This is a genomic window from Niveispirillum sp. FG156 (assembly GCF_057809555.1).
The window spans coordinates 1-112,975 of record NZ_JBMDKE010000010.1 but is presented as its reverse complement, the minus strand read 5'-3'; the positions used below and the strand labels follow the sequence as shown (position 1 = coordinate 112,975).

Here is a 112,975-nt window from a genome sequence, read left to right as displayed (position 1 = left end):
ACGCCCTGGCTGTAATCGGGCACCGTGCGGGCCGTAGGGCCACCGCCCACCGGCTGCGGCTCCGGCTTCTTTTCCAGCAGGGTAAAGGTATTCACGGGTGGCGTCGCCGGCGCAGCCTGCTCCTCCGCTGTCGCGGAAAGGGCGATGATCGACAAAACCAGGCCGGTCAGAAATAGGGTGCGCATGGGGCCCTCCAGGGTGCTGATACCCTTTATACGGCTGAACATGGTTCACCCTATCGCTGTTTGCAAGTTCACGCCTTGGCTTTTTTCACTGCCGGCTTCTTCGCCGCTGTCGTTGCCGTCTTCGCCGTCGGCTTCTTGGCTGCTTCCGCCTTTGGTGCGGCGGCTTTCTTGGCGGGCGCCTTCTTCGGCTTTTCCTCGGCCTCTGCCTCCGGTGCCGCACCCTTCTTGGCCGTGTCCTTGGCGGCCTTCGCGGCCAGCAGTTCCACCGCCTGTTCCAGGGTCAGCGTGTCGGCATTGTAGGCCTTGGTAATGCTGGCGAACAGCTTGTTATGCTTCACATAGGGCCCGAAGCGACCGGACCCGATGGAGATGGGCTTGCCATCCTTGGGATGGTTGCCCAGCTCACGCCCCGCTACCGCCTTCTTCACCGGCCCATCGCCCAGCAGGACGACGGCGCGGTTCAGGCCGATGGTCAGCACGTCGTCATCCGGCGGGATGTTCTTATAAGCATCGCCATGCTTCAGATACGGCCCGAAGCGCCCGATGCCGGCCTGGATTTCCTGTCCCGACGACGGATGCGTGCCCAGCGAACGCGGCAGCGACAGCAACGCCAATGCCGTATTCAGGTCCACATCCTGCGGGTTCAGGCCACGGGGCAGGGAGACGCGTTTTGGCTTTTCCCCCTTGGCCACTGCCTCGCCCAGCTGGACATAGACGCCATAGGGCCCGCGCTTCATCACCACATTCTGGTTCGTCTCCGGGTCGACGCCCAGATCGCGGTCGGCATCTGCCTCCGCCTCTTCGCCGGCCACGGCCAGCGGGCGGGTATAGCGGCATTCCGGATAGTTGGAACAGCCGATGAAGGCGCCCGTCTTGCCCAGTTTCAGCGACAGCCGCCCCGCCCCGCAGGTGGGGCAGACGCGCACGTCGATCTTGTGCCCTTGCGTATCGAACCGGTCGGGGAAGAAGTGCGGCCCCAGCGCGTCATCCAGGGCATTCAGCACCTGGGTGATGGTCAGGTCCTTAGTCTCGTCGATGGAAGCATGGAAGTGCTTCCAGAACTCCCGCAGCACATCCTTCCAGAAGATGCGCCCGCCGGAAATATCGTCCAGCTTCTCTTCCAGCGCCGCCGTGAAATCATACTGCACATAGCGGTTGAAGAAATTCTCCAGGAAGCTGGTGACCAGCCGCCCGCGATCTTCCGGCTCAAACCGTCTTTTCTCCAGCCGTACATAATTGCGCTCCTGCAAGACCTGCAAAGTGGAGGCATAGGTTGAGGGACGACCGATGCCCAGCTCCTCCATCTTCTTCACCAGACTGGCCTCGGTATAGCGGGGCGGCGGCTGGGTGAAGTGCTGATCGGATTTCAGGGCGCCGCGCGTCAGGTCGTCGCCATCCTTCATGGGCGGCAGGCGGCGGTTCTCCTCTTCCTCCCCGTCATCATCCTTCTCTTCCTGATAGACCTTCAGGAAGCCATCGAATTTCAGGATGGAACCGGTGGCGCGGAACACCGCTTCCGCCCCCTTCGACATGATATCGACGGTCACTTGGTCCAGCACGGCGCTGGCCATCTGCGACGCCACCGTACGCTTCCACACCAGCTCGTAAAGCCGCAGCTCGTCCTTGTCGAGATAGCGGGTCAGCTGATCCGGGCGGCGGAACAGGTCGGTCGGGCGGATGGCCTCGTGCGCTTCCTGGGCGTTCTTGGCGGCGGTCTTATAAATGCGGGGCTTTTCGGGGACGTAATTATCGCCCCAGGTCTGGTCGATCAGGCGTCGCGATCCCTCAATGGCCTCCTGGCTGAGTGACACGCCGTCAGTACGCATATAGGTGATCAGACCGACCGTCTCCCCACCGATATCCACGCCCTCATAGAGCTTCTGCGCGGTGCGCATGGTCTTGACAGCACCAAAGCCCAGCTTGCGGCTGGCCTCCTGCTGCAAGGTGGAGGTGGTGAAGGGCGCATAGGGATTGCGCCGCACTTCCTTGCGCTCCACCCGGCCGACCTTGAACAGCATGGGGCGGATGCGGGCCAGGGCAGCCTCGGCGGCTTCCTTGTTGCCCAGGCTGAACTTCTCCAGCCGCTTGCCATCCAGCTGCGTCAGGCGGGCGGTGAAGGTGGCGCCTTCGAAGGTTTTGAATTCCGCCTCGATGGTCCAATATTCCTGCGGCTTGAACGCCTCGATCTCGGCCTCGCGCTCACAGATCAGACGCAGGGCCACCGACTGCACGCGCCCCGCCGATTTCGACCCCGGCAGCTTGCGCCACAGGACAGGCGACAGGTTGAAACCCACCAGATAATCCAGCGCGCGGCGGGCCAGATAGGCCTGCACCAGTTCCTGATCCACATCGCGCGGCTTGCCGATGGCATCCAGAACGGCGCTCTTGGTGATCTCGTTAAAGGTGATGCGGCGGATTTCCGCCTTGCCGGCCAGCCGCTTTTCCTTCAGCAGCTCATGCACGTGCCAGGCGATGGCTTCCCCTTCGCGATCCGGGTCAGTGGCCAGGAAGACGCGGTTCGCACCCTTCACGGCACGGGCGATCTCATCGACATGGCGCTTGGACCGGTCGCCCAGCTCCCAATCCATCTCGAAATCCTCTTCGGGGCGCACCGACCCATCCTTGGGCGGAAGGTCGCGCACATGCCCGAAGCTGGCCAGGACGGTGAAGTCCGACCCCAGATATTTGTTGATGGTCTTGGCCTTGGCCGGGGATTCGACGATGACGACACTGCCAGCCACTGAAGGACCCGCCTTTGCAAGAACGATGGATAACCGGACGGCGGGAAAGGGTCAGATCAGGCTGACCTGCCCACCGGGATGGCGCTGCAGCCGTCCCGCCAGTTCCATTTCCAGCAGGACAGTCAACACCACACCGGCAGACAATTGGCAGCCGCGGACCACTTCGTCAATGAGAACCGGGGAGGGGGACAAGCACTCCGTCACCAGACGGCGCGCTTTTTCCAGTTCCATCTCGTCTTCGCGGGCTGGATTGGTGGGGCGGAACAGCCCACCGCCGGGTTCGCTGAACGGGCGGCGCAGGGCGCCTTGCAGGTGGTTGATGACATCATCGGCATTCTCTACCAGCCCCGCCCCCTCCTTTATCAGGCGGTTACAGCCCTGGGCACGCGGGTCCAGCGGTGATCCCGGCACGGCAAACACCTCGCGCCCCTGTTCGCCGGCAAAGCGCGCGGTGATCAGCGATCCTGACTTCACCGCCGCCTCCACCACCACGACGCCCAGCGACAGGCCGGAGATTAAGCGATTGCGCCGGGGGAAATGACGTGCCTGCGGCTCCGTGCCCAGGGGTGATTCGGCCAGAACGGCCCCGCGCGCAGCGATATCGCGGTAAAGCGCGTCATTTTCCGGCGGATAGATAATGTCGACACCACCCGCCACCACGGCCACCGTCCCGCCACCGGTCGCCCCACCGGCCAGGGCGCCAAGATGGGCCGACGTATCAATGCCGCGCGCCAAGCCGGACACCACCGTAAACCCAGCCTCGGCCAGATCGCGGCCCAGCTTTTCCGCCATCTTGCGGCCGACAATGCTGGCATTGCGCGCGCCGACGATCCCCACGCAGGGCCGCGACAGCAGCGCCGGGAAACCCAGCAGGGTCAACACCGGCGGCGCATCATCCAGCACGGCCAACGGCCCCGGATACTCCGCCTCTCCCCGGAACAGCCACCGCGCGCCAATCCGGTCCAGCGCCACGGCTTCCCGCTCCACCTCTGCCTTGCCCGGAATGCGCAAGGGGGCGGTGCGCCCGCCGCGCTTTGCCAGATCCGGCAGGGCGTTCAGGGCGGCGGTGGCGGTCCCGAACCGCTCCATCAGCCGTAGAAACGTCACCGGCCCGACATTCTCCGCCCGGATCAGGCGGACACGGTCGATACGTTCAGCATGGGTAAGGGGGGTGATTGATGATTGCATGGCTATATGGTTCTGCAATTACATGCTAGTGTCAATCGGCATGGTGTTTGTGTTTAGGCGAAATCCAAAACTAAAACCTTGCCGAAAACGGCCCGTAGGTGTCGTCACCACGCGCGGCAGATCAACCGCGTAGCTCTGTTCATGCGCTGGGCAGGCCTGCATCGTCAGTCGGCATAAGGGCCGATAGACCCCTGTCGTGCCCGGCATCTTGTGGCATAAGGGGGCCAATCTGTGCCCTTGGAACCCGGCCCCATGATCCGCTTTGAAAATATCAGCAAACATAACGGTCACCGCATTCTATTCCTGGAATCCTCCGCTGCCCTGAACCGGGGGGAAAAGGTGGGGCTGGTGGGGCCCAACGGGGCCGGCAAGACCACCTTGTTCCGGATGATCACGGGTGAGGAGCAGCCGGATACCGGCCAGGTATCGGTGGAGAAGCAGGTTTCCATCGGTTACTTCAACCAGGATGTCGGTGAGATGTCCGGTCGCAGCGCGGTCCAGGAAGTGATGGACGGTGCCGGGCCGGTCAGCGAGGTCGCCAAGGAACTGGCAAGCCTGGAAGAAGCCATGGCCGATCCCGATCAGGCCGACCAGATGGACGCGATCATCGAGCGCTATGGCGAGGTGCAGGCGCGTTTCGATGAACTGGGCGGCTATGAGCTGGAGGGCCGCGCACGCGAGGTGCTGGCCGGCCTCAGCTTCAGCCAGGAGATGATGGACAAGGATGTCGGCGCCCTGTCAGGCGGCTGGAAGATGCGCGTGGCGCTCGGCCGCATCCTGTTGATGAAGCCCGATGCCATGCTGCTGGACGAACCCAGCAACCATCTGGATATCGAAAGCCTGATCTGGCTGGAAGGGTTCCTGAAGGGCTATGAAGGTGCCCTGCTGATGACCTCGCACGACCGGGAATTCATGAACCGGATCGTCAACAAGATCATCGAAATCGATGGCGGGTCGCTGAACTCCTATTCCGGCGACTACAATTTCTATGAACAGCAGCGTGCCCTGAACGAGAAGCAGCAGCAGGCGCAGTTCGAACGCCAGCAGGCCATGCTGGCCAAGGAAATCAAATTCATCGAGCGGTTCAAGGCTCGAGCCTCCCATGCCAGCCAGGTACAGAGCCGCGTTAAGAAGCTGGACAAGATCGAACGTGTCGAGCCGCCCAAGCGCCGCCAGACGGTGATGTTCGACTTTCCGCCCGCACCACGCTCGGGCGATGATGTCGCGGTGCTGCGCAATGTCCACAAGGGCTATGGCAGCCGCAGCATCTATCAGGGCTTCGACTTCACCATCCGCCGCAAGGAACGCTGGTGCGTCATGGGCGTCAATGGTGCCGGCAAGTCGACCTTGCTGAAGCTCATCGCTGGCGCCGACCGGCCCGATACCGGGACCGTCAATGTCGGGGCCAGCGTGAAGATGGGCTATTTCTCTCAGCACGCGATGGAACTGCTGGATGGTGAGCAGACCGTTTTTGAAGCCTTGGAAAGCGCCTTTCCGCAGGCGGGCCAGGGGTCGCTGCGGGCACTGGCCGGTTGCTTCGGCTTTTCTGGCGATGATGTGGAAAAGCGCTGCCGGGTGCTGTCGGGGGGCGAGAAGGCGCGGCTGGTGATGGCAATGATGCTGTACAATCCGCCGAATTTTCTGGTCCTGGACGAGCCGACAAACCATCTCGACCTCGACACCAAGCAGATGCTGATTACCGCGTTGGCCAATTATGAAGGCACCATGCTGTTCGTGTCGCACGACCGGCACTTCCTGGCCACGCTCTCCAACCGCGTGCTGGAGCTGACGCCGGACGGCATCCATCAATATGGTGGCGGCTACACCGAATATGTGGCCCGCACCGGACAGGAAGCGCCGGGCCTGCGCAGCTAATGCGGTTTTAGATAGGGGCCGTGACGCCGGCGTGTGTCGGCGTTATGCTCTCTGCATGACCTATCATGGCCCGTGCCCCAAGGAAGTGATGCTGTTGCTCTGCGCCCGGATCGGGTTCAACCCGCCGGTCTGACGGTTGCCGACTGTCCGTCATCTGCATCTTGATCCTGGGGAGGGACGACTTGTGTCCACCATCGATACCGACGCGTTGAAGCGCCTTTCCGGTGCCCATCACTGGCATCCGTTCACCGACCATCAGGAACTGGCCGCCCTGGGCGGGCCGCGCATCATCACCCAGGCCGAGGGGGTGTGGCTGACCGACAGCACGGGTGCGCGCATCCTGGATGCCATGGCCGGGCTGTGGTGTGTGAATGTCGGCTATGGGCGGCGGGAACTGGCCGATGCCGCCTATCGTCAGCTGACCGATCTCAGTTTCTATCACGGCTTCTTCAAGACCACGACGGAGCCGACGGTGCGGTTGGCGGCCAAGCTGGCGGAACTGACGCCATCGGGCCTGAACCGTGCCTTCTTCGCCAATTCCGGGTCGGAGGCCAATGATACCATCGTGCGCATGGCGCGCCATTACTGGGCACTGAAGGGCAAGCCGGAAAAGCGGGTCTTTATCGGGCGCGAGCATGGCTATCACGGCACCACCATGGCCGCGACCTCGCTGAACGGCATGAAGGTGATGCACGAACAGGGCGGCCTGCCGCTTCCCGGCTTCACCCATGTCATGGCGCCCTATCCGTTTGAGGGCCAAGGGGAGATGAGCGCAGAGGCGTTTGGGCGGCTGGCGGCCCGCGCGGTCGAAGAGAAAATCCTGGAGATCGGCCCAGAGAACGTTGCCGCCTTCATCGGGGAGCCGGTGCAGGGGGCCGGCGGCGTCATCATCCCGCCCGACAGTTACTGGCCGGAGATCAACCGCATCTGCAAAGAACACGACATCCTGCTGATCGCGGATGAGGTGATCTGCGGCTTTGGCCGTCTGGGCCATTGGTTCGGGTCACAGCGTTACGGGATCAAGCCGGATTTCATGACCCTGGCCAAGGGCATCACGTCCGGCTACGTGCCGCTCTCCGCCGTCATGGTCGGTGACCGGGTGGCGGAGACCTTGATCCACGAGGGTGGGGAGTTCTACCACGGCTTCACCTATTCCGGTCACCCCGTGGCCTGTGCCGTGGCGCTGGCCAATCTGGAGGTGATCGAGCGGGAAGGGCTGGTGGACCGCGCGCGGACGGAGATCGGGCCGTACTTGCGCGAGAAGCTGGAGGAGGCGCTGGAGGGGCACCCGATCGTGGGTGAAATCCGCTCCGAAGGCATGATCGGCGCCATCGAGATTGTGCAGGACCGGCGCACGTGGGAGCGCTTCCCCGGCGGCGGCAAGGTCGGCCTGATGGCGCGCGACCATTGTTTTCACAATAACCTGATCATGCGCGGCATCCGCGACAGTCTGGTCTATGCCCCCGCCCTGACCATGACGAAGGGGGAGGCGGACGAGGTGGCGCGGCTGGCCAAGCTGGCGCTTGACCTCACGGCGCGGGATTTGGGTGTGATATAAAAAACCGTAGGTCAGGTCGCGGCGAAGCCGCGCCCTGACAGGAAGCTATTTGCCATATCTGTCGGGGCTCGCGCATCGCGCTCGACCCGACCTACGGCGAGGACCATCACTTTTTCGCCGGCGCGATGTTCGGCAGGTCTTCGGACAGGATGGTCATGTTGAAGGCGTAGGAAACGTCGCCATCATCCTCGTCGCGGTACAGGGTACCGATGAATTCCTCCCCGATGGTCACTTCGACTGGCTGGCCCTTCTTGGCCGGCGGGTTCACGGTGATCTTCTCGTTGCCGAAATTCTTGCGCAGATAGGTCTGCAACCGCGCGATCTCGTTGGGGGTCATGTCCATCTGCCCTTTCTTGTGGCTCTTGGGGTTCAAAGAAAAGCCAGGGGCGCCGCTCCCGCCGGGAACGGCGCCCCTGTTGTCGATCCGGCCTGCAATCAGGATAGCCTGATCACCGGCAAAGACCAGTCGGGAAATCAGCCGGCATTCGCCATGGCGATGACGGTGTCGCCCATGCGGTTGGAGAAGCCCCATTCATTGTCGTACCAGGTCAGGATACGCACGAAGTTGCCTTCCATGACCTTCGTCTCGTTCAGGGCGAAGATCGAGCTGTGGCTGTCATGGTTGAAGTCGGTGGAAACCAGCGGCTCGGCATAGGCGCCCAGGATGCCCTTCAGCGGGCCGGACGCAGCGGCGTCCAGGATCAGCTGGTTGACCTCTTCGACGGTCGTGTTGCGCTTGGCCACGAACTTGAAATCGACGACCGAGACGTTCGGGGTCGGCACGCGCAGCGAGGTGCCGTCCAGCTTGCCCTTCAATTCCGGCAGAACCTTGCCCACGGCCTTGGCGGCACCGGTGCTGGTCGGGATGATGTTCAGCGCGGCGGCACGGGCGCGGTGCAGATCCTTGTGGAACGTGTCCACGGTGTTCTGGTCGCCGGTATAGCTGTGGATGGTGGTCATGAAGCCATGGGCGATGCCGATGCCATTATTCAGCACATAGGCGACCGGGGCCAGGCAGTTGGTGGTGCAGGACGCGTTGGAAACGATCTTGTGTTCGGCCGTCAGCTTCTGATGGTTCACGCCATAGACGACCGTCAGGTCTTCGTCGGTGGCGGGAGCCGAGATCAGCACCTTCTTGGCGCCGGCGGTCAGGTGCTTGGACGCGGCGTCGCGGCTGGTGAAGATGCCGGAGCATTCCAGCGCGATATCCACGCCCAGTTCACCCCACGGCAACTGAGCCGGGTCGCGCTGCTGCACGGAGCGGATGGTGTGGCCATTGACGACCAGATTGCCGTCGACAACCTCGACCGTGCCGGGGAAGCGGCCATGGACGCTGTCATATTTCAGCAGGTGGGCGTTGGAATGGGCGTCGGCCAGATCGTTGATGGCGACGACCACGATATCCTTGCGGCCGCTTTCGATGAGCGCGCGCAGAACCAGACGGCCAATACGCCCGAACCCGTTGATCGCAACTTTGACAGCCATGCTTTCCTCCGATTGAACGACGCCCGCGCCGGCTCTGGCGCGGGGGCCGATGGGCCGCGTGATGACCCATGTTCCCAAGCCCGAATTAACCCTTGAACCCCCCGCATACAAGGGCGCAACCGTCCCTTCCGCCATGCGTGAAGCGCACGGGTTGCAGCTTAGTTTTTTTGCGGGAAGGGCGCAATTCAGGTAACGGCGTTACCGGCATGACTCTTTGCGGTCAGGGTTTGTGCGGGGGTGGGGGCGGTGGGACTGTTGCGATCAATTTTGCTTACGTTTCATTCTTCAACAGGCGGCAAGGCGCCAAAATGCTGTGAGATATCGCGGCCACCATACAGGATGCCAAGGATTGTGACTTCGTCGCCTTCGACCTTGAACAGGATGCTTGTCCAACGACCATGACCTACAACCCGGATGCCCCCTGTTGTAAGCCGACCACGCTGTGGGAAGGTGTCCAGGTTCAAGCATGTCCGCCGAATGGCCTTCAAGAAATTCTCTGCTCGCTGCTCGCCAGAACGTTCAGCGATGTAATCTTCGATCTCGGATAAATTTCTTCTCGCATTTCTGGAAAATATGACGTGGAACTTCATTGTGCTTTTGCCGCGCGCCGGTTGCGGCGATGGATTTCCAATTCCTGATCGAACTCCTCAAGGGTCAGCAACTGGCTGGGATCCCGCCTGATCTCTTCCAATAACGGTATGCCGACCTTTTCGACCCAGCGGTCGATTTCCGGATTCTCATCATATTGCCGAAACATATCCAGCGCCGCTGAAACAGAGGCAGCATTGGATGGGTAGGCCCCGGACGCCACTAACCCGTCCAACAGGGCTGCATCCTCTTCCGGAAGCTCCAGGACCACTCTGCGTGTAGCGCCCATCAAATTTCACTCCACATCAGTCGAACCGAAAGATAACTCAGCTAGGTTCAAACGTCACCTCCGCACCGGTGCAGGATGGCCAGGGAGATCTTCAATGATCCTCGCTGAGTCGGAACCTATGCCATATGAAAACAGTGGTTGGGTTTCTTCAAAAATTTTGGCATGAATATGCCTCATAAATTTTTCGCCATCGCAGATAGCCCTTTGTGCAAATTTAATGTTACTTATTTTCGTCTGCCACTCGCTCTTTAAAAAACCTTCATACATACCGTAATGCAAGCCGCTTGATTCAATTTCTTTTTCTTCTTTAATGACCTCCGTCTTTCCATGGGCAACCATGTTACGAAATTTGAACAGTTCCTTGATTGTACTGAGCGGTGCCTCTCCGGGGTCAAGTTTATCAATATTGGCTACATCGCAAATGAGAGAAAATTTATCCAACGGTGATAGAGATTTTTCCACTTGTTTCCACGAGCTTAGAATCTCACTTCCAGCGTGATTCAAGTACGCTTCGATGGCAAATGTCGTGAGTATGATGCTTGAAAGGTAGTGATGCGATGCCCCAATAGGATCGCGGCGTCCGCATTCAAGGATAAATTCACTTGAGTTCCACAGGTGCGCATAAGTCCGCACAGGCATCTCACGCTGAATTCTTACACGTACCCTCTTTGCCTGCTGATCCTGCATTTCTTCCTGCTGCTCTACAAAGCAAAACGGCGCCAGGATAAACCCTGGCGCCGTCCGCGTCACATCCGATCAGATCGGGGAAACAGGCTTACAGCCGTTCCTTCGCCGCCTTCACGATGGCATCCGCCGTGATGCCGAAATGTTCATACAGTTCCTGGTAGGGCGCGCTTTCGCCGAAGCCGGGCATGCCGATGAACACGCCCTTTTCACCGATCCAGCGGTCCCAGCCGAAGCGGACCATGGCTTCCACGCCGATGCGCAGACCATCACCCAGCACGGCCTTCTGATAGGACTCCGGCTGTTCAGCGAACAGTTCCCAGGACGGCATGGAGACCAGGGCCGTGGGGATGCCCTCGGCTTCCAGCTTCTCACGCGCGTTGAAGGCGATCTCCACCTCCGACCCGGTGGCCAGCAGCGTCACCTTGCGGGGGCCGGAGGCCTCGCGCAGGACATAGGCACCCTTGGCGGACAGGTTCTCGTCCGTATGCTCCAAGCGCATCGTGGCCAGGTTCTGGCGGGTCAGGGCCAGGACCGACGGACGGGTCTTGGCGTCCAGCGCAATTTCCCAGGCTTCCGCCGCTTCCACCGCGTCGGCGGGGCGTAGGACCAGCAGGTTGGGGATGCAGCGCAGCGCCGGGACATGTTCCACGGGCTGATGCGTTGGGCCGTCTTCGCCCAGGCCGATGCTGTCATGGGTCATGACATGAATGACCCGCTGCTTCATCAGCGCGCCCAAGCGGATGGCAGGGCGGCTATAGTCGGAGAAGGCCAGGAAGGTGCCGGAATAGGGGATGATGCCGCTGTGCAGGGCCATGCCGTTCATGATGGCGGCCATGCCATGCTCACGCACGCCGTAATGGACGTAACGGCCATCCCAGCTGTTCTTCTGCACAGCCTTGGACAGGGCCTTGACGCGGGTATTGTTGGACCCGGTCAGGTCGGCGGACCCGCCCATCATTTCCGGCATCAGCGGGACGATGACGTCCAGCGTGTTGCCCGACGACTGGCGGGTGGCGATCTTCGGCTTCGTCTCGGACACGGCCTTCTTGTGGGCGTGCAGGGCAGCGCGCGCCTCTGCCGACAGGTCGCCGGCAATGGCGGCCTTGAAGGCCAGACGGTTGGGGGACCGCGCCAGACGCTTGACCCAGGCATCGACGGCCACATGGCCACGGTCGCCGAAATGGCGCCAGGTATGCAGGATGGCGTCGGGGATCTCGAACGGCGCATGCGGCCAGTTCAGGGCCTTGCGCGCGCCCTCAATCTCGGCGGCGCCCAGCGGGCTGCCATGGCTGCCGGCGGTGTTGGCCTTGGTCGGCGCGCCATAGCCGATGGTGGTGCGGCAAGCGATCAGCGAGGGCTTGTCCGTCAGCTTGGCCGCGGCAATGGCCTTGGCGACCGCCACCGGGTCATGGCCGTCAACGGCGGACACGTCCCAGTTATAGGCGGCGTAGCGGGCCTTCACATCCTCGGTGAAGGACAGGTCGGTGGAGCCGTCGATGCTGATGCGGTTGTCATCCCACAGCACGATCAGCTTCGACAGGCCCAGATGACCGGCCAGCGAGCAGGCCTCGTGGCTGATGCCTTCCTGCAGGTCGCCGTCGCCGGCAATGACATAGGTCGTGTGATCGACCAGATCGTCGCCAAAGCGGGCATTCAGGATGCGTTCGGCCATGGCGAAGCCGACGGCGGTGGAGATGCCCTGACCCAGGGGGCCGGTGGTCATCTCGATACCGCGCGCCATGCCGAATTCCGGGTGGCCGGCGGTCTTCGCGCCCATCTGACGGAAGCGCTTGATCTCGTCCAGCGTGATGTCTTCATACCCGGTCAGGTACATCAGGCTGTATTGCAGCATCGAGCCGTGGCCCGCCGACAGGATGAACCGGTCGCGGTCGGCCCAGTCGGGGCGCTTGGGATCGAACTTCAGAAACTGCGTGAACAGGACGGTCGCGACGTCGGCCATACCCATCGGCATGCCGGGATGTCCGGACTTGGCGGCTTCCACCGCGTCCATGGACAGGGCGCGGATGGCGTTGGCGAGATCGGCGTGGGACACGCCAGCGGTCAGATCGGACGACATTGCGCGAAGGGCCTTTCATGCGGGGGCGCCGGCCTTTGGGTCTGGCCGGACATTGCTCTAACGAAGCGCTGTACTTAGTGCTGTGTCGCAACAGGACGGACGGGCGGCGGCAACCGTCCCGGTCCGACGGCCGATACCCCCCGAATGGTGGCCGCAAATTGGCCAAATCCGCCGGGGGGGTCAAGCGACAGCCAAGCATGGCGGATGCCCGGCCATGGGGGTGGTCCAAAAGGCGGATTCCAGCGTTTTTTGCGGTGCGAATGTTGACGCGGGGGGAGGGCGGCCCCTAAGGTCTGTCGTCTGTGCCGTATATGGTGCCGGCATCCGTCCACCCGCCCTGAATGAGCCCCGCCTTGGACAGCCTCACCGCCGCGCTGGAGCGCCTGGATAAGTCCATCGGCTTGCTGGACCGCGCCCTGACGCGCCGTCTGGAACGGTTGGATGCCGGGGCTGGCACGGCGGGCTGGCTTGCGGAAAAGCTCCGGCTGGAGGCGGAGCTGGCGGCGGCACGCCATGGCGAACGCCAGGCACAAGAACAGGCCCGCGTCATGAAGGTTCGCCTGGACGCGGCGATTTCACGCCTGCAGGGCGTGCTTGAGGAAGGTTGATCATGCGTCGCGTCGATTTCACCCTGAATGGCCGTAACCACTCGCTGAGCTGCGAGGATGGGCAGGAACAGCGCCTGCTGGAACTGGCCGCCTATGTCGATGCCCGCATGCAGGAACTGACGGGCGGTGCGGCGGGTCATGAGGTGCAGAACCTGATCGCCACCTGCATCGTGCTGGCGGATGAGTTGATGGAGGCGCGGGCCGAGGTCAAGTCCCTGCGCGCCGGCCATGCCCCGGCCCCCATTGTGCATCCGCCGGCCCCGGCAACGGCCCCGGCGGATGAGGCAAAAGTGGTCGCCGCCGTCGATACGCTGGCAAAACGCATCGAAGACATTGCAGCGCGGCTTGAACGCGCCTAAATAGGGTATAGGAAGTTGGCTGCCTGGTGCGTCAGGTCGCTTTATCCCCGGGGCCGATAATCATTCCTCGAGGGGGCTGTCTCTACCGGCATCGTGGTGCCGGCATATGGCTCCCACCTGTTTGCACAGGTCACGAGGGATAGCATTCACCAACGGCCAAGGCGGCCATCTTCCGCTTTTTTGTTCCCTCAAGCGCCGGGCGCCGCCATCCGGCGGCTTTGGTTTACGCGGCACGTGCCGCGCGGCGGCAGTCGCCGCCATGCGGCACGTGCCGCGCGGCGGCAGTCGCCGCCATATTATCGGCCAGCATCTGACCGACAATATTGTCTTCCCCCAGATCACCGGTTTTACGATGCCAGACCTGGACGTCGATACAATCGCCCAGGCCAAGCAGGCCGCCCGCATCCAGGCGCGCGCGGCCCGCGCCAGCGCCCATGCAGCGTCTGGTTCCGCTGCGGCGGCATCAATCACCACCCATCTCCTGTCGCTATTGCCGGACTTGCGCCCCGGTCCCCTGACCATCGCGGGCTATCATCCCAAGAGGGATGAGGTGGATGTGCTGCCCGCCCTGTCGGGACTTGCCGCCGCCGGCCATGGCACCGCCTTGCCTGTGGTGACGGGCCGCGCCTGGCCGCTGGTCTTCCGGCTGTGGCGGCCCGGCCATCCGCTGGTGCCGGGCGCGTTTCGCATCATGGAACCGATGGGCGATGCGCCGCTGGTGCAACCGGATATCGTGCTGGTGCCGCTGCTAGCCTTTGACCGGGCAGGTTACCGTCTGGGCTATGGCGGTGGCTTCTATGATCGCACGCTGGAGGTGCTGCGGGCAGAAGCGCCGACCATCGCCGTGGGCATCGGCTATGCGGGGCAGGGGGTGGATAAGCTGCCCATCGACGCCTACGATCAAAAGCTTGACTGGATCGTCACGGAACAGGGCGCCTGGCGCCCGGCGTAAATTCTTCGGGGTATCAGATGCGGTTGCTTTTCCTGGGCGATATTGTGGGGCGCAGCGGGCGGGAGGGCGTGTTGCGCCACCTGCCGGACCTGAAGGCCAGGCTGAAGCCCGACTTTATCGTCGTGAATGGGGAAAACGCTGCCGGCGGCTTCGGCATCACCGAAAAGATCGCGCAGGAACTGTTCGATGCCGGGGTGGATTGCGTGACCCTTGGCAACCATGCCTGGGATCAGAAGGAACTGCTGGGCCAGATCGGCCGCCTGCCGGGGCTGGTCCGCCCCATCAACTACCCCGACGGCACGCCGGGTCGCGGCTTCACCATCCTGCCGGCCAAGAACGGGCGGCATAAGGTGATGGTGATCAACGCCATGGGCCGGGTCTTCATGGAGCCGCTGGACGACCCGTTCCCGCCCGTGGAAAAGGTGCTGAATATCCATCGCCTGGGCGGTGCCCGCATGGGGCCGGCGGGTGTGGATGCCATCATCATGGACATGCATGCCGAGGCCAGCAGCGAAAAGATGATCATGGGCCATGTCCTGGATGGCCGCGTCAGCTTGGTGGTCGGCACCCATTGCCATGTCCCCACCGCCGACCTTCAGATCCTGAACGGCGGTACGGCCTATCAGACCGATGCCGGCATGTGCGGTGACTATGACACCGTCATCGGCATGAAGAAGGATGCCGCCATCCACAAGATGCTGCGCAAGACACCGGGTGAACGCTACTCACCGGGTGAAAACGACGCGACCGTCAGCGTTTGTGGCGTGTTCGTGGAAACCGATGACCGTACCGGCCTTGCCAAGCGGGCCGAACCCGTGCGGATTGGCGGGCGGCTGGGCCAGAGCCTGCCTGCGGCGGTTTGATACCGCACCGTCAGTTCAGCTTTTCATCATCCCGAAGCGACAGAACCAGCCGCTGGTCCAGATTCAGTGCACGGCGGATATGTCCCATATGCTTTTCTACAAGACGGGCAAGTGTGCCATTGCTCCGCACTATCTTCAGGCCTGCCTCAAGTGTGGGGCGCAGATAGGCCGCGACTGGTGACAGATAGAACCGGCCCTCCCGGTCAAAATGCAGAAGCAGATGTTGCTCGGGAACAAGTCCCCGATGGATCGGGGTATCCGCCATGATCCCGTTGACGGAATGCGGAATGTAATCCACGCCCCGATTGCTGGCCCTTAACATATCATATAGGCGACCGGGATCTGTTACAGGTGTGATGGCCGGCAGGCCATTGGCCTGCCACAGTGCAAAATCCACCCCTTCCGGCCCTAAACCGGCGACCAGACCGGATCGGCGCAGGTCATCCAGGCTGTTGATGCGGTCGAACCTTTCCTGGTCCTGTGGTCTGATCATCAGCACACGCTGTCCAGACAGACCGTCGGTCAGCGGAAAATCGATGCGCACAAAATCACTATCGTTCTGGGGGCTCTGCGTCATCCACATGATGGTCAGCTCTCCGCTTGCCAGCATCTTCTTCATGCGCAGACGGGCGGGGTCTTTAACCCCCTCTATCACCACCTCATGGCCAGCGGCGGCAAACGCGGCGATCAGCAGCTCATGGAAGTAGGCGTGCGTCCCGTTCTGGGTCGTCGGTGCCGCAATGCGCGTCTGTGCCGCCTGGGACGGCACAATGCCCAGCAGCCACGGGACGACAAGAAGGAGCAGCTTCCAATTCAAACCAGGTAACCTTGTTGTCATCACATGTTTCAGCGTATCGCTGGGCGATCGTCCTGGTCGATCAAGTCGAGAACAAGACGCTGGTCCATGGCAAGATCGCTCTTCAAATGACCGTAATGCTTTTGCAGCAATTTGGCATAGGTCCCGTTATCGCGCAGCTTACTTAGGCCGCGCAGCAGGACCGGTGCCAGATGAGCCACGGACGGGGCCAGATAGAAGACGCTGTCCCCCCGATACCGCAGCAACAGGCGCTTTTCGATCGCCAGCTCGGGATGGGCTTGTGCATCGTGCATCACCTCGGACACACCACGTGGCATGTAATCAATGCTGCGGTTACCGGCCGCCAGCATTTTGAACAGCAGACGCCAATCCGCGACATCACCCGCCACCGCCAGCCCGTTCCGGCGCCAGATATCTACCTCCAGCCAGTCCTTGCCCATGCCAGCCACCAGGCCCAGTCGGGCGAAATCCTCCAGCTTGCTGATCTGATCGAAAACAGCTTGTTCCCCCGGGCGGATCAGAAGGATGCGTTGGCTGATCAGGCCGCCGGTCAGGGGGAAATCTACCGGTACATACTGCTTGTCGCGTTCCGCCCCCCGCACCATCCACATCACATCCAACTCGCCGGTGCGCAGCATCATCTTGTACCGCTCCTTGCCGGGCCCGGCGATGCCCTGCAATTCCACGGGGTACCTGGCGGCCTTGAACGCCTCTCTCAGAACATCCTGAAAGAACAAGTGGCTGCCTTCACGGCTTTCGGCCACGCGCAAAATGGTCGGCCCCGCTGCATTTGCGGAACCGATCCAGCAAGCCATGGCCAAGACCAGGGCCAACGCCCTTTTTGTCCATGAAACCACGCAACGTCGCCTATCGAAGGAGAAGCCCTACGGGCTTCTTTACGGTTAGAGGGATTGCTCGAAACTCTTTAAACATTTGCGAAAGCAAGTCGGTTTGTCGAAGGCAAAACCATATCAAAAGGATAGGGGAGGGCGTCAGGCGCGGGGCCGGACCAGCATCACGGGGCCCCCCGGTAGTCTGGACCATTCGTCGAACGGAAGCAGGAAATCGACCCGCGCTGCTTCAACCGGAAGGGCCGCCAGGGGGATACTGAAACCACAGCGGCCATCGCCATGCCCAGCGGCGGCCACGTCGCCGCGAAAGGCGCTGGCCAGCAGATTGCCTGCTGCACGCCCATCCACCTCAACCCTGACAGTGACGCTGGCTGCGCCCGGATCATAGGCCCAGCCGTGGATGGCCCCATCAATGATGCCGTCCACCCACCCCAACACCCGACCACCGCACCGATAAGCCACAGCGCCCTCTTCGCGATGGTAGGTTAGGATACTGTCCGGGCCCTCATGGAAGGCGCGCCAGCGTCGTTGCCGTTCCTGCTCATCCATCGACGGGGTCACCTGGGACAGTGCCAGGATATCGGCGCGCCGCCGTGCCGGGCCGCGCCAGGACAGTCCCGGCGCCGGGGGCCATGGCTGCTTGCCGAGCAGGTATGGGCTGAGGCGGTCCAACATGCGCAGCAGCACTGGCCAGGTCAGTTCATCCAGGCTGCGGTGACCGATACCTGACGGGATGGAAAACTGATCGAATGCCAGTATAGGGCCGGCGTCGAGTGCCGCGACCATGATATGGACGGTCACGCCAAAGTATGCGGCACCTTCATAAAGGGCCAGATGATTAGCGGCGGAACCGGGATAGTCGGGTGGTGCCGGATGGAAATTGACCGCCCCCGCGCGGCATGCCGACAGCAGCGATGCCGGTACCCGTTTGTCGAAACCGGCACTCACCAACCGGACGTTAAATCCATAGTGCCGGACCAACTCTGTCCCCAGTTCCTGAAGACTAGTGACAATCGTAGCACCCGGCAGCAATGGCGCCAGCGCTGGGGCCAGTGCCGCTGCCGTGGCCAGGATCAGTCGATCCGGCACGGCGGTGGCAAGGCTCCAATCGTCAGCCACGGCTTTCCTGCGCGAAGCGGACCGCCTCCTCGGCGGCCTTGAACAGGGCCTTGGCCTTGTTCACGGTCTCCTGATACTCGGCTTCCGGATCGCTGTCGGCGACCACACCGCCGCCGGCCTGCACATGCATGACACCATCCTTCAGGACGGCGGTGCGCAGGGCGATGCAGGTGTCCATGGTGCCATTGGCCGCGAAATAGCCGATGCAGCCGCCATAGATGCCGCGCCTTGTCTTCTCCAACTCGTCAATGATCTCCATGGCCCGCACCTTGGGCGCGCCTGAAACGGTGCCTGCGGGGAAGCCGGCGACCAGCGCCTCGATCGGCGTGAACTTGGGGTTCAGCTTTCCTTCCACGTTCGAAACGATATGCATGACATGGGAGTAATACTCGATCGTGAACTTTTCCGTTACCGTAACGGTCCCCGTGCGCGATACCCGGCCCACATCATTGCGGCCCAGATCCAGCAGCATCAGATGCTCTGCCAGTTCCTTGGGATCGGACAGCAGGTCGGCGGCCAGTTCCTTATCCTCCGCCGCATCCTTGCCACGGCGGCGCGTGCCGGCGATGGGGCGGATAGTGACGGTGTCATCGCGCAGGCGAACCAGGATTTCCGGGCTGGACCCGACAACCGACAGGCCGCCGAAATCCAGGAAGAACAGGAAGGGCGACGGGTTCAGGCGGCGCAGCGCGCGGTACAGCGCGAAGGGCGGCAGGGTGAAGGGAACCGAGAAACGCTGGCTGGGCACCACCTGGAAGATGTCGCCGGCGCGGATATATTCCTTCGCCTTCTCCACGATCCCATAATATTCCTGCCGCGCCGTGTTCGATTCCGGTGCCGGAAGGGCCGTAAGGTCCAGGGTCGTTTCATAGGCGGCGGGCACCGGTCCTTGCAGATCGGCCACCGATTCCGCCAACCGGGCTTTGGCCGCGTCCAGCGCCTGTTCCGCCGGCACACCGGCCTGTGGGCGCACGGGCGTGATGACCGTCACGACATTCTCAATCCCGTCGAAAACTGCCATGACCGTAGGGCGGATCATGATGCTGTCTTCGACGTCCAGGTTATTGGGATTGCTGTCGGGCAGCTTCTCCATCAACCGGACCATGTCATAGCCCAGATAACCGAACAGGCCCGCCGACATGGGCGGGAGCTCCGCCGGCAGGTCGATGCGGCTTTCGTCCAGCAGTGCCGTCAGGGCCTTCAACGGGGCTTCAGCGCAAGGGGTGAAGCTGTCGGGATCAACCGCGGCGTTGCGGTTGATCTCTGCCTTCGTGCCCCGGCAGCGCCAGATCAGGTCGGGCTTCAAGCCAATGATGGAGTAACGCCCGCGCACCGAACCGCCGGTGACCGATTCCAGCAGGAAAGCGTTGGGACGCCCGCGCACCAGCTTCAGCATGGCGGAAACGGGGGTGTCCAGATCGCTGACCAGCCGGGTCCAGAGCACCTGCGCCGCTCCGCTGTCATAGGTGCGGATGAAGGTGCTGTCGTCCGGAAGGGTGCGCACGGGACTTACTCCTGCGTGGTGCGGTAAAGCTGGTTGATCAGGGTCTGGTTGATGGTCACGCCATAATGGGCGCGCAGGGCCGCCAGGTACTGGAGAACCAGTTCATCCTGCATGGCCTGGCCCGTGGCATTGGCCAGCTGCGTCACCTGTGCCGCTGCCATCGGGTTGGCCGGGTCGGCGGCGATGATGCCGGTCAGCTTGACCACCACCACGCCCGTCGGCTTTTCACCCGTGGCGACATCGCCAACGGTGCCGCTGAACAGCGTCTGCTGTGCGGCGGCGGGCACGATGGCGCTGGGCGCGCCGGCGCGCATCAGCGGATCGACATTCTGGACCAAGGCGCTGGGGATGCCGGATGCTGCTTCCTTGGCGGGCGTGCCGGCCTTCAGCTTGGCTGCGACTTCCTCGGCCTTCTTGCGTACGGCGACCTGCTTCTGCTCGGCCTGCCAATCACCCAGAACCAGCGACTTAACCTCGTCCAGCGGCTTCAGGGCGGCGGGGAACACGGCTTCGGCCTGCACGGCGAAGAACGCGTCGGACCCGGCCTCTTCCACGCTGCCCGTCTGACCGGAAGCAACGGTGAAGCCCGAGGCGATGATCTTGTCGATCGCGGGCAGGTCGGCGCCCTGGGCCACGCCGGCGGCATTGGCGCCACGGCTGTCGACCTTTTCCAGCTTCACGATGCGCGCACCCACGGTCTGGGCGGCCTCAGCCAGGGGCGTGCCGCCGGCCAATTCATCTTCCAGCTTGGTCGACAGCTCGAACAGCTTTTCCAGGGCTTTATCCTGGCGAACCTTCTGCGCGACCTCGTCCTTCACCTCTTCCAGCTTGCGCTCGCCACCGGCCTGAACCTTGGTGACGGTAAAGATGTGAAAGCCGAAGGCGCTTTCCACGGGGCCGCCAGACGTGCCCTGGGCGGCGGCGAAGGCGGGTTCGGACAGTTCGGCGGGCAGACCATCCTTCTGGACATCATCCAGGGTCACCGCCTCGACGCCCGCTTCCTTTGCCACGTCCTCGATCTTCTTGCCGCCATTCACGGCGGCCAGGGCCTTGTCGGCGGCTTCCTTGCTGGGGAACACGGCCTGCGCGATGGAGCGCTTTTCCGGCGTGATATAGTCACCGGCATGGGCGTCGTAATATTCGCGCAGCGCCTCGTCCGTGACCTCGATATCCTTGGTCAGGGCGGCTGTTTCCAGCAGGGCCACGTTCAAGGTGCGGTATTCGGGTGCTGTGTAGCGGACGGCCTTGTCCTTGTGGAACGCCTCGAGCGTCGCCTGATCGGGCGACGGGGCGGCGGGCATGGCGTTGAACGGGATGGTCACGGCCTCAAAGGTGCGGCCTTCGAAACGGTACCGGAACAACGCCTCGGCCAGCGTCTTGGACGCGGACGCGCCGGCGGTGACGGCACCGATCAGGTCGCTGCGGGCCATGTCGGATCGTACATCCTCAACAAAGCCGGCCTCGGTCAACCCGTTCTGCTGCAACAGGGCGCGCATCAGGTTGGCGTCGAAATTGCCGAAACTGTCCTTGAAGGCGGGAACCTTCAGCACCTCGGCGCGCACGGTATCATCCGCAATGCGCAGGCCCAGATCCTCTGACGCCAACGCCAGCAGTTCCTTCTGGATCAGCTGTTCCAGCGCGCGGTCGCGCAGGCCGAACTGACGGGCCTGCTCCTCGGTGAATTCCGGGCCGACCATCTGCTTCATGCGGTTGAATTCGGCCCGGTAGGCCTGATCCAGTTCCACGGGCGTGATGCTGCGGTCGCCGACCTTGGCGACGCCGGTCTGCACCCCCTTGGTGACATCACCGATGCCCCAGACAGCGAAGCTGATGATCAGGGCCACGAACAGGATCTTGACGACCCAGGAGCCGGCGGTGCTGCGGATGATCTGGAGCATGGGGACGCTTGCGGTTCCATCGAATTGGTACAGCGCCGCCCGCCGGAATGCGAACGGCACCGCCGGGCCACAACCCGGAAAGCGCGGCATCATAGGGAAGCGGCACCCTGGGGGCAAGTCCGGGGGGCGGGCAGGGGCCATGTCTTGTGCATCGGCCCATGACAACGCTGACCTTTTGGACAGGGGCGGCGGGGCCGCATAATGTTTCCTTACACATAAGGCCGGCGGACCGGGGGCAACCCGGCAGACAAGGCCCCGTGAAAAGAAGAGTAGAGGATGAAATGACCGCTCGCCGTTATCTGATCGCCGGCAATTGGAAAATGCATTGTCGGCGAAGTGATGGTGCTGCGCTGGCCGCCGACCTGGCTGCCCGCGTCGGCCCCACCGCCGATCCGCGATTCGACCTTCTGGTCTGTCCGCCCGCCACCATCATCAATCCTGTGTCACAGGCTGTTACCGGCAGCGCCGTTGCCGTGGGCGGGCAGGATTGCCATGCCCAGGTTCAAGGCGCCCATACCGGTGATATCGCGGCGGAAATGCTGGCCGATGCCGGTGCGACCTTTGTCATTGTCGGCCATTCCGAACGCCGCACCAACCACGGTGAAAGCAGCGCCACCATCAAGGGGAAGGCCGCCGCCGCCCTGCGCGCCGGCCTGACCGCCATCATCTGTGTGGGCGAGACGGAGGCACAGCGTGACGCAGGTCAGGCGGAGTCTGTGGTTGCCGAACAACTGACAGGCTCGATTCCCGATGGCGCGACCGCGTCCAACAGCGTCATCGCCTATGAACCCGTCTGGGCCATCGGTACCGGTCGCACCCCGACCCTGGCCGACATTGCAGCCATGCACGGCATGATCCGCGAAAAGCTGTCGGGTCTGGTCAGCGATCCCGATGCGGTCCGCATCCTGTATGGCGGCTCGGTGAAGCCGTCCAATGCCGCTGAAATCCTTGGGCTTGCCGATGTTGATGGCGCCCTGGTCGGGGGTGCCAGCCTGAAGGCGGATGATTTCTGGGCCATCGCGCAAGCCTGCCCTTGAGACTTCGCTATGGCGCCCCGCCGCACGACCGGTTAATAAGCGTGACGGTTACATGACGCGGGTGCTTCCCGCTTCCCCCTGAAACGGGAAGCGGGCGGCCTTGCGTTTGGGCGCGTGATGCGCCATTTGCTACTGGTCAAGGGCCGTGGGTTCCTACGGTCCGTTCCAATTGGTTGCAGGGATTGTTGGGATGCAAGAGGTAGTCCTGGTCGTGCATCTGCTGATCACGCTGGCGTTGATCGGCGTGGTTCTGGTGCAGAAGTCGGAAGGCGGCGGCCTGGGTGTCGGTGGCGGCACCATGGGTGGTTTCATGACCGCCCGCGGCAGCGCCAACCTGCTGACCCGGACCACCGCCATCCTGGCGGCCCTGTTCTTCTGCACCAGCCTGATTCTGGCCATCCTGGCCGGTACGGGCAGCAGCCAGAAGAGCATTTTCGACAAGGTGCCGGCTCCCGGCACCGAGGCTCCGGCGGCGCCCGCCGAGCCGGCCAAGCCGACGGTCCCCGTCGGCCAGTAAGGCCCTTCGGCGACAGGCCCGTAATATGGCGAGAGGCGGCACATGCCGCCTCTTTCCGTTAGGGCGTGAATATGGTGGAATGGGCATCCGTGCCCCGATGTGAAATCTCGACAAGGATTGGGCCGGAAGGACCCAACCTGTTGGCATGCTTGGCGAAGGTTAGGGTTCCATGACGCGCTTCATCTTCATCACCGGTGGTGTGGTTTCGTCGCTGGGCAAGGGTCTGGCATCTGCCGCCCTTGGCGCGCTGTTGCAGGCACGCGGCTACAAGGTCCGCCTGCGCAAGCTGGACCCCTATCTGAATGTCGATCCCGGCACGATGAGCCCGTACCAGCATGGTGAGGTGTTCGTCACCGATGACGGCGCCGAAACCGATCTGGATCTGGGCCATTACGAGCGCTTCACGGGCGTTCATGCCACCAAGTCGGACAACATCACGACGGGCCGCATCTATTCCAACGTGCTGGCCAAGGAGCGTCGGGGCGACTATCTGGGCGCCACGGTCCAGGTCATCCCGCACATCACCGATGCCATCAAGGACTTCATCGCCGCCGATTTGGATGGTGAGGATTTCGTGCTGTGTGAGGTGGGTGGCACCGTCGGCGATATCGAATCGCTGCCCTTCCTGGAGGCCATCCGTCAGTTCAGCAACGACCAGGGGTCGGAGAACGTGCTGTTCTGCCACGTCACCCTGGTCCCCTATATCCCCGCCGCCGGTGAGCTGAAGACCAAGCCGACCCAGCATTCCGTGAAGGAGCTGCTGTCGGTCGGTATCCAGCCGCAGATGCTGCTGTGCCGCGCTGACCGCGACATTCCGGAGAATGAGCGCCGCAAGATCGCGCAGTTCTGCAACATCAAGAAGGAATGCGTGATCGCCGCCCTGGATGTCGACACCATCTATCAGGTGCCGATCTCCTATCACGAGCAGGGCTTTGACACCGAAGTGCTGAAATATTTCGGCATGGCTCCCGACGGCGCCCCCGACCTGTCGCGCTGGGAAGAGATTGTGCGCCGCGTGCGCAACCCGGAAGGCACCGTCACCATCGCGGTGGTGGGCAAATATACCAGCCTTCTGGACGCCTATAAGTCGCTGGGCGAGGCGCTGACCCATGGCGGTATCGCCAACAATGTGAAGGTCAAGCTGGACTGGATCGACGCCGAGATTTTTGAAAGCGGCGAGGCCCTGGAACAGCTGGAGCATGTGCATGGCATCCTGGTGCCCGGCGGCTTTGGTGAACGCGGGACCGAGGGTAAGATCCGCGCGGTGCAGTTCGCGCGCGAACACAAGATCCCCTATTTCGGCATCTGCTTCGGCATGCAGATGGCGGTGATCGAAAGTGCGCGTCACCTGGCTGGGCTGAAATATGCCGGCTCCACGGAATTCGGTCGCCCCGATCCCGCCGTCGTTGGTCTGATGACGGAATGGACCCAGGGCAATCAGCTGGTTCAGCGTCAGGAAGGCGGCGATCTGGGCGGCACCATGCGCCTGGGCTCCTATAACTGCCACCTGCTGCCCGGTACGCGCGTCAGCGACATCTACGGCAGCGAGGATATCGTCGAGCGTCACCGCCACCGCTATGAAGTGAACATCAACTTCAAGGAGACGCTGGAGAAGGTGGGTCTGAAATTCTCCGGCCTGTCGCCCGATGGCATCCTGCCGGAAATCGTTGAGCTGCCGGACCATCCCTGGTTCGTGGGCGTGCAGTTCCATCCGGAACTGAAGTCCAAGCCGTTTGAGCCGCACCCGCTGTTCACCAGCTTCATCGGCGCCGCCATCGCGCAGAGCCGGCTGGTTTGATTCTATCTTGTGATTGGTTCACCCGCAGCCATATGTAAGTATGGTCACGGGTGGACTGAACACCGGGATGGAGGTTTTGCTCCCATGAATGACGCCCTTGAACGCCGGGATGTGGTGAAGCTGGCCGAGGTGTCGCGCTCCCTCCTGGATGAAGCGGAAAGGCTCTTGATTATCGCAGACGCGGAGAATGATCCTTTGCGTCAACGTCAATTGTTTGACGTCGCACGTCGTCTGGCGAAGCAAGGAAATGTGATGGTTGGCTTGACGTCGAAGCTAGCCAGTTAAGGTTCGTGGACTATGGCAGACGATGGAGTCAACGAACCGCAGCAAGTTCCCAGCGCCCCGGATCGGCTGGCGGCTGTTGAAAGGCTCGCACTGATTCAACACATTTCCGACGATAAGGCATCGTTGGATAAAGTTAGTGACCGACTTTCCGCTTCTGATTACGCCAGCCGTAAACAGGCAGATGATCAGTCGCATATTGCCCGGATGGTGTTGAATCTCTTCCGTTGGTGTGTTGCCGTCGTTCTGGCCCTTCTCATCTTCGATTTTGCGGCTCGCCTTTATGGCGTCTCGATCGACAACACCGCTCTCGTCCGAGAAGTCATCGATTTCGTGAAGGTCGCCATTCTCCCTCTTGTAACGCTTGTTCTGGGTTTCTATTTCGGTCGCCTGGAGAGCAACAGGAAAGATCAGGAAAAGTGACCCGCACCGTTAATGTCGGCCCGCTGTCGATTGCCAATGACCGGCCCTTCACACTGATCGCCGGCCCGTGTCAGCTGGAAAGCCGCGACCATGCCTTTGCCATGGCGGGGGCGCTGTCGGAACTGACGAAGAAACTCGGCATCGGCCTGATCTACAAGACCAGCTTCGACAAGGCCAACCGCACCTCGCTCAGCGCGCAGCGTGGGTTGGGCATGGACCAGTCGCTGCCCATCCTGGCCGATATCCGCGATACGTTCGGTTGTCCCGTCCTGACCGACATCCACAGCGCCGATCAATGCGCGCCGGTGGCGGAGGTCGTGGACGTATTGCAAATCCCCGCTTTCCTGTGCCGGCAGACGGACCTGCTGCTGGCCGCCGGTGAGACTGGCAAGCCCATCAATGTGAAGAAGGGGCAGTTCCTGGCGCCCTGGGACATGAAGAATGTCGCCGCCAAGATCGCGTCCACCGGCAATCACAACATCCTGCTGTGCGAACGCGGGGCCAGCTTCGGCTATAACACGCTGGTCAGCGACATGCGTTCCCTGCCCATCATGGCGCAGACCGGCTACCCCGTGGTCTATGACGCCACCCATTCGGTGCAGCAGCCGGGCGGGCAGGGCAGCAGCAGCGGTGGCCAGCGCGAATTCGTGCCCGTCCTGGCCCGTGCGGCCATCGCCATCGGCGTGGCGGCGGTTTTCATGGAGACGCACGAAAACCCGGATTGCGCGCCCAGCGACGGTCCCAACATGGTGCCGCTGAACCAGATGGAAGGCGTGCTGTCCGCGCTGCTGGCCTTTGACCGCATCGCCAAGGCCAACCCGGTCAGCATCTGACCATAAGCACCTTTGACAAGGACCCGGCCTTTGCCCACCATCGGCGTATAACGAAAGGCGGGGCCCGCAACCCCGCCGCTGGTGTGAGGAAGACGCAATCCATGTCCGTTCCGTCCCTGGGCCCCCGCAATGACCGGCGGGGCGGCCCGATTTCTCGGTTCATTGGCCGTGTTGGCCTGCGCCTGCTGGGCTGGCGCATCGCGGGTGCCTTTCCGAATTTGGAAAAGTTCGTGGTGATCGGGGCGCCGCATACCTCCAACCATGATTTCTTTGTCGCCATGGCCACCATCCTGGCCACCGACCTGCGCATCCATATCCTGGGCAAGCACACCTTGTTCCGGGGGCCGCTGGGTCCCATCATGCGCTGGTGCGATGTGCTGCCGGTGGATCGCCGGTCGGCGCATGGGGTGGTGGGTGATTGCGTGGCCGCCATTGATGCGGCGGAGAAGATGGTGGTCGGCGTCGCGCCGGAGGGGACACGCAACCCCAAACCAGGGGCCGGATGGAAGACGGGCTTCTGGCAAATTGCGCGACAGGCCGGCGTTCCGATCATACCTGTCGCGCTGGATTATGCGACCCACACGATCCGTATCGGCGAACCGTTGGAGACGACGGAGAGCCTGGAGGCTGATTTCGCCTTGCTTTCCGCCTTCTATGCAGGCGTGCAGGGAGCAAAGCGGCGGCTTCCCATGACCATCCCTATCGGTGGGACGCGACCGGCGGAGCCGGCGGGCACGGCGGGGTAGCGAAACCGTCCCTTGTCGAGGGGCGGCATCTGGCGTTATCCCCTTCATCCCGTATTTACCCTTTTCGGGTTCACGGCATCCACGCCCACGGAAGAGAGAGGCCCCATGTCCGCCATCATCGACATTCACGCGCGCGAAATCCTCGACAGCCGCGGCAACCCGACCGTCGAGGTTGAGGTCCGTCTGGAATCCGGTGCCTTTGGCCGGGCCGCCGTTCCGTCGGGCGCCTCCACCGGCGCGCATGAAGCCGTCGAACTGCGCGATGGCGACAAGGCCCGCTACCTGGGCAAGGGCGTGCTGAAGGCCGTTGAGGCCGTGAATGGCGAGATCGCCGACACGCTGGTCGGTCTGGAAAGCACCGATCAGGTCGCCATCGACGCCGCCATGATCGATCTGGACGGCACGCCGAACAAGGGCCGCCTGGGCGCCAATGCCATCCTGGGCGTGTCGATGGCTGTGGCCAAGGCCTCTGCCGATGAGCTGGACCTGCCGCTCTATCGCTATGTCGGTGGCGCCAATGCCCGCATCCTGCCGGTGCCGATGATGAACATCATCAATGGCGGTGCCCATGCCGACAATCCCATCGACATCCAGGAATTCATGGTGATGCCGGTCGGTGCGGAAACCTGCGCCGAGGCCATCCGCGTGGGTGCGGAGATTTTTCACGCCCTGAAGAAGAAGCTGAAGGCCGCCGGTCACAACACCGCCGTGGGCGACGAGGGCGGCTTTGCCCCCAACCTGTCCTCGACCACGGAGGCGCTGGACTTCATCGTCGCCGCCATCGCCGATGCCGGGTACAAGGCCGGTGAGAATGTGCTGCTGGCACTGGACGCCGCCTCGACCGAGTTCTTCAAGAACGGCAAGTATGAGCTGGAAGGCGAGGGCAAGAGCCTGACCCCGGCGGAAATGGTCGCCTACTGGGCCGATCTGGTGTCGAAGTACCCGATTGTCTCCATCGAAGACGGCATGGCCGAGGATGATTGGGAAGGCTGGAAGCTGCTGACCGACGCCATCGGCGGCAAGGTGCAGCTGGTGGGCGACGACCTGTTCGTCACCAACCCGGTTCGCCTGTCCGACGGCATCAAGAAGGGCGTGGGCAACTCCATCCTGGTGAAGGTCAACCAGATCGGCACCCTGACGGAGACGCTGGAAGCCGTCCGCATTGCGCAGAATGCCGGCTACACCGCCGTCCTGTCGCACCGTTCGGGCGAGACCGAGGACAGCACCATCGCCGACCTGGCCGTCGCCACCAACTGCGGCCAGATCAAGACCGGGTCGCTCTCCCGTTCGGACCGGATTGCCAAGTACAACCAGTTGATCCGCATCGAGGAAGGCCTGGGCGTCGCGTCCGTCTATCCGGGCCGTTCGGCGCTGAAGCGCGGCTGATCGATAGTCGGTTGCAGAGTTGCGAAAGGGCGGTCCCACGGGGCCGCCCTTTTTCGTTTGGTGTATCTTCTGTTCCTAACCCTTTCGGCTATACCCATCTGATTCAGCGTGATTTTTCGTCGCGTTTCCACCTTTGTCATTGACCGCGCGACTCGGGCTGTGATTCCATCCCCGCATGACGACGATCCGCACCCTCCGCTCCGCCCTTGGCCGCACTGTCCGACAGGTTGTCGGGCCGATGATCGGCGTGTCCGTGGTGGCCTATTTCGCCTATCACACGGTGCATGGTGATCGCGGCCTTGTGGCCCTGACGCACCTGCAAAGCGAGGTTGCGCGCGCACAATCCACCTTGGATCAGGTGCGTGGGGAGCGGGAGGAGATGGAGCGCCGGGCCAGCCTGTTGCGCCCCGACAATCTGGACCCCGACCTTCTGGAGGAGCGGGCGCGCGCCGTCCTGAACCAGTCGCACCCTGACGATATGGTAATCCTCCTTCCACGACGCTCTGCCACGCAGTCCACGCAGGGCAACCCCGACCAAGGTCGGTAAGTTGCTGAAAACAAGGCAATTAGCCTAAATCAGGTTAACGCTGATTTTCTCAAGTAAAACAATCTTTTGCACTGCACACTCCTTGCGCTCCGCGGATAGTGGCGATACCTCTTATCGCATCGCACAGCGATCACGCTATTCCGCAACCCCCATCCCTGGGAGGAGCCCGTGGCAGTTACCAAGCGCCGCAGCACCCGTACAGCGGCCCAAGCGGCCCCGGCCTTGCCGAGCAAGGACGAGCTTATCCGCTATTACCGCGAAATGCTGTTGATCCGCCGTTTTGAAGAAAAGGCGGGGCAACTGTACGGCATGGGCCTGATCGGTGGTTTCTGCCACCTCTATATCGGTCAGGAAGCCGTTGTCGTCGGTATCCAGGCCGCCATGCGTGAGGGCGACAGCGTCATCACCTCCTACCGCGATCACGGCCATATGCTGGCCTGCGGCATGGAAAGCCGGGGCGTCATGGCCGAACTGACGGGCCGCGCCGGTGGTTATTCCAAGGGCAAGGGCGGCTCGATGCACATGTTCAGCCGTGAGAAGCGTTTCTACGGCGGCCATGGCATCGTTGCGGCGCAGGTGCCGATCGGCGCCGGCCTGGGCTTTGCGCACAAGTATCTGGGCGATGGCGGCCTGAACGCCTGCTACATGGGCGACGGCGCCATCAACCAGGGCCAGGTGTACGAGACGTTCAACATGGCGGCGCTGTGGAAGCTGCCGACCCTGTTCGTCATCGAGAACAACAAGTACGCCATGGGCACCGCCCAGGCCCGCGCCTCCGCCGGGGAGCTGTTCGAGCGCGGCAGTGCCTATGGCATTCCGGGCTATCAGGTGAACGGCATGGACGTGCTGGAGGTGAAGGCGGCGGCTGACAAGGCCATCGCCCATATCCGCGCCGGCAATGGCCCCGTCATCCTGGAAATGAAGACCTACCGCTATCGTGGCCATTCCATGTCCGATCCGGCCAAGTACCGGACCAAGGAAGAGGTCAACAAGATGCGGTCGGAAAGCGATCCGATCGACAATCTGAAGAAGCTGCTGCTGGACCAGGGCGTCACCGACGAGGAAGCCTTGAAGGTGATCGACCGCGAGGTGAAGGATATCGTCACCGACGCGGCCGAATTCGCCACCACCAGCCCCGAGCCCGATCCGTCCGAACTGTGGACGGACGTTCTGGTCGAAGCCTGATCAGGCCGCAGCGGAGGATTTGAGAGATGGTACAGGTTCTGATGCCGGCCCTGTCGCCGACCATGACGGAAGGCAAGCTGGCCAAGTGGCTGAAGAAGGTAGGCGACACCGTGAAGAGCGGTGACGTGCTGGCCGAGATTGAGACCGACAAGGCCACCATGGAAGTGGAAGCCGTCGATGAGGGTACGCTGACCGAGATCCTGGTGCCTGAGGGTACCGAGAATGTCGCCGTGAACACCCCCATCGCCAGCATCCGGGGCGAGGACGAAGCCGCAGCCCCGGCTGCTGCACCGGCGCCCGCTGCCGCTGCACCGGCGCCCGCTGCCGCTGCACCGGCCCCGGCCCCCGTGGCCGCCGCCCCGGTTGCGGCTGCTCCGGCCCCGAAGGCGGTCCCCGCCGCGTCGGATGAGGATCACTGGTACAAGTCGACGCAGACCATGACGGTGCGCGAGGCCCTGCGTGAGGGCATGGCCGCCGAAATGCGCCGCGACGAGACCGTGTTGCTGATGGGTGAAGAGGTCGCCGAATACCAGGGCGCCTATAAGATCTCCCAGGGCCTTTTGCAGGAATTCGGTGAAAAGCGCGTCATCGACACGCCGATCACCGAACATGGTTTTGCCGGTCTGGCCGTGGGTGCTGCATTCGGGGGCTTGCGTCCGATTGTGGAGTTCATGACCATGAACTTCTCGATGCAGGCCATCGACCACATCATCAATTCGGCTGCCAAGACGCTGTACATGTCGGGCGGTCAGATGGGCTGCCCCATCGTGTTCCGTGGCCCCAACGGTGCCGCCGCCCGCGTGGGCGCGCAGCACAGCCAGTGCTACGCCTCCTGGTACGCCCACGTACCGGGCCTGAAGGTTCTGGCGCCTTACAGCGCCGCCGACGCCAAGGGCCTGATGCGCGCTGCCATCCGCGATCCGAACCCGGTCGTGTTCCTGGAGAATGAGATTCTCTATGGTCACAGCTTCGAGGTTCCGACCGATCCCGACTTCATCCTGCCCATCGGCAAGGCGAAGATCGAACGCGCCGGTACCGACGTGACCATCGTCGCCTACTCCATCTGTGTCGGCCATGCCCTGGCCGCCGCCGAAAAGCTGGCCGCCGAGGGGATCAGTGCCGAGGTCATCAATCTGCGCTCCATCCGTCCGCTGGATATCGACACCATCGTCGAGAGCGTGAAGAAGACCAACCGTCTGGTTTCGGTCGAGGAAAGCTGGCCCTTCGCCGGTATCGGTTCCGAAATGGCCGCGGTCATGATGGAACACGCCTTCGATTATCTGGATGCGCCGGTGGTCCGCGTCTGCGCCAAGGATGTGCCGCTGCCCTACGCGGCCAACCTTGAAAAGCTGGCCCTGCCGCAGCCTGACGATGTCGTGGCCGCCGTCAAATCCGTCACCTACCGTAAATAAGGCAAAGGGAGGCTCTCAAGATGCCCGTTGATATCCTGATGCCCGCGCTGTCGCCGACCATGACGGAAGGCAAGCTGGCGAAGTGGGTGAAAAAGGAAGGCGACAAGGTCAAGTCCGGCGACGTGCTGGCCGAGATCGAAACCGACAAGGCCACCATGGAAGTGGAGGCCGTGGACGAGGGCACGCTGGGCAAGATCCTGGTGGCCGAAGGGACCGAGGGCGTGGCGGTGAATACCCGCATCGCCATCATCCTGGAGGATGGGGAGGATGCATCCGCCCTGTCCGCCGCGCCCAAGGCTGCTGCTGCTGCCCCGGCACCAGCCGCTGCCCCGGCTGCTTCTGCCGCTCCGGCGGCCGCTGCGGCCCCGGCTGCGGTGGCGGCCCCTGCTGCCGCCGCCCATGGTGACCGCGTGTTCGCCAGCCCGCTGGCCCGCCGCATGGCGGCGCAAAGCGGTCTGGACCTGTCCGGCGTTGCCGGCACCGGTCCGCATGGTCGCGTGGTGAAGGCCGATGTGGAAGCCGCCTTGAAGGGTGGTGCGCCGAAGGCCGCCGCCGCACCGGCTGCTGCCCCGGTTGCCGCTGCTCCCGTCGCCGCCCCGGCGCCGGTGGCTGCGGCTGCCGCGCCGAAGGGTGTGGACGCCAAGGCGCTCGCCGACAAGCTGGGCATGAAGTACAAGGTCCTGCCCAACAGCGGCATGCGCAAGACCATCGCCAAGCGTCTGACCGAAGCCTGGCAGACCATCCCGCACTTTGGTCTGGCTGTTGATTGCGAGATCGACAACCTGCTGAAGCTGCGCGCCGAACTGAACGCGAAGTCGGGAGAGAAGATCTCCGTCAATGATTTCGTGGTCAAGGCGGTGGCCGTGGCGCTGGCCAAGTACCCGGCGGCCAACGTGTCCTGGCACGAGGATGGCATTCTTCAGTATGAGAATGTCGACGTCTCCGTCGCCGTCTCCACCGATGGCGGTCTGATCACCCCCATCGTGAAGAATGCCGACCGCAAGGGCCTTGCCGCCATCTCGGCGGATGTCAAGGAACTGGCGAAGAAGGCCAAGGAAGGCAAGCTGAAGCCGGAAGAATTCCAGGGTGGCACGTTCAGCGTGTCCAACCTGGGCATGTTCGGCATCAAGAGCTTCACCTCCATCATCAACCCGCCGCAGAGCTGTATCCTGTCGGTCGGTGCGGGTGAGAAGCGCCCCGTGGTCAAGGGCGACGCGCTGGCCATCGCCACCGTCATGTCCCTGACCCTGACCGTCGACCACCGTTCGGTGGACGGTGCGGTCGGTGCGGAGTTCCTGAAGCTGCTGAAGGGCCTGATCGAAGACCCGATCACTCTGATGCTGTGATGAGAATGGGGTGGGGGCTGATGGCTTTCACCCCGTTTTCACAATGTACCCTACCGTCATCCCGGCGAAAGCCGGGACCCAGGGGCCGGCGGCACCACGATAGGGATATTTCGATCAAAGTTGCTGAAACGTTGGGCTTGTGGCCCCTGGGTCCCGGCTTTCGCCGGGATGACGGAGGAGGGGTGGGTAATGGTTGAGGCTTTAGGCCTCCTGTTGCCGACCTCAGCGCCCCTGACATGAAGGACCAAAATCATGGCCGAGAATTTCGACCTCATCGTCATCGGCGCCGGCCCCGGCGGCTATGTCGCTGCCATCCGCGCGGCCCAGTTGGGCATGAAGACCGCCGTGGTGGAGCGTGAGCATCTGGGCGGCATCTGCCTCAACTGGGGCTGCATCCCGACCAAGGCGCTGCTGCGCTCCGCCGAAATCGCGCACTATATCGAGCATGCCCAGTCCTACGGCATCAAGGTCGAGGGTAAGGTGACGCTGGATGTGGAAGCCATCGTCAAGCGCTCGCGCGGGGTCGCCAACCAGCTTTCTGCCGGCGTGAAGGGCCTGCTGAAGAAGAACAAGGTCACCGTCCTGGACGGTTCCGCCAAGCTGCTGGGTGCGGCCAAGGTCGCTGTCACCGCTAAGGATGGCAAGGTGACGGACGTCACGGCTAAGCACATCATCATCGCCACCGGTGCCCGCGCCCGTGTGCTGCCGGGTCTGGAACCCGATGGCAAGCTGGTCTGGACCTACAAGGAAGCCATGGTGCCGACGGCCACGCCGAAGAGCATGCTGGTCATCGGTACCGGCGCCATCGGTGTGGAATTTGCCTGCTTCTATAAGGCCATGGGCGTTGACGTGACCCTGGTGGAGGTGCTGGACCGCATCCTGCCGGTGGAAGACGAGGAAATCAGCGCCTTCGCCGCCAAGGCCTTCACCAAGCAGGGCATCAAGATCAAGACCGGCGCCAAGGTGGTCAAGCTGGACCGCCATGCCGACAGCGTGACGGCCCATATCGATGTCGCCGGCAAGGTGGAGACGGTCACCGTTGACCGCATCATCTCTGCCGTTGGCATCGTCGCCAATACCGAGGGGCTGGGCCTGGAAAACACCAAGGTCAAGCTGGACCGGGGCCATATCGTCAATGACGGCTATGGCCGCACGGATGAGCCGGGCGTCTATGCCATCGGCGACGTGGCCGGTGCCCCCTGGCTGGCGCACAAGGCCAGCCATGAAGGCATCATCTGCGTTGAGAAGATTGCCGGCCTGCCGCATGTCCATACCATGGACAAGTCCAACATCCCCGGCTGCACCTATTCCTTCCCGCAGGTCGCCAGCGTCGGCCTGACGGAAGCCAAGGCCAAGGCCGCCGGGCATGAGGTCAAGGTTGGCCGCTTCCCGTTCATCGGCAATGGCAAGGCCATCGCGCTGGGTGAGCCGGAAGGTCTGGTCAAGACCGTGTTCGATGCCAAGACCGGCGAGTTGCTGGGCGCCCACATGATCGGTGCGGAAGTGACCGAACTTATCCAGGGCTATACCATCGGCAAGACGGCGGAGCTGACGGAAGCAGAATTCATGCACACCGTCTTCCCGCACCCGACCCTGTCGGAAATGATGCACGAGTCGGTGCTGGCCGCCTATGGCCGCGCCATCCATTACTGATCCGCCCCACGGCTGATCCATGCAACGGCGGGGGAGCGATCCCCCGCCGTTTTGTGTTCAAGGGGTTCGAAATGCACAAAGGCCCCGCCGGGCGACGGGGCCTTTGCTTTCCCGGCTAACGGGGTGGGGCTGATTAACCCCAGAAGCCGGTATCGGTGGCGCCAACGGGCGCAGTTGGCTGTGCCGTGATGGCCATCAGGCTGGAATGCGGCAGATTGAACAGGCCGAAGGCACTGCTGCTGGCTGTCGAAACATTGACGCTGCTGCCGGGCAGGACGTTCAGCACGCTGTCGATCTGGCCGTCGCCGTCCAGATCGATCTCCACATTGGTGCCGCTGATCCGGCCATCATCTTCCGGGAGGGCGATGTTTTCGCCCCCGCTGATGACTGTCACGATCCAGTCCACGGTCTGGAAGGACAGACGGTCGCCCTCCACGGCCCGGAAATCCAGGATCTGGTTGGCCAGATTGATGCGCTGTCCGTTATTTGACAGGCTGAGCCAGGAGCTGACGACATCGTCGGTGATGACGAAATTGTCGGCACCGGCGCCGCCGACGGCAATATCATCGCGGTCCAATATCAGGGTGTCGTCACCATCGCCACCAACCAGCGTGTCCCGGCCCGCCCCACCGATCAGCGTGTCATTCCCAGCCCCGCCAATCAGCAGATCATCACCATCGCCGCCAATCAACAGGTCATGGCCGGCACCACCGTGCAGCACATCATTGCCGGCACCGCCGATGAGGGTCAGGTCAGCCGTCTGGATGATCCGCACCGGTTCGGCTGGCATGATCTGAACCGGCTGATGGATGGGCAGCGGCGCCGGTTGCACGATGGCAGAAGCGGTCTCTTCCTTTGCAACCGATTCTGGAGTGCGGCTATTGATCAGCAGTGGCAGGGGGACAACGTGTGAGCGATCCTTATCCCCTTCATGGGATATGATGCTGACGGGCGGTGTATCGTTGCCAGTGTCGGCCAGCAATGCCAGGGCGGGCAGGGCAGGGGCGATGACATTAGGGTCGTCCGCCATTTCCGCCGCGCTGGCCGGTTCAGTGGACAGATAGAAGTCCACGACCATCGCCAGGGCGGCCAGCACCACGACATTCTGCGCCTGACCATAGGAATCCTCGCCGCGACCCGTGGCGCGGGTCAGCAGGCGGCGCAGATCATCGCCTTCGACCAGAAGGTCGCGTGACATTTCGTGCACGATGAACTTGCCTGCGATCCGGGCGACATGCACCAGAATGTCGCCTGTCCCCGCGTGATAGATCACGAACCAGGGATCACCGGCGTCGCTGATGCCGGACGCGGTTTCGATCTCCACATTATCCGCCGACAATGCATCGGACAGGCGGAACAGTTCGGCCTTTTCCTGGTTCGTCCATTGTCCGGTGCGTGCCACGGCCCGGATGAAACTCAGCACATCCCCCAAGGGTTCCTCCCCCTTTTGACCGACCGTTGTTAGGCCCGGCCCGTCACATCGCTTGGAAACAGCAGGCGGAAAATATCGGGTTCATAAAAACGCAGCAGCATCTTGGCGAAATCCTGCCGCGGAACGCCGATACAGTCGGCCCATTGCTGAAAATGCTCGGACGGAACGCGGCCATGGCCGCCCTCCACCTGGCTGACGAAGGTGTAGTAGCGATAGCCAACCTGTTCGGCCAACTGCGCCTGGGTGATGCCCGCCGCCTCGCGCCGTGCCGACAGCCATTTGCCGGCCTGCTTGCGCATCTCCTTGGTCTGCTTGGCTTTCGGATTGTCCGCCGGGCGGGTTTTCGTCCGCTGTTCGGGTTCCGTGATCATCACCGCCTCCACGCTCCACTGCCGTCAACGCTGGCACAAGCCTGTTGTATGCGCAAGATTGAATTTCAAATAGCATAGTTTCAAAATCGCTTGACTGTAAATTCAAGTTTCAAGATTACTGTACATCGCGACGGCCACGGACGGGACCCTTCCCGCCGATGTGGTGCTTCGCATTCCTCAGGAGAAAAAGAGATGTTTGTTGCTGATAATGCGGGTCTGCCGCCCGCCGGTGAAGTGACCATCACCTCCCTGCCGGTCATCGGCGGTGAGATAAAGATTCTGCCGTTCCCCATGCCGGGTGATGATGGTGTGGTCACCATCATGCCGGTTGAAGATGGTCAGATGACGATCCTGCCCTATCCGCTGCCCACGGATGACGGCGTCTTCACCATTCTGCCGTTCCCGATGCCGGGCGATGGCGTTTTCAATATCCTGCCGGTCGATTTCGACTTCAGCGCCGTCAGCTCCATCACCCTGGGCGAGTTCAACTTCGGTGCCCTGGACTGGAACGCGCTGCTGCCGGAAGAGTTCGTGCAGTTGGCCGGCTTCGGCTTCCAGTCTTTCAGCGTTCTGGACGGTGTCGTCAGCCTGACGCTGCTGGACGGGTCGATTTTCGAACTGTCGTTGGGCGCCACGGAGCCGGTGTCGGTGGACGGTATCGAAGGCGGCCGTCTGATGGTTGATCCGTCGACGCTGACCGGCGCCCTGCTGGACGGCTTCAACGCCGGCTGGATCTGATCCGATGATGCGGCCTGACCTGATGGTTGGTCGCATCATGGGAAGGGTCCGGCCGTCACGACGTCTGATCCACGGATGACGGCCGGGCGGCGGGCCGGGCATATACGACCCATTGGTCAGAATGGGACGAACCCGGCCCGCCGCAACCGGTTGGTATTATTGACTGCCGACGCGGGCGTTCAACCCCAATAGCCGCTATCGACACCCGGTTCGATACCGGTGATGGTCATATGGTCGGCGGAGGTGAGATCGCCGGTATTATCCGCGCGGTCATCCGACATGGCGGCCCGCACCCGCAGGATCATGTCGATCACGCCGTCGCCGTCCGTATCCAGCTCAATCTCGGTGAAACCGCCATCCCCGCCATTGCCGCTGGGCAGCAGGCTGTTGCCGGGAGGGACGAAGCTGGTATGGCCATCGCCGCCGGATGTGATTCCGAAGTCGCCACCACCGCCGGCACCTTCAGTGCCTTTGTCATTCTCCGTCGGGACTGTCGGATGTGCGGGGCCGGTATCAACCAGACGGTTGCCGCCATCGCCATCCTGACCATTGTCGATGACGCCCTTGTCGTCACCGCCCTTGCTCTCGGGACCCGGCGCCGGGTCCGGCTTCTGTCCGCCGCCCGGCGCCAGGACCTGAACCGATACCTGCCAGCGCCCCGCCGCGAAATTCAGGCTGTCGCCTTCGACCAGCTTGAAATCCTGAATGCTGTTGATGAACGGCACGGCCTCACCGGCCTGTTTCAGCGCGACCCAGTGGCCGACCAGATTGTCGGTGATGATGAAGCGGTCGGCGCCCGCGCCGCCTTCGGCGACGTCCTGGCTGTCAACCACCAGCGTATCGTTACCGTCGCCACCTTTCAGCGTATCATGGCCATTGCCGCCGACCAGCGTGTCGTTGCCGGTGCCGCCGATCAGTAGATCATTTCCGTCACCGCCGATCAGCAGGTCATTGCCGGCCCCGCCCACCAGCGTGTCGTTGCCCGCCCCGCCGGTCAGCACATCGTCCCCATCCGTCCCGGTCAGCGATACCGGTGCGGTATCCGGCGACGGGAAGGGCAGGGCGGCCAGATGCGCCACTCCCTCTGTCCTGGTGGCGGAGGGTTGGCTGGACAGGCTGTCCGTGGCGCTGCGTCCCGCCCGGTCTGCGGTCGTCAGGATCATGCTTTCGCCAACCACGGGCAGGGCGGACCATTGTCCTTGTCCATGCGACCTGTCGGCTGCCGCCTTGTCTGTGGTTGCCGGCTCGGGCGGGGGCAGGTCGATATGGGTATGCACCGCAATAGCCGCCGCTGCCAAAGCCAGCGGCATTTCCGGCTCTTCCTGCGATGCGGCCTGCGCCTTTTCCGTGTTCAGGAAGAAATCGACGACCAGGGCCAGGGCCGCCAGAACGACCACATTATTGTAATTGCCGTTCGCTGCCTCTGCCGCTTCCACGCCGGACGTGCGGTTGACCAGACGACGCAGATCGTCGCCCTCCAGCAGCAGATCGCCCGACATGTCATGGACGACGAACTTGCCGGCGATGCGCGCGACATGCACCAACACGTCGCCGGTTTCCGCCTCATAGACAATGAACCAGGGGTCGCCAGTGTCGCTGATGCCGGTTGCCGTTTCGATCCCCGAACCATGGGCAGACAAATCCTCTGCCAGGCGGAAAAGCTCCGCCTTCTCCTGGTTGGTCCAGTAGCCGGTTTGCGTCACGGCCCGCATGAACCGCAGCACGTCGCCCAAATGTGCCCCCCTTGATTAACGGTGCCATTGGCCCCAAGCCCTGGCACCCGCCTCAAGCCCTTTGATTCTGTTTACTCTGCAATCGGAAACAGCAGGCGGTGGATTTCCGGTTCATAGAAACCCAGCAGCTTCTTTGCAAACGCCTGCGGGTCCACGCTGATCGCCTGGGCCCACAGTTCGAAATGTTCGGAAGGAACGCGGCCATGGCCGCCTTCGACCTGACTGACGAAGGTGTAGTAACGATAGCCGACATGATCGGCAACCTGCGCCTGGGTCACACCAGCCTTCTCGCGCTGCGCGCTGAGCCAGCGACCGGCGTCCCGGCGCATCTGCCGGGTCAGTTTCGTCTTTTCACTTTCCTCACCACGCGGTTTGGCGCGTGGGGTCGCTGCTGCGGCCATAAGCGGATACTCCAGACTTCCTGCCCGGAAAATCGCATTTCCAGTCCACAGGAGCAAGCAGCAAAATTTCAAACTCGCTCATTACAAAATCGCTTGACATAAACTCGCTGTTTCAGGATTACTGGACTCGTTCGAGGCCGGAGCATCGCCCCTGTCTTCGGTCCCGGACAAAGAACCCAGGGGACGGTTCCCTACCGTCCCCTGGGTCCTTCCGAACCTGATACCGTTGATGCCGTGCCCCATCCAGCATCGACGGCTAAGGCGCCAGCAGTCCGGCTGCCCCAAAACCGGACATGCTGGGTGACGGGCCGGTCGGGGGACCTTATCGCCCCTTGGTCTCCTGGCCGACCCGTCACGTTGCCTTCTCCGGGCCGCCACGAGGCCGCCCTGACCAGACCCCGATAGGTCTTATGCCTTATCCGTATCGGGATATGCATTTGGGGCATAACAGGTTTCAGTTTTGTTTCCGGACTGGCAAAATTCAAAAATGCCGTTTTGCCGGACAAAAACCCATTTGTTTCAATTGTAACCGCCATAGGCTACGGCATTTTCTGCTGAAATGCCCAATATATAGGCATTAGAAACAATCGTACCGTATCACCGTAAGATAACTTCTTTGACATCTCAAAGGCTTAGGTTTCCCTAAGGGAAGGGCACGCAAATTGCTTTTTGTCATATGGATTGTTAGCGCATGACAAAGGCAGACCCCATGGATAACAGCCTGATCGACCTCACCCGCAATGTGTTGGACGTGGCGAGCCAGAAGGTTTCCGCCATTGAAGACATCAACCGTACAACCAAGATGCTGGCCTTCAACGCGTTGATTGAGGCGGGGCGCGCGGGCGATGCCGGACGTGGCTTCGCGGTGGTGGCCAATGAAGTGAACTCCATTTCCCGGCAGGTCAGCGTCGTCGCCAGCGAGTTGCGCACAGAAATTGGGCAGCTGGTTGATCGCATGGCGACGGTGGGTGAGGACCTGATGGTCCGCTTCCGGGGGCAGCGGCTGGCCGATCTGGCCCTGAACATGATCGAGATCATTGATCGCAATCTCTATGAGCGCTCCTGCGATGTGCGCTGGTGGGCGACCGACAAGGCCGTGGTGGATTGTCTGGCTACGCCATCGGCAGACGCGACAGCCTTTGCCTCATCCCGTCTGGGCGTCATCCTGGACAGCTATACGGTCTATCTCGATCTCTGGGTGGCAGACCGAAACGGACGCGTCATCGCTACGGGCCGCCCGCGCCGCTTCCCACAGGCCATCGGCACCAATGTCGCCAACGAGCCGTGGTTTCGTCAGGCGCTGAACACCCGTGACGGTTCCGATTTCGTGGTCGTCGATGTTACCAGCAATGACGCCCTGGATGGCCGAACGGTCGCCACATACTCCACCGCCGTGCGCCGCGATGGAGCCGTGGATGGGGATGTGATCGGTGCCATGGGCATCTTCTTCGACTGGGAACCGCAGGCCCGCGCCGTCACCACCGGCGTACGTCTCGACCGCGCCGAGGAAGCCAGCACCCGTTGCCTGCTGGTTGATGCCGCTGGCCGCATCATCGCCTCCTCTGATGGGCGCGGACAACTGACTGAAACCTTCCCCCTGGAGACGCAGGGTCGTCCCATGGGCCATTATGTGGACAGGTTCGGGCGGCTGGTCGGATTCGCCCTGACGCCGGGATATGAGACCTATCGCGGCCTTGGTTGGTACGGGGTCATCGTCCAGACAGGTGGCGAGACCGCGCACTGATCCGTCAAATCACGAACAATGTTGGGGGGCGTCGGCCATGAGTCGGCGCCCTTTTCCATTTTTGGGCTATAGCGCCCTTGTGCGTCGGTATCGCCATTACAAGTCGTTCTGTCCGGCAACCATTTCGCTTGCCCGCTCTGCGTTCATTCAGCCCAAAAAATAGGCCGACCGTGCCCTTTTCAACATGAAGCGCGGTTCGTGTTGCGCTGCAACAGGATTAGACTTTGGTCGGGTGTCGGATAAGTCGCTGTTTGCCTTGATCAAGATAGAACCTGACCGCATGGCGCCCGTACGATTTTGCACTTGCACAATAGATTTCAGGCGCGCATAGTCTGTCTCGCGACACGGCCCTATGCCCTCTGTCGTAACGCACTTCTTGGGCGTTTCCTCCCTAAACTCAGGCCGTGGCAATGCCACGGCCTTTTTTTCTGCCCAGAATGTAGTGAAATTACCTGTATGGTAGACTGATTAGGAAGCCGCCTAACAAATGTTGGCGGCTTTGTCGTGTCAGGCACTGGTCTTGGCGTATTTCACCGCACAGCCATAGGCGCGGGTCGATGCCGTGCTGACGGGTTTGCCCGCCGCGATCTCTGCCAGGGCAGCACGCACATAATTCCGCGAGCCGGGGATGTCGGCCTTGTCCGCCGTCGGCTTATCATCGATGGCACCGTCATAGAGCAGGGTGCCGTCGGTACCGATGATGAACATATGCGGCGTGGTCTTGGCGGCATAGGCGCGGCCAATGGCCCCGCTGGGGTCCAGGATGGTGGTGCTGGCCGCCCATTTCTCCGACGCGGCACGGGCCTTGGCGTCAACCGGGCTGACATGGCCCTGCTCACCGGGGGCGGAACTGATGATGGTCAGCCAGACGGCGCCAGCCTTCGTCGCCTCTGCCTGGATGGTCTGCATGTTGCCGGAATCATAATGTTTGCGGACGAAGGGACAGCCATGGTTGGTCCATTCCAGGATCACCAGCTTGCCCTTGTAATCGGCCAGCGAGATGGGTTTGCCATCCACATTCGTGCCCGTGAAGGCGGGTGCGGCCTGTCCCGTGACGGGTGCTGCAAAGGCGGGCAGCGACAGAAGCGGAGCCACAATCCCGGCACCGGCCAGGGCAGCGGTGCTGTTCAGGAATGTGCGGCGGGTAAGACGAAGCGACATGGCAGACCTCCCGTTCATGCAGGTCGCCTTCATCTGGTGTCGCATCTGAAAAAGATCAAACCCCATTCGCCCGGAAACCGCATGATTTTCCAGCCTAGGGCGTGTTTCCGGTCATCGGAAATACGCTCTAGGCTTTCGTATGCCTCAATGCCGGCGCTGCATCCGCAGCTTGGCTTACGCCGCATGGGCGGCGCGGCGGCAGTCGCCGCCGGAGCTGTTTGAAAACAGCTCTATGAAAGTTTCCTCAGATCACCTTGCGCAGGGCCGTCAGGAAGTCGCCCATGGCCTGTCCCAACTGCTCCGACCGGTGTGACAGACGTTCTGCCGAACCCAGCACCTGGGTGGAGGCGGCACCCGTTTCCGACGCGGCGCGCGTCACCTGTGCGATGCGTTCCGACACCGACCGTGTGCCCACCGCCGCCTGTTCGACATTGCGGGCGATCTCCGCCGTGGCAGCGCCCTGTTCATCAACGGCGCCGGCGATATTGACCGTCGTGCCATTCACATCGGCGATCACTTGGGTGATCTCACTGATACTGTCCACGGCGGATTGCGTTGCGGCCTGGATATCGGCGACCTGGGTCTGGATATCCTCCGTCGCGCGCGCTGTCTGTCCGGCCAGGTTCTTGACCTCCGACGCGACCACGGCAAAGCCCTTGCCGGCCTCTCCCGCCCGCGCCGCCTCGATGGTGGCGTTGAGCGCCAGCAGGTTGGTCTGCGCCGCGATCTCCTGGATCAGGCCCACCACCTCGCCAATGCGGATCGCGGCGGCGGACAGGGTGGCGACGCGGTCATTGGCGGCCCGTGCCCGGCCCACGGCGGCGTTGGTGATGTCACGCGACCGGTCCACCTGCTCGGTGATCGACCGGATGGCGGCGCTCAGCTCCTCGGCGGCGGCGGCGACCGTCTGCACATTGGAGCTGGCCTGTTCGGCGGCACTGGCCACTGCCATGCTCTCATGGTTGGTGCCTTCCGCCGCATGGGTCATGGTATTGGCGGCGCCCTGCATCTCGCGGGCCGATGCCGACAGATCATCGGCCACGGACTTCACCGTATTCTCGAACGCATCGGCAATGCGGCGGAAGCCTGTGACCTTGTCCGTCATGGCGTTGTTGGCTTCGTTGATGGCGCGGCTGCCCACCAGGAAGGTGCCCAGCATGCCCTTTTCCACCACACGGCGATGATAGTTCTGGTTGGTGATGGCCTGAAGCGAGGCCGTGGCCTCCCGCACGAAGGCGTCGGCCCGGTCGGTGACATCGTTGATCCGGTGCAGCAACTCACCCAGCGGGCCGCCTTCCTTGATACCGATGACCCGCGCCTCATAATCACCGCGCGCCAGCCGTTCCAGAACCTGGCCCGCCCCATCCAGCACCTGGTCCACGCGGGCCAGATAATAGAAACTGGCCAGGGCCGCCAGCAGGGTGATGACCCCGCCGCCCATGGCGATGGCGTGCCAACCCAGCGCATTGCCAGCCAGATCGACGACCGATCCGATCAGGACCGCGATACCCGTCAGACGGGCCTTAAAGAGAGAAGATGAGTTGCTCATAGCTCACACCCCGGTCCCGCAGTAGGCCCATCAACATTGCTTCACTGGCCGCCATGCCTTCACGGATGCGGCTATGCTTGGCCTCTTCGGCCAGAAGCTGTTTGTAGAGGGGGCTGATGATGTCGTTGACGATGCGCTGGTCGGCGGTCCGGCGGCTGGAATGATAGCCTATGATGTTGCCGCCGGTGTCGCGTGATGGCGTGACATGGGCGAAGACCCAGTAATGGTCGCCATTCACGGCCCGGTTCAGCACATAGGCGAAGATTTCATTCCCCGCGCCCAGCGTGTCCCACAGCAGCTTGAACACCACACGCGGCATGTCCGGATGGCGGATCAGGTTGTGGGGCTTGCCCAGGGCCTGATCCTCCGACAGGGCGGCCACGCGCAGGAAGGTGCGGTTGGCATAGGTGATGCGCCCGCCCTTGTCTGTCTTTGTGACGATGATCTCGTCATCCTGGAACGGGCGCGCGATACCCGTCAGGCTGGGCCGGGGGCGGCCCGGTGCCGCGTCGGCGTCTATCATGGCGTTTCCATCCTTTTCCATACGACGGAATGCGTTCTTCCTGGCCCTTACATGCCTGAATGGTTGGTTGGCCGCATTGATCCAAATCAGGACTCGTATTCCTTTCGGACAATCAGAAGGTCAGCTTGACCTGTTTGCAGAACAGGCGAACATGGAGGATGCGGATATCATGTCGCGATGGGGTGCCTGCCGATGCGCAATTTCATGGCTTCCATCTTCAAGGGCCTGTTCGGTGGCGGCGGGCAGACGCCTGAAACCGTGGTGCAGCCACGCCCGCGATATCAACGTCCGCGCCCCTCCATGCCGCTGGCCGCGACCGAACCGGCGGCGGATGCCGTGCCCCCGCCGCCGCCCGACATGGCCGATGGCCATGATCCCGAACTGTCGGCCAAGCTGCGCCGCATCTTCGACCGCCGCGACCCCACACAGGCGGGCAGCATCCACCTTCTGGGCCTGGGCGGCCTGCATGAAGAGTTGGGCCCGCGCTGGCCCGCCGTGGCGGCGCGTGTGCATCAACTCACGGCCAAACTGCTGGACCAGCATTTGACGCCGCATGATGCCTGGTTCCGTCACGGGGAAGAGGCCTATGTCGTCGTCTTCGCACAGTTGGGTGCCGAACAGGCCCGCCTGATCTGTGCCAAGGTGATGGAGGAATTGCAGCGCGTCCTTCTGGGCCATGCCGACACGGAAAACATCCGTGTCCATACCGCCATGCGGGAGATCGGGTCGGATGTGCTTCTGGTGCCGACCAGCCTGAAGGACATGTTGTCCGCTGTACGCAAAGAGGCAATTGCCGATGCCGCCCTGGCTGGCCCCATCGCGGTGCGACCGGAAGGTTTCCGGGTGCCCCTGATGGCACGGGCCGGTCCGCCGCAGGTGCGTTACCGCCCCGTCTGGGATGTGCAGAAGCAGGTTCTGTCCCTTTACATGGCGCGTTGCTGCCGCGAACGGGCAGGCCGCACACCGCTGTGGGGCTATGATTGCCTGGATGATCCGGAGGATATGGCCGGCATCCTGGCGCTCGACCTGCATGTGGCGCGTGAAGCGATTGAGACGGCGCTGGAACTCTATGAGAACCGGTTCCGCTTCTTCCTGTCCTTGCCCCTGCATTTCGAAAGCCTGGCCGTCACCGCCCGCCGACAGGAGGTGATGGCGGTGCTGCGCAGCATTCCCCGCAACCTGTTGCCCTTCACCACCTTCCATTTGTGGGCGGTGCCGGACGGGGTGCCGACGGGGCGGCTATCGGAACTGGTATCCGCTCTGAAGCCATTTGGCCGAACCGTGATGATGGAGGTGGCCAGCCCCACATCCGATGTGTCGGTGGCAGAGGCGGCGGGCATTCGCGTCGTCAACCTGACCCTACCGCCCGGTGCATCGGTTGAACGGTGGGCACCCGAGGTCGTGCGCTTTGCTACGCAGGCCATGCGCCACCGTCTGATGCCGGCGGTGGAGGGGGTGGACAGTCTGGCCATGGAGGATCAGTGCGAGGAAGCGGGGGTCCGTTTCCTGTCGGGTGATCTGATTGGCGGCTGGGTGGATGTGCCCGAACATGTCGTCCGCCGGTCCCGTACCGATTTCGTGCGTCAGGGCGTCAATCTGCGCGGTGGTTTATCGGACTAAAAGTTGGTCATATAACCCTTTGCGTTTCCCCATGGCAACCAGCCGCGTGTAGGATCAGTACATCCTCATACACGGAAAGGCGGCTTCCCATGCTCAGGCTGGTTGGGAGGATGTGGGATTCTATTCGCGGCGAAGGCGCAACGCGCGCCACATCCCGCACCGACAGGCCCGTGCGCGCGGTTTCCTCTTGTAAACAAATGGATGGCAACGCGCCGCCGCTGGCAGATGATAATGCCGCCGCCGCCCTGCGCCGGATATTTGCCCGGCGTGACCCGACGCAGACGGGCAGCATCCATCTGATGGGGCTGGAAAGCCTGCGCGACCGGCTGGGTGGCCGCTGGGAACCGGTGGCTGACCGGGTGCATCTTCTTACCTCCCGCCTGCTGGACCAGTATATGGCGCCCCAGGACACCTGGTTCCGCCACGGGGCGGAAGCCTATGTCGTGGTCTTCGCAAAGCTGGGACCCGAGCAGGCCCGCCTGATCTGCGCCAAGGTGGTGGAGGAGCTGCAGGTTCTGCTGCTGGGGGAGGCGGATACCGCCTCCATCACGGTTCGCACCGCCGTGCATGAGATCGGGTCGGACATCATGCTGGTACCGGCCAGCCTCAAGGAGATGCTGGATGATGCGGCGGCAAGTCTGGCGAGGGCCGATGCGATCGGCAATGCCGCCTTCGACCGCAACGTGGGGGATCGTCCCGGTATGGTGGAGAAGCCGGGGCCGCTGGAGGTCCGCTATCGCCCCGTCTGGGATGTGCAGCGGCAGGTCGTCTCCGTCTTTATCGCCCGCACCTGCCGCACCCGGCCGGGCCGCAGCCCGCTCTGGGCCTATGATTGCCTGGAGGACCCGGAAGATCCGCAGCAGATCCTGGCCATGGATCTGCATCTGATCCGGGAGGCGGTTGCAACCGCACTGGAACTGTATGAGAACCGCTTCCGCTTTTTCCTGTCGGTCCCGGTGCATTTCGAAAGTCTGGCCGTGCTGGGCCGGCGGCGGGAAATGGTGGCGACCTTGCAGGCCATCCCGGCCCATATGCGCGCCTTCATGACCTACCATCTTTATGGCGTGCCGCCGGGTGTGCCCACGGGGCGTCTGGCAGAGATGGTGGGAACGCTACGTCCCTATGGCCGCACCACCATGGTGGTGGTGGACCCGTTCAGCAACGATCTCCCCACCCTTGTGGCCGCCGGTGCGCGGGTGGCATCCGTGCTTCTGCCGCCGGGTCTGTCGGCGGAACGGGCCCGCGCTGAATTGCTGCGCTTTGGTGCGGTGGCCGCCAAGAACCGGCTATCGACCTCGGTTGAAGGCATCGACAGTCTGGCCATGGAACGGCTTTGTGAGGATGCGGGGATCAATTTCCTGTCCGGCGACCTGATCGGCGATTGGGTCGAGGTGCCGGAACATGCGGCCCGGCGGTCGCTGGCCGATTTCCGGCGATAGTGGGGGGCAGGCGTCGGCTTAACCTGCGGCTAACTGTTCCACCACCCGCTTTCCCTGCACAATTACCGCGTGGCACAGGCCGGGCAGCGGGGCGGTCAGGCGCGCGACCTCCGCCCTTTCGCCGGCATCAGCGGCGATCATCAGGGCCCGGCAATGCCGTGACAGCGGCATGAAACCCAGATTGCCCGCCGCTGAAACCAGGGAATGGGCTTCCCGTTCAATCCGGTGCAGGTCATCACCTGCCGCCATGATCGTGTCCACCCGCGCCTGAAAGGATGTCAGCGCATCGTTCAGCAGCTGCACCCCGATATCGTCGCCCACGACCAGCAACAGATTATCCAGGATCGACCGATCCAACGCCGGCTCTGTATCCTCCTGCGTCGCGTGGGTGGGCGGTACAGGTGCCCGCTCCATCTCCGTCAGGCGGAAGCCCGCAATATCGGCGATGGCCTGATTGAGGGCCTGCGGGGTGACGGGCTTGGCGATATGGCCGTTCATCCCGGCCTCCAGGCAGGCCTCCCGCTCTTCCCGCAGGACATTGGCGGTCAGGGCCAGGATGGGTAAGGTGTGGCCCGCCTGCCGAATGCGCCGCGTGGCCTCCATCCCGTCCATGATCGGCATCTGCACATCCATCAGGACCAGATCGTAGACGTTTCCTGCCTGCGCCACGCTTCGCACCGCCTCCGCCCCGTTCTCCACCACCGTGACCTTGTGTCCCGCCTTCTCCAGGATGGTGCGGACCAGCATCTGGTTGGCGAAGACATCTTCGACCAGCAGGATCGACAAGGGCCGGTAGGAGGGCAGGGCCGCCAGGGCGGCGGCTGGGCCCGGCTCCGGCGGTGGGGGCATGGCGATGGCCAGGGGCAGGGTGACCTCGAACCGGCTGCCGGCGCCGGGCTGGCTTTCCACCGTGATCTGGCCCTGCATCGCTTCCACCAGACGCCGGGTGATGGCAAGGCCCAGGCCGGTTCCGCCGAACCGGCGGGTAACCGACGCGTCCAGCTGTGTAAAGGGCATGAACAGATGCTTCAGGCGGTCGGCTGGAATACCCATGCCGGTATCGGTCACCGTGAACCGCATCTGCACACCGGTCCGCGTCACCGACATGACGACCTGGCCGTTCGCGGTGAATTTCACGGCATTGGACAGAAGGTTCAGCAGCACTTGCCGCAGCCGTGCTGCATCACCCAGCACCCATTGCGGCAGATCGTCGGAAATCTCCGTCCGGATCGATAGGCCCTTGTCGGCGGCGCGCGGTGTGAGCAGGGCGACACAGCTTTCGGCCAGTGCCGCAGGATCAAGCGCCCCCATCTCCAGCTCAAGCCGGCCCGCCTCGATCTTCGACAGGTCCAGGATGTCGTCAACGATGGCGACCAGGGCGCGTGAGGCCTCCATCTGCAAGGACAGCCATTTCTCGCGCTCCGCCACCGGCGCCTGTTCATCACGCAGCAGATCGGCAAAGCCGATGATGGCGTTAAGGGGTGTGCGGATTTCATGGCTCATATTGGCCAGGAAGGCACTTTTGGCACGCTCCGCCGCTTCGGCCTGCACCTTGGCGACGGACAGCGCCTCCACCTTGCCCGCAATATCGGCGTAAAGGGTCTGAAGCTGTTCGGCCATGTGGTTGACGCCCGATGACAGCACCGCAAACTCGTCCTTGCCCGTCACCTCCAGGCGGTGATCGAACCGGCCCTGGCCGATCGTGGCCATACCGTCCGCGATGCGGTTCAGGCCCCTGATCACGCGCTGGCTGGCCGCCATGGCGGCGGCGACAGTCATGGCCAGCAGCAGCAGCGGCAGCACCTGCAACACCAACAGCAACCGTCCGCGCGCATAGACCCGCTCATTGGCCTGCGCCGCCAGACGGTCCGCGTCCGACGCCATCACATTGTATCGCAGTTGGAGCGTATCCTGCGCGATGCGGGCCGCGTCGGGGGTGAGACGTGCCTGCGCCAGCCGGGTCATCCCGTCGGGCATCAGGGCATTGTCGGCGGAAAGGCGGCGCAGCAATGCCTGATCAGCCGGATCGGTCAGTTCGACCAGCATGCGCGCCAGTTCACCGGTCAGCCGTTCGTGCTGGCGCTGCCACTGGAACAGGGCGCGCTCGCTGCCCTTGTCCCCGAAATCATGGACCAGCAGGCTCAATTCGAACACGCTGCGCACCACGGTCTGCGCCTCGGTCACCCGTGCCGTGTAGATGCCCATCCATTTCCAGGACCAGATGGCCGACGCTGTGGAAACGCTGACGGCCAGCGCTGCGAAGACCAGGGTCGTGGTGATCCGCCGCCGGATGCTCATTCTGTCAGTCCAGAACCGTGACCCGCGTCGGATCTACAGCCCGCAGAATGTCGCTTTGCAGATATCCCAGCATTTCCGGTCCCGGATTGCCGCCAGCACGGTGGACATGGCCTTCGATGGACAGCAGTAATGCCTGATCCAGCCTCAGGGTGAAACCATAGTTTTCCCAATGTCGCCGGACCAGGGCTTCGTCAATGCCGGTGGCGGCGGCGACCACGGGGATGGCCTTTTCCCGGTCGCGCAGGATCGACCATTCCGCAGCCAGCAAGGCGCGCACGAAACGCACAAGCGCATCATGCTTTGCGTCCACCACATCTCCACGTGCCGACAATACCCAACTGCCGGTATAAAGGCCGGGCGCCGTCAGGATTTCCATACCTTGTGGAAACAAGGGGGCGGCGACGACGCGGACCGTGGTCCAGACGGAGGCGGCATCGATCTCTCCGCGCGCCATGGCCGCCATGATCTCTCCGCTTTCAAAGGGAACCAGCGTCACCTGATCGCGCACCCCGGCCTGCAGCAGCAAGAGATCCAGAAAATATTGGGAGTTGGTGTCGGGCGAATATCCGATGCGCTTGCCGGCCAGTGCCTCCGGCCGGTTCAGCCCGCTGCCCATGGGCGAGGCCACCACCACATCGCGGTCCGAGGTCTGAACCGTAGAGATGATGCGGATGGGCCGACTGGCGATCATGGCGTTGGAGGCCGGCACATCGGACGACAGGGCCAGATCCGCCTTGCCGTCCAGCAGCGTTTCCATCGCCGCTTTGCCATTGGCGACGGGAACCATTTGCACCGTCAGCCCCTCATCGGCGAAATAGCCTTCGGCCTGGGCCACGAAGATCAGGGCCGACATCATCTGCCGGCTTTCCGCGATGCTGAGATGCTGCTGCGGCACAGGGGTCCGGAATTGGAACCACAGGCCGGCGGTCAGCAGCACGGCGAGCGCCGCCAGAACCCAACGTATCCACGTACGTTCCTTACCCATGCCGGACAGGTTCCCCTTCGTGCCCGGTGCCATCGCGCCGGTCCTCGCCCCCGAACAACCTATCAGGCATAGGGCCGCGTGACCGCCATCGCCAACCTATCCTTTTGGTCAGAATGGAAATCCGGAATGGAAATCCGGTTTGTCACAGGGCCGGTGGCAGGCCTGGATGTTCATTGGGGCCCGGTGGCGGCGCCTGTGGGTCTCCGAGTGGCCGGACCATCATGACCCAGTCCAGCCAGCGCCCGTGCTTCACGCCCAAGCCGGGAATAGTTCCGGCCAGTTCAAAGCCCAATGCCCGGTGCAGCCCAACCGAACCCTCGTTGCTGCCATCGCCGATGACGGCCACCATGCGGCGATATCCGGCGCGGGTGCACTGGTCGATCAGGGATTTCAGCAGGGCGCGGCCCACCCCGGCTCCCTGCGCCTCCGGTGCCACATAAATTGAATTCTCTACCGTGAAGCGATAACCGGGCCGTGACCTGAACGGACTGCCATAGGCATAGCCCAGGATCTGTCCAGGCCGCTCCGCCACCAGATAGGGGAAGCCTTGGGCCTGAATGGCGGCCATGCGCATGGCCATCTCGCCGGCATCGGGTGGCACGCTTTCGTAACTGGCCGTCCCTTCACTGACATGCGGGGCATAGATGGCGGCGATGGCGGCGGCGTCGGCGGCTGTGCCGGTACGGATGTTCATCCCTGTCTGCCTCTCCAAACTCAGCGCGTGCGCGGGCGCAGCTTGTCGGCGGAGACGGCCGCAAGCTGGATCACCAGCTGGCACATATGGGCCGCCAGGGTGGGAAGATAGGAACGGCGTGCCAAGGCGACCTCATCCATATAGAGGGAGCGGTTCAGTTCAATCTGCAGTGCATGCACGCCATCACCGGGCCGGCCATAATGGCGGGTGGTGTATCCACCGGCATAGGGTGCGTTGCGGCCCACGACATAGCCCAGATCGGTCAGCACATCTTCCGCCGCACCCGTCACGGTGGCATGGCAGGCGCTGCCGAAGCAATCGCCCAGCACCATGTCCAACGACCCGCTGGCCGCAGCCTCCGGCGGCAGACCGATGGAGGGCATGGAATGGCAGTCCACCAGAATGCAATAGCCAAAGGCTGCCCGCGTCTGATCGATCAGGCCGCGCAGGGCGGCGTGATAAGGGTAGTAGCAGCGGTCGACCCGATCCACGGCCTCGGCGAATCGCAGGCGCCTGGCATAAATCTCCTCCCCGCTGGCCACCACACGCGGGATGGTGCCCAGTCCCGCCGCCACACGCGGGCTGCGGCTGTTGACATAGGAGGGCAGTGCCCCTTCGAACATGGTCGGATCGAATTCGAACGGTTCGCGATTGGGGTCCAGATAGGCGCGCGGGAACAAAGCCAGCAGCAGTGGCACGCCCAGATCAACGGCGGGAGCGAAAATCTCGTCGACGAAGCAATCCTCCGACCGGCGCAATGCCATTCCGTCCAGCCGCGAATGCGCCACGAAGCTTTCCGGATAATCGCGCCCGCTATGGGGGGAAGCTAGGACGATGGGGTGCTGCACCTGCGCCGGACGCAGCACGCGGAACACATTGCCCCCGTGTCCCGTGTCCAGGGGACGACCGGTCGGCTTTATGGTGCCCGGGGATGTGTTGGCGCTGCTCATGGCTGAAAGATGTATCGAATTGCGAGATGCCCCGCCACCCGAACAGGCCGCCTTCGAAAAAAAACGACAATTTTCTGAAAAGAGGGTGTTGCAATGCCCGGATCAGGTGGTTATAAGCACGCCCACCCCGACGGCGCTGCCGACGACGGCGACGGAAACGAAGCCAACGACGACAGGGCAGAGGGGCAAGGACGGATGGGCGCGTAGCTCAGCGGGAGAGCACTACCTTGACATGGTAGGGGTCACAGGTTCAATCCCTGTCGCGCCCACCATCCGTTCCAAACCGAAAGGGCCGGCACCCACCAGGGGCCGGCCCTTTGGCTTTTCTGGCCCATATCCACCTCATCGCGATGCCATCACATCCCGCACGCGTGCGGCCAGCCGGGCGGTATCGTCCAGCGGCTGATAGGTCCAGCTTTCCAGACGTCCCTGGAAAGGACGCGTGATTCCCTCCGCCCGCATTGCGTCATGGAATCGGGTGAATTTCGGCGCGTTGCCGGGCAGGTCGATGACATGCACGGGCTTGCCCGTGCTGGCTGCCTCCGACACCATCGCCACACTGTCAGAGGTGACGATCAACGCATCGGCCAGGGCCAGCATCCCGAAATAGGGGTTGGGGCCTGTTCCGTCCCACAGGAATACCGGCAGGCCCGACAGCGCCTGCTTCAGAATCGCTTCATTCTCCGCGCCCGTGCGTCGCGATGTGGTGATCAGCATGCCCACGCCCTGGTCCCGCACCAGGGTGGCCAGCTGCTCCGCCACGCCCGTCATCATGGCGGGTGTCAGTTGGCAGAAGCGGTTGGAACCGCCGATCATCACACTGACCAGGGGTCGGCCCCGGCCTTCGGCTAGATGCGCCCATTCCAGGGCTGCCGCTGACAGCTTCTCTGCCGTCACGCGGTGGATGGCCCCCGCACTTTCCACAAGGTTGGCACCACTCTTGCCATCATGGCGGGGCAGGGACACCAGATCGAAGCGGTTGAACGGCACGCCCGGATTCTGGATATGCACGCGCACCGTCCGGGGTGACCGTCGCCCCACCGCCATCGACAGGGCCACCGCCTGCCGCCCCGAACTGATCAACAGATCGGGCCAGGGCGGGCCCAGCCGGTCGGATGAAGGGTCCAACGCCAGGCCAATACCGGGCAGGGGCAGATAGGGTGTCGTTTGCCGCCAGGGGCTGCGCAGTTTCACGCGTTTTACGGTCGGTGACAGGCCCAGCGCCTCCGCCAGCCCCAGACAGGGGTTCTCGATTCCCGCCCGCCCATCAGACACGACCCAGCAAGTAGGGATTTTGTTGTCTGCATACGTATGCGAAGACTTGTCCCCAGGAAATTTTGTGTCGCAAATCGGGTCGCCCTTGCAGGTTGGGCCGTCCCGTGTAATATCCTTGCTCAAATCAAGAACTCCTGGAGTTAAAAAATCACCATGCGGCGGGTCAAACTCGACCGAATTGATCGGCGCATCCTGCGCGACTTGCAGGCGGACGGTCGGATGACCAATGTTGAATTGGCCCGGCGTGCCGGTATTTCGGCTCCCCCCTGTCTGCGGCGCGTGCGCGCGCTGGAAGAGGCGGGCTATATCCGGGGCTACCATGCCGACATCAATCCGGAATCCATGGGCTTCCATGTCACGGTTTTCGCACAGGTCGGCCTGTCGTCCCAGGCGGAAAGCGATCTGAAGCGTTTCGAATCGCTGGTCAATTCCTGGCCGGAGGTTCGGGAATGCAACATGCTGGCCGGTGAGACGGACTTCCTGCTGAAGGTTGTCGCCGTCGACTGGGACAGCTATCAGCGCTTCCTGACCACCAAGCTGACGGCGGCACCCAATGTCAGCCACGTGAAATCGGCCCTGGCCATCCGCCAGTCCAAATACGCCCCCGGCGTGCCGATTGATGTGGATGTCGGTCCGGAGTTGAAGGACGAGGACGACGAGGATACCGAAGACTGACAATCTTCACGGAAAAGGCGCCCCACAGGGCGCCTTTTTCATTGCTCCTTACCCCAGCGCCATCCGCAGCAGCCCGAACCCCGCCCCGGCCAGCACCTGCCAATGCACCGCCAGCTTAAAGCGCAGCATGGCGGCAAGGGCGATGGCAGCGACCGCCACGGCGATCCAATCGACAGACCCGCGGGGCAGCAGCACTGCCTCGCCCAGAACCACGCCCAGGTTCAAGATCACGCCGACCACCGCCGCCGTGATGGCGGCCAGGGCCCCCGCCGCGGCCCGGTTATGGATCAGCGCCTCCACATAGGGCGCGCCGGCGAAGATGAAGAAGAAGCAGGGCAGGAAGGTGACATAGGTGGTCAGGGCGGCCCCCGTGATCCCCGCCGCCAGCGGCGACAGGCTGCCCGGATGGTTCCAGCCCGCAAAGAAGCCGACATACTGGGTGACCAGGATCAGCGGCCCCGGCGTGCTTTCGGCCAGCGCCAGTCCGTTCACCATGTCGGTGGGCGTCAGCCACTGGTAATTCTCCACCGCGCGCTCGGCGATGAAGGGCAGCACCGCATAGGCACCGCCAAAGGTGACAAAGGCCGCCGTCGTGAACAGGTCGGCAATGTCGGCCCAGGGGCTGCGCCCCAGCAGCAGTACCGTGCCGGCCAGCGGCACCAGCAGCAGCAGGGCAAAAAGGACAGCCATACGTAGAAGACGCTTCGCACTCCGATCTACTGGCCGATCATCGGGGACGAAATCATCGCCCACCCCATGGCCCGCCGGTGCGAAAGGCGGACGTCCCGCCCTGACCGCGACATAGCCGATCAGCGCTGCCGCCGCGATCACCACCGGAAACGGCACATGGCCCAGATACAGTCCCAGAAAGGCAACAAATGCCAGCAGCAGCGGCGCCGGCCCTTTCAGGGTCCGCCGGCCTAGGCGCCAGACGGATGCCGCGATGATGGCGATGACCACCGGTTTGACCCCGTCGAACAGGGCCGCCACCCAGGCCAGATCCCCATGTTCCGCGGCCAGCCAGGACAGGGCCAGCAGCACCAGCGCGCCTGGCAGCACGAACAGGCCGCCGGCCACCAGCCCGCCCCACACCCCATGCAGGCGCCAGCCGACATAGGTGGCCAGCTGCTGCGCCTCCGGCCCCGGCAGCAGCATGGCGAAGTTCAGCCCGTGCAGGAACCGCGTGCTGTCGATCCAGCGCCGCTTATCCACCAGCTCCTGCTGCATCAGGGCGATCTGCCCCGCCGGCCCACCGAAACTGACACAGCCCAGCCACAACCAGAACCGCAACGCCTCCCCGAAACCGGGCATCCTGATCTCCCTTCATTCAAACTGGCGAATGCTGCGGGCGCGACGGCGCGGATGCAACCTTGTCCTTATGACAAGACAATGAATGCGCAGGCACCGCACTTGCGTCAGGAAGAAAGGGCAGAACCCTGGATATGCCCGATGTACACGCCAACGCATTTCAAGATGGAAGAGAGCGACGCCCTCGTCCTCATCGAAACCCTGTCTTTCGCCACGCTGGTCAGCCTGGGGGAGGGTGGATTGCTGTCCACCCCGCTGCCCCTGTTGCTGGACCGCTCCGGTGATGGCCTCTGCCTGATCGGCCATGTCGCCCGCGCCAACCCACATTGGAAGCGGTTTGACCCCGCCGTACCGTCACTGGCCATTTTCCAGGGTGGGGACGGCTATGTCACCCCCGCCTGGTATGCGGAAAAGCAGAAGACAGGCAAGGTGGTGCCGACCTGGAACTATGTCAGCGTTCATGCCCATGGGCTGCTGCAGGTGGTGGAGGATGCGGCTGGCCTGCTGGACATCGTCACCCGTCTGACCAATCGGCATGAGGCGGGGCGGGAACGGGCATGGCAGGTTGGTGACGCGCCGGATGATTACATCGCCGCCATGCTGCGTGGCATCGTCGGCATCGTGCTGCATGTGGACCGGCTGGAAGCCAAGGCCAAGCTGTCCCAGAACAAGGATGAGCAGGACCGCGCCGCCATCCGCGCCGGTATGGCGGGCATCCTGGCCATCCCGTGATTATACCCGGCTCATGAAACCCAGACGGACGGCCAGGCCCAGGAACACGGTACCGGACAGGTAGTTCAACACCTTCGCCGCCATTGGGTTGCGGGCCAGATGCCGGCCCAGGCCACCGGCACCCGCACCCACGGCGGCATTCACGATGGTGCCGGAGATATTCATCAGCGTGCCCAGGACCAGGGCCTGCACCACGACGCTGCCGCGCGCGGGGTCGATGAATTGCGGCAGGAAGGCCAGGAAGAAGATGGCGACCTTGGGGTTCAGCATGTTGGTGACGGCCCCGCGCAGGAAGATGCGGCTGATATCCTTCTGCGTCACCTTCGTCCCATCGGCCACCGGCGGGGCCGCGCGGAAGGTGTTCCAGGCCAGCCAGACCAGATAGGCCGCCCCCGTCCAGCGCACGATTTCAAACAGCAGGGGTGAGGCCATCAGCAGCCCCGCCAGCCCGAAGGCCGCCGCCGCCGTATGCACCATGGCCCCAACGGCCACACCCAGCGACGCCGCAACCCCGGCCTTTGGCCCCCGATGCGCCCCACTGCCCAGGCAGAACAGCATGTCGGGGCCGGGCGTCAGGTTCAGCGCCAGGGCCGCGGCCATAAACAGCAGCAATGTTTCGATGGGGAAGTCGGGCATGGGCAGGGCACTCCATCACCGTGGATGTGCCTATGCTGCCGCTGGTGGCGGCCTTACGCCACCACGATTTCTTCAGCCCTGTATCCCTGAATATAGAGAAGGGCCGTCAGGTCGCCATGGTCGATGCGGGCGCGGGCCTGGGCCGCCACGCTGGGCTTGGCGTGATAGGCGACACCCATCCCGGCGGCCATCAGCATGGGCAAATCATTGGCCCCGTCACCCACGGTGATGCTGGCGGCCACCGGCACGCGGTGGGCGGACGTGATGCGGATCAGGGCCTGATGCTTGGCATCCTTGTCCAGGATCGGTTCGAACACCGTCCCGGCCAGCTTGCCATCCGCGACAATCAGGTCATTGGCCTGATCCTCGTCAAAGCCCAACTGTCCGCGCACATGGGCCGTGAAGGTCTTGAACCCGCCCGACACCAGGGCGCAATAGACGCCATGCTTCTTCAAGGTGGCGATCAGGGTGGATGCCCCCGGCATATAGGTGATGCGCCCGATCATCTGGGTCAGCACCCCGGCGTCCAGTCCCGCCAGCAGCGCCACGCGCTCCCGCAGCGCGCCCTTGAAGTCGATCTCGCCATTCATGGCGCGGTGGGTGATGGCAGCGATACGCTCGCGCGCGCCGACCAGATCGCCCAACTCATCCAGCATCTCCTGCTGGATGATGGTCGATTCCATATCGGCCACCAGAACCGACTTGCGCCGGCCTTCCACACCCTGCGCTACGATGTCCACCGGCTTACCGGCCAGCGCCTTGGCCACGGCGGCCTGCGCCTGATCGTCATTCAGCCCGTCAAAGCCGATATCGCAGGCAATACCCGGCACCAGCCAGTCCGCCGGCGCCGTCTGCGCCCCCAGATCGGCCAGGGCGGCACGGGCCAGCTTGGCGACGGCATCATCCAGCGTGAAGGCAGCCGGATCGGCGATCAGGGTCAAGACTTGGCGCAGCATCTTATATCCCGTCCAGATGGGGTGGTCGATTGTCGCCCTTATCGCCGCTGCCGGGCGGGAGCGCAATGGGGCCTGGACGGGGGGCGGGGGCTTGTCAAATGCGGGGCAACAAAGAATTGCCTGTCGCATGCGCTTCGCTTATGCGACCTACGATGGGCGGCCTGTTCGTAGGTCGCATAAGCGAAGCGCATGCGACAGACCCGGTTTCCGATGACACCAGTGACCCCCGCCGATCCCCGCCCCGTCCTTGTCATCGGCGGCCCCACCGCCTCGGGCAAGTCCGGGCTCGCGTTGGCGCTCGCCAAACGGGCCGGCGGGGTGGTGATCAATGGCGACAGCATGCAGGTCTATGCCGACCTGCGCGTGGTCACGGCCCGCCCGTCAGAGGCGGATGAGGCGCAAGCCCCACATATATTATATGGCATCGTCCCCGCATCAGTGCGGATGAGCGCGGCGCGTTGGCGCGAACTGGCGCTGGCGGAGATTGACCGGGCGCACGGGGCAGGGGCGCTGCCCATCGTGGTCGGCGGCACCGGCCTTTATCTACGCTCCCTGATGTACGGCCTGTCCGATATCCCCGATATCCCGGCGGACGTGCGTCAGGCTGCTATGGATCTGCAGGCGGAAATCGGCAGCCCCGAACTGCATGCCCGGCTGGCGGCGTTGGACCCGGTGACCGCTGCCCGCCTGCACCCGACCGACAGCCAGCGCCTGATCCGCGCCTGGGAGGTGATCCAGGCTACAGGCCGGTCGATTAGCGACTGGCAGGCAGCACCCCCCACCGATGTGCCCACACACCTGTCCTTCACCACATTGGTCGTGGAGCCGCCGCGACCGCGGCTTTACGCGCAATGTGACCAGCGGTTCCTGATCATGCTGGAACAGGGGGCGGAGGAAGAGGTAGCTGCCCTTATGGCCCAGGGCCTCGATCCGGCCCTGCCGGCCATGAAGGCTCTGGGCGTGCCGGAGATCGCCGCCATGCTGTCCGGTGCGATGGACCGGGATGCCGCGACCGAAAAGGCCCAGCAACTGACCCGCAATTATGCCAAGCGGCAATTGACATGGTTTCGTAATCAGATGCCTGCCGCAGTGCGGTTGGATTCGACGGAACTTGCATCTGACACAGCGTTCACGAAATTTTATGACCGGATCATGACAGGCATGACTAAGATCATTGCCAAAATGGGTTGACCACCTTTCCGGTTCCGTCTAGGGTGCCGCCACGTCGCCTTTCGCCCCTGCGAGATGCGGCGTTTTTCAACCCTGTTGGAACTGTTTGAAAGCGTCTGCCATGTCTTCGGGAACCATCCTCTCCGGTGCGGAAATCGTCATCAAGGCCCTTCGGGACCAAGGTGTAGATACGATCTTCGGCTATCCGGGCGGGGCGGTACTACCCATCTATGACGCTTTGTTCAAGCAGAACCAGATCAAGCACATCCTGGTCCGCCACGAACAGGCCGCCGTTCATGCCGCAGAGGGCTATGCCCGTTCGTCAGGCAAGGTCGGTGTCGTTCTGGTCACGTCCGGCCCCGGCGCCACCAATGCCGTCACCGGCTTGGTCGATGCGCTGATGGACAGCATTCCGATCGTCTGCCTGACGGGACAGGTGCCGACGCACCTGATCGGCAATGACGCGTTCCAGGAATGCGACACGACCGGCATCACGCGGCCCGCGACCAAGCACAATTATCTGGTCAAGGACGTCAACAATCTGGCCCGCACGCTGCATGAAGCGTTCTATGTGGCCAAGAATGGCCGTCCCGGCCCCGTCGTCATCGACATCCCCAAGGATGTGCAGTTCGCCGACGGCACCTATCGCACGCCGGGCGAAAGCCAGCCCAAGAGCTACCGCCCACAGGTGAAGCCCGACCTGAACAAGGTCGAGGAGGCGGTGGAGCTGCTGGCCAATGCCAAGCGTCCCATCTTCTATGTTGGTGGCGGCGTCATCAATGCCGGCCCGGTGGCCAGCCAGTTGCTGACGCAACTGGTGCGCATGACGGGCTATCCCTGCACCACCACCCTGATGGGTCTGGGCGCCTATCCGGCGCATGATCAGCAGTGGCTGGGCATGCTGGGCATGCACGGCACCTACGAGGCCAATCTGGCCATGCATGGCTGTGACCTGATGGTCTGCGTCGGCGCCCGTTTCGATGACCGCGTCACCGGCAAGGTCAGCGAATTCAGCCCGAATTCGAAGAAGATCCATATCGATATCGACCCGTCGAACATCAACAAGAATGTTCGCGTCGATCTGCCCATCGTCGGCGACGCGGCCTATGTCCTGGAAGACATGATCCGCATCTGGAAGGCCCGCAACAAGCGCGCCGATCAGGCCGCGCTGAAATCCTGGTGGGACCAGATCACCGTCTGGCGGTCCAAGGATTGCCTGAAATACGAGAAGACCGACAAGGTCATCAAGCCGCAATATGCGCTGGAGCGTCTGCGTGCCGCTGTTCAGGGCCGCGACGATGTGTTCATCAGCACGGAAGTGGGCCAGCATCAGATGTGGGCCGCACAGTTCCTGCCCTTCAACAAGCCGAACCGTTGGCTGACCTCGGGCGGGCTGGGTACCATGGGCTATGGCCTGCCCGCCGCCATCGGTGCGCAGATCGCCAATCCTGGCGCGCTCTGCATCGATGTCGCCGGTGAGGCGTCGATCCAGATGAACATCCAGGAAATGTCGACGGCCCTGCAATACCGTCTGCCGGTCAAGGTCTTCATCCTGAACAATCAGTGGATGGGCATGGTCCGGCAGTGGCAGGAATTGCTGCATGGCTCCCGCTATTCCGAAAGCTATTCGGAGGCTCTGCCCGACTTCGTTAAGCTGGCGGACGCCTTCGGCGGCGTGGGCCTGCGCGCCACCAAGGTGTCGGAAGTGGACGACGTCATCGCCGAGATGATCGCTACGCCGCGCGCCGTCATCGTCGATATGTGCGTGGACCAGAAGGAAAACTGCTTCCCCATGATCCCCGGTGGCAAGGCGCATAATGAAATGCTGCTGGGTCCTGCGGACAAGGTTTCCGAAGCCACGCCGGAGGAGGGGATGGTGCTGGTGTAAGCCAGCCGTCCCAGCCCCTTCGCCCGATAAAGACCAGATTTCCCGGAGCCTCGCCCCGTGACCCAAGATACCAGCATCCGCCGCCACACCATCTCCGTGCTCGTCGATAACGAGCCGGGCGTGCTGGCGCGCGTCATCGGCCTGTTTTCCGGCCGTGGTTACAATATCGAAAGCCTGACCGTTGCGGAGATCGATGCAGGTGACAGCCTGTCCCGCATCACAATCGTCACCTCTGGCACGCCCATGATCATCGAACAGATCAAGGTGCAGCTGGATCGCCTGGTCCCTGTGCACAAGGTCAAGGATCTGACCCTGGAAGGCCCGTTCATTGAGCGGGAGATGGCCCTGGTCAAGGTCGTGGCCAATGGCGAGAAGCGGGTGGAGAGCCTGCGCATCGGTGATGTGTTCAAGGCCCGCGTCGTTGACGCCACCATCAATAGTTTCGTCTTCGAAATCACCGGCACTGCCGATGACCTGAACCGCTTCATCGATCTGATGCAGCAGTTGGGCGAGGTTGATATCAGCCGCACCGGGGCCGCTGCCCTGTCGCGTGGCACCTCGACCCTGTAAGATCAGTTCAAGTTTACCCCAATGCCGGCATCCCGCACCGGGGGCCGGACCTGACCACAGCAGAGCAGAACGAAGGAACATTCCCATGCGCGTCTATTACGATCGCGACGCCGACGTCAACCTGATCAAGGGCAAGAAGGTGGCCATCGTCGGCTATGGCAGCCAGGGCCACGCCCACGCCCAGAATCTGCGCGACAGCGGCGTAACCGACGTGATCATCGCGCTGAAGGCCAATTCGCCGACCCGCGCCAAGGCCGAAGCCGCCGGCTTCAAGTGCGTCACCCCGGCGGAGGCTGCTGCCACCGCCGACGTGATCATGATCCTGACGCCGGACGAGCATCAGGCCGACCTGTACAATAACGAGATCGGCCCGAACCTGAAGCAGGGTTCCGCCATCGCGTTCGCCCACGGCCTGAACGTGCATTTCCGCCTGATCGAGCCGCGCCCGGATACGGACGTGTTCATGATCGCCCCGAAGGGCCCCGGCCACACGGTGCGCGGTGAATATAAGAAGGGCGGCGGCGTTCCCTGCCTGGTCGCCGTTCATCAGAACGCCTCGGGCAACGCCTTCGACGTCGCCCTGTCCTATGCTTCCGCCGTTGGCGGTGGCCGTTCGGGCATCATCGAGACGACCTTCAAGGAAGAGTGCGAAACCGACCTGTTCGGTGAGCAGGCTGTCCTGTGCGGCGGCCTGACCAAGCTGATCCAGGCCGGCTTCGAGACCCTGACCGAGGCTGGTTACGCCCCGGAAATGGCCTATTTCGAGTGCCTGCACGAAGTGAAGCTGATCGTGGACCTGATCTACGAAGGCGGCATCGCCAACATGCGCTACTCCATCTCCAACACGGCCGAATATGGTGACTATGTCACCGGTCCGCGCATCGTGACGGACGAGACCAAGGCCGAGATGAAGCGCGTTCTGACCGACATTCAGTCGGGCCGCTTCGTCCGCGACTGGATGCTGGAGAACAAGGCCGGCACCCCGTCCTTCAAGGCCACCCGCCGCATCGAGGCCGAGCATCCGATCGAGGAAGTGGGTGCCAAGCTGCGCGCCATGATGCCCTGGATCTCCGCCAACAAGCTGGTGGACAAGTCCAAGAACTAAGTTTTTCATAAGCTTAGTTATGCTGATGCCGCCCGGTAGAGCAATCTGCCGGGCGGTTTCCGTTCTGGCGCCTACCACTAAAGATACAATTTTATCGACTTGCCCGTATCACGCGAGTGTCTTACCCTTTGGGTGGATCAAAATGATCGCCTTTGGGGGAGCCCATGATCTCGCTAAACGCGAGTCCGCTCTTCAGCGCCACGAATTCCATGGCGATGAAGACGGCTATCGACCGCCATGTCGATAAGGCGGTCGAGGAACGATTCCAAAAGACCAACGACCCGCAATATCAGGGCCGGTCGCAGCAAGACATCTATAAGCGCCTGATGGAAATCGGCGTTACCGGCGGCGGGTTCGAGGAAGCCGCCAAAAGCGCTGCGCGCGTTGAAGAACTGGGCAAATACATGGATCAGGCCCGGTCGGAGATCGACCGCAAGGCCGCCAATGAGAAACTGACCCAATCCAAGCGCCGCATGGGCGAGCTGGAGCAGGAGGCGCGTCAGGCCGCCGCGCGCGGTGATGCCCGCAAGCTGGCGCAGATCGCGCGCGAAGCCACCGGCATGACCCGTAAACTGGCCGAAGAGGCTAAGGGCCTGGTGGAGGGACGCAATGTCGACCCCGCCGAACGCGCCGCCGCCATCGCCCGGGGTGAACCCGATCCCGCCAAGCCGGCGGAGGCGCAGCCCGGCATGACCGCCGGTGGCGTTCCCGTCTCCTATGCCCGCGCCTATGTGCAGGAGGTCCGTGATTTTGCGGGTCGCGCCCGCACCCTGCTGACCCAGGCAGAAGCCAACAAGGGCAATACCCTGTGGATGAGCGAGGAGGAGAAGCAGAAGTTCGAGGAAAGTCTGAAGGCGTCGCGCGATGATCTGGCGGCGGCGGGCGAAACCCTGGAACGGCTGAACGGCACCCTGGAAACCATCGATCCCGGCGGGGCGGCGGACGCCGCCAGCACCAGCGCCGGGACAGTGATGGATGTCACCTACACCAACACCTATACCGAAACGCTGACCATCGCCATCCAGACCACGGAATCGTTCGTGTCGATCACGGCATAACGTGTTCAGGCGTAGGTCAGGTCGAGCCGCAGGCGAGCCCTGACAGCATTGGTTTGAAAGCCTTTTCTGTCAGGGTTCGGCTTACGCCTCAACCTGACCTACGCCAATTCCGGGTCGTTCAGATAAAGCCGGTGATACCGCGATCCCAATCGCGTCAGCACCTCATACCCGATGGTGCCGGCCTCTTTGGCGACCTGATCGACATCGCGGTGCGGGCCGATAATCTCTGCCCAGCCACCGACCTGCACCAGCCCGTCGGGCACCCCCGTGACATCGGCGGTCAGCAGGTCCATCGACACCCGCCCGATCAGGGGGGCGGCATGGCCTGCCACCATGGCAACACCCTTGCCGGCCAGCGACCAGGGATAGCCATCGGCATAACCCATGCCGAGCGCCGCCACTTTGCCCGGCATCGCCACGCGGTGGGTCGCGTCATACCCGACCGTGTCGGGTGGGGCGACATCGCGAATTTGCAGGATACGGGCCAGCAGCCGGATGACGGGCCGCATCGGATTGGGTGCCCAAGGGGCGGGGTTGGGGCCGTAAAGCCCAATACCGGGTCGCACCAGATCGAAATGATAATCGGCCCCGTGGAAGATACCGGCAGAGTTCGACAGGCTGACCGACGCCTTTGGCAGCCGGGCCAACGCCGCCCGCACCTGCCGCAACTGTTCCGCCGTGAAGGGATTGGACGGATCATCGGCACAGGCCAGATGGCTCATCCAGGCCTGCAAATCGATGCCATCCAGCAGTCCGGCTGGATCATTGCATAACCGATCCAATTCAGCGGGTGGCAGGCCTAAACGGTTCATTCCGGTATCGATATGAATAAAGGCGGGCAGTTTGCGCCCCAACTTGCGGGCATGGGCGCCCCACCGTTCAATCTCGCACAGGCTGCTGAGCACCGGCACCAGACCGCGCGCCGACAGCTCTGCCTCCGTACCGGCGGGCACGCCATGCAGGACCAGGGTGCGGGATTGGGGCAGGGCGGTCTTTACCCGCACCCCTGCCTCGATATCAGCGACGAAGAAGCTGCGGGCGCCCGCCTGCCACAGGGCCGACGCGACGGCGACATCGCCCAGGCCATAGCCATTGGCCTTCACCACGGCAGCGCATTCCGCCCCCGGTGCCCGGGCCGCCATGGAACGCCAATTGGCGACCAGGGCGGCCAGATCAATGACCAGCACGGCACCAACGCGGGCCGCCTCGGGGCTGTTCAACAGCCCCGTCAGATCACTCGTCATACGATCCGCCGCCATGCTGCGTGTCGAGATCACCGAAGCGGGTGTAATTGCCGTCGAAATACAGGCGCACGGTGCCGACGGGACCATGGCGCTGTTTGCCGATGATCACATCGGCGGTGTTATGAACCTGGGCCAGCCGGTCCTGCCATTGTGCGTAACGGTCATTGTACTTGTCTTCCGACTCGTCGGGGCGACGGCCCGGCTCCGCACGTTCCAGATAATATTGCTCACGGAACACGAACATGACGACGTCGGAATCCTGCTCGATGGAGCCGGATTCACGCAAATCCGACAGCTGCGGGCGTTTATCTTCCCGGTTTTCCACCGAACGCGACAGCTGCGACAGGGCGATGACGGGCAGGTGCAGTTCCTTGGCGATGGCCTTCAGGCCGCGCGTGATCTCTGAGATTTCCTGCACACGGTTCTGCTCGCCCCGGTTCGACCCGCCGCCGCGCAGCAGCTGCAAATAGTCGACCACCACAAGGCCAAGCCCATGGGTGCGCTTCAGCCGGCGGGCGCGGGTGCGCACGGCGGTGATGGTCAGGGCCGGCGTGTCGTCCACGAAGAAGGGCACGCGCGCCAGATACTGGCTGGCCTCCACGAATTTCGGGAAATCGGTGGCCGTGATCTCGCCACGGCGGATCTTGTCGCCCGACACCTCCGCCTGATCGGCCAGGATACGCAGCGCCAGCTGTTCCGCCGACATTTCCAGCGAGAAGAAACCGACCGGCGCCCCTTCCTTGCCGCCCGACAGCATATAGGCCTTGGCGGCATTGAAGGCGATATTGGTGGCCAGCGCCGTCTTACCCATTGAGGGGCGTCCGGCAAGGATCAACAGATCGGAGGGATGCAGGCCGCCCAACTTGGCGTCCAGATCGCGCAGGCCGGAGGTGACGCCTGTGACATGGCTGGAGCGGCGGAAGGCGGCCTCGGCGCTGGCGATGGCGGCGGTCAGCGCCCGGTCAAAGGGGATGAAATCGCCCTTGATGTCGCCGGTGGCTGCCAGCTCGAACAGCTTCTTTTCTGCATCCTCGATCTGGTCGTTGGCCACGATGTCGATATCGTGCTTGTAAGCCTGATTGACCATATCCTCGCCGACTTCGATCAACTGCCGGCGCAGATAGGCGTCGTGGATAATCCGCCCGTAATCCTCCAGATTATGGACGGTGACGATGGCGGCAGCCAGGCGTGCCAGATATTCCGGCCCGCCAATTTCCGACAGGTCGCGGTCCTGCTCGAAATAGGCTTTCAGGGTGATCGGGTTCGCCACCTGACCCCGGTCGATCATCTTCAGGACGGCCTGATAGATCTTCTGGTTGGCCGGGTCGAAGAAATGCTCAGGCCGCAGGAATTCGCCAACCTTTTCAAAGGCCTTGTTGTTCACAAGGATGGCGCCCAGCACCGTCTGCTCCGCCTCCTCATTATGGGGCGGCGTGCGGTAGGCAACGGGGGCGGCGCCGGCAAAGCCGGACGGGTCGATCAGCTTGGTATCCATGGCGGCGGCATTCTAGCCACCTGTTTTGTCGGCGTCACCTGATCAGGCGGGTACGCGGCCCTATTGGCTGGGGATGAAACCTGTGGATAAGCTGTGGGTATCTTCAGCGTGGGTCGGAGAGCAGCCGGGCCGCATGATCGCGCACGGTCGCCGCCCACATGGTCAATCGCCGATCCTCAGCGTCATTCAGGTCTTGACGCTTGAAATACTCGGCTTCAATCGCCCCCTGGGGATGGCGGCTGCCCAGCGTTGCGTTGCCCTTGGCGCGTTTGCGCTCAAACTCGGTCCGGGACTTTACTGAATAGTGGTTGAGCTGACTGTATCGATGGGAGATCGGGTCGCTGAAGGCCAAGTTCCGGGGGGTGAACGCAATCCCACAATCATTCACGTAGCTGTACCCAGGCCGTAACAGTCCGGCATGAACGGCCATCCTGTCCAGGGCGACCGTGCGCGCTAAGGTCTTGATATGGGCATGACCGGGAAACGCCGCTTCTGCGCAGCGGGTAAAACGTTCAATCACCAGCCGTCCATCCGGCTCAATCTGCCCCGCTGACCCGAAATAGCGCCAGTGGAGACCGATGGCCCCGATATCCGGGCTGGGGAAGCGATCCAGAAACCGGGTGAGGTGACCATCTTCGGGTAGCAGCAGGAATTCATCGGCATCGATGAACAGCATCCAGTCCGCCCGGTCACCAAACCGGGACAAGGCGTCATTATAGGCGCTGATTTGGGGGCCGAGCGCGCCAAGGCTGCCCCATGACGCCGTGCGCGGATCAGGAACCGCATCCAGCAGCCGCAGCATGCCGCCATAGCTCAGCCACTGGGGCGGCGGGCGGTCGGGCCAATCGATATGGGTGACAAGGCCGGCGGCAGCCAGCCGGTCCAGCAGCGCCGTTGTGCCATCACGGCTGTCATTATTGTAAATGTAAAAATGCTCAACACCGATCAGGTGGTGATAGGCAACCCATTCCGCCAGACTGTCAGCTTCGTCCCGGACAATGGCGCAGAGATGGATCGGACCGGTTGGCGACACGGGCAGGGGAAATGGCACGCGAGGTTCACTCCAGCCTGTAGGATCAAGGTCAGGATTTATCGATACTGTCAAAAGATGCCGATCATCATGATCCAAGCCATCATGATCTTCCTATCACGGATATCCTGATTGCCGACCAGTCTGCCTTTGTTCCGGCGGGGCTAAATCGGCCACCACCCTGGCCAAAAGAAAAAGGGCGGTCCCCCGAAAGGAACCGCCCTCTATCGCTACCTGGAGTGCCGGATGTTTCCATCCGGCGTCCGGGGCCTTGATCAGGCCTCGGTCTCCTCGGTGGCTTCGGTCTCTTCGACCGTCTCGTCTTCGTCCTCGTCCTGGTCGTTACCGACGACCATACCACCACGGGCGGCCTGGACGGCGGCTTCTTCGACCGAACGAGCCACGTTCACGGTGACGCTCACGGCCACTTCCGGGTGCAGGACAACCTTGACCTTGAACAGGCCCAGGGTCTTGATCGGATCGGCAATGGCGACCTGAGCGCGAGCGATCGTGGTGCCGGTTGCGGTCACGGCCTCGGCGATATCGCGCGAGCTGACCGAACCGTACAGCACGCCGGACTCGGCGGCCTGACGAACGACGACGACGGCAACGCCATCGACCTTCTTGGCCACAACCTCGGCTTCTTTCTTCAGTTCCAGATTGCGCGCTTCGATCTGCGCCTTCTGGCCTTCGAAATAGGCGAGGTTTTCCTTGGTTGCACGGAGGGCCTTCTTCTTCGGCAGCAGGAAGTTACGGGCATAGCCCGGCTTCACCTTGACCACCTGACCAAGCTGACCCAGCTTTTCGACGCGTTCCAGCAGAATGACGTCCATGTCTTTTCTCCTGGCTTACTTGACGACGTAGGGCAGAAGAGCCAGGAAGCGGGCGCGCTTGATAGCACGGGCCAGCTCACGCTGCTTCTTCGCCGAAACGGCGGTGATACGGGACGGGACGATCTTGCCACGCTCGGAGATGAACCGGGACAGCAGCTTGATGTCCTTGTAATCGATCACCGGCGCGTTCGGGCCGGAGAACGGGCAGGTCTTCCGGCGACGGAAGAACGGACGACGGCCACCGCCGGAGCGGGGAGCGCCACCCGTGGGAGCGCCCTGGGGACGTTCGGTGGTCATGCGCGATCTCCTTCACCTTCAACGGCGGCGTCACGACGCGGGCCACGGCTGAAGCCGCCCTCGCGCGGACCACGGTCGCCGAATTCACGACGCGGGCCACGGTCGCCGAAGCCACCGCGGGGGCCACGCTCCGCGCGCTCGCCCTTGTTGGCGAGCATGGCGGTCTGGCCTTCTTCGATCTTCTCGACCTTGACGGTCATGACGCGCAGCACGTCTTCGTTGATCGACAGGTTACGCTCCATTTCGGCAACGGCCGCCGCAGTGGCGTCCAGGCCGAGATAGACGTAATGACCCTTGCGGTTCTTCTTGATCCGGTAGGTCAGGGTCTTCAGACCCCACTGCTCGGTCTTGACGACGGAGCCGCCCTGTTCCTTCAGGATGTTGCTGAAGGTCTCGGTCAGGGTTTCAACCTGAGTCGAGGAGATGTCCTGACGGAAAATCAGGATGGTTTCATACAGTGCCATATAACTCCCCATGGCTATTGATGGTCCGCCGCTGTGGCCAGAACAGGTTCTGGATCAGCCGCACGGTCCTAGCCGGCGCCTTGGCAAAGCACCGGCGGGGTTTCGGAAGGCGCGCACTATACAGAATGGGCGGCCACACGCAAGGCCCGGTGCGGCCAAGGCCCGGCATGGGCGGGGTGACCCCGCCGCATGGGGTGCTAAAGGCTTGCCGCCATGCCTGGCAGCAGATTGCTCAACGCCTCGCGGTGAAGCTGCTGTGACGCCGGTGTCTTCAGCGTCTGCGCGATGCGGGTAACCACGGGCTGCGGCATGGCCTGTGAACAGGCGAACCAGAAACCCAGTTCCGGCAGTTCGGCCACGATACGCAGGGGCAGGGCCTTGATCTCCGGCGTGTTCATCGAACCACCGATCAGCATCCCGAAACGCAGCGTGCCATCCACCACCATATGGGCCAACTGCCGCTGGTCGTCGACGGCAATATGCCGGATGTTCCGGTTCTCCAGGACGGTACGGTAGATGCCGCTGGGCGCCCCCAGCTTGCCATCCGCCAGCCGCAGAAAGTCGGAAAGGTTACCGCCGAACAGGTCATCCTGCCGTCCCACGAACACCATCCGGTCCCGCTTCACCTCTATCAGCCAATGCACATCCTTTTCCCGGACGGGCAGCCGTGCATAGCCAAGCGAGCATCCGTCAGGCTGCCGCATCACCTCGTCCAGTCGCTGGTCATTGGTCAGCGCCCGCAGCGACAGATGGATTCGCGCCTTCTCCGCGATATGGGCCAGCCAACGGCCCAGGGCGGGGCGGGGTGTGCCCATTGCGTCCACTGTGGTTGGCGCGATGGAGATCATCACGGACACCGGGGGATCGTCGTCGGCGCCATAATCGGCGATTTCACCGGCCACCGCACACACGGGCGCCACCAGCATGACGATGCCGACGCACAGGAACCGGACGATGCGGTTAAGGGTCGCCATGCAGCACCCCGTTGAACGATAGGCCGCCACTATACGTCACCTGCGGTTGCCGGCAAAGACCGCTTGTCCCAGCGTCGTGGCTACTGTGTGGGCGGTCCGTCATTGTTGAACGGTGCCTCTTGGCTGGGCTGCTGCGCATCGCCAAGGGCCACCCGGCGCAGCGCCTCCGCCTCCGTCCCCCGCAGCACCTGGGCAAGACGAAGGGTCAGGCTGGCCGGCAGTTCGCGGCTGCAGGTGAACCAATATTCCAGCGGCTCCATTTCCGCGAGGGTGCGCAGCCCCAACGGTCGGATGTCGGGCGACTCCAATGTGCCGGCCAGGACGATGCCAAATCGGATGCGGCCCAGTGCCACCATCCGGGCCAGCGCACGCTGATCGTCCACCGGCGCGTAACGCACACCCTGCTTTTCCAGAATGGGGCGGTAAAGGCCGGATGGTGCGGCGATGCGGTTGTCGGCCTCCCGCAGCAGGTCGGCCATCCCGCCCTGGAACGGATCACCGCTCTGCGCGATGAAGATCACCCGGTCACGGCGGATCACGCTCAGCCAGTTTGTCAGCTTTTCCCGCTCCGGAAGGCGCGCCATGCCCAGGGTGCAACTGTCGGGATATCGGGTGATTTCCGCCAGACGCCGGTCGAAACTGCCGGGCTGCATGCGTATCCGCATGCCGCTGCGGTCCGCGACATGGGTCAGCCAGCGGCGCACCGGCGGCAGCAATTCCTGATGTTCATCCACCAGCAGCGGGGTCAGCGGCACCATCAGGGTAATGCGCGGCGCCCCTGCCGGTCCGATCTCCTCATCCAGGGCCTTTGCGGGCATCCAGATACAGGCCAGGGCCAGCGACAGCGCCAGGATGGGCAGCAACAGGAGAGGGCGACGACGCGGGCTTGCCATGGGGCGGGTCCCGACTTGTGGTTGGTTGATAGTGTAGGCCCATTGCCTCTCGCCGCAAAGGACACTCATGGAGTCGAGCGGTACCATCCAGAACCGCATTCCAGCATAGGGAAAGGGCCAATGGTGCAAACAACAGCGCGAAGTGGATATGGTCCGGCGCTGTCAGTATTTCCATCGGCTTAGTGTCACCTTCCGTAATCGTTACGGGCTTCTGCGCCTGTTCTGCGGGACCGGATGGCTTGACAGGGCCATTTGCCGCTGTATCAAGGCCGCACATGATTTATTGCAGGATCTATCTATGACCCGCGCTTTCGTCTTTCCCGGTCAGGGCAGCCAGGCCGTCGGCATGGGCCGTGAGCTGGCCGAGCGGTTCGCCATCGCCCGCGATACCTTTGCCGAAGTGGATGAGGCCTTGGGCCAGAAGCTCTCGGCCCTGATGTTCGACGGGCCCGGTGACGACCTGACCCTGACGGAGAATGCCCAGCCGGCCTTGATGGCGGTGTCGGTCGCCGTCACCCGGGTGTTGCAGGCGGAGAAGGGTCTGGATCTGTCCAAGGCCGCCTTTGTTGCGGGCCACAGCCTGGGTGAATATTCGGCCCTGTGTGCCGCCGGCGCCATCAGCCTGGCCGACACGGCCCGCTTGCTGAAGCTGCGGGGACGTTCGATGCAGAAGGCGGTACCGGTGGGCGTCGGTGCCATGGCCGCCATCCTGGGCGCCGACCTGGACGCCGCCCGCGAGATCGCGGCCGAAGCGGCCCAGGGTCAGGTCTGTACCGCCGCCAACGACAATGCCCCCGGTCAGGTGGTGGTTTCGGGCCACAAAGAGGCTGTCGAACGCGCCATCAAGATCGCGGCGGAACGCGGGTTCAAGCGCGCCATGCTGCTGCCTGTGTCCGCCCCCTTCCATTGCCCGCTGATGCAGCCCGCCGCCGATGCCATGGCAGAGGCACTGGCCGGCACCGCCATCGTGTCGCCGGTGGCCCCGCTGGTCGCCAATGTCATCGCGTCCGCCGTCACCGACCCGGAGACGATCCGCCGCCTGCTGGTGGAACAGGTCACGGGTGCTGTGCGTTGGCGCGAAAGCGTGCTGTTCATGAAGGAACAGGGCGTCACGGAACTGGTGGAACTGGGCGCCGGCAAGGTTCTGGCCGGTCTGGCCAAGCGCATCGACAAGGAACTGGTCGCCAGTTCCGTCGGTCTGCCCGCCGATATCGACGCGTTCTCCCTGGCCTGATCCGCTTTTCATATCTGGAGGTTTTCCATGTTCGACCTTAGCGGCAAGACGGCCCTGGTCACGGGTGCATCGGGCGGCATTGGTGCCGCCATCGCCCGCACCCTGCATGCCAAGGGCGCCAAGGTTGCCCTGCACGGCACCAAGGTGGAGGCGCTGGACGCGCTGGCCGCCGAACTGGGTGGGAATGCCGTCGTGGTGCCCGCCAACCTGTCCGATCCGGCACAGGTGGAGGAACTGTTCAAGAAGGCCGAGGCGGCACTGGGCGGCACAATCGACATCCTGGTCAACAATGCCGGCCTGACGCGCGATGGTCTGATTCTTCGCATGAAGGACGACGACTGGGACAGTGTCATCAATGTCAACCTGACTGCCGGCTTCCGCCTGTCGCGCGCCGCCGTGAAGGGCATGATGAAGCGCCGCTGGGGCCGCATCATCGGCATCACCTCAGTGGTCGGTGTCACCGGCAATCCCGGTCAGGTGAATTATGCTGCCTCCAAGGCCGGCATGATCGGTATGTCCAAGGCGCTGGCCCATGAAGTGGCGACGCGCGGCATCACCGTGAATACGGTAGCGCCCGGCATGATCGCCACCGCCATGACCGATGTCCTGAACGATGCCCAGAAGGAAGCGATGAACAGCCGTATCCCGGCTGGCCGTCTGGGCACCCCCGACGATATCGCCGCCGCCGTGCTGTATCTGGCCTCCAACGAGTCCTCTTATGTCACGGGCCAGACGCTGCATGTGAATGGCGGCATGGCGATGATCTGATGCGGGTGGTGCCGGTTGGGGGCTTTCGAAAGGGCTCCCTCGGCACCACTTGCTGCGAATGCTGGTCAGGGGCCGCCGTTCATGTTAGATGACGGCTCTTTCCTGACCGGCGTCGCGGGCCGGGCAAGGAGACTGCTTGTTCGTTTCCCGCGATGGCCCTTAACAACCGGCCCCGGCCGGTCCCACCGGAAGATCCTGAAAGGTCAAATAAATGAGCGATGTTGCTGAACGCGTGAAGAAGATCGTTGTCGAGCATCTGGGCGTCGACGAGGCCAAGGTCACCGACGAGGCCAGCTTCATTGACGATCTGGGCGCCGACAGCCTGGACACCGTCGAACTGGTCATGGCCTTCGAGGAAGAATTCGGCATCGAGATCCCGGACGACGCCGCTGAGAAGATCCTGACCGTCAAGGACGCCATTTCCTTCATCAGCGCCGCCAAGGACTGATAGCGAAGGTGGGACAAGGGCGGGGGGCGGCCATGCGTGGCCGTCCCCGGTCCTGGCAATCCCCCTTGCTCTGCACCATGTCTATCCGGGTGGCGGCCTTGGCCGTGCCCGTTTTCGTCTTCACTTATTAAGGTCGGATACATGCGCCGCGTCGTCATCACCGGTATGGGTCTCGTGACTCCGCTCGGGGTCGGGGTGGAAACCAACTGGGATCGGCTGATCAAAGGTCAGTCGGGCATTCGCACCATCCAGGGCTTCGATGTCTCCGATCTTCCCTGTCGCATCGCAGGCCAGGTGCCGCGCGGTGACGGCAGCGACAGCACCCTGAACCTCGATCTCTTCATTCCGCCCAAGGAACAGAAGAAGATGGATGACTTCATCATGTTCGCCATCGCGGCGGCAGAGGAAGCCATCAAGGACAGTGGTTGGAAGCCGTCCAATGACGAGGAATTCGAACGCACGGGCGTATCCGTGGGCTCCGGTATCGGTGGCCTGCCCGGCATTTATGAAACGTCGCTGGTGCTGGCCGAAAAGGGGCCCCGCCGCGTTTCGCCCTTCTTCATCCCGTCCTGCCTGATCAATCTGGCGTCGGGCCATATCTCCATCAACCATGGCTACAAGGGCCCGAACCACGCTGTGGTCACGGCCTGCTCCACGGGTGCCCATTCCATCGGCGATGCCGCGCGCATGATCGCGCTGGACGATGCCGACGTGATGGTTGCCGGTGGTGCCGAAGGGGCCTGCTCGCGCCTGGGCATTGCCGGCTTTGCCGCCGCCCGTGCGCTGTCGACCGGCTTCAACGACACGCCCGAATGCGGCAGCCGCCCCTATGATAAGGGCCGTGACGGCTTCGTCATGGGTGAAGGGGCCGGTGTCGTGGTTCTGGAAGAGTTGGAGCACGCCAAGAAGCGTGGGGCCAAGATTTACGCCGAAGTGATCGGATATGGCCTGTCGGGCGATGCCTATCACATCACCTCGCCGTCGGAAGATGGCAATGGCGGTTTCCGCTCCATGCGCATGGCCATGAAGCGGGCTGGCCTGAACCCCGGTGACATCGACTATATCAACGCGCACGGCACCTCCACGCCGCTGGGCGACATGATCGAACTGGGGGCTGTGAAGCGCCTGTTCGGCCATGATCTGGCCGGTGCCTCCATGTCTTCGACCAAGTCGGCCATCGGTCACCTGCTGGGTGCCGCCGGTGCGGTGGAAGCCATTTATTCCGTCCTGTCGATCCGCGATCAGATCGTTCCCCCGACCCTGAACCTGGAGAACCCGGACGATGGCACGGAGGGCGCCGATCTGGTGCCGAAGGTGGCAAAGGAACGCAAGGTCCGTGCCGCCCTGTCCAATAGCTTCGGCTTTGGCGGCACCAACGCCTCGCTGGTGTTCAAGGCCGTGTCCTGATCACCAGCGTGAGCGAGACGCCGGAAAACCAGACAAAACCGCGCCGCCGTTGGCTTCTGCCGACGGCGGCGTCGCTTTTTATCCTTGCGGCGGCTTGTGCCGGTGGCGTTTGGCTGGGCTGGCAGCGCTATGTGGAGCCGGGTCCGCTGACCACCGACACACCGGTGGTCATTCCGCGCGGCACGGGCGTGCAGGGTATTGCCCAGCGTCTGGTCGATGCGGGCGTGGTCGGACATCCTCTGGAACTCGTCATCGCCTCACGCCTGCGAGGTGATGGCCCCAAGCTGCGGGCAGGGGAGTATCTGTTTCCGGCGGGGATCAGCGTGAAGGATGCGCTGGACCTGATCATCTCCGGCAAGGTCATCGTCCACCGCGTGACGGTGCCGGAAGGCCTGACCAGCTGGCAGATCGTGGAACGGCTGCGCAGCGAACAGGCCCTGTCGGGTGATGTCACCGACATACCCGCCGACGGCACCCTTCTGCCTGAAACCTATCAATATCTGCGCGATGATGCCCGCGCCGACATCCTGTCGCGCATGTCGGATGACATGGAAAAGGCGCTGGACCGGCTCTGGGCCGACCGTGACCCCAACCTTCCCCTGAAATCCAAGCAGGATGCTGTCATCCTGGCCTCCATCGTGGAGAAGGAGACGGGTGTGGCGTCCGAGCGGCCCCGCGTGGCGGGCGTGTTCGTGAACCGTCTGCGCATCGGCATGCGCCTGCAATCCGACCCAACCATCATCTATGCCCTGTCGGACCGGCGCGGGCAGATCGACCGTGACCTGACCCGCGCCGACTGGAAGCTGGAAAGCCCCTACAACACCTATGTCGTTGCGGGCCTGCCCCCCGGCCCCATCGCCAATCCCGGCCTGCTGTCCTTGCAGGCCGTGCTGAAACCGGAAGCGCACAAATATATCTACTTCGTGGCCGACGGTACCGGCGGGCACGCCTTTGCCGAAACACTGGAAGAGCATAACCGCAACGTCGTGAAATGGCGGCGGGTCCGGGACGGGGATTGATCAGGCCGCCGCCTGCTGGACCCGCCCCCACCACCAGGCATGATCGGGATAGAACCGCGCCGCCATGCGCTGCACATAGGGCGTGAAGGCGCCGTGCGCCTCCACGGTACTGCGCAGCGGCGTGTCGAACAGCGGTGCCAGGGCACCGGCCAGGACCGCAAAGGCAAAGGCGTCCACGCCGGTGGGCCGGTCGCCCATCAGGAATGGCTTGTCACCCAGCAGGGCCGCCAGCGCCGCCAATGACCGGTTGGCCAGTTCCAGCCGTTCGGCATCGCTGTGCCGGCCGATGCCGTGGGCGTGCATGTTGGCGGCCACCCGCTCCCGTACATCCTTGATGATGGCCGCGCGCAGATGGTCGGGGGCGGCCTGGAAGAACTGGGCCGGGCCCTTCTGGAAATTGCCCTCATCCATCCAGCGCTCATGAACCAGTGCCCAGCAGAAATGATCCTCCAGCATGCGCTCGATGGCCCAGGCCTCCGCCCGCTGCCGCACTGTCAGGCCTTCATCCAGGTCGATGCCGCGCGTGCGCTCGATATGGGCGCGGATGAAGGTGCTGTCGGCGACGATCACGCCATCATCCTCAATGATCGGCAGCTTGTGCTTGGGTGTCTTCTCCAGATCGCCCTTCACCTTCTCAAAAGCCAGCCCGGCCATGTGCAGCTGCACTTCCGTCTTGGTGACATAGGGGCTGGGTTCGGGAAGGCCGAAGGCGGGGCCGAAAGCGTGCAGCGTGATCATCGGGGTGCTCCATCGTCGCGTCGGTTGCTGTGATGGGGATGGTTTACAGCACCCCTGCTGCCACCCTACTGTCAGCATCCTGTCAGAAGGGCAGAGATTACCAAACCGCCAAGGGTTTACCCTTGACGGTTTGGAGGCTGGCGACTGCCAGCCCGGCGCTCATGCGCCGTGAGCCAAGGGCGCGGACGCGCCCGCCCGGCGACTGAGGGAGATGACATAATGCGGCGTGCGGACCGGTTGTTTCAGATCATCCAGATTCTGCGCCGGGCCCCGCGTCCGATCACGGCGGATGCCATCGCGGCGGAGCTGGAAACCTCCAAACGCTCCATCTACCGCGATATCGCCACCCTGATCGGGCAGCGCGTGCCCATCCGGGGAGAGGCCGGGGTCGGCTATATGCTGGAGGGCGGGTTCGACATGCCGCCTTTGATGCTGACACCGGATGAGATCGAGGTGGCGATGCTGGGTGCGCAATGGGTGTCCCGCCACGGCGATCCCGTCCTGGCCCGCGCCGCCGCCGATCTGATGGCCAAGATCGAGGCGGCGGTGCCGGAGGATCTTCGCCCCGTGGTGCAGCGCCCGGCCAGTGTCGCCCCGCCGCGCCCGCGTGCCGTTGAGGATACGATTGACATGGTGGCACTGCGTGCCGCCATCCATGCCGGGCACCGGCTCTATCTCACCTACCGCGATGAGCAGGGGCGGGAAACGGTGCGGTCGGTCTGGCCCATCCTGATCGCCTATTTCGACAATGCCCGCACCCTGGCCGCCTGGTGCGAGATGCGGGCCGACTTCCGGCATTTCCGCACCGACCGCGTGGTCCGGGCGGAGTTCACGGGCGAACGCTATCCGGAACGCCCCGCAACATTGCGGGTACGCTGGCGCAAAAGCCTGGATCGGGCAGAAAACTGCTGATCCCGTCGGTTACGGGAACAAATCGTCCACAGCGGACTGCGACAGGGCAGGGCCGCTGGTCGCAGCGTCATCTTCCACCACCGGCTTGGCAGTCGGCTTTGCGGCGGGCGGCGGTGGGGGTGCGACTGGTGCGGCTGCCACCGGCTGCGGAGACAGCGGATCATTGCCAGCGGCGCGGGCCGCAGCAGCACCGGTCAGCAGCATGTCGACCGCATCCTGATTGATGGCACCTTTCAGGGAAGGGCCGTTCATCAGATGCGCGTCGGGGCGTGTATCCTTGGGTTCATCGGCAAGGGCCGCCGCCATCTCGTCCGCGTCGAGACTCTCCAGACCCCAGATCTGGATCATGGCATGCACGCGACGCTCAATATAACGCAAGGTGTTCACCACCTTGGTCATGCGCTGGCCCGTGATGTCCTGGAACGAACAGGCCGTCATGATCTCCGTGACTTCATTGTCCAGGGTCTGGGCAAGGTCAGGGCGATCTTTGCGCAACCGGTCGGCCACCGACTGGATACGCTCCGAACCGTTCAGGATCTCGGTTGTCGCATGCTCGGTGGATTGCAGGATGGCGTCCAACTCCTCCGTCGCGCGCATGATGCGGTCGGCTGACGGGTCGTCGGGCTTCAATGCGGCGATCTCGCGCCGCGTCTCCGCGATATGCGAAGAAAGATCCTGCAGCTCACGCCGCAGAACCTTGATGTGCGATTTGGGATCAACTTCCGGGTGATCACGCTGATCGCGGATCAGGCGGCGGACATCGTCCACCGCCACCACCCGGTTCCGCCGGTCACGGGCGCGCAAAAAGGCACGACCGCGCGGACTGGACATCAACGCGTCCTCGATCTCGTCGTAATCCTGATCGGACAGATCGAAGATCGGTTCGGACACGGCGGATCAGCCCAGCGCGCCGAGGACGCTTTCGATCTTCTTCTTCAGCGTGTCAGCGTTGAAGGGCTTGACGATGTAGTTGTTCACGCCGGCTTCCTTGGCCGCGATGACGTTTTCCGTCTTCGATTCGGCGGTCACCATGATGAAAGGCGTGGCCTTCAGACGGACATCGGCGCGCACTTCCTTCAGAAGCTGCAGACCGGTCATCGGCTCCATATTCCAGTCGGAAATCACCAGACCAAAGGCTGCTGAACGCAGCTTCGACAGCGCTTCCGCACCATCGGCGGCTTCATCGATCTTCGTGAACCCGATCTGGGTGAGCAGGTTCCTGATGATACGCCGCATCGTCGCGTAATCGTCGACAACCAGCACCTGAATGTTCAAGGACACTGCGGAACCCCCACCTGAACGTGTTGCACCAAAGGAAATCTACCGAATATTTGCCCGGCGTCCATAACGGGCGCCGACTACCCTTTCAGGTTACCCGATCCGGCCTTCCAAGCCAATCAAGTTCACCCCGATCCGGGTTACAGCGCCGCACTTTGGTAGGCAGTCCCTGGCTTGTCAAGCCATGACCCCTGGCAATCTATGCTTATGCACCACGAACCAGGGACAGAAGCCCGCTGGTGATGGGATAGCGGCGGTCGCGGCCAAAGCTGCGCGAGGTAATCTTCACGCCCGGCGGCGCCTGACGGCGCTTATATTCGGCCCGGTCCAGCATGCGCCAGACCCGGTTCACCGTTTCTGCGTCGTGCCCGCGCGCCACGATGTCATGCAACGAAAGGTCGCGCTCGACCAGGCATTCCAGGATATCGTCCAGCACCGGATATTCGGGCAGCGTGTCCTGGTCCTTCTGATCGGGCTTCAATTCCGCTGTCGGGGCCTTGGTGATGATCCGTTCGGGAATCACCCGGCCCGCCGGCCCCATGACGCCCTCTGGATGGTTCTGATTGCGCCAGTGCGACAGCTTGTAGACGGTCGTCTTGTAGACATCCTTCAGGACATTGTACCCGCCGCACATGTCGCCATACAGCGTGGCATAGCCAACGGACATTTCCGACTTGTTGCCCGTGGACAGGACCATGCTGCCAAACTTGTTCGACAGGGCCATCAGGGTCAGTCCGCGCGACCGGCTTTGCAGATTCTCTTCCGTGATGTCGGGCTTGGTACCCGCGAAGGACGGGGCCAGCATCTGGGCGAACGCATCCATGGCCGGACGGATGGAGATGGTGTCGATGCGGCAACCCAGCAGGCCGGCACATTCGGCGGCATCATCCAGGCTGTCCTGGCTGGTATAGGGGCTGGGCATCATCACGCAATGGACCTTGTCGGCCCCCAGCGCATCGACCGCCACGGCGGCGGAAATGGCCGAATCGATGCCACCCGACATGCCCAAAATGACGCCCGGAAACCGGTTCTTGCTCACATAATCGCGCAAGCCTAGCACCATGGCACCGTACAGCGCGCCCAGCGCATCCGGCGGGGCCACCTTTTCGTCCGACGCCCCCGTCCAGCCATCGGCACCGCGTACCCAGCGCGTGATGGCGACGCGGCTGGCAAAGGCCGGCAACTGCGCCACCAGCGACCGGTCGCGGTTCAGCACAAAGGACGCGCCGTCGAAAACCAGCTCATCCTGACCGCCGACCTGATTGAGATAGATGAGCGGCAGGCCCGTCTCCACGACGCGCGAGACGGCCAGTTCCAGGCGGCGGTCGGCCTTGTCGATCTCAAACGGGCTGCCATTGGGTACGACCAGCAGTTCGGCGCCCGTCTCGGCCAGCGTCTCGGCCACGTCAGGCTTCCACATATCCTCACAGATCAGCACACCCAGCCGCACACCCCGGAAATTCACGGGGCCGGGCAGGGGGCCGGCGGTAAAAACCCGCTTTTCATCGAAGGGGCCGTAATTGGGCAGATCATGCTTCAACCGCACCGCCGCGATGGCGCCGCCATCCAGCAGCAGGGCGGCATTGTAACGCTGCCCGTCGACACGCCAGGGGGCGCCGACCAGCAGGGCTGGACCGCCATCGGCGGTTTCCGCCGCCAGCGCGCGCACCGCATCCTCGACCTTGTCCAGGAAGAAGGGCTTCAGCACCAGATCTTCGGGCGGATAGCCGCAGATGGAAAGCTCGGGATAGACGACAAGGTCGGCACCGGCGCTGGCGGCCTCGGCACGTGCGGCGCGGATCAGGGCGGCATTATGGTCCAGGGAACCCACGGTGGGGTTGATCTGGGCCAGCGCGATGGTCAATTGATCGGTCATGATACCTTGTCCTGCCGGAACTTCTGCCTGGATGCGGCGTGGTTCGCCCTTCATATGCTCTTGCTGAGTATAAGGGGTCAAGCCGCCCTCCGGTGGCGGCGTGGGCATGGCCGCCTTGCTTCTCCCGGCTTGCGGCGCTGTCCCGGCATCCGTAACGTGCCGCTAACGAATCCTAGTGGAGCCTGATGATGGCCCTTTCCCGTTCGGCCCTGCTGGGGCTCGGCCTGTTGCTCACCGCCATGCCGGCCTGGGCGGAAAAGCTGCCGGTCCCCGCTGCCGCTTTCTCCGCCGCCCAGAACCTGACCGTGGATGGCGTGGCCCTGTCGGCCCGCATCTTTCATGATAAGGGGCTGGAACGCCGGGAAAGCCGGGTGGATGGCCTGAACAACCTGCTGATCATCCGTCCCGATCAGGGGGAGGCGCTGGTGGTGCAGCCGGAAAGCAACATGGGCATGAAGCTGCCTTTGACCGATCCGGAGGTCGGGATGGTGGCCAGCAGTCTGGCGCAGCTGTCGGGCACGGCGGAGGGTAGCGAAACCCTGTCCGGCGAGACCGTGACCCGTTACCGGGTGCAGGACATCACGCCCGATGGCGCCGGATTCGATGGCCGTGTCTGGGCCACCCGCGACGGCATGTATGTAAAGATGGAGGGAAAGACCGGCGGGGAGGGGGCGGCCAGCATCGCCATGACCCTGACAGATATCCGGCGTGGGCCCCAGGACCCGGCCCTGTTCACCCCGCCCGCCGGCCTTTCGGTCATGACGCTGGACCCGATGGAAGGTCGCATGCCGCCCGCCTTCCAGGCCGACAAGGAGAAGGCGGCGAAGGAAGGGGCGCCGAAATGAAACGTCGCGAGCTGTTGCTGGCCGCACTGCCGGCCATCCTGCTGCCCACCACCGCCCAGGCACAGGCGTTGAGCAGCGCTGAACAGGCGTTCCTGGCCAAACTGGGGCCTGACTGGCAGGCCGTGACCAATGGCCCCACGCGCTATCGCATCGTGAAATCGGGTCCGGCCACCGGGCCGCTGGTACCGCTCGTCTCCACCGCCACCCTGCATTATCAGGGCCGGCTGGAAAGCGGGAAGGTGTTTGAGGATACGCGCGAGATGGGCCAGCCGGCGCAGCTGATGCTGACCCGCGCCATTCCCGGCTGGAAGCAGGTGCTACCACTGATGCGCAAGGGCGATGTCTGGGAATTGGCCATTCCGGCCACTGCCGGCTATGGCTCCTCCGGCTCTGCCAGTGGCAAGGTGCCGGCCAATGCCAACCTGTTCTTCACGATCGAGGTGCTGGGTTTTGTAAAGCCCAAGCTCAGCAGCGGATTATAGGGCGGGCAGGGGCACGCATTGCGTGACCCGCAGCCCGATCCATGGTAACCCGCTGTCTCTCCATTATCCTGTGCAATGCGGAGCGTTGACATGACCGGCCGCCTGACGAAAGCCGCCTCCCTGATCGCCCTGTCCCTGGCGCTGGCCGCCCCGGCCGGTGCGCAGCAGGCGCCGGCAGCGCCGCCGGCGGGGGGCGTCAATGATGTGCTGTCAATGCCGCGTGTCGATCCGCAATTGCAGTATCTGGTGGAAAACCAGAAGAAGCCCGGCTGGCAGGTGACGCCGTCCGGCCTGCAATACCGCGTGGTCCGTCGTGTGGCCGGCAATCCGCCGCGTCCGCTGCTGTCGGACGAGGTGACGGTGAATTATCGGGGCGTGCTGATCGACGGCAAGGAATTCGACAGTTCCTACGGTCGGGGCCGTCCCGCCACCTTCCCCGTGAACCGGCTGGTGCGCGGCTGGCAGGAAGCGCTGGTCATGATGCGCGTGGGGGAGCAGTGGGAACTGGCCGTGCCCGGCAATCTGGGCTATGGCCTGCGCGGGCAGCCCGATGGCGGCATCCCGCCCAATGCGACCCTGTTGTTCACGGTTGAACTGTTGGGCATCCGCAAGCCGGACACCACCAATCTTCTGGCCAAGCCCGGTACCGTTCGCTGACCAACCCACGTTTACGAAAATTGCGTGCCCCACAGGGGATGCGATTTGTGGTATGGATGCGCCGGGCGTTGCAGCGCCTGGGACAAGGTGTGCGACGCGGAACCCAATGACCGACCAGCTCGTTTTGAGAGAAAAACTCGCGGCTCTGAAGACGGAGCATCGCGACATGGATGATGTCATCCAGCGGCTGACGGAGCAGTTCCCCGTTGACCAGCTTCAGATCCAGCGTCTGAAGAAGCGTAAGCTTCTGCTGAAGGACATGATTGCCCGTCTGGAAAGCCAGCTGGTGCCCGACATCATCGCCTGATGCCGCCTGACCGGCGCTCAACGCCATAGAAAAATGTCATAGAAAAAGGCCGCAACGGTTGTCCGCTGCGGCCTTTGTCATTGTCGGAAGGGGGCGTTGTTTATTCGCTCTGTTCCGTATGATGGTCCGGCTGCACCGCGTGATCGTCGGTGCCGGAATGTTCATGGGCCAGCGGGGCCTGCTGATACCGGTTGGAATGGCTGCGCTGGATGGAATTGGCCAGATCCTGGAGTTCCAGGAAATTGTCGGCCTGACGGCGCAATTCGTCGGCAACCATCGGCGGGGTGGACCGCACCGTGCTGATTACCGTCACGCGCACGCCCTTGCGCTGCACCGCCTCCACCAGCCGTCGGAAATCGCCATCGCCGGAGAACAGCAGGATATGATCGACATTCTCCGCCATCTCCATCACGTCGATGGCGAGTTCGATATCCATGTTGCCTTTGATCTTGCGCCGGCCCGACGCGTCGGTGAATTCCTTGGTCGGCTTGGTGACCATTGTGTAGCCGTTATAGTCCAGCCAGTCGACCAGCGGACGGATCGGCGAATATTCCTGATCTTCGACAAGCGCGGTGTAGTAGAAGGCGCGGATCAGCCGGCCCTCAGCCGCGAAAAGTTCCAGCAATCGCTTGTAATCGATGTCGAAACCCAGGGATCGCGCCGCCGCATACAGATTGGCGCCATCGATGAACATTGCCAGCCGTTCTTGCTGGTAAAATATCTTGCGTGCCATTGCTTCCTCTAATCACGTGGTCAAAAATGGTTTACCCCGGAATATTTGCACCGGACGCCCAACCGGGAAGGGCAAGCCGGGTACCGTGACGCCATTGCACCAATCTAAGGTGCCTGGACCACACGGCAGGTGACGGATGATTTCCGGCACGGTATGCCATCACATGGTTGGCAGCAAGCGCCGTAACACTGCCTCTATCGAGATAGGGTGTGGCCCTTGCGATTTCCAGGAAAACACCCGTGATTTTCATTGCCGTCGGTTCCAATCTCCATGTTCCCGGTCTGGGCAAACCCCTGGATATCTGCCGAAAGGCCTTGGCCCGGCTCGACTCCATGGGAATCACCGTTGCCGCACTCTCACGGTTCTACGAAACCGCACCTGTGCCGGTTTCTGACCAGCCCTGGTTCGTGAATGCCGTGGCGCGGGTGGAGTGTGATCTGGACGCCGCCGCCCTGCTGGATCGCCTGCATCAGGTGGAACAGGAATTCGGGCGGGTGCGGCGTGAGCGGAACGAGGCGCGGGTTCTGGATCTCGATCTGATCGATTACAAGCGTATGGTTGATGCCGGCCCGCCCATTCTGCCGCACCCGCGGATGGCGGATCGTGCCTTTGTCCTGCTACCCTTGGCTGATTTGGCGCCAGACTGGACTCATCCCGCCGACGGTCGCGGCATCGGTGATCTGATCGCCGCCTTGCCCCCGGATCAGGCCATCCGCCCGCTGTCGGGGCTGGAATGATTTCCGCGAAGGGCGGGCGTCCTTGCAATGCGGAATACAGCCCCCTATAAATCAAAGCTTATCCGTCGCTGGAGAGTATCTGGATATGGCCCGCGTTACCGTTGAAGATTGCGTCCTGAAGATTCCGAACCGTTTCGAACTGGTGATGATGGCTGCCCAGCGCGCCCGTGACATCGCTTCCGGTTCGCCCCTGTCAATCGACCGGGACAATGACAAGAACCCCGTCGTCGCATTGCGCGAGATCGCGGATGAGACGGTGGTGCTGGATCACCTGAAGAACAGCCTGATCAAGGGCCACCAGCGCGTGCCCGAGCAGGACGAGCCCGAAGAAGAGATCGTCGAGCTGATGGCTGGCGAGACCGCCTGGGGCGCCGATGCCGCCCGCGCGGAGGCCGAGGATGAGCTGGGTGGCGAGATGGACTTCTCCGAGGGCGAAGTCGGCGGTGCCGACCTGGCCGACGAGGATATCTGAGCCGACGGAACCGTACAGATGGAAGGCCCGTGTTGGCGCGATAATGCCCGGAAAGGCGGCCTGATATGAGCCGCCAGACCAAGATCATCCGCCAGTACGAGCTGGTTGAGCGCGTGATGGGGTACGACCCCAACGCCGATGAAGACGCGCTCAACCGCGCCTATGTCTTTACCATGAAGGCGCATGGCTCGCAGACGCGGGCCAGTGGCGATCCTTATTATGTCCACCCGATCTGGGTGGCCTGGCTGTTGACGGAGCTGAAGCTCGACGCCAACAGCATCATCACGGCACTTCTGCACGATACGGTCGAAGACACCCTGACGACGCTGGAGGAAATCCAGCGTCTGTTCGGGCCGGAGGTCGCGCGTTTGGTCGATGGCGTGACAAAGCTGTCGCGCATCGAGCTGCAGAATATCGGCGAGCAGAGCGAAAGCACCAAGCAGGCGGAGAATTTCCGCAAACTGGTGCTGGCCATGTCGGAGGATATCCGCGTCCTTCTGGTCAAGCTGGCCGACCGCCTACACAATATGGGCACGATCCAGTTCCTGAAGCCGGAAAAGCGCCGCCGCATCGCGCGCGAGACGCTGGAAATCTACGTCCCGCTGGCCGAACGCATCGGTATCCAGCGCTGGAAGGACGAGCTGGAGGATCTGGCGTTCAAGGAATTGAACCCGGACGCCTATGACAGCATCCGCATCCGCCTGGATGATCTGCAATCCACGGGCAAGGCCCGCGTTGATCGCATCATCGAGGAATTGGACAAGACCGTCCGGTTCAGCAACGATTCGGCCGTCGCCAATGCCGAGATCTATGGGCGTCTGAAATCGCCCTATTCGATCTGGCGCAAGATGCACGCCAAGAATGTGGCGTTCGAGCAATTGTCCGACGTGATGGCGTTTCGCATCGTGGTCGACACGCTGGGCGAATGCTATCAGTCGCTGGGCATCATCCATGCCCGCTATCCGGTCGTGCCGGGTCGGTTCAAGGATTACATCTCCACGCCCAAGCCCAACGGCTATCAATCGATCCATACAACGGTGATCGGGCCGGAAAAGCAGCGTATCGAGGTGCAGATTCGCACCCGCGACATGCATGATGTCGCTGATATGGGCGTGGCGGCCCACTGGTCCTACAAGCAGGGCAAGCCGGGCGAACAGCCCAAGACCGAGGGAAGGCAATATCGCTGGCTGCGCGAATTGCTCGACATTCTGGAGCATGCGACGCGACCGGAAGAGTTCCTGGAACATACCAAGCTGGAGCTTTTCCAGGATCAGGTCTTCTGCTTCACGCCCAAGGGTGACCTGATCGCCCTGCCGCGCGGGGCGACGCCCGTCGATTTTGCCTATGCCGTTCACAGCCAGGTGGGCGACACCTGTGTCGGTGCCAAGATCAATGGCCGCATGCAGCCGCTGCGCAGCCATTTGCAGAATGGCGACCAGGTGGAGGTGCTGACCTCGAAGAATTCCTCGCCCTCGCCGGACTGGGAAAACTTCGTCATCACCGGCAAGGCCCGCGCCCGCATCCGGCGTTTCATCCGCACCCAGCAGCGGGGTGAGCATATAAAGCTGGGCCGCGGCCTGATGGAGCGGCTGTTCAAGCAGGAAGGCTATGAATATTCGGAAAAGGCCTTCGACGGCGTTCTGAAGATTTATCAGCAGCCCAGCGTTGACGACCTGCTGGCTGCCATCGGTGCCGGCACCGAGGGCCAGCGCGACGTTTTCAACTCCATCTTCCCCGGTCACCGCAACGTCAATCCCGTTGTGGCGGATGAGAAGGTGGTGGCCATCGCCACCAAGCCGAAGCCGGCCACGAGGGGCAAGGGCACCACGCCGCTGGCCATCCGGGGTCTGATCCCCGGTATGGCGGTTCATTATGCCCGCTGCTGCCACCCGATCGTGGGGGACCGCATCGTCGGCATCGTCACCACGGGCAAGGGCGTGACCATCCACACGATCGACTGTGAGACACTGGAAAGCTTCCATGACAGTCCGGAACGCTGGATCGACGTCTCCTGGGACCCGGATGCCGACACGCCCAACGATCTGGTGGGGCGCCTGTCGGTGGTGGTGGCGAACGAGACGGGGGCGTTGGGCACGCTGTCCACGGTCATCGGCAAGAATGGCGGCAACATTACGAATTTGAAGATTACCAACCGCACGAATGACTATTTCGAGATGCTGATCGATGTGGACGTGAAGGACGTCAAGCATCTGACCAACATCATGGCGGCGTTGCGGGCCACCCCGGTGATCCATTCGGTCGAACGTGGCCGCTGACGGTCCATCTGGGGACCGGGAAGGAACCATAAGCTATCATGTTCAGGCGGCGTGAACCGTTGACCCCGGCGGGGCGCTTGCGGCGGCTGCTCTGGCCCTCCATGGGGCTGGTGCGGTCCGGGCGCTATGTCGCCTATCGGATCGCGCGGATCCAGGGTTCGCCGCATGCCATCGCCCTGGGCATTTCGCTGGGTGTGGCGCTGGCCATGACGCCGCTGCTGGGTCTGCATTTCCCCATCGCTTTCCTGCTGGCCTGGGTCACCCGCGCCTCCATCATGGGCGCCATGGTGGGCACCATCACAGCCAACCCCTGGACCTTTCCGGCAATCTGGTATTCCAGCTACCGGCTGGGCTGTTCGCTGCTGGGCATGGCGCCGGGGCATGATGATCAGGCGCGTCTGACACTGGCTTTCCTGATTGACCATCCCTGGCAGGTCTTTCTGCCCATGCTGGCGGGTGGGGCCTTGATGGGGGTGGCGGCGGGCATCATCGCTTACGTGATTGCCAAGCCTCTGATCCGGTTCTATCAGGAAAAGCGGCGGGAGCGGCGTCGGGCCGGCCGCGTGCTTGTGGGCAAGGGTGTTTGAGGGTGGATATGATGGGTGCCAAGCCGTTGCGTCTGGGCGTGAATATCGACCATGTGGCCACCGTGCGCAATGCGCGCGGCGGGGACAATCCCTGTCCGGTGCGTGCGGCCCTGCTGGCCGTCCATGCCGGCGCCGACGGCATCACCGCCCACCTGCGCGAGGATCGCCGCCACATCCGGGACGAGGATATCGACCGGCTGATGGCCGAACTGCACAAGCCGCTTAATTTGGAGATGGCGGCGACGGAGGAGATGCTGTCCATCGCCCTGCGCCACCGTCCGCACGCCGTCTGCCTGGTCCCGGAAAAGCGGGAGGAACGGACGACGGAGGGCGGGCTGGATGTTGTCGGCAACCGCGCGCATCTGAAACCCTATATCGCCCGTCTGGCCGATGCCGGCATCCGCGTTTCCATCTTTATTGGGGCGGACGCCGACCAACTGGACGCCGCCCGTGACCTGGGCGCGCCCGTGGTCGAACTGCATACCGGTGCCTATGCCGATGCCGCGCCGGGACCGGTGCGCGATGCCGAGTTGGCCCGTCTGGTGAAAGGGGCCGAACATGCAGCATCCATCGGCCTGGAATGCCATGCCGGCCACGGCCTGACCTTTGACAATGTCGGCCCGGTCGCCGCCATCCAGTCCGTTGTCGAACTGAATATCGGGCATTTCATGATGGGGGAGGCGCTGTTCATCGGCCTGCCCGCCACCATCGCGCACATGCGCGCCCGCATGGATGCCGGCCGCCGCGCGGGGGCCGCATGATCCTTGGCATCGGCAGCGATCTGGTCGATATCCGCCGTATCCAGGCCAGCCTGGACCGGTTTGGCGACCGTTTTGCCGCCCGCGTCTTCACCGATGCCGAACGGGCCCGCGCCGATGCGGCGGGCAACGCCACCGTGCGCGCCGCGACCTATGCCAAACGTTTCGCGGCCAAGGAGGCGGCGACCAAGGCGCTGGGCACCGGTTATGCAGATGGTGTGCATTTCAAGGATATCGAGGTCCTGTCCGACGGCAAGGCCCGCCCGACCCTGAACCTGTCCGGCGGCGCGCTTGACCGGTTGCACGCCATGGTCCCCCCTGGCATGGCGCCCCGCATCGATCTGTCGATGACGGATGAGTTGCCCTATGCCCAGGCGTTCGTCGTCATTTCGGCCCAACCGGCGGGGATGTGACGCATGAATCCACGCCGTCAGCCGCCCCCGTCCCGTCCGGCCCCCGACCCGCTGCCCCCGCTGGTGGAAACCCATCCGCACCATATCAGCAGCGGCTGGGGCGAGACGCTGCGCATCATCCTGGCCACCATTCTGGTGGTCATCGGCGTACGCACCCTGACATTCGAGGCGTTCAACATCCCCAGCGGATCGATGGTCCCCACCCTGCTGGTGGGGGACTATCTGTTCGTGAACAAGGCGTCTTACGGCTACAGCCGCTATTCGCTGCCGGGTTTCCTGCGCTTTGGCGATGCGGCCCCGCCGGTGACCAAGGATTGCAAGGCCGCCCCCGGCCGCCTGTTCGGCAGCCTGCCCGAACGCGGCGATGTGGCCGTATTCAAGCTGCCCAAGGATACCAGCGTCGACTATATCAAGCGCATCGTGGGCCTGCCCTGCGACCGGTTGCAGATGATCGGCGGCGCGCTCTATGTGAACGGGGAGATGGCGGCCCGCATCCGGGTGCCGGATTTCGTGCTGCATGAAGGGTTCGGCGGCGCCTTCACGGCCCCGCAATATATCGAAACCCTGCCCGGCGGGCGTCAGCATCCGGTGATCGAGATGTCGGGCGACCAGGGCCTTCTGGATGACACGCCGGTCTTCACGGTCCCGCCCGGCTATGTCTTCGGCATGGGCGACAGCCGCGATAACTCGCAGGATAGCCGCGTGCCGGAGGTGGTGGGCTTCATCCCTGTCGAGAATCTGGTGGGCCGTGCCACCACTATCTTCCTGTCGGTGAAGGAGGAGGAAAGCCTCTGGCGCTTCTGGCGCTGGGGCTCGGCCATCCGCACCGAACGGTTTTGGGAAAGGGTTGATTGATGGAACTGGATGCGTTGCAGGAGATCCTGGGCCATCGTTTCAAGGATGTTTCCCGCCTGAACGAGGCCTTGACCCATCCGTCGGTGGGCGGGGTCAACCGGGCCAAGGTGGGCAAGGGCTATGAACGGCTGGAATTCCTGGGCGACCGTGTCCTGGGTCTGGTCGTGGCCGAATGGCTGCTGGAACGGTTCCCCAAGGAACAGGAAGGCGCCTTGGCCCGCCGCCTGACCGCGCTGGTCCGGGCCGAGGCCTTGGTGGTCGTGGCCGGGCGCATCGGGTTGGGGCCGTATCTGCGCCTGGCGCCCGGTGAACAGGCGGGCGATGTGAAGCCGGCGATCCTGGCCGATGCGTGCGAGGCGGTGATCGGCGCGCTGTATCTGGATGGCGGCCTGCCGGCGGCGGCAGGCTTCATCCGCCGGCATTGGGATGCCGCATTGGAGGGGGCGAAGGCGGCACCCCCGCAGGACCCGAAGACCGGCCTTCAGGAATGGGCGCTGGCGCGCGGGCGCAAACTGCCGCTTTATACAGATATCGGCCGTACCGGCCCGGACCATGCCCCCGTTTTTCAGGTCAGTGTGACCGTGGAGGGGTTTGAGCCGGTGGTGGCAACCGGCCCCTCAAAACGCGCGGCGGAAAAGATCGCCGCCGAAGCACTGCTTTCCCGGATCAGGACGTAAATGACCGACAGCGACGATATCGTTTCCCGTTTTCTTTCTGGCCAGGATGCCAACGGCGACGCGCCGGCCCGGCCGGCCCCCACCCATCCGCGCTGCGGCTTCGTGGCCCTGGTGGGGGCGCCCAATGCGGGCAAGTCCACCCTGCTGAACGCGCTTGTCGGGTCCAAGATCTCTATCGTCAGCCCCAAGGTCCAGACCACGCGGAGCCGTGTGCTGGGCATCGGCATGGCCGGCGACAGCCAGATCCTCTATGTCGACACGCCTGGCATCTTCACGCCGAAAAAGCGTCTGGAACGCGCCATGGTCGCCGCCGCCTGGCAAGGTGCGACCGATGCCGATCAGGTGGCCGTCCTGTTCGACGCCGCGCAGAGGCGCATCGATGACGATACGCGCGGCATCGTGGAGCGGCTGAAGGAAGCGGGCCGCAAGGCGGTCCTGGTTCTGAACAAGATCGACCTGATCAAGCGGGAACGCCTGCTGGCCCTGGCCGCCGAATTTGCCGAATTCGGCGTGTTCACGGAAACCTTCATGGTTTCCGCCCTGACCGGCGACGGTCAGGAAGGGCTGTTGAAGTTCTTCGCCGCGTCCGTGCCGGAAGGCCCCTGGCTCTATCCGCCCGACCAGTTGTCGGATATGCCTGAACGCCTGCTGGCCGCCGAAATCACGCGTGAAAAGCTGTTCCTGCAGCTGCATCAGGAAGTGCCCTACGCCACGTCGGTGGAGACGGAGAGCTGGGAAGAGTTCGAGAACGGCTCCGTCCGCATCGGTCAGGTCATCTATGTCCAGCGCGACACCCAGAAGGCCATCATCCTGGGCAAGGGTGGCGCCCGCATCAAACAGATCAGCACGGCTGCCCGTGTAGAGATGGCCGCATTCCTGGGCCGCTCCGTTCACCTGATGCTGTTCGTGAAGCTGCGCGAAAACTGGGCCGAAGAACGCGACCAGTACGAACCCTGGGGCCTGGACTACAACGCCTGACCGGGTGGGGCCTGACCGGGTGGGGACGGGGGCTAAATCGGGTTTACGTTGACTGGAATCAATCCCTATCGTCATATCGGCGCTAACCGCGCCTCACGCTGGGTCCCGGCTTCCGCCGGGATGACGAAGAAAACGTGTTTCCAGTCAAACGAAGTCCGCTCTAGCCCCAAGCGGGATTGCTGACTTCCCGTCTCCTTTGCGCTATCATCACCCTATCAACGCCATACCCATGTCCGTACATTCGCAGCCACCGGCTTGTGGATCGGGTAAGCCACGGACTGTGAAACCAACACCGTTTTCGTGTTTCACTTGGTTGCGTGCGAAGGAGTCGTAGGTCAGGCTGACCGGATCGTTGTTGGGAAGTGTCATCTACGAACTCTGAAACACGGATCACTTTCGTGTTTCACTCGGTTGCGTATGATGTCGCAAAACAGGCCTGCTTACCGCGACGTCCCCACGACTGCCGGTGCCGGCTGTACCGCTGCACGCGGGGCGGCGGCGGGCGGGTTGGTGCTGCCGGCGCCGTCAGGGGCCGGTGTCGGCGCGTTGGCGGGGCGGTTGCCCGCCATCAGGCTGTCGCGCAGCAGCACGATGGAGATGCGGCGGTTGCGCGGGGAATTGGGATCATCCTTGAAAAGGTGATCGCGGTCCCCGCGACCCACAACCGTCTCGATTCTGGTGTCGCTGATGCCCATGGCTTCCAGCGCGCGGCGGGTGGCATTCGCCCGGTCGGACGACAGTTCCCAGTTGGTGTAGGAGGCGCCGGCCCCGAACGGGATACTGTCAGTATGGCCGCTGATGGACAGTTTGTTGGGCAGGTTGGAAACCGCTTGCGCCACCTGAGACATAAGCTGTGCCGTCTGCGGCTGCATCTTGGCGCTGCCCGACGGGAACATGGAATAGCCTTCCTGATCGACCAGCTGGATACGCAGGCCTTCCGGCGTCTTATCGATGATCAGGTTCTGGGCCAGGTTGCGCAGCTCGGGGATCTGCTGGATCGCCTGACGTAACTCTGCTTCGGCCTTGGCAAACTGTGCGTCCTCATGCTTGGCCAGGGCTTCTTTCAGTTCCTGCTCGTCAACCTTGCCATCCTTGTTCTTGTCGGCGGCATCTTTCTCTCCGGCGCGTTCCAGGACGGCCAGACCGTTCACCACATCGCCACGGGTCCAGCCACCTTCCTTGTCGCCGGCCCCCTTGCCGGTGGAGTCCTTCTCTGTCGGACGTCCGCTGGAGCTTTCCTGCATGTCGTCGGTCTGCTCATCCGAATTGGCGGCGGCGGGCATGGTGGGGGTGGGGACGGTGACGCCGGGCGGGCTGCTGGCATTGACCATGGCACCATCCACGCGGATGGTCTGGCCGCCCAGGATGCCGCCGGACCCGCTGGTCTGTTTGGATGCGCTGGCCGGGCTGAAATAATCGGCAATGCCCATCTTCTGTTCGGCGGTGGTCACGTTCAGAAGCCACAGCAGCAGGAAGAAGGCCATCATCGCGGTCACGAAGTCGGCATAGGCCACCTTCCAGGCACCGCCATGATGCCCGTCGCCGCCCTTGTTGATCTTCTTGATGATGATTGGGGCTTTTTCTTCGCCGCCTGCCACGATGCCATCCCGGTACGCTGATCGATGGTGCAGTGTAGCAAGCTGTTTGGCGTGGGTCACGGCCCTTGCGGCCTTGCGCGCATGCCCTACCTCGGGTTAACCCCTATTTATGTGAGGATAGGAGCTTGCCCGGTATGAGTTTCGACCAGCGCGCCTTTCGTGACACCCTGGGCTGCTTCGCCACCGGCGTCTGCATTGCGTCGGCGACCGACGCCGATGGCAGGCCCGTGGGCCTGACGGTGAATTCCTTCACCTCGGTCTCGCTTGATCCGCCCCTGGTTCTGTTTTGCCTGGATAACCGTTCCGACAGCCTGTCGGCTTTTCTGGAGGCGCCAGGCTTTGCCCTCTCCATCCTGTCCGCCGAACAGCAGGCCCTGTCGAATACCTTTGCCCGCGCCCCGCATGCCACGCGCTGGGATGGTGTGCCTGCGGTGGTGGGGCAGGGGGGCGCCCCCCTGATTCAGGATGCTCTGGCGGTCCTGGACTGCACCCGCCATGCGGTGCATGAGGGCGGGGACCACACGATCCTGGTGGGCCGCGTGCTGGGTTTCGCCAGCCAGCCCGGTGCGCCGCTGCTGTACTACCGGGGCAGCTACGCCGAGCTGAATGATGGTCAGGGTTGAAACCTGATTCATGTTTCAGTAACTTACAGACCCGTCAGCCCGCCGGAGTGCGTTTCCCATGTCCAGCTTTGTCGAGAAATCCTGCCAGGGCCTGTCGGCGACCGGGTTCCACCGTATCGCCTATCGGGAATGGGGTACGGGTGACCGGGCCATCGTCTGTGTGCATGGGCTGACGCGCAATGGCCGGGATTTCGATATCCTGGCCGCCAACCTGGCCGACAGTCTGAAGGTGCGGGTGATCTGTCCGGACGTCGTGGGGCGTGGCCGGTCGGGCCGGCTGGCCAATCCCGACAATTATAGCTATGCGCAATATCTGTCCGACATGGCGGTGCTGCTGGCCCGCCTGGATCTGCCGCAGGTGGATTGGGTCGGGACCTCCATGGGCGGCCTGATCGGCATGATGCTGGCCGCACAGCCGAACAGCCCCATCCGCCGTCTGGTCATCAATGATGTCGGTCCCTTCATCCCGAAGGCGGCGTTGGAGCGCATTGGCGATTATGTCGGGCTGGACCCGTTCTTCGCCGATCTGGACGCTGTTGAGGCCTATCTGCGGCGTCGCTATGCCGGGTTTGGCGCTCTGACCGATGCCCAATGGCGGCATATGGCGCAAACCAGTGCCGATGCGCGCGATGGAGGGTACCGTCTGGCCTTTGATCCCGGCATCTCCCGTATCTTCAAGACCAGCGCCATTGACGATCTCGACATGTGGCCGCTCTGGTCCCTGATCCGCCAGCAGGTGCTGGTTGTGCGGGGTGCGCTGTCGGACCTGCTGCTGGCCGATACGGCGGACCGGATGACGAAGGAAGGCCCCCGCGCCAGCCTCTACACCGTGCCCGATGCCGGTCATGCCCCGGCCCTGATGGCAGCGGATCAGGTGGCGGCGGTACGGGATTTCCTGGCCCATGACTGACGGCGCCCCGCCGTTCACGCCGCCCCCCTTTCGGCCCCGCTTTCCCTGGTGGGGCCGGCACCTGCAGACCATCCGCAATACCATCGTGAAGCCCGCCTATAGCCTGCCGCCGGGGCAGGAGATTCGGGTTGCCATGCCCGATGGCAGCGGCGATGTGCTGCTGGCCCGTCTCAACCCGCCGGTGGTGGCGGCGTCAAAGCCGCTGGCGGTGCTGCTGCATGGTCTGACGGGCAGCGAAGACAGCTTCTATGTCCGCGCCACCACGCGCCTGCTGTTGGACCGGGGCCATCCCGTCCTGCGCCTGAACCTGCGTGGGGCGGGGCCGTCGGCGGCGACCTGCTCGCGTCGCTATCACGCCGGGCGCACAGGCGATGTCCGGGCCGTGCTGGCGACCCTGCCGACCGATCTGGCGGCCAATGGCATCATCATGATGGGCTGGTCGCTGGGCGGGAACTGTACCTTGAAGTTTCTGGGGGAGGGGGATTTCCCCGTGCCCGTTGTCGCCGGTGCCGCCATCTCCGCCCCCATCGACCTTGCCGCGAGCAGCCGCCTGTTCGGCTCGCCCCCCAACCTGCTTTACCATCGCCGCCTGCTGGGTCAGATGAAGGCGGATATGCAGGGTAATCGGGCCCTGGTCGGGGATCGCTGGGCCGATGCCGCACTGGCTGCGCATGACCTATGGGATTTCGATGACAAGGTGGTGGCGCCCTGGAATGGCTGGGCCGACGCGCCGGAATATTACCGGGTTAATTCGGCCCTGTCCTTCCTGCCCCGGATCAGGGTGCCGACCCTGGTGGTCCATGCCCTTGACGATCCCTGGATACCGCCCGCCGCCTATCAGGACTTTCCCTGGAGCGCCAATCCCTGGCTGCGCCCCGCGATCAGCCGGGCTGGTGGGCATGTCGGTTTCCACGGGGTGGGCGGCGTCTGGTCTGACCTCTGCCTGGGCCGGTTTCTGGACGGGCTGTAACGCGTTTGTCATCTGCCGCCGCTACCCTGACCGCCCAAAGCGGAGAGGGGGATCGGATGCGTGCCTTACAGGCCTTGCTGCTGTGCTGCCTGTTGGTGGCCGCCCCGTTGGCAAATGCGCAGGAAAAGCCGGTGGACCCGGCACTGACCGGCTGGCTTTCCACCACGCCCGTCACGCTGCTGGACTGGGGCATGCTGCGGCTGGACCGGGAGGTGCGGCAGGCGGTGACGGCGCTGGGCCTGAAGGATGGACGGGATGGGCCGGTGAAGGTCGGCACGCTGTACCGGCCTTTCGACCGCCGTGTCCTGGCCTATCTCTCATTGCCCATGCCGGCGCGCGAACGCAGTCTGCCGCGCTGCCGGGAGCTTTATACCCTGCTGCGCGATCACCTGCTGGCCGGCGCGCCGGGCGGAATGTCGGCGGCGGGCTGGTACCTGCAGCGCATTTTCGGGTCCGACACGCGCGGCCCCGGCGGCGGCAGGCCGGAACCGTTCGCAGACATGCTGACCAACATGGTCCTGCTGGAGGTGACCTTACGCGTGCCGGAGGCCGATGCCTTTGGCAATGGCCCGCCCAAGATCACCTGCGCCGGTCGTCTTGATCAGGAGGAAGCGGCGGCGGTGCCGCCCTGGCGCCCGCCGGGATAAGGCTCAAGCCCGCTCCCGCAGCAGCCGGGCGGCATCGACAGCACCATAGGTCAGGATGGCATCGGTGCCGGCCCGCTTGAAGCCCAGCAGGGTTTCCAGCAAGGCCGCGTCATAGTTCAGCCAGCCATTGGCCGCCGCCGCCTTCAGCATCGCGTACTCCCCGCTGACATGATAGGCGAAGGTGGGCACGCTGAACTGGTCCTTCACGCGGCGGATGATGTCCAGATAGGGCAGGCCCGGCTTCACCATAACCATGTCCGCACCCTCCGCGATGTCCATGCCGACCTCGCGCAGGGCCTCGTCGCTGTTGGCGGGGTCCATCTGATAGGTCTTCTTGTCACCCTTCAGCAGCCCGCCCGTCTGCACGGCATCGCGGAAGGGACCGTAGAAGGCAGACGCGTATTTGGCGGCATAGGCGCAGATGCGGGTCAGCGTATGGCCCCGTTCCTCCAACGCGTCGCGGATGGCGCCGATGCGGCCATCCATCATGTCCGACGGGGCCACGATATCGCAGCCGGCATCGGCCTGGACCAGTGCCTGCCAGACCAGCGCCTGCACCGTCTCCTCATTCAGGACATAGCCATCCTTCACGATGCCGTCATGGCCGTGGCTGGTATAGGGGTCGAGCGCCACATCACCCAGGATGCCGATGCCCGGCACTTCCCGCTTGATGGCGCGGATGGCGCGGCACATCAGATTGTCGGGATTGCCCGACTCGCGGCCCTCTGGATCCTTCTTGTCAAAGGGCAGGACGGGGAACAGGGCCACGCAGGGGATGCCCAGATCGCGCGCCGCCGCTACGGCGGGGACCAACAGGTCCAGCGACAGACGCTCCACCCCCGGCATGCTGGCGATGGGCTGCCGCTGGTTCTCCCCCTCCACCGCGAAGATCGGCCAGATCAGGTCATTGACCGTCAGATGGTTTTCCGCCACCAGCCGGCGGGTCCAGCCATCGACACGGTTGCGGCGCGGGCGGGTGCGGGGGAAGTTCTGCATCATGGGGCCTGCTCGGATAAGGACGCGCCGATGCTACGCCCGCCCGGCCCCTGGCGGCAACAGTAACCCCTGCGGCCTACAGCCCCAGGAATTCATGCACGGCGTACAGCATGATCTTGATGGTCAGCGCGATGAAGCCAAAGGCGATGACCGTGCTGGCCACGGCGGAGATGTAGCCGGCAATCAGCGCCACACCGTCCCGCTCCATCAAGGCCAGTGCGATCAGGGCGATTGCGATGGAGGGAAAGATATTGCCCATGAAGATGGGCAGGATCAGCACGATGGACAGGAAGAAGACCACGACCCCGGCCAGCCGCTCCATCCGCCCGTCGACCAGATGGGTCAGACGGGGTCGCGTCACGCGCTCCACCCGGCGCAGCCAGGGTTCGGCCTTGGTCAGGACGGCCATCAGATCGGTGCGCAGAATGCTGCGGCGGCGCAGGAAGGCCGGCAGCCAGGGATGCGGGTGCCCGATCATCAACTGCATGGAGAACACAACGATGGGCATGCCGGTCACAGCCGACATGCCGGGCGGGGCCGGCAGGATGGTGGGCAGGGCGAACAACAGCATCAGGATGCCATAGGCCCGTTCCCCCAGCCCATCGATCAACTGACCGATGCTGACCCGCTCGCCCTCGACCTTTTCAATTGTTTCAAGAAGCACATCCGTCGTGCGCTTGGGTTCCGTCTTTTCGGGACCTGCGTTCTGAAAGCTGCTGACCTGTTCCAGACCATCGGGTTCGGGCGGCAATTGTGTGTCCACGGATCAACCTTTATGCCGACGGAACAGCCTGTCCGCCGGCCCTCTATACCCCGCGCGGGTTACCGGAATATGAAGGGGCCCTGCGGCGCGGTGTCCCCTTCATCATACCAACGCGGGATATGGGGGTCTTCATCCCAGATTGAAACGGGTAATCGTCGCAGCAATGTCATCACCGAATGTCGCGCCCAGCCGGATGATGCCGGCATCGGTCGGCACACCCTTCAATTGGTCCGCGCCCATGCTGGTCATCAGGGCGGCAGGCACATGGCTTGTCACCGACATGGCGCGCAGGCCACGGATCAGGTCGATGCCGCCCAGCCCGTCCATGACGGCGGATGCGATGATCATGTCGGGCGGCATGCGTACCGCGATGGAAATGGCCTCAATCGGGTCGGACACGATGTTTACCCGGAAACCGCAGGCCGCCAGCTCGCCCGCTGCCTTGCGCGCCACCAGCTTGTTGGGCGTGACCAGCATGATTTCGACGTCCCGCACCTCGACATCGGTGATGTCGAATTCAAAACGCGTGGGCAGGCGGCGGATGATCTGGTTGGTGGCCGCGATGTCCGGCTGTTCTTCCAGTTCCGCCATTTCCGCGATGCGGTCGGCGAAGGTCTGGATGGCGGCGATCTGCTTCTCGTCCAGATCCTTCAGATCGGAGCAATAGGTCTCCAGACGCTGTGCGATCAGGGAGACGATCGGGTATCCGAAGGTGGAGCCGGAGCCCTTCAGTGAGTGGATTTCGCGGCGCAGTTCGCGCAGCGCGTCACCGCCCTTGACCTCGCCTGTTTTCGCCTGATCCAGCGTGGCGTAGATGGAGGACAACCGGTCGCTGATATAGTCGCTGAACTCTGACTTGAGCTGCTCAAGCAACTCGTCCATATCGACTTCGGCCATCCTGACAATCCTTCTATCCGCAAGACATATCCCTGTACCCCGGCAGGCCCGTCCGCATCAAGTGCGGCGGGGTAACCGATGGGTTACAGCCGCCATGCCGGAAAAGCCGAAGGCCCGGATGCGGGCTGCATCCGGGCCTTCATGAAACAACCTTGCCAAGCGACCGGATCAGGCCGCGCGCTTCAGTTCCAGGTTCTTCCATACCGACAGCAGGGCATCGACCAGATGGTCCATCTTGCGGTCATCATGGAAGGGAGTGGGGGTCAGGCGCAGCCGTTCGGTACCGCGCGGCACCGTCGGGTAATTGATCGGCTGCACATAGATGTCGTGATAGCGCAGCAGGTCGTCGCTGGCCTGCTTGCACAGATGCGCGTCGCCCACCAGCAGCGGCACGATATGGCTGACCGACGGCATGACGGGCAGGCCAGCCTGGGCCAGACGGCGCTTCAAGGTCGCGGCCCGCTCCTGATGGCGGATGCGGATTTCGTTATGTTCCTTCAGGAACATGACCGAAGCCAGAGCACCGGCGGCCAGCACCGGCGCCAGCGAGGTGGTGAAGATGAAGGACGGCGCGAAGCTGCGCACGCAATCGACCAGGGCCGTGGAGCCGGTGATATAGCCGCCCATGACGCCGAACGCCTTGCCCAGCGTGCCCTCAATCACGGTCAGGCGGTCCATCACGCCTTCGCGTTCCGCCACGCCGGCACCGCGCACGCCGTACATGCCGACGGCATGCACCTCGTCCAGGTACGTCATGGCGCCATGCTTGTCGGCGACGTCGCACAGTTCCTTGATCGGGGCGATGTCGCCATCCATCGAATAGACGCTTTCAAAGGCCACCAGCTTGGGCTGGCTCTTCGGATAGCGGGACAGCAGGGCATCCAAATGGGCCACGTCATTATGGCGGAAAATATGCTTTTCCGCACCGGAGTGACGGATGCCCTCAATCATCGAGTTGTGGTTCAGCGCGTCGGAGAAGACGACGCAGTTGGGCAGGATGCGCGGCAGGGTCGAAAGCGTTGCCTCGTTGCTGATATAGCCGGAGGTGAAGAGAAGCGCCGCTTCCTTGCCATGCAGATCCGCCAGTTCGCGTTCCAGCATCACATGATAATGGTTGGTGCCGGAGATGTTGCGGGTCCCACCGGCGCCGGCCCCGCACTTGTGCAGGCTGTCGACCATGGACCCGATGACGACGGGATGCTGCCCCATGCCCAGATAATCATTGGAGCACCAGACGGTGACATCCTTGGGCGGCGCATCCTCCCCATGGAAGGTGGCGGTCGGGAATTCGCCCACGCGGCGTTCCAGATCGGCAAACACGCGGTAACGGCCTTCACGCTTCAGGCCGTCAATCTGGCTCTTGAAAAAATTCTCGTAATCCATGGGCCGCTGTCCCGTCTGCACCACTTAAAGGAATGTCACGCCGACCGTGCCTTTTGTCTACCCTTGTTTATTACTGCAAAGGTATCGCCAGCAAAACCCCGCGCGACGGCTTGTCGCGCCGGCTCCCGACAATGCGGACGGGCGACAGACCCGCAGCATGGTCGCGATTGGACATCTCCGCTTTGATTTCGGTCAATTCATCATTCTGTCCAAGAGGCTTTTCACGCATGGCTATGGTGCGGACAGGCGACGGAATAAATCGCTCCGACAGTCTGCCCCAGGCGCAGGATATTAGATCGGCTTCCAGTTGACTGGGAGCGCTCCCTATCGTCATCCCGGCGAAAGCCGGGACCCAGCGTAAGCGGCGTCTGCCGCGACATGGGTTATATCGGCGCTGACCGCGCCTCACGCTGGGTCCCGGCTTGTCACCGGGATGACGATGAAGACGCGATCCGGTCAATAGAGACATGTCGATCCCGGGCGTCCGGCGGCGATCATGCCGGCGACCTTATCCCAGCTTCACCCCCTCCCGCACCAGCCAGTCCGCCGTATCCGCCAGCGACTTTTCAAACCGGAACAGCAGGGTTTCGATCTCTTTCTCATTGATGATCAAAGGCGGAGAAAAGCCGATGCTGTCGCCGATGGGGCGCAGGATGGCCCCATGCTGGTGGCTGAAAGAGACCAGCTTTGCACCCACGGCCAGGGCCGGGTCGAAGGGCCGCTTCGTGGCCTTGTCAGCCACCAGTTCCACGCCGCCGATCAGGCCGATGCCCCGCACCTCCCCGACCAGCGGGTGGTCGCGGAAGGCGCGCAGCCCCTGTTGCAGACGCGGCGCCATGGCGCGGACATGGCCGATGATGTCCCGTTCCTCATAAATCTTCAGGGTTTCCAGGGCGACGGCACAGCTGACCGGGTGGCCGGAATAGGTGTAGCCATGGCCGAAGGTGCCGATCTTGGCGCTTTCAACCACGCAGGCCTGATAGATGACGTCCGACACCAGCACGGCGGACAGCGGCAGATAGGCCGAGGTCAGCGCCTTGGCGGAGGTCAGGATGTCCGGCTTCATGCCATAGGTCTGGCTGCCCCACATGTTGCCAGTGCGGCCATAACCGCAGATCACCTCATCCGCGACCAGCAGCACGTCATACTTTTTGAGGACGGCCTGGATTTTCTCAAAATATGTGGCGGGCGGCAGGATGACGCCGCCGGCCCCCATCACCGGCTCGGCGAAGAAGGCGGCCACCGTGTCGGGTCCTTCGCGCAGGATCAAAGCCTCCAGATTATCGGCCAGCTGCGTGGCGAAATCCGTCTCGCTCTCCCCATCCTGTCCGAACCGGTAATAATGGGGGCAGTCGGTATGCAGGATGCCCTGGATGGGCAGGTCGAAATCACGGTGGCAATTGGGCAGGCCCGTCAGGCTGGCCGCCGCGACGGTGACGCCGTGATAGGCCTTCTGCCGCGCGATGATCTTCTTCTTCTGGGGCCGGCCCAGGGCGTTGTTATAGTACCAGACCAGCTTCACCGCCGTGTCATTGGCCTCTGATCCGGAGCAGGCGAAGAACACCTTGCTCATCGGCACGGGCGCCAGCGCGATCAACCGTTCGGCCAGGTTAATGGCCGGCTCGTGCGATTTATGGGCAAACGCGTGGTAGAAGGGCAGGGTGCGCATCTGGCGGATGGCGGCATCGACCAGGCGCGGTTCATCAAAGCCCAGGCTGGTGCACCAGAGGCCGGCCACTCCCTCGATATACTCCTTGCCCGCCTCGTCCGTGACGGTGACACCCTTGCCCGACGCGATGACCAGCGGCCCCGCCGTCTCATGCGCCTTCAGGTTGGTGTAGGGGTGCAGGTGATAGGCGATGTCACGGCTGCCGGCGGAATTTCCCAGATGCGTCATGATGGTGGCGTCCTGTTTCGGGTTGCCGCCATGGTGAAGCGGGCAGGTGCCGGATGGCAACCCCCTTGGGTTGGTGGAGGCAGGCCCGCAGCTCCTCACCTTCCGCCTTCCCGGCGAAGGCCGGGACCCAGGGGCCACAGGTGCGAAGGTCGCCGTTTGTCTCCGCTGACACCTGGCGAGGGCTGGGCGCTTGGCCCTTGGGTCCCGGCCTTCGCCGGGAAGGCGGGATAAGCCAATTCAATAGGTTGGCGTCTTAAGTTCTATGGATTTAGCAATTCCCCTTACCCCATCCGCCGCGCCGCGCTGGGTGGGGCGTCGTGAAGGCGGCTCCAGGCGCGGCGCAGCTGCCGGGTGGAGCCGAAGCCCGCCCGTTCGGCCACCGCCTCCATATCCAGGCGCGAATTCTCTATCAGGCGGCGGGCCAGACCGACGCGCAGCCGGTTCACATAATCCGGCACGGTCATGCCGGCATGTTCGCGAAACAGGCGGGACAGGTGCCTGGGGCTGGCATGGGCGATATCGGCCAGGGTGACCAGTGACCAGTCGCGCGCCGGATCGGCGGAAATGGCATCCTGAACCCGGTGGATGGCGGGATGCAGATGGTTGCGCCCCTCCAGCCAGGGTGAAAGCTGCGGATCGGCCCCGGCCCGGCGCATATAGACGACCAGATAACGGGCGACCGCCGCCGCCACGCCGGGGCCGCAGCGCCGGGCGATGAAATGCAGGGCCAGATCAATGCCGGCGGTGATGCCGGCACTGCTCCAGCAATTGCCATCCTCCACGAACAGCCGGTTTTCCATGACGCGGCAACCGGGTGCCGCTTGCCGCAGCTCCTCATACGAACTGTGATGTGTGGTGCAGGCCCGGCCCTCCATCAGGCCGGCGCGGGCGGCCAGGACGGCGCCTGAACAGATGCACAGGATCAGATGGCCGGGCCGCACCATGCGGCGCAACCAATCGACGATCACCTGTTCTTGCACATTATCGGCCCGCACATCCTGTCCCGGCAGCGGATCGATATTGCCCGACAGCATGATGATGGCGTCATCGGGCAACCGGTCGGGCAGGGGCGCGATGTGGGAGAGGACGAGGCCAACCGAACTGGACATTTCCGGGTCGGGACCGACGAAGTTCAATTCGAACCGTAGCCGGTCCTGCTCCACCCCGGCGCGGCGCAGCACCTCTGTCGGGCCGGCCACGTCCAGCAGCATGGCGCGCGGCGGCAGCACGACATGAACGGGAATGATCTGCCGGTTCTGGTTCGCCCCCTCGTTCATGGTCAGGCCGCCTCCTGCGTCCCGGTATCATCCAGAGCGCGGGCCAGCGCCTGTTCCACGCTGGTGATGGTCGCAAAACGACCCGCCAGCACCAGTTCGGTGCGCGCCCGGATGTCATCGGCGGACCATGTGCGGCCCTTGGCGTCGGTCATGGCGAAGGTCAGGGTGGCCTCCGTCACGTAATCAACCTCGTACCCCAGGTCGGATGCGTGGCGCGTCGTCGTCTCACAGCATTGTTCGGTGCGGATGCCGCAGATGATGACCCGGCGCACGCCCTTTGCCACCAGCCAGACATCCAGCCCGCTGCCCACCAGGGCGCTATGGCGCGGCTTCTCGAACACCGCGTCGGGGGTGATCCGCACCGGCGCCAGCAGCTTCACATGGCCGGACGCCTTGGAAAACGGGCCATCGGGATCGACATGGAAAATCTGGGCGATGGGGATGCCGGCGGCCCTGGCGCCATCGATCAGGGCCTGTGCGCGGTCAAAGAAGGGGTTTGCCTCCGCTTCCTGCCAGTAGGGGCGCTGACGGAAGCTTTCCTGTACATCGATGACCAGCAGGGCAGTATCGTGAGCGGACATTTCATGCTCCGGTTCCGGGTTGTGATGACCGGCACAGTACGTGGCTGTCAGCGTAGCCGAAAGGCACGCGTCGGACCAGGAGCGGACGGAAAAGGACAAGACATGTCCGGCAACGGATGCGGGTCGCGAGGGCCGGAGCGGCGGCGATGCATCGAATTATACGGAATTTCTTCCTGAACCACCGTAAATGCGTGGAAAGCGTTGAATCGGCTTGGTATCATTCCGGTTCGACAGCGATGCCGGAATTCCTTGGGTGCGCCTGGGGAGCTTGGGGCCGGATGCTGGCCGGGGTCAGGGGTGGTACAGTATGACGTCGATGGAGACCGATGGCGGCGGTTCGACCGAAGCCGATTTGCCGCGCAAGAAACTGAGCGGCAAGAAAATCGTGCTGTTCATTGTTCTGCCCATCCTTTTGATCGTGGCGGGTGCGGCGGGCGCATACTTCATGGGCGCTCTCGACGGACTTTTGGGCAAGAAGCATGCTGCCGAGGGCGAGGAGCATGTGGAGGAAGAGCATAAGGAACCCGAACTGCCCGAATATAAGGGGCCGCCGATCTTCAAGGACATGCCCGACATGCTGGTCAACCTGAACACAGGTGAGCGGCGGGCCACGCTTTTGAAGCTGGGCATCACGCTGGAGATCGGGCACCCGCAGGAGGTGCCGGCCATCGATCAGGCCATGCCCCGCATCACGGATGCGTTCCAGGTTTACCTGCGCGAATTGAAGGTCGATGACCTGCGCGGGTCGGCGGGCATGTACCGCTTGCGTGAGGAATTGCTGATGCGGGTGAATGCCGCGGCGGCACCGGTGAAGGTGAAGGACGTGTTGATCAAGGAATTCCTGGTCCAGCAATGATGCGAGAGGATGCGTGATGGCCGGGCCCGAGGAGCTTAGTGAAGAAGAACGCATGGCGGCCGAATGGGCTGCCATGGCCGATGAAGGGGCTGGCGACGCCTTTGGCGACATGGGCGGCGGCGGCGGTGGCGGCGGTGCCACGCGCGTTCTGAACCAGGACGAAATCGACAGCCTGCTGGGCTTCGACAAGGACGGGGCCGGCGACGGCGACAATACTGGCGTTATGGCGCTGGTGAACTCGGCGTTGGTCAATTACGAACGTCTGCCCATGCTGGAGGTGGTGTTCGACCGCCTCGTCCGCATGATGTCGACGTCGTTGCGTAACTTCACCTCCGACAATGTCGAGGTTTCGCTGGATCAGATCAGCTCGGTCCGGTTTGGTGACTACCTGAATTCCATCCCGCTACCGGCCATGCTGGCCGTGTTCAAGGCGGAGGAATGGGACAATTACGGCCTGATGGTCATCGATTCGGCGCTGATCTATTCCATCGTGGACGTGCTGCTGGGTGGCCGGCGCGGTACGGCGGCCATGCGTATCGAAGGCCGCCCCTATACGACCATCGAACGCAATCTGGTTGAGCGCATGGTGCATGTGGTCCTGTCGGACCTGTCGGCGGCGTTCGATCCGCTGTCGCCCGTCACCTTCCGCTTCGACCGCCTGGAAACCAATCCGCGTTTCGCCACCATCGCGCGCCAGGCCAACGCCGCCGTGCTGGTCAAGCTGCGCATCGACATGGAAGACCGTGGCGGGCGCCTGGAACTGCTGATCCCCTATGCCACCCTGGAACCTGTGCGCGAACTGCTGTTGCAGATGTTCATGGGTGAAAAGTTCGGTCGCGACAGTATCTGGGAAACCCACCTGGCGTCGGAGCTGTGGCAGACCGATGTGCATCTGTCGGCGGTGCTGGACGAGATTGTCCTGCCGCTGAACGAGGTTCTGTCCTGGCGCGTCGGCAGCCGTGTGCTGCTGAACGTGGCGCCGGATGAAACGATTGAGCTTCGGTGCGGCGACGTTCCGATGTTCCTGGGCCGGATGGGCCGCAAGGGCGGCAATATCGCGGTGCGTATAGACAAGGAATCACCCAAACCGGAGGGCCAGCCATGATTCCCACGATCCTGTCCCTGTTGCTGGATGTGGCCATCGTCGGCTTGCTGGTGGCCACCATCATTTACGCCCTGCGCCTGAACAAGCAGCTGTCGGCTGTCAAGGATAGCCGGGCGGAGCTGGAGGAACTGGTCAAAGGCTTCGCCGAGGCCACGGCCCAGGCCGATAGTTCCGTGAAGGGCATGCGCAGGGCGGCGCATGAGTCTGGCGAAACCCTTTCCAACCTGATCGGCCGCGCCCAGACCCTGAAAGAGGAGATGGAGCTGATCGTGCAGGCCGCCGATGGGTTGGCCAACCGGCTGGAAGCCGCGTCGGGCAAGGCGCGCGCCGCCGTGATGCCGGGCCAGGGCGGGGGTGCCCCCCTGACCGCATCACCCGCCGCCCCGCGCCCGGCTGTCGCCCCGTCGCCCCGCGCCGCGCCTGCAGCGGCCCCGCCGCCCCAGCAGGCGGCTGCACCTGCACAAGGTGGCGCTGAGCCCCGGTCGCGGGCGGAGAAGGAATTGTTGCAGGCGCTGGAGAATCTGCGGCAATGACCGACGCCCCCACGCCAGCCGCCGGGGCCACCCCCGGCCCCGCCAAACCGGCGGCCAAACCCGCCGCGAAGGCCGGTGCCAAACCCGCCGCGAAACCGGGCGCCCGCCCGGCTGCCGCGCGGGGCAAGCCGGCACCCAAACCGCCCAAGCCGCGCCGTGCCCTGATGCGGCCTGGCCTGCTGCCGGCCACGATCTTTGTTGCGACCCTGGTTCTGGGTTTCAAGGTCGGGGATATCTGGCTGACCGTGACGACGGGCAAGGGCTTGTCGCTGATCCCGGCTTCGATTGCAGAGGAAGCCGCACCGCAGGGCCTGCCGGAAACCAAGCAGTCCAATGCGGTCGCCGTGGCACCCGCCAAGCCCGCTGTTGCCCCCGCAGGGCTTCCGGCAGCGCCGGTTCAGGTGGCGGAGGCGGAACAGCAGCCGGCCCAGACCCCGCCCGCCGCCGGGGGTGAGCATGCGCAGCCAGCCGCGGCGGGCGATCATGCCCAGGCCCCCGCCGCCGATCCCAATAGCCCGGCCCCGTCCGGTGCGCCCGGCCAGGGCTTCACCCCGACCGAGGTGGAAATCCTGCAACGGTTGCAGGAACGGCGTGAACAGCTGGATAGCCGTGGACGCGAACTGGATCAGCGCGAAGCGATGCTGACCGCCGCCGAGACGCGATTCGATCAGAAAATCACCGAGCTTCAGAACCTGAAGAAGGAAATCCAGGGTCTTCTGACCCAGGCCAATGCCGAACAGCAGGCGCAGCTGGACAGTCTCGTGAAGATTTACGAGACGATGAAGCCTGCCGACGCGGCCAAGATTTTCAACAATCTGGAGAATGTCGTGCTGTTGAATGTGATCAGCCGCATGAAGGAAGCCAAGGTTGCCCCTGTATTCGCCGCCATGGACGAGAAACGGGCCCAGGAGGTCACCATCCTTCTGGCTGCACGGAAGAGGCTGCCAACAGTGCCCGAATGATTGTATGAAGGCCTCCGGGGAGCCTGTCCCCTGTCTGTCCCCGGCTGTTGCCGGCCCCGAAGTACTCGCGCTTTGAAGGTGTTCTGATGTTCCGCACCGCCACCGCCGCCGATCCCGTGCTCCAGGAACGGCTGGACAATGCCCGCGCCGAGGCGCGGCAGCCGCTGTCGCGCGAAGAAGTGGCGACCATCGTCGCATCCGTCCTGTCCTCCATGGGCGGCGACATGGGCCAGCATGATCTGCATCTCTATGCAGAGCTGGAGGGGCTGGCCCGGTTCATCAATAACGCCAAGAAGGAAATCGCCAGCATTCAGCCGTCGGACATCCATTCCGAGCATATTCCGCTGGCTACCGACGAGTTGGACGCCGTGGTCGGCGCCACGGAGGATGCCACGAACCGCATCATGGATGCCTGTGACCAGATGATGGCCCTGGCCGGTGACGTGCCGGCGGAGGTGTCCAACAAGCTGATGGACATCACCACCGGCATCTATGAGGCCTGCAACTTCCAGGACATTACCGGCCAGCGCATCACCAAGGTGGTCCGCGCCCTGAAGCATATCGAACAGAAGGTTGAAGTCCTGCTGGTCGCCCTGGGTGAGGAGGTGCAGCGCCGCCATCCCACCATGGCAACCGCCGCCCCCGAAGCCCCCTCCGATACCAAGCTGCTGAATGGTCCGTCCATGCCCGGCGCCGGCATCGACCAGGCCTTCATCGACAGCCTGTTTGATTGAGGTTGAATGCCCGAGACGCACACATCCGGCAGCACCGATCCTGACATGGCGGTTCCCCTGCGGTTCGGCGCGTCCGGTGACCGTGACAAGGGCGGGGAAGGGGCGACGCTTCTTTATCTCGGCGTCTTCATCCTGCTGCTGGCCTTTTTCATCCTGTTGAACAGCATCTCGCATTTCCATGACGAGAAGGTGGGCGCCGTCATCCGCAGCGTGGATGACGCCTTTTCGGCTCAGGCGCTGCTGACAGGCTCTCCCGGCGACCGGCAGCAGGCCCGGCGCGAGGCGGCGCGTGCCGTCCAGGATCTGGGCGATCTGATCCGCGCCGAACTGCCGCTGGCTAAGGTGGAGGCGGGAACCGAGACGGGCACCCTGCATGTCACCATACCGGCCTCCAACCTGTTTGCGGGCGACGGTCTGGCGATCCGGCCCAGCCAGCAGGGATTGATGGACCGCATCGCGCGCGCGCTTGAGAACCGGCCGCGCGGCGTCTCGGTACGGGCGGAGTTCCTGTTCGCCACGAAGGGTGTGGAGGATACGGCCCCATTGGTGGCGCGTGCGGGTGCCCTGGCCCGTGCCGTGTCGGCGCTGGGTGCCAATCCTGCTTGGTTGTCGGTCGGGCTGGAGAAGGGTGCGGAGGCGGGGCAACTGCGCCTGCTGTTCCGCGTGCATGAGGAGGGTGCCTGATGCGCCCGCAGGCCCATTTCTCCCCCTTCAGCTTCGCCAAGCCGGATACGTCGGCGGGCAAGGCCTGGCTGGTGACCTTCACCGACCTGATCTGCCTGCTGCTGACCTTTTTCGTGATGCTCTACGCCATGTCCGACCCCGATCCCGCCCGGTACAAGGCGCTGGCGGCGGGTGTGCCGGGGGCGAAGCCCGATCAGGTGGGCGATGAACGGCCCGAAGCCGCCTTTTCCGCCGCCAGCCTGGACCGGGGCAAGGCCATCGATTTGGGCTATCTGGGCCGGGTGTTCGAAAGCCAGATGGCGCGCAACCCGGAACTGGCCGATGTGCGTATCAGCCGCATCGACGGTACCTTGATCCTGTCGCTGCCTTCCGACCTGCTGTTCTCACCCGGTGACGCCACCCTGTCGGAGGGGGGCAAGAAGGCCCTGTTCGTGATGGGCGGCGTGGCGGCCAATATCGGCAATGCCGTGGATGTCGTGGGCCATGCCGACGCGTCGCCCACGGGCCGCAGCTGGCCCAGCAATTGGGAATTGTCGCTGGCCCGTGCACAGGCGGTGGCCGATGCCCTGCGGGAGGCGGGGTATTTGCGGGACATCACCGTGCGGGGCCATGGCGATGGTCAATCGGGGGGCGAGGTGAAGGCCGATGCGCGCCGCGTCGATCTGGTGGTGCGTGAACATGGGGTGACGCCATGAGGGCGGCCCGCATCCTGGCCGGCACCCTGGCCCTGTCGGTGGCCGCCACCGCGTTGCTGCCGGCCCCCGTCCGGGCACAGCAGCCGCCGGCCCCTGCTGCCGCCAGCAGCAGTACGGCGCCGCGTGTGCCGGTGCGCAGCGGCGTGCATCCCGATTACAGCCGTCTGGTCTTCGACTGGCCGCGCGAGGTTCCCTACACCGTTGAGCAGAACGGGGCAGGGGTCAGCATCCGCTTCCCTGTCGCGGCACAGGTCGATCTGGCCGGTGTTCTGCGCGCCCGGCCGAGCCGCATCAATGGCCTGACCCAGGCGGCGGCGGATGGGTCGGTGACGGTGCGGTTCGAGATTCCCGCCGGGGCCGGCATCAAGCATAGCCGGGCCGGCGCCCGCATCATCGTCGATGTCCTGGACAAGCCGCCGCCCGGCAGCAATCCGGCCCCCGCCAGTCCGCCGCCGCCCCCCCCGGCAGCGCAGCAGCAGGCAACGGCGGCACCCGCCGCGACGCAAGGAACGCCCGCCCAGACAGCGGCGGCACAGGTGACGCCGCGTCCCGCCGATCCCCGTGCCCCGCGTGAGGGGGCGCCGCTTTATCAGCTTCGGGGCAATGCCGCGCCCAATGGTGCCGCCACCGCATCCGGTGCCCCGACCCCGCTGACCGTCAGCCCGCCACCACCGGCGACGGCCAATCCGGCCCCCGCCGCCGCTGCGCCTGCGCCGACGCCGGCTCCCGCCGTGACAGCCACGGCAGCTCCCACGGCGGTTGCGCCACCACCGCCCCCCGCACCGACGGCAGCAATGCCGCCCCCGGCGGCCACGCCTGCTGCCAGCACGTCAGACGCGCCGGCAGGGGAGGTCGCCATCGCGCCCGTGACCCTACCCTTTGATCCCAAGGCGGCGCGGGCGGCAGCAATTTTTGAACGGGCCGGATATCTCTATATTCTGTTCGATGACACGGTTCCGCCCGAGACGGCGCCGCCGGTGCCTGCCGGTCTGCAATCGGTCATCGAACCGGTGGCCGTTCAGGGTGGGTCCGGCTTCCGCCTGTCCATGCCGGCCCTGATGCAGGCATCCGTTGGGCGTGACGGCACCATCTGGCAGGTGACCCTGGCACAGGCGACGGGCGTCAAGGCCACTAACAGTTCCATCATACCCCGACCGGACCCGGATTTCGCGCTGGGCCCCCGGCTGGTCCTGCCGGCGGCAGAGGCGGAAAAGATCATCGCCTTTAAAGACCCGGTGGTGGGTGACACCCTGTCGGTGGTGCCGCTGCCGCTGCCGGGCCAGCATGTGGACGCGCCGCTGCGCTATACCGAGGTGCAGTTCCTGCCGACCCTGCAGGGCCTTGTCATGCGCCCCCTGGATGACCGGTTGGCTGTACAGCCGGTGCGTGAGGGGGTGGAGGTGACGGTGCCAGGCGGCCTGCGTCTGTCGCCGCCGGCGGATGTCCAGGTCGCCATCCCGCCGCCCCCGCCACCCGTGGAGCAGGAAAAGCTGTTCGATTTCAAGCGCTGGGGCCAGGTGGCGGCGCGCGATTACAACAAGACGCGGCAGGCGAAATGGGACCGTCTGACGGCCCTGCCGGATGCGGAAAAGACGCGTGGCCGCCTGGATATCGCCCGCTTCTATCTGGCCAATGGCATGGGGTATGAGGCGCTGGGCATGCTGACCCGCGTGCAATCCCTGCAGCCCGATGTGGACCGGCGGCCCGAATTCCTGGCCGTGCGCGGTATTGGCCGGGTGCTGACCAGTGATTTCGCGGGTGGCATGGCCGACCTGTCGAACCGGCAACTGGCCAATGAACCCGACGCGGCCCTGTGGCGGGCGGCGGCCCTGGCGGGGCAGGGCGATTATGCCGGGGCGCATGCCGCCTTCCAGGCCTCCAAGGACCTGCTGGACCGCTATCCGGAACCTTTCTACACCGGTCTGGCCTTGTCCGCCGCCGATGCGTCATTGCGCGCCGGACAACCCGAAGCGGCGGCCCTGATCATGGACCGCGTGGCCAAGCGGGGCGGCGAAAGCGGCGACCAGGCGCCCGCGGTACAGTATTTCCGGGGTGCCGTGTTCCGCGCCCTGGGCGACAATGACAAGGCCCTGTCCTATTTCAAGCAGGCGCAGGCCGGTCGTGACCGGCTTTATTCCATGCGGGCCAAGCGCGACTATATCGACACGGCTCTGGCCGCCGGCAAGATGCCGCCCAAGGAGGCGGCCAAGAAGATGGAGGAGATGCGCTTTGCCTGGCGTGGCGATGCGCTGGAACTGTCCAACCTGCGCCGTATTGGGGAGGTGCATGCCATTGCCGGCAACTATCCCCAGGCCTTCGACAGCATGCGCCACACCATCTCCGCCTTCCCGGACACGCCGGAGGCAAAGGAGATTGCGGCGGACATGACCCGGACCTTCACGGACCTGTTCGCCACGGACGGGGCCGCGAAGATGTCGCCGCTGGAGGCGATGGGGCTTTATGAGCAATACCGCGAGCTGACGCCCCCCGGCCCCGATGGTGACCGCATCATCCGCAAGCTGGCTGAACGGCTGGTCGAGATCGATCTGCTGGACCGTGCCGGCCAACTGCTGGACCATCAGGTGCAGTATCGGTTGCAGGGCCTGGAAAAGGCGCAGGTCGGCACGCGGCTGGCCGGCATCCGTCTGCTGGATGGCACGCCGGAACTGGCGGTGGCGGCACTGGACAAAAGCGAGGTGCCGGAGATCACGCCGGAACTGGCGGAGGAACGCAAGCTGCTGCGCGCCCGCGCCCTGTCGCAGATCAACAAGGGCACGGAGGCGGTTCAGCTGCTGGCCGCCGACCAGTCGCACAACGCCAATCTGCTGCGTATCGACATCGCCATGCGCGACAAGCAGTGGAAGGCGGCTGCCCAGGCCCTGGCCGATGTCATCGGCCCGCCGCCCGCCGCCGGTGCCACCCTGGACCCGCAGGTCTCCAGCCTTGTCGTCAACCGCGCCACGGCCCTGTCGCTGGCCGGCGATAATGCGGGGCTGGACGCGCTGCGCCGCGATTTCGGGCCGGCCATGGAAAAGTCGAAGGACGCGACCTTCTTCCGCCTGCTGACCCGGCCGGAGGAATCGGCGGGTCTGGCCGATGCCAATACCATCCGCCAGCGTATCACCGAAATCGACCTGTTCCGCAGCTTCCTGGATAATTACCGCACCGTGCGCCAGGAAGCCGCCACCCCGCCGCCAGCGGCGGCCCCGGCCACGCCACCGGCGACGCCGCCATCCTGATCGTTAGAGCGTGTTTCCGTTGACTGGAAACACGCTCTAGGCTTTCGTTTTCCTCAATCGTCGGCGCTGCATCCGCAGCTTGGCTTGCGCCGCACGTGCGGGGCGGCGGGGGGGGAGT

The 112,975-nt window shown here is 63.6% G+C and carries 111 protein-coding genes, 1 tRNA gene and 1 other RNA gene (1 of these 113 cut by a window edge); 63 read left to right on the top strand and 50 right to left on the bottom strand.

The window, feature by feature from the left end; all coding sequences use genetic code 11:
- From ACODSP_RS08455 to dprA, 3 genes are all read right to left on the bottom strand, one after another.
- Positions 1–185: the start of a hypothetical protein gene (locus ACODSP_RS08455; protein ID WP_488965168.1), read on the bottom strand. 292 nt of this gene lie to the left of the window's left edge; only the first 185 of its 477 coding nucleotides appear in the window; the start codon lies at positions 183–185; its stop codon lies off the left edge, out of view.
- 68 nt (positions 186–253) lie between these two features.
- Complete coding sequence (topA, locus tag ACODSP_RS08450) at positions 254–2,926, bottom strand: type I DNA topoisomerase (protein ID WP_488965167.1); 2,673 nt, start codon at positions 2,924–2,926, stop codon at positions 254–256.
- Between the two features lie 51 nt (positions 2,927–2,977).
- Positions 2,978–4,114: a DNA-processing protein DprA gene (gene dprA / locus ACODSP_RS08445; RefSeq protein ID WP_488965166.1), complete on the bottom strand. Its 1,137-nt coding sequence runs from the start codon at positions 4,112–4,114 to the stop codon at positions 2,978–2,980.
- A gap of 252 nt (positions 4,115–4,366) precedes the next feature.
- Between dprA and ACODSP_RS08440 the strand changes: the two genes are divergently transcribed.
- A complete protein-coding gene (locus tag ACODSP_RS08440) occupies positions 4,367–5,989 on the top strand; it encodes an ABC-F family ATP-binding cassette domain-containing protein (protein ID WP_488965165.1) in 1,623 nt (540 codons plus the stop codon).
- A 184-nt stretch (positions 5,990–6,173) separates the two neighbouring features.
- Entirely contained in the window at positions 6,174–7,547 is a 1,374-nt protein-coding gene (locus ACODSP_RS08435) for an aspartate aminotransferase family protein (protein ID WP_488965164.1), read from the top strand.
- Between the two features lie 106 nt (positions 7,548–7,653).
- On the opposite strand, the gene ACODSP_RS08430 is transcribed toward ACODSP_RS08435, so the two are convergent.
- The 6 genes from ACODSP_RS08430 to tkt all read right to left on the bottom strand — a co-directional run bounded on the left by ACODSP_RS08430 (position 7,654) and on the right by tkt (position 12,673).
- A complete protein-coding gene (locus ACODSP_RS08430) occupies positions 7,654–7,890 on the bottom strand; it encodes a DUF3126 family protein (RefSeq protein ID WP_488965163.1) in 237 nt (78 codons plus the stop codon).
- Positions 7,891–8,021: 131 nt separating this feature from the next.
- Entirely contained in the window at positions 8,022–9,032 is a 1,011-nt protein-coding gene (gene gap, locus ACODSP_RS08425; RefSeq protein WP_488965162.1) for a type I glyceraldehyde-3-phosphate dehydrogenase, read from the bottom strand.
- A gap of 278 nt (positions 9,033–9,310) precedes the next feature.
- The gene (locus ACODSP_RS08420; protein ID WP_488965161.1) at positions 9,311–9,622 is read right to left on the bottom strand and encodes a type II toxin-antitoxin system RelE/ParE family toxin; all 312 of its coding nucleotides are present in this window, start codon (positions 9,620–9,622) and stop codon (positions 9,311–9,313) included.
- Positions 9,619–9,909 carry a hypothetical protein gene (locus ACODSP_RS08415; RefSeq protein ID WP_488965160.1) on the bottom strand — a complete coding sequence of 97 codons (291 nt, stop codon included), beginning with the start codon at positions 9,907–9,909 and terminating at the stop codon, positions 9,619–9,621. Before ACODSP_RS08415 ends, ACODSP_RS08420 begins: the two co-directional genes overlap by 4 nt.
- A gap of 54 nt (positions 9,910–9,963) precedes the next feature.
- Positions 9,964–10,596: a hypothetical protein gene (locus tag ACODSP_RS08410; RefSeq protein WP_488965159.1), complete on the bottom strand. Its 633-nt coding sequence runs from the start codon at positions 10,594–10,596 to the stop codon at positions 9,964–9,966.
- An 88-nt stretch (positions 10,597–10,684) separates the two neighbouring features.
- Positions 10,685–12,673, bottom strand: coding sequence for a transketolase (gene tkt, locus ACODSP_RS08405; RefSeq protein ID WP_488965158.1), 1,989 nt, complete (start codon positions 12,671–12,673; stop codon positions 10,685–10,687).
- A 353-nt stretch (positions 12,674–13,026) separates the two neighbouring features.
- Here tkt and ACODSP_RS08400 point away from each other — a divergent pair, with 353 nt between their 5' ends.
- The 5 genes from ACODSP_RS08400 (at position 13,027) to ACODSP_RS08380 (ending at position 15,455) form a co-directional block, all read left to right on the top strand.
- The gene (locus ACODSP_RS08400) at positions 13,027–13,281 is read left to right on the top strand and encodes a hypothetical protein (protein WP_156344781.1); all 255 of its coding nucleotides are present in this window, start codon (positions 13,027–13,029) and stop codon (positions 13,279–13,281) included.
- Between the two features lie 2 nt (positions 13,282–13,283).
- Entirely contained in the window at positions 13,284–13,640 is a 357-nt protein-coding gene (locus ACODSP_RS08395) for a cell division protein ZapA (protein WP_488965157.1), read from the top strand.
- 13 nt (positions 13,641–13,653) lie between these two features.
- A non-coding RNA gene (gene ssrS / locus ACODSP_RS08390) (6S RNA) lies at positions 13,654–13,812 on the top strand.
- Between the two features lie 87 nt (positions 13,813–13,899).
- The gene (locus ACODSP_RS08385; RefSeq protein ID WP_488965156.1) at positions 13,900–14,592 is read left to right on the top strand and encodes a 5-formyltetrahydrofolate cyclo-ligase; all 693 of its coding nucleotides are present in this window, start codon (positions 13,900–13,902) and stop codon (positions 14,590–14,592) included.
- A gap of 17 nt (positions 14,593–14,609) precedes the next feature.
- Positions 14,610–15,455, top strand: a complete 846-nt coding sequence (locus ACODSP_RS08380; RefSeq protein ID WP_488965155.1) for a TIGR00282 family metallophosphoesterase — start codon at positions 14,610–14,612, stop codon at positions 15,453–15,455.
- A 10-nt stretch (positions 15,456–15,465) separates the two neighbouring features.
- Here the strand turns inward: ACODSP_RS08380 and ACODSP_RS08375 are convergent, their stop codons facing one another.
- The 5 genes from ACODSP_RS08375 to ACODSP_RS08355 form a co-directional block, all read right to left on the bottom strand.
- Positions 15,466–16,296 (bottom strand): hypothetical protein, encoded by an 831-nt coding sequence (locus tag ACODSP_RS08375; protein WP_488965154.1) that lies wholly within the window; start codon positions 16,294–16,296, stop codon positions 15,466–15,468.
- A 5-nt stretch (positions 16,297–16,301) separates the two neighbouring features.
- Positions 16,302–17,105 (bottom strand): hypothetical protein, encoded by an 804-nt coding sequence (locus ACODSP_RS08370; protein ID WP_488965153.1) that lies wholly within the window; start codon positions 17,103–17,105, stop codon positions 16,302–16,304.
- A gap of 159 nt (positions 17,106–17,264) precedes the next feature.
- On the bottom strand, positions 17,265–18,242 hold the full coding sequence (locus tag ACODSP_RS08365; protein WP_488965152.1) for a formyltransferase family protein: 978 nt from the start codon (positions 18,240–18,242) through the stop codon (positions 17,265–17,267).
- Positions 18,235–19,746, bottom strand: a complete 1,512-nt coding sequence (gene trpE, locus ACODSP_RS08360; protein WP_488965151.1) for an anthranilate synthase component I — start codon at positions 19,744–19,746, stop codon at positions 18,235–18,237. Before trpE ends, ACODSP_RS08365 begins: the two co-directional genes overlap by 8 nt.
- 5 nt (positions 19,747–19,751) lie before the next feature.
- Positions 19,752–21,644 (bottom strand): peptidylprolyl isomerase, encoded by a 1,893-nt coding sequence (locus ACODSP_RS08355; protein WP_488965150.1) that lies wholly within the window; start codon positions 21,642–21,644, stop codon positions 19,752–19,754.
- A gap of 281 nt (positions 21,645–21,925) precedes the next feature.
- Here ACODSP_RS08355 and tpiA point away from each other — a divergent pair, with 281 nt between their 5' ends.
- From tpiA to lpdA, 13 genes are all read left to right on the top strand, one after another.
- The gene (tpiA, locus tag ACODSP_RS08350) at positions 21,926–22,681 is read left to right on the top strand and encodes a triose-phosphate isomerase (protein ID WP_488965149.1); all 756 of its coding nucleotides are present in this window, start codon (positions 21,926–21,928) and stop codon (positions 22,679–22,681) included.
- A 190-nt stretch (positions 22,682–22,871) separates the two neighbouring features.
- Positions 22,872–23,198, top strand: a complete 327-nt coding sequence (secG, locus tag ACODSP_RS08345) for a preprotein translocase subunit SecG (RefSeq protein ID WP_054169655.1) — start codon at positions 22,872–22,874, stop codon at positions 23,196–23,198.
- Between the two features lie 169 nt (positions 23,199–23,367).
- On the top strand, positions 23,368–24,996 hold the full coding sequence (pyrG, locus tag ACODSP_RS08340; protein WP_488965148.1) for a CTP synthase: 1,629 nt from the start codon (positions 23,368–23,370) through the stop codon (positions 24,994–24,996).
- 84 nt (positions 24,997–25,080) lie between these two features.
- Complete coding sequence (locus ACODSP_RS08335) at positions 25,081–25,281, top strand: hypothetical protein (RefSeq protein WP_488965147.1); 201 nt, start codon at positions 25,081–25,083, stop codon at positions 25,279–25,281.
- Positions 25,282–25,293: 12 nt separating this feature from the next.
- Positions 25,294–25,701: a hypothetical protein gene (locus ACODSP_RS08330; RefSeq protein WP_488965146.1), complete on the top strand. Its 408-nt coding sequence runs from the start codon at positions 25,294–25,296 to the stop codon at positions 25,699–25,701.
- Positions 25,698–26,534, top strand: a complete 837-nt coding sequence (kdsA, locus tag ACODSP_RS08325; RefSeq protein ID WP_488965145.1) for a 3-deoxy-8-phosphooctulonate synthase — start codon at positions 25,698–25,700, stop codon at positions 26,532–26,534. Before ACODSP_RS08330 ends, kdsA begins: the two co-directional genes overlap by 4 nt.
- Positions 26,535–26,635: 101 nt before the next feature.
- Complete coding sequence (locus ACODSP_RS08320) at positions 26,636–27,280, top strand: lysophospholipid acyltransferase family protein (RefSeq protein WP_488965144.1); 645 nt, start codon at positions 26,636–26,638, stop codon at positions 27,278–27,280.
- A 105-nt stretch (positions 27,281–27,385) separates the two neighbouring features.
- Positions 27,386–28,666, top strand: coding sequence for a phosphopyruvate hydratase (gene eno, locus ACODSP_RS08315; RefSeq protein WP_488965143.1), 1,281 nt, complete (start codon positions 27,386–27,388; stop codon positions 28,664–28,666).
- Positions 28,667–28,841: 175 nt separating this feature from the next.
- Positions 28,842–29,213: an FtsB family cell division protein gene (locus tag ACODSP_RS08310; protein WP_444734813.1), complete on the top strand. Its 372-nt coding sequence runs from the start codon at positions 28,842–28,844 to the stop codon at positions 29,211–29,213.
- 168 nt (positions 29,214–29,381) lie between these two features.
- A complete protein-coding gene (gene pdhA / locus ACODSP_RS08305) occupies positions 29,382–30,398 on the top strand; it encodes a pyruvate dehydrogenase (acetyl-transferring) E1 component subunit alpha (RefSeq protein WP_488965142.1) in 1,017 nt (338 codons plus the stop codon).
- 26 nt (positions 30,399–30,424) lie between these two features.
- A complete protein-coding gene (locus tag ACODSP_RS08300; RefSeq protein ID WP_488965141.1) occupies positions 30,425–31,810 on the top strand; it encodes a pyruvate dehydrogenase complex E1 component subunit beta in 1,386 nt (461 codons plus the stop codon).
- A gap of 20 nt (positions 31,811–31,830) precedes the next feature.
- On the top strand, positions 31,831–33,156 hold the full coding sequence (locus ACODSP_RS08295) for a pyruvate dehydrogenase complex dihydrolipoamide acetyltransferase (RefSeq protein WP_488965140.1): 1,326 nt from the start codon (positions 31,831–31,833) through the stop codon (positions 33,154–33,156).
- A gap of 252 nt (positions 33,157–33,408) precedes the next feature.
- Positions 33,409–34,809 carry a dihydrolipoyl dehydrogenase gene (gene lpdA, locus ACODSP_RS08290; RefSeq protein WP_488965139.1) on the top strand — a complete coding sequence of 467 codons (1,401 nt, stop codon included), beginning with the start codon at positions 33,409–33,411 and terminating at the stop codon, positions 34,807–34,809.
- Positions 34,810–34,942: 133 nt separating this feature from the next.
- Here the strand turns inward: lpdA and ACODSP_RS08285 are convergent, their stop codons facing one another.
- A complete protein-coding gene (locus ACODSP_RS08285; protein ID WP_488965211.1) occupies positions 34,943–36,232 on the bottom strand; it encodes a calcium-binding protein in 1,290 nt (429 codons plus the stop codon).
- Positions 36,233–36,270: 38 nt separating this feature from the next.
- Positions 36,271–36,612, bottom strand: a complete 342-nt coding sequence (locus tag ACODSP_RS08280) for a helix-turn-helix domain-containing protein (RefSeq protein WP_488965138.1) — start codon at positions 36,610–36,612, stop codon at positions 36,271–36,273.
- A gap of 192 nt (positions 36,613–36,804) precedes the next feature.
- On the opposite strand from ACODSP_RS08280, the gene ACODSP_RS08275 reads away from it, so the two are divergent.
- Positions 36,805–37,350, top strand: coding sequence for a hypothetical protein (locus tag ACODSP_RS08275; RefSeq protein WP_488965137.1), 546 nt, complete (start codon positions 36,805–36,807; stop codon positions 37,348–37,350).
- Between the two features lie 179 nt (positions 37,351–37,529).
- Here the strand turns inward: ACODSP_RS08275 and ACODSP_RS08270 are convergent, their stop codons facing one another.
- Both ACODSP_RS08270 and ACODSP_RS08265 read right to left on the bottom strand, forming a co-directional pair.
- Positions 37,530–39,074: a calcium-binding protein gene (locus ACODSP_RS08270; RefSeq protein ID WP_488965210.1), complete on the bottom strand. Its 1,545-nt coding sequence runs from the start codon at positions 39,072–39,074 to the stop codon at positions 37,530–37,532.
- Positions 39,075–39,154: 80 nt separating this feature from the next.
- On the bottom strand, positions 39,155–39,484 hold the full coding sequence (locus tag ACODSP_RS08265; protein WP_444733125.1) for a helix-turn-helix domain-containing protein: 330 nt from the start codon (positions 39,482–39,484) through the stop codon (positions 39,155–39,157).
- A gap of 691 nt (positions 39,485–40,175) precedes the next feature.
- Here ACODSP_RS08265 and ACODSP_RS08260 point away from each other — a divergent pair.
- On the top strand, positions 40,176–41,228 hold the full coding sequence (locus tag ACODSP_RS08260) for a cache domain-containing protein (protein ID WP_488965136.1): 1,053 nt from the start codon (positions 40,176–40,178) through the stop codon (positions 41,226–41,228).
- Positions 41,229–41,735: 507 nt separating this feature from the next.
- Here ACODSP_RS08260 and ACODSP_RS08255 read toward each other — a convergent pair.
- From ACODSP_RS08255 to ACODSP_RS08245, 3 genes are all read right to left on the bottom strand, one after another.
- Positions 41,736–42,389, bottom strand: a complete 654-nt coding sequence (locus ACODSP_RS08255; RefSeq protein ID WP_488965135.1) for a thioredoxin family protein — start codon at positions 42,387–42,389, stop codon at positions 41,736–41,738.
- Between the two features lie 244 nt (positions 42,390–42,633).
- Positions 42,634–43,938 carry a methyl-accepting chemotaxis protein gene (locus tag ACODSP_RS08250; RefSeq protein ID WP_488965134.1) on the bottom strand — a complete coding sequence of 435 codons (1,305 nt, stop codon included), beginning with the start codon at positions 43,936–43,938 and terminating at the stop codon, positions 42,634–42,636.
- Positions 43,913–44,461 carry a PAS domain-containing protein gene (locus ACODSP_RS08245; RefSeq protein WP_488965133.1) on the bottom strand — a complete coding sequence of 183 codons (549 nt, stop codon included), beginning with the start codon at positions 44,459–44,461 and terminating at the stop codon, positions 43,913–43,915. The genes ACODSP_RS08250 and ACODSP_RS08245 overlap by 26 nt, the downstream gene beginning before the upstream one ends.
- Before the next feature lie 192 nt (positions 44,462–44,653).
- Between ACODSP_RS08245 and ACODSP_RS08240 the strand changes: the two genes are divergently transcribed.
- Both ACODSP_RS08240 and ACODSP_RS08235 read left to right on the top strand, forming a co-directional pair.
- Entirely contained in the window at positions 44,654–46,081 is a 1,428-nt protein-coding gene (locus tag ACODSP_RS08240; protein ID WP_488965132.1) for a hypothetical protein, read from the top strand.
- A 197-nt stretch (positions 46,082–46,278) separates the two neighbouring features.
- Entirely contained in the window at positions 46,279–47,520 is a 1,242-nt protein-coding gene (locus ACODSP_RS08235; protein ID WP_488965131.1) for a hypothetical protein, read from the top strand.
- A gap of 18 nt (positions 47,521–47,538) precedes the next feature.
- Here the strand turns inward: ACODSP_RS08235 and ACODSP_RS08230 are convergent, their stop codons facing one another.
- The 4 genes from ACODSP_RS08230 to ACODSP_RS08215 form a co-directional block, all read right to left on the bottom strand.
- Positions 47,539–49,818, bottom strand: coding sequence for an ATP-binding protein (locus tag ACODSP_RS08230; RefSeq protein ID WP_488965130.1), 2,280 nt, complete (start codon positions 49,816–49,818; stop codon positions 47,539–47,541).
- 4 nt (positions 49,819–49,822) lie between these two features.
- The gene (locus tag ACODSP_RS08225) at positions 49,823–50,836 is read right to left on the bottom strand and encodes an ABC transporter substrate-binding protein (protein ID WP_488965129.1); all 1,014 of its coding nucleotides are present in this window, start codon (positions 50,834–50,836) and stop codon (positions 49,823–49,825) included.
- Between the two features lie 109 nt (positions 50,837–50,945).
- Positions 50,946–51,497 carry a GNAT family N-acetyltransferase gene (locus ACODSP_RS08220; protein ID WP_488965128.1) on the bottom strand — a complete coding sequence of 184 codons (552 nt, stop codon included), beginning with the start codon at positions 51,495–51,497 and terminating at the stop codon, positions 50,946–50,948.
- A 20-nt stretch (positions 51,498–51,517) separates the two neighbouring features.
- On the bottom strand, positions 51,518–52,447 hold the full coding sequence (locus tag ACODSP_RS08215; RefSeq protein ID WP_488965127.1) for an N-formylglutamate amidohydrolase: 930 nt from the start codon (positions 52,445–52,447) through the stop codon (positions 51,518–51,520).
- Positions 52,448–52,644: 197 nt separating this feature from the next.
- Between ACODSP_RS08215 and ACODSP_RS08210 the strand changes: the two genes are divergently transcribed.
- Positions 52,645–52,719, top strand: a tRNA-Val gene (locus ACODSP_RS08210).
- Between the two features lie 70 nt (positions 52,720–52,789).
- On the opposite strand, the gene ACODSP_RS08205 is transcribed toward ACODSP_RS08210, so the two are convergent.
- Entirely contained in the window at positions 52,790–53,722 is a 933-nt protein-coding gene (locus ACODSP_RS08205) for a mitochondrial fission ELM1 family protein (RefSeq protein WP_488965126.1), read from the bottom strand.
- A 153-nt stretch (positions 53,723–53,875) separates the two neighbouring features.
- On the opposite strand from ACODSP_RS08205, the gene ACODSP_RS08200 reads away from it, so the two are divergent.
- On the top strand, positions 53,876–54,397 hold the full coding sequence (locus ACODSP_RS08200) for an Lrp/AsnC family transcriptional regulator (RefSeq protein ID WP_488965125.1): 522 nt from the start codon (positions 53,876–53,878) through the stop codon (positions 54,395–54,397).
- A 48-nt stretch (positions 54,398–54,445) separates the two neighbouring features.
- Here the strand turns inward: ACODSP_RS08200 and chrA are convergent, their stop codons facing one another.
- Positions 54,446–55,708: a chromate efflux transporter gene (gene chrA, locus ACODSP_RS08195; protein WP_488965124.1), complete on the bottom strand. Its 1,263-nt coding sequence runs from the start codon at positions 55,706–55,708 to the stop codon at positions 54,446–54,448.
- 138 nt (positions 55,709–55,846) lie between these two features.
- Here chrA and ACODSP_RS08190 point away from each other — a divergent pair, with 138 nt between their 5' ends.
- A complete protein-coding gene (locus ACODSP_RS08190; RefSeq protein WP_488965123.1) occupies positions 55,847–56,437 on the top strand; it encodes an FMN-binding negative transcriptional regulator in 591 nt (196 codons plus the stop codon).
- Here the strand turns inward: ACODSP_RS08190 and ACODSP_RS08185 are convergent, their stop codons facing one another.
- Together ACODSP_RS08185 and serB are read right to left on the bottom strand one after the other, a co-directional pair.
- Complete coding sequence (locus ACODSP_RS08185) at positions 56,438–57,073, bottom strand: LysE family translocator (RefSeq protein WP_488965122.1); 636 nt, start codon at positions 57,071–57,073, stop codon at positions 56,438–56,440.
- 53 nt (positions 57,074–57,126) lie between these two features.
- Positions 57,127–58,026, bottom strand: coding sequence for a phosphoserine phosphatase SerB (gene serB / locus ACODSP_RS08180; RefSeq protein WP_488965209.1), 900 nt, complete (start codon positions 58,024–58,026; stop codon positions 57,127–57,129).
- Between the two features lie 213 nt (positions 58,027–58,239).
- Here serB and miaA point away from each other — a divergent pair, with 213 nt between their 5' ends.
- The 5 genes from miaA (at position 58,240) to ACODSP_RS08155 (ending at position 63,820) form a co-directional block, all read left to right on the top strand.
- Entirely contained in the window at positions 58,240–59,220 is a 981-nt protein-coding gene (gene miaA, locus ACODSP_RS08175) for a tRNA (adenosine(37)-N6)-dimethylallyltransferase MiaA (RefSeq protein ID WP_488965121.1), read from the top strand.
- 100 nt (positions 59,221–59,320) lie between these two features.
- Entirely contained in the window at positions 59,321–61,087 is a 1,767-nt protein-coding gene (locus tag ACODSP_RS08170; protein ID WP_488965120.1) for an acetolactate synthase 3 large subunit, read from the top strand.
- A 57-nt stretch (positions 61,088–61,144) separates the two neighbouring features.
- Positions 61,145–61,657, top strand: a complete 513-nt coding sequence (gene ilvN / locus ACODSP_RS08165) for an acetolactate synthase small subunit (protein WP_488965119.1) — start codon at positions 61,145–61,147, stop codon at positions 61,655–61,657.
- 85 nt (positions 61,658–61,742) lie between these two features.
- Positions 61,743–62,762, top strand: a complete 1,020-nt coding sequence (ilvC, locus tag ACODSP_RS08160) for a ketol-acid reductoisomerase (RefSeq protein WP_488965118.1) — start codon at positions 61,743–61,745, stop codon at positions 62,760–62,762.
- A gap of 215 nt (positions 62,763–62,977) precedes the next feature.
- Positions 62,978–63,820 carry a hypothetical protein gene (locus tag ACODSP_RS08155; RefSeq protein WP_488965117.1) on the top strand — a complete coding sequence of 281 codons (843 nt, stop codon included), beginning with the start codon at positions 62,978–62,980 and terminating at the stop codon, positions 63,818–63,820.
- 98 nt (positions 63,821–63,918) lie between these two features.
- Here ACODSP_RS08155 and alr read toward each other — a convergent pair whose 3' ends face one another.
- The 8 genes from alr to ACODSP_RS08115 form a co-directional block, all read right to left on the bottom strand.
- Positions 63,919–65,064 (bottom strand): alanine racemase, encoded by a 1,146-nt coding sequence (gene alr, locus ACODSP_RS08150; protein WP_488965116.1) that lies wholly within the window; start codon positions 65,062–65,064, stop codon positions 63,919–63,921.
- Positions 65,054–66,559 carry a replicative DNA helicase gene (locus ACODSP_RS08145; protein ID WP_488965115.1) on the bottom strand — a complete coding sequence of 502 codons (1,506 nt, stop codon included), beginning with the start codon at positions 66,557–66,559 and terminating at the stop codon, positions 65,054–65,056. Before ACODSP_RS08145 ends, alr begins: the two co-directional genes overlap by 11 nt.
- 103 nt (positions 66,560–66,662) lie before the next feature.
- Entirely contained in the window at positions 66,663–67,610 is a 948-nt protein-coding gene (locus ACODSP_RS08140; RefSeq protein ID WP_488965114.1) for a glycosyltransferase family 92 protein, read from the bottom strand.
- Positions 67,611–67,864: 254 nt separating this feature from the next.
- Positions 67,865–68,422, bottom strand: a complete 558-nt coding sequence (rplI, locus tag ACODSP_RS08135) for a 50S ribosomal protein L9 (RefSeq protein WP_488965113.1) — start codon at positions 68,420–68,422, stop codon at positions 67,865–67,867.
- A 15-nt stretch (positions 68,423–68,437) separates the two neighbouring features.
- Positions 68,438–68,719: a 30S ribosomal protein S18 gene (gene rpsR, locus ACODSP_RS08130; protein WP_054169616.1), complete on the bottom strand. Its 282-nt coding sequence runs from the start codon at positions 68,717–68,719 to the stop codon at positions 68,438–68,440.
- Positions 68,716–69,183 carry a 30S ribosomal protein S6 gene (gene rpsF / locus ACODSP_RS08125; protein ID WP_488965112.1) on the bottom strand — a complete coding sequence of 156 codons (468 nt, stop codon included), beginning with the start codon at positions 69,181–69,183 and terminating at the stop codon, positions 68,716–68,718. The genes rpsR and rpsF overlap by 4 nt, the downstream gene beginning before the upstream one ends.
- 197 nt (positions 69,184–69,380) lie before the next feature.
- Complete coding sequence (locus ACODSP_RS08120) at positions 69,381–70,157, bottom strand: hypothetical protein (RefSeq protein WP_488965111.1); 777 nt, start codon at positions 70,155–70,157, stop codon at positions 69,381–69,383.
- Positions 70,158–70,237: 80 nt separating this feature from the next.
- The gene (locus ACODSP_RS08115; protein WP_488965110.1) at positions 70,238–71,050 is read right to left on the bottom strand and encodes a hypothetical protein; all 813 of its coding nucleotides are present in this window, start codon (positions 71,048–71,050) and stop codon (positions 70,238–70,240) included.
- Positions 71,051–71,348: 298 nt separating this feature from the next.
- Between ACODSP_RS08115 and fabD the strand changes: the two genes are divergently transcribed.
- The 5 genes from fabD to mltG all read left to right on the top strand — a co-directional run bounded on the left by fabD (position 71,349) and on the right by mltG (position 75,926).
- Complete coding sequence (gene fabD, locus ACODSP_RS08110; RefSeq protein ID WP_488965109.1) at positions 71,349–72,284, top strand: ACP S-malonyltransferase; 936 nt, start codon at positions 71,349–71,351, stop codon at positions 72,282–72,284.
- 27 nt (positions 72,285–72,311) lie between these two features.
- A complete protein-coding gene (gene fabG, locus ACODSP_RS08105; protein WP_488965108.1) occupies positions 72,312–73,052 on the top strand; it encodes a 3-oxoacyl-[acyl-carrier-protein] reductase in 741 nt (246 codons plus the stop codon).
- A 211-nt stretch (positions 73,053–73,263) separates the two neighbouring features.
- Positions 73,264–73,500 carry an acyl carrier protein gene (locus ACODSP_RS08100; RefSeq protein ID WP_102111039.1) on the top strand — a complete coding sequence of 79 codons (237 nt, stop codon included), beginning with the start codon at positions 73,264–73,266 and terminating at the stop codon, positions 73,498–73,500.
- 141 nt (positions 73,501–73,641) lie between these two features.
- On the top strand, positions 73,642–74,907 hold the full coding sequence (gene fabF / locus ACODSP_RS08095; protein WP_488965107.1) for a beta-ketoacyl-ACP synthase II: 1,266 nt from the start codon (positions 73,642–73,644) through the stop codon (positions 74,905–74,907).
- A gap of 8 nt (positions 74,908–74,915) precedes the next feature.
- A complete protein-coding gene (mltG, locus tag ACODSP_RS08090) occupies positions 74,916–75,926 on the top strand; it encodes an endolytic transglycosylase MltG (RefSeq protein WP_488965106.1) in 1,011 nt (336 codons plus the stop codon).
- Here mltG and ACODSP_RS08085 read toward each other — a convergent pair whose 3' ends face one another.
- Positions 75,927–76,664, bottom strand: coding sequence for a glutathione S-transferase family protein (locus ACODSP_RS08085; RefSeq protein ID WP_488965105.1), 738 nt, complete (start codon positions 76,662–76,664; stop codon positions 75,927–75,929). It lies immediately after the preceding gene.
- A 219-nt stretch (positions 76,665–76,883) separates the two neighbouring features.
- On the opposite strand from ACODSP_RS08085, the gene ACODSP_RS08080 reads away from it, so the two are divergent.
- Positions 76,884–77,576 (top strand): helix-turn-helix transcriptional regulator, encoded by a 693-nt coding sequence (locus tag ACODSP_RS08080; RefSeq protein ID WP_488965104.1) that lies wholly within the window; start codon positions 76,884–76,886, stop codon positions 77,574–77,576.
- A gap of 9 nt (positions 77,577–77,585) precedes the next feature.
- On the opposite strand, the gene ACODSP_RS08075 is transcribed toward ACODSP_RS08080, so the two are convergent.
- From ACODSP_RS08075 to ACODSP_RS08065, 3 genes are all read right to left on the bottom strand, one after another.
- On the bottom strand, positions 77,586–78,467 hold the full coding sequence (locus ACODSP_RS08075) for a protein phosphatase CheZ (protein ID WP_488965103.1): 882 nt from the start codon (positions 78,465–78,467) through the stop codon (positions 77,586–77,588).
- Between the two features lie 6 nt (positions 78,468–78,473).
- The gene (locus ACODSP_RS08070; protein WP_281262358.1) at positions 78,474–78,857 is read right to left on the bottom strand and encodes a chemotaxis response regulator CheY; all 384 of its coding nucleotides are present in this window, start codon (positions 78,855–78,857) and stop codon (positions 78,474–78,476) included.
- 202 nt (positions 78,858–79,059) lie between these two features.
- Positions 79,060–80,730 (bottom strand): NAD+ synthase, encoded by a 1,671-nt coding sequence (locus ACODSP_RS08065; RefSeq protein WP_488965102.1) that lies wholly within the window; start codon positions 80,728–80,730, stop codon positions 79,060–79,062.
- Between the two features lie 185 nt (positions 80,731–80,915).
- Between ACODSP_RS08065 and ACODSP_RS08060 the strand changes: the two genes are divergently transcribed.
- The 4 genes from ACODSP_RS08060 to ACODSP_RS08045 all read left to right on the top strand — a co-directional run bounded on the left by ACODSP_RS08060 (position 80,916) and on the right by ACODSP_RS08045 (position 83,021).
- Entirely contained in the window at positions 80,916–81,575 is a 660-nt protein-coding gene (locus ACODSP_RS08060) for a LolA-like protein (RefSeq protein WP_488965101.1), read from the top strand.
- Complete coding sequence (locus tag ACODSP_RS08055; protein WP_488965100.1) at positions 81,572–82,057, top strand: FKBP-type peptidyl-prolyl cis-trans isomerase; 486 nt, start codon at positions 81,572–81,574, stop codon at positions 82,055–82,057. Before ACODSP_RS08060 ends, ACODSP_RS08055 begins: the two co-directional genes overlap by 4 nt.
- 90 nt (positions 82,058–82,147) lie before the next feature.
- Complete coding sequence (locus tag ACODSP_RS08050; protein WP_488965099.1) at positions 82,148–82,714, top strand: FKBP-type peptidyl-prolyl cis-trans isomerase; 567 nt, start codon at positions 82,148–82,150, stop codon at positions 82,712–82,714.
- 106 nt (positions 82,715–82,820) lie between these two features.
- Entirely contained in the window at positions 82,821–83,021 is a 201-nt protein-coding gene (locus tag ACODSP_RS08045; protein WP_094457733.1) for a YdcH family protein, read from the top strand.
- Between the two features lie 100 nt (positions 83,022–83,121).
- On the opposite strand, the gene ACODSP_RS08040 is transcribed toward ACODSP_RS08045, so the two are convergent.
- Positions 83,122–83,754, bottom strand: coding sequence for a LabA-like NYN domain-containing protein (locus tag ACODSP_RS08040; protein ID WP_488965098.1), 633 nt, complete (start codon positions 83,752–83,754; stop codon positions 83,122–83,124).
- A gap of 239 nt (positions 83,755–83,993) precedes the next feature.
- Between ACODSP_RS08040 and folK the strand changes: the two genes are divergently transcribed.
- The 9 genes from folK to era all read left to right on the top strand — a co-directional run bounded on the left by folK (position 83,994) and on the right by era (position 91,507).
- On the top strand, positions 83,994–84,491 hold the full coding sequence (folK, locus tag ACODSP_RS08035) for a 2-amino-4-hydroxy-6-hydroxymethyldihydropteridine diphosphokinase (RefSeq protein WP_488965097.1): 498 nt from the start codon (positions 83,994–83,996) through the stop codon (positions 84,489–84,491).
- A gap of 85 nt (positions 84,492–84,576) precedes the next feature.
- Positions 84,577–84,963 carry a DNA-directed RNA polymerase subunit omega gene (gene rpoZ, locus ACODSP_RS08030; RefSeq protein ID WP_488965096.1) on the top strand — a complete coding sequence of 129 codons (387 nt, stop codon included), beginning with the start codon at positions 84,577–84,579 and terminating at the stop codon, positions 84,961–84,963.
- A 65-nt stretch (positions 84,964–85,028) separates the two neighbouring features.
- On the top strand, positions 85,029–87,239 hold the full coding sequence (locus ACODSP_RS08025; RefSeq protein WP_488965095.1) for a RelA/SpoT family protein: 2,211 nt from the start codon (positions 85,029–85,031) through the stop codon (positions 87,237–87,239).
- 38 nt (positions 87,240–87,277) lie between these two features.
- Positions 87,278–87,826, top strand: a complete 549-nt coding sequence (locus tag ACODSP_RS08020) for a DUF2062 domain-containing protein (RefSeq protein WP_488965094.1) — start codon at positions 87,278–87,280, stop codon at positions 87,824–87,826.
- 11 nt (positions 87,827–87,837) lie between these two features.
- Positions 87,838–88,587, top strand: a complete 750-nt coding sequence (locus ACODSP_RS08015; RefSeq protein ID WP_488965208.1) for a pyridoxine 5'-phosphate synthase — start codon at positions 87,838–87,840, stop codon at positions 88,585–88,587.
- Positions 88,584–88,997, top strand: a complete 414-nt coding sequence (gene acpS, locus ACODSP_RS08010; RefSeq protein ID WP_488965093.1) for a holo-ACP synthase — start codon at positions 88,584–88,586, stop codon at positions 88,995–88,997. Before ACODSP_RS08015 ends, acpS begins: the two co-directional genes overlap by 4 nt.
- A gap of 3 nt (positions 88,998–89,000) precedes the next feature.
- A complete protein-coding gene (gene lepB / locus ACODSP_RS08005) occupies positions 89,001–89,852 on the top strand; it encodes a signal peptidase I (RefSeq protein WP_488965092.1) in 852 nt (283 codons plus the stop codon).
- The gene (rnc, locus tag ACODSP_RS08000; protein WP_488965091.1) at positions 89,852–90,529 is read left to right on the top strand and encodes a ribonuclease III; all 678 of its coding nucleotides are present in this window, start codon (positions 89,852–89,854) and stop codon (positions 90,527–90,529) included. Before lepB ends, rnc begins: the two co-directional genes overlap by 1 nt.
- A complete protein-coding gene (gene era / locus ACODSP_RS07995) occupies positions 90,530–91,507 on the top strand; it encodes a GTPase Era (RefSeq protein ID WP_488965090.1) in 978 nt (325 codons plus the stop codon).
- A gap of 440 nt (positions 91,508–91,947) precedes the next feature.
- Here era and ACODSP_RS07990 read toward each other — a convergent pair whose 3' ends face one another.
- Complete coding sequence (locus ACODSP_RS07990; protein WP_488965089.1) at positions 91,948–93,105, bottom strand: flagellar motor protein MotB; 1,158 nt, start codon at positions 93,103–93,105, stop codon at positions 91,948–91,950.
- Between the two features lie 134 nt (positions 93,106–93,239).
- Here ACODSP_RS07990 and ACODSP_RS07985 point away from each other — a divergent pair, with 134 nt between their 5' ends.
- The 4 genes from ACODSP_RS07985 to ACODSP_RS07970 are packed head-to-tail and all read left to right on the top strand — an operon-like array spanning position 93,240 to position 96,255.
- Positions 93,240–93,728, top strand: a complete 489-nt coding sequence (locus ACODSP_RS07985; protein ID WP_488965088.1) for a flavin reductase family protein — start codon at positions 93,240–93,242, stop codon at positions 93,726–93,728.
- A 58-nt stretch (positions 93,729–93,786) separates the two neighbouring features.
- Complete coding sequence (locus ACODSP_RS07980) at positions 93,787–94,638, top strand: alpha/beta fold hydrolase (RefSeq protein ID WP_488965087.1); 852 nt, start codon at positions 93,787–93,789, stop codon at positions 94,636–94,638.
- Positions 94,631–95,608 (top strand): YheT family hydrolase, encoded by a 978-nt coding sequence (locus ACODSP_RS07975; RefSeq protein WP_488965086.1) that lies wholly within the window; start codon positions 94,631–94,633, stop codon positions 95,606–95,608. The genes ACODSP_RS07980 and ACODSP_RS07975 overlap by 8 nt, the downstream gene beginning before the upstream one ends.
- 56 nt (positions 95,609–95,664) lie before the next feature.
- On the top strand, positions 95,665–96,255 hold the full coding sequence (locus ACODSP_RS07970) for a hypothetical protein (protein ID WP_488965085.1): 591 nt from the start codon (positions 95,665–95,667) through the stop codon (positions 96,253–96,255).
- A gap of 3 nt (positions 96,256–96,258) precedes the next feature.
- Here ACODSP_RS07970 and hemB read toward each other — a convergent pair whose 3' ends face one another.
- The 7 genes from hemB to ACODSP_RS07935 all read right to left on the bottom strand — a co-directional run bounded on the left by hemB (position 96,259) and on the right by ACODSP_RS07935 (position 104,049).
- The gene (hemB, locus tag ACODSP_RS07965) at positions 96,259–97,254 is read right to left on the bottom strand and encodes a porphobilinogen synthase (protein ID WP_488965084.1); all 996 of its coding nucleotides are present in this window, start codon (positions 97,252–97,254) and stop codon (positions 96,259–96,261) included.
- Between the two features lie 73 nt (positions 97,255–97,327).
- Positions 97,328–98,014 (bottom strand): exopolysaccharide biosynthesis protein, encoded by a 687-nt coding sequence (locus ACODSP_RS07960; RefSeq protein WP_488965083.1) that lies wholly within the window; start codon positions 98,012–98,014, stop codon positions 97,328–97,330.
- Positions 98,015–98,143: 129 nt separating this feature from the next.
- Entirely contained in the window at positions 98,144–98,911 is a 768-nt protein-coding gene (locus tag ACODSP_RS07955) for an Hpt domain-containing protein (protein ID WP_488965082.1), read from the bottom strand.
- A gap of 168 nt (positions 98,912–99,079) precedes the next feature.
- Complete coding sequence (gene hemA, locus ACODSP_RS07950; protein WP_488965081.1) at positions 99,080–100,294, bottom strand: 5-aminolevulinate synthase; 1,215 nt, start codon at positions 100,292–100,294, stop codon at positions 99,080–99,082.
- A 508-nt stretch (positions 100,295–100,802) separates the two neighbouring features.
- Positions 100,803–102,191 carry an aspartate aminotransferase family protein gene (locus tag ACODSP_RS07945; protein ID WP_488965080.1) on the bottom strand — a complete coding sequence of 463 codons (1,389 nt, stop codon included), beginning with the start codon at positions 102,189–102,191 and terminating at the stop codon, positions 100,803–100,805.
- Positions 102,192–102,472: 281 nt separating this feature from the next.
- Positions 102,473–103,468 (bottom strand): GlxA family transcriptional regulator, encoded by a 996-nt coding sequence (locus ACODSP_RS07940; RefSeq protein ID WP_488965079.1) that lies wholly within the window; start codon positions 103,466–103,468, stop codon positions 102,473–102,475.
- A 2-nt stretch (positions 103,469–103,470) separates the two neighbouring features.
- Positions 103,471–104,049: an isochorismatase family protein gene (locus ACODSP_RS07935; protein ID WP_488965078.1), complete on the bottom strand. Its 579-nt coding sequence runs from the start codon at positions 104,047–104,049 to the stop codon at positions 103,471–103,473.
- A 307-nt stretch (positions 104,050–104,356) separates the two neighbouring features.
- Between ACODSP_RS07935 and ACODSP_RS07930 the strand changes: the two genes are divergently transcribed.
- From ACODSP_RS07930 to ACODSP_RS07895, 8 genes are all read left to right on the top strand, one after another.
- Positions 104,357–104,905, top strand: coding sequence for a flagellar basal body-associated FliL family protein (locus ACODSP_RS07930; RefSeq protein ID WP_102111067.1), 549 nt, complete (start codon positions 104,357–104,359; stop codon positions 104,903–104,905).
- Between the two features lie 16 nt (positions 104,906–104,921).
- Entirely contained in the window at positions 104,922–106,010 is a 1,089-nt protein-coding gene (gene fliM, locus ACODSP_RS07925) for a flagellar motor switch protein FliM (RefSeq protein WP_488965077.1), read from the top strand.
- Entirely contained in the window at positions 106,007–106,543 is a 537-nt protein-coding gene (locus ACODSP_RS07920; protein WP_488965076.1) for a DUF6468 domain-containing protein, read from the top strand. Before fliM ends, ACODSP_RS07920 begins: the two co-directional genes overlap by 4 nt.
- A complete protein-coding gene (locus tag ACODSP_RS07915) occupies positions 106,540–107,505 on the top strand; it encodes a MotE family protein (protein ID WP_488965075.1) in 966 nt (321 codons plus the stop codon). The genes ACODSP_RS07920 and ACODSP_RS07915 overlap by 4 nt, the downstream gene beginning before the upstream one ends.
- An 86-nt stretch (positions 107,506–107,591) precedes the next feature.
- Complete coding sequence (locus ACODSP_RS07910) at positions 107,592–108,239, top strand: protein phosphatase CheZ (protein ID WP_488965074.1); 648 nt, start codon at positions 107,592–107,594, stop codon at positions 108,237–108,239.
- A gap of 6 nt (positions 108,240–108,245) precedes the next feature.
- Entirely contained in the window at positions 108,246–108,923 is a 678-nt protein-coding gene (locus ACODSP_RS07905; RefSeq protein WP_488965073.1) for a hypothetical protein, read from the top strand.
- Positions 108,923–109,618, top strand: a complete 696-nt coding sequence (locus ACODSP_RS07900; RefSeq protein ID WP_488965072.1) for an OmpA/MotB family protein — start codon at positions 108,923–108,925, stop codon at positions 109,616–109,618. The genes ACODSP_RS07905 and ACODSP_RS07900 overlap by 1 nt, the downstream gene beginning before the upstream one ends.
- Positions 109,615–112,857 carry a tetratricopeptide repeat protein gene (locus tag ACODSP_RS07895; RefSeq protein ID WP_488965071.1) on the top strand — a complete coding sequence of 1,081 codons (3,243 nt, stop codon included), beginning with the start codon at positions 109,615–109,617 and terminating at the stop codon, positions 112,855–112,857. The genes ACODSP_RS07900 and ACODSP_RS07895 overlap by 4 nt, the downstream gene beginning before the upstream one ends.
- The last annotated feature ends 118 nt before the right edge of the window (positions 112,858–112,975 follow it).

Coding starts and splice junctions, on each gene's coding strand:
- ACODSP_RS08245 (WP_488965133.1), bottom strand. CDS start 44,461: ATGATAGACGCCGACGCGGCACCGGGCCGCCCCCGGCCCAGCCTGACG.
- miaA (WP_488965121.1), top strand. CDS start 58,240: ATGACACCAGTGACCCCCGCCGATCCCCGCCCCGTCCTTGTCATCGGC.
- ACODSP_RS08235 (WP_488965131.1), top strand. CDS start 46,279: ATGGATGGCAACGCGCCGCCGCTGGCAGATGATAATGCCGCCGCCGCC.
- ACODSP_RS08330 (WP_488965146.1), top strand. CDS start 25,294: ATGGCAGACGATGGAGTCAACGAACCGCAGCAAGTTCCCAGCGCCCCG.
- ACODSP_RS08280 (WP_488965138.1), bottom strand. CDS start 36,612: ATGATCACGGAACCCGAACAGCGGACGAAAACCCGCCCGGCGGACAAT.
- ACODSP_RS07985 (WP_488965088.1), top strand. CDS start 93,240: ATGAGTTTCGACCAGCGCGCCTTTCGTGACACCCTGGGCTGCTTCGCC.
- ACODSP_RS08230 (WP_488965130.1), bottom strand. CDS start 49,818: ATGAGCATCCGGCGGCGGATCACCACGACCCTGGTCTTCGCAGCGCTG.
- hemA (WP_488965081.1), bottom strand. CDS start 100,294: ATGGATTACGAGAATTTTTTCAAGAGCCAGATTGACGGCCTGAAGCGT.
- pyrG (WP_488965148.1), top strand. CDS start 23,368: ATGACGCGCTTCATCTTCATCACCGGTGGTGTGGTTTCGTCGCTGGGC.
- rpoZ (WP_488965096.1), top strand. CDS start 84,577: ATGGCCCGCGTTACCGTTGAAGATTGCGTCCTGAAGATTCCGAACCGT.
- ACODSP_RS07930 (WP_102111067.1), top strand. CDS start 104,357: ATGACGTCGATGGAGACCGATGGCGGCGGTTCGACCGAAGCCGATTTG.
- ACODSP_RS08155 (WP_488965117.1), top strand. CDS start 62,978: ATGAAGACGGCTATCGACCGCCATGTCGATAAGGCGGTCGAGGAACGA.
- ACODSP_RS08265 (WP_444733125.1), bottom strand. CDS start 39,484: ATGGCCGCAGCAGCGACCCCACGCGCCAAACCGCGTGGTGAGGAAAGT.
- ACODSP_RS07920 (WP_488965076.1), top strand. CDS start 106,007: ATGATTCCCACGATCCTGTCCCTGTTGCTGGATGTGGCCATCGTCGGC.
- ACODSP_RS08240 (WP_488965132.1), top strand. CDS start 44,654: ATGCGCAATTTCATGGCTTCCATCTTCAAGGGCCTGTTCGGTGGCGGC.
- ACODSP_RS08100 (WP_102111039.1), top strand. CDS start 73,264: ATGAGCGATGTTGCTGAACGCGTGAAGAAGATCGTTGTCGAGCATCTG.
- ACODSP_RS08060 (WP_488965101.1), top strand. CDS start 80,916: ATGATGGCCCTTTCCCGTTCGGCCCTGCTGGGGCTCGGCCTGTTGCTC.
- ACODSP_RS08055 (WP_488965100.1), top strand. CDS start 81,572: ATGAAACGTCGCGAGCTGTTGCTGGCCGCACTGCCGGCCATCCTGCTG.
- ACODSP_RS07935 (WP_488965078.1), bottom strand. CDS start 104,049: ATGTCCGCTCACGATACTGCCCTGCTGGTCATCGATGTACAGGAAAGC.
- ACODSP_RS08395 (WP_488965157.1), top strand. CDS start 13,284: ATGCGTCGCGTCGATTTCACCCTGAATGGCCGTAACCACTCGCTGAGC.
- ACODSP_RS08145 (WP_488965115.1), bottom strand. CDS start 66,559: ATGGATACCAAGCTGATCGACCCGTCCGGCTTTGCCGGCGCCGCCCCC.
- ACODSP_RS08440 (WP_488965165.1), top strand. CDS start 4,367: ATGATCCGCTTTGAAAATATCAGCAAACATAACGGTCACCGCATTCTA.
- alr (WP_488965116.1), bottom strand. CDS start 65,064: ATGACGAGTGATCTGACGGGGCTGTTGAACAGCCCCGAGGCGGCCCGC.
- ACODSP_RS08300 (WP_488965141.1), top strand. CDS start 30,425: ATGGTACAGGTTCTGATGCCGGCCCTGTCGCCGACCATGACGGAAGGC.
- ACODSP_RS08200 (WP_488965125.1), top strand. CDS start 53,876: ATGCGGCGGGTCAAACTCGACCGAATTGATCGGCGCATCCTGCGCGAC.
- gap (WP_488965162.1), bottom strand. CDS start 9,032: ATGGCTGTCAAAGTTGCGATCAACGGGTTCGGGCGTATTGGCCGTCTG.
- ACODSP_RS07940 (WP_488965079.1), bottom strand. CDS start 103,468: ATGAACGAGGGGGCGAACCAGAACCGGCAGATCATTCCCGTTCATGTC.
- chrA (WP_488965124.1), bottom strand. CDS start 55,708: ATGCCCGGTTTCGGGGAGGCGTTGCGGTTCTGGTTGTGGCTGGGCTGT.
- rplI (WP_488965113.1), bottom strand. CDS start 68,422: ATGGACGTCATTCTGCTGGAACGCGTCGAAAAGCTGGGTCAGCTTGGT.
- ACODSP_RS07975 (WP_488965086.1), top strand. CDS start 94,631: ATGACTGACGGCGCCCCGCCGTTCACGCCGCCCCCCTTTCGGCCCCGC.
- ACODSP_RS08170 (WP_488965120.1), top strand. CDS start 59,321: ATGTCTTCGGGAACCATCCTCTCCGGTGCGGAAATCGTCATCAAGGCC.
- ACODSP_RS08025 (WP_488965095.1), top strand. CDS start 85,029: ATGAGCCGCCAGACCAAGATCATCCGCCAGTACGAGCTGGTTGAGCGC.
- fabG (WP_488965108.1), top strand. CDS start 72,312: ATGTTCGACCTTAGCGGCAAGACGGCCCTGGTCACGGGTGCATCGGGC.
- ACODSP_RS08040 (WP_488965098.1), bottom strand. CDS start 83,754: ATGGCACGCAAGATATTTTACCAGCAAGAACGGCTGGCAATGTTCATC.
- ACODSP_RS08250 (WP_488965134.1), bottom strand. CDS start 43,938: ATGAGCAACTCATCTTCTCTCTTTAAGGCCCGTCTGACGGGTATCGCG.
- ilvC (WP_488965118.1), top strand. CDS start 61,743: ATGCGCGTCTATTACGATCGCGACGCCGACGTCAACCTGATCAAGGGC.
- fliM (WP_488965077.1), top strand. CDS start 104,922: ATGGCCGGGCCCGAGGAGCTTAGTGAAGAAGAACGCATGGCGGCCGAA.
- ACODSP_RS08420 (WP_488965161.1), bottom strand. CDS start 9,622: ATGAAGTTCCACGTCATATTTTCCAGAAATGCGAGAAGAAATTTATCC.
- rpsF (WP_488965112.1), bottom strand. CDS start 69,183: ATGGCACTGTATGAAACCATCCTGATTTTCCGTCAGGACATCTCCTCG.
- fabF (WP_488965107.1), top strand. CDS start 73,642: ATGCGCCGCGTCGTCATCACCGGTATGGGTCTCGTGACTCCGCTCGGG.
- lpdA (WP_488965139.1), top strand. CDS start 33,409: ATGGCCGAGAATTTCGACCTCATCGTCATCGGCGCCGGCCCCGGCGGC.
- tpiA (WP_488965149.1), top strand. CDS start 21,926: ATGACCGCTCGCCGTTATCTGATCGCCGGCAATTGGAAAATGCATTGT.
- ACODSP_RS08120 (WP_488965111.1), bottom strand. CDS start 70,157: ATGGCGACCCTTAACCGCATCGTCCGGTTCCTGTGCGTCGGCATCGTC.
- fabD (WP_488965109.1), top strand. CDS start 71,349: ATGACCCGCGCTTTCGTCTTTCCCGGTCAGGGCAGCCAGGCCGTCGGC.
- ACODSP_RS07900 (WP_488965072.1), top strand. CDS start 108,923: ATGCGCCCGCAGGCCCATTTCTCCCCCTTCAGCTTCGCCAAGCCGGAT.
- rnc (WP_488965091.1), top strand. CDS start 89,852: ATGGAACTGGATGCGTTGCAGGAGATCCTGGGCCATCGTTTCAAGGAT.
- ACODSP_RS07980 (WP_488965087.1), top strand. CDS start 93,787: ATGTCCAGCTTTGTCGAGAAATCCTGCCAGGGCCTGTCGGCGACCGGG.
- ACODSP_RS07895 (WP_488965071.1), top strand. CDS start 109,615: ATGAGGGCGGCCCGCATCCTGGCCGGCACCCTGGCCCTGTCGGTGGCC.
- ACODSP_RS08415 (WP_488965160.1), bottom strand. CDS start 9,909: ATGGGCGCTACACGCAGAGTGGTCCTGGAGCTTCCGGAAGAGGATGCA.
- ACODSP_RS08115 (WP_488965110.1), bottom strand. CDS start 71,050: ATGGCAAGCCCGCGTCGTCGCCCTCTCCTGTTGCTGCCCATCCTGGCG.
- ACODSP_RS08215 (WP_488965127.1), bottom strand. CDS start 52,447: ATGAGCAGCGCCAACACATCCCCGGGCACCATAAAGCCGACCGGTCGT.
- era (WP_488965090.1), top strand. CDS start 90,530: ATGACCGACAGCGACGATATCGTTTCCCGTTTTCTTTCTGGCCAGGAT.
- ACODSP_RS08320 (WP_488965144.1), top strand. CDS start 26,636: ATGTCCGTTCCGTCCCTGGGCCCCCGCAATGACCGGCGGGGCGGCCCG.
- acpS (WP_488965093.1), top strand. CDS start 88,584: ATGATCCTTGGCATCGGCAGCGATCTGGTCGATATCCGCCGTATCCAG.
- ACODSP_RS08045 (WP_094457733.1), top strand. CDS start 82,821: ATGACCGACCAGCTCGTTTTGAGAGAAAAACTCGCGGCTCTGAAGACG.
- ACODSP_RS08080 (WP_488965104.1), top strand. CDS start 76,884: ATGCGGCGTGCGGACCGGTTGTTTCAGATCATCCAGATTCTGCGCCGG.
- ACODSP_RS08020 (WP_488965094.1), top strand. CDS start 87,278: ATGTTCAGGCGGCGTGAACCGTTGACCCCGGCGGGGCGCTTGCGGCGG.
- ACODSP_RS08255 (WP_488965135.1), bottom strand. CDS start 42,389: ATGTCGCTTCGTCTTACCCGCCGCACATTCCTGAACAGCACCGCTGCC.
- ACODSP_RS07915 (WP_488965075.1), top strand. CDS start 106,540: ATGACCGACGCCCCCACGCCAGCCGCCGGGGCCACCCCCGGCCCCGCC.
- ACODSP_RS08355 (WP_488965150.1), bottom strand. CDS start 21,644: ATGCTCCAGATCATCCGCAGCACCGCCGGCTCCTGGGTCGTCAAGATC.
- ACODSP_RS08015 (WP_488965208.1), top strand. CDS start 87,838: ATGGGTGCCAAGCCGTTGCGTCTGGGCGTGAATATCGACCATGTGGCC.
- ACODSP_RS08085 (WP_488965105.1), bottom strand. CDS start 76,664: ATGATCACGCTGCACGCTTTCGGCCCCGCCTTCGGCCTTCCCGAACCC.
- secG (WP_054169655.1), top strand. CDS start 22,872: ATGCAAGAGGTAGTCCTGGTCGTGCATCTGCTGATCACGCTGGCGTTG.
- ACODSP_RS08430 (WP_488965163.1), bottom strand. CDS start 7,890: ATGGACATGACCCCCAACGAGATCGCGCGGTTGCAGACCTATCTGCGC.
- ACODSP_RS08260 (WP_488965136.1), top strand. CDS start 40,176: ATGACAAAGGCAGACCCCATGGATAACAGCCTGATCGACCTCACCCGC.
- ACODSP_RS08310 (WP_444734813.1), top strand. CDS start 28,842: ATGACGACGATCCGCACCCTCCGCTCCGCCCTTGGCCGCACTGTCCGA.
- ACODSP_RS08380 (WP_488965155.1), top strand. CDS start 14,610: ATGCGGTTGCTTTTCCTGGGCGATATTGTGGGGCGCAGCGGGCGGGAG.
- ACODSP_RS08275 (WP_488965137.1), top strand. CDS start 36,805: ATGTTTGTTGCTGATAATGCGGGTCTGCCGCCCGCCGGTGAAGTGACC.
- tkt (WP_488965158.1), bottom strand. CDS start 12,673: ATGTCGTCCGATCTGACCGCTGGCGTGTCCCACGCCGATCTCGCCAAC.
- ACODSP_RS08185 (WP_488965122.1), bottom strand. CDS start 57,073: ATGCCCGACTTCCCCATCGAAACATTGCTGCTGTTTATGGCCGCGGCC.
- ACODSP_RS08385 (WP_488965156.1), top strand. CDS start 13,900: ATGCGGCACGTGCCGCGCGGCGGCAGTCGCCGCCATATTATCGGCCAG.
- ACODSP_RS07945 (WP_488965080.1), bottom strand. CDS start 102,191: ATGACGCATCTGGGAAATTCCGCCGGCAGCCGTGACATCGCCTATCAC.
- ACODSP_RS07905 (WP_488965073.1), top strand. CDS start 108,246: ATGCCCGAGACGCACACATCCGGCAGCACCGATCCTGACATGGCGGTT.
- dprA (WP_488965166.1), bottom strand. CDS start 4,114: ATGCAATCATCAATCACCCCCCTTACCCATGCTGAACGTATCGACCGT.
- eno (WP_488965143.1), top strand. CDS start 27,386: ATGTCCGCCATCATCGACATTCACGCGCGCGAAATCCTCGACAGCCGC.
- ACODSP_RS08225 (WP_488965129.1), bottom strand. CDS start 50,836: ATGGCACCGGGCACGAAGGGGAACCTGTCCGGCATGGGTAAGGAACGT.
- ACODSP_RS07970 (WP_488965085.1), top strand. CDS start 95,665: ATGCGTGCCTTACAGGCCTTGCTGCTGTGCTGCCTGTTGGTGGCCGCC.
- ACODSP_RS07955 (WP_488965082.1), bottom strand. CDS start 98,911: ATGGCCGAAGTCGATATGGACGAGTTGCTTGAGCAGCTCAAGTCAGAG.
- ACODSP_RS07910 (WP_488965074.1), top strand. CDS start 107,592: ATGTTCCGCACCGCCACCGCCGCCGATCCCGTGCTCCAGGAACGGCTG.
- ACODSP_RS08295 (WP_488965140.1), top strand. CDS start 31,831: ATGCCCGTTGATATCCTGATGCCCGCGCTGTCGCCGACCATGACGGAA.
- ACODSP_RS08050 (WP_488965099.1), top strand. CDS start 82,148: ATGACCGGCCGCCTGACGAAAGCCGCCTCCCTGATCGCCCTGTCCCTG.
- ACODSP_RS08410 (WP_488965159.1), bottom strand. CDS start 10,596: ATGCAGGATCAGCAGGCAAAGAGGGTACGTGTAAGAATTCAGCGTGAG.
- ACODSP_RS08190 (WP_488965123.1), top strand. CDS start 55,847: ATGTACACGCCAACGCATTTCAAGATGGAAGAGAGCGACGCCCTCGTC.
- ACODSP_RS08335 (WP_488965147.1), top strand. CDS start 25,081: ATGAATGACGCCCTTGAACGCCGGGATGTGGTGAAGCTGGCCGAGGTG.
- lepB (WP_488965092.1), top strand. CDS start 89,001: ATGAATCCACGCCGTCAGCCGCCCCCGTCCCGTCCGGCCCCCGACCCG.
- hemB (WP_488965084.1), bottom strand. CDS start 97,254: ATGATGCAGAACTTCCCCCGCACCCGCCCGCGCCGCAACCGTGTCGAT.
- ACODSP_RS08065 (WP_488965102.1), bottom strand. CDS start 80,730: ATGACCGATCAATTGACCATCGCGCTGGCCCAGATCAACCCCACCGTG.
- ACODSP_RS08220 (WP_488965128.1), bottom strand. CDS start 51,497: ATGAACATCCGTACCGGCACAGCCGCCGACGCCGCCGCCATCGCCGCC.
- rpsR (WP_054169616.1), bottom strand. CDS start 68,719: ATGACCACCGAACGTCCCCAGGGCGCTCCCACGGGTGGCGCTCCCCGC.